This window comes from Burkholderia sp. DN3021 (assembly GCF_049805555.1).
Lineage (GTDB): Bacteria > Pseudomonadota > Gammaproteobacteria > Burkholderiales > Burkholderiaceae > Burkholderia > Burkholderia pyrrocinia_C.
This window is the reverse complement of the sequence record NZ_JBNCAB010000008.1, coordinates 57,672-145,082: the sequence shown is the minus strand read 5'-3', so window position 1 is coordinate 145,082 and position 87,411 is coordinate 57,672. Positions and strand designations below refer to the sequence as shown.

Annotated in this window: 77 protein-coding genes and 2 pseudogenes; 56 read left to right on the top strand and 23 right to left on the bottom strand. The window is 67.0% G+C overall.

The annotated features are described in order from the left end of the window. Positions 1-86 precede the first annotated feature (86 nt). Complete coding sequence (locus ACPUER_RS07265; RefSeq protein WP_011547925.1) at positions 87-1,007, bottom strand: dihydrodipicolinate synthase family protein; 921 nt, start codon at positions 1,005-1,007, stop codon at positions 87-89. Positions 1,008-1,258: 251 nt separating this feature from the next. On the opposite strand from ACPUER_RS07265, the gene ACPUER_RS07260 reads away from it, so the two are divergent. Genes ACPUER_RS07260 through ACPUER_RS07245 form a run of 4 tightly spaced genes read left to right on the top strand, consistent with a single transcriptional unit; the run spans position 1,259 to position 4,810 of the window. Further along, the gene (locus ACPUER_RS07260) at positions 1,259-2,191 is read left to right on the top strand and encodes a 4-hydroxyproline epimerase (RefSeq protein ID WP_425130747.1); all 933 of its coding nucleotides are present in this window, start codon (positions 1,259-1,261) and stop codon (positions 2,189-2,191) included. Continuing rightward, a complete protein-coding gene (locus ACPUER_RS07255) occupies positions 2,188-3,315 on the top strand; it encodes an NAD(P)/FAD-dependent oxidoreductase (protein ID WP_175958898.1) in 1,128 nt (375 codons plus the stop codon). The genes ACPUER_RS07260 and ACPUER_RS07255 overlap by 4 nt, the downstream gene beginning before the upstream one ends. Further along, positions 3,312-3,545, top strand: coding sequence for a 2Fe-2S iron-sulfur cluster-binding protein (locus ACPUER_RS07250; protein WP_175958899.1), 234 nt, complete (start codon positions 3,312-3,314; stop codon positions 3,543-3,545). Before ACPUER_RS07255 ends, ACPUER_RS07250 begins: the two co-directional genes overlap by 4 nt. Then, a complete protein-coding gene (locus ACPUER_RS07245; protein WP_425130741.1) occupies positions 3,542-4,810 on the top strand; it encodes an FAD-dependent oxidoreductase in 1,269 nt (422 codons plus the stop codon). Before ACPUER_RS07250 ends, ACPUER_RS07245 begins: the two co-directional genes overlap by 4 nt. A gap of 43 nt (positions 4,811-4,853) precedes the next feature. Here the strand turns inward: ACPUER_RS07245 and ACPUER_RS07240 are convergent, their stop codons facing one another. Beyond that, positions 4,854-5,798 carry a LysR family transcriptional regulator gene (locus tag ACPUER_RS07240; protein ID WP_175958901.1) on the bottom strand — a complete coding sequence of 315 codons (945 nt, stop codon included), beginning with the start codon at positions 5,796-5,798 and terminating at the stop codon, positions 4,854-4,856. Positions 5,799-5,966: 168 nt separating this feature from the next. Here ACPUER_RS07240 and gtdA point away from each other — a divergent pair, with 168 nt between their 5' ends. The 8 genes from gtdA to ACPUER_RS07200 all read left to right on the top strand — a co-directional run bounded on the left by gtdA (position 5,967) and on the right by ACPUER_RS07200 (position 12,425). Then, a complete protein-coding gene (gene gtdA / locus ACPUER_RS07235) occupies positions 5,967-7,013 on the top strand; it encodes a gentisate 1,2-dioxygenase (RefSeq protein WP_425130740.1) in 1,047 nt (348 codons plus the stop codon). Between the two features lie 86 nt (positions 7,014-7,099). Further along, positions 7,100-7,798, top strand: coding sequence for a fumarylacetoacetate hydrolase family protein (locus ACPUER_RS07230; RefSeq protein WP_175958903.1), 699 nt, complete (start codon positions 7,100-7,102; stop codon positions 7,796-7,798). A gap of 25 nt (positions 7,799-7,823) precedes the next feature. Beyond that, a complete protein-coding gene (gene maiA / locus ACPUER_RS07225; protein ID WP_310142774.1) occupies positions 7,824-8,465 on the top strand; it encodes a maleylacetoacetate isomerase in 642 nt (213 codons plus the stop codon). A 19-nt stretch (positions 8,466-8,484) separates the two neighbouring features. Then, complete coding sequence (locus ACPUER_RS07220) at positions 8,485-9,693, top strand: 3-hydroxybenzoate 6-monooxygenase (protein WP_425130739.1); 1,209 nt, start codon at positions 8,485-8,487, stop codon at positions 9,691-9,693. Between the two features lie 79 nt (positions 9,694-9,772). Beyond that, positions 9,773-11,134: an aromatic acid/H+ symport family MFS transporter gene (locus ACPUER_RS07215; RefSeq protein ID WP_310142772.1), complete on the top strand. Its 1,362-nt coding sequence runs from the start codon at positions 9,773-9,775 to the stop codon at positions 11,132-11,134. 86 nt (positions 11,135-11,220) lie between these two features. After that, positions 11,221-11,571, top strand: coding sequence for a metalloregulator ArsR/SmtB family transcription factor (locus tag ACPUER_RS07210; protein WP_310142771.1), 351 nt, complete (start codon positions 11,221-11,223; stop codon positions 11,569-11,571). Next, positions 11,561-11,995, top strand: coding sequence for a YeeE/YedE family protein (locus ACPUER_RS07205; RefSeq protein WP_310142770.1), 435 nt, complete (start codon positions 11,561-11,563; stop codon positions 11,993-11,995). The genes ACPUER_RS07210 and ACPUER_RS07205 overlap by 11 nt, the downstream gene beginning before the upstream one ends. Position 11,996: 1 nt before the next feature. Then, positions 11,997-12,425, top strand: a complete 429-nt coding sequence (locus ACPUER_RS07200; protein ID WP_425130738.1) for a DUF6691 family protein — start codon at positions 11,997-11,999, stop codon at positions 12,423-12,425. Positions 12,426-12,575: 150 nt separating this feature from the next. Here the strand turns inward: ACPUER_RS07200 and ACPUER_RS07195 are convergent, their stop codons facing one another. Next, positions 12,576-12,926: a hypothetical protein gene (locus tag ACPUER_RS07195; RefSeq protein WP_425130737.1), complete on the bottom strand. Its 351-nt coding sequence runs from the start codon at positions 12,924-12,926 to the stop codon at positions 12,576-12,578. 194 nt (positions 12,927-13,120) lie between these two features. On the opposite strand from ACPUER_RS07195, the gene ACPUER_RS07190 reads away from it, so the two are divergent. Beyond that, positions 13,121-14,614, top strand: coding sequence for a PLP-dependent aminotransferase family protein (locus ACPUER_RS07190; RefSeq protein ID WP_425130736.1), 1,494 nt, complete (start codon positions 13,121-13,123; stop codon positions 14,612-14,614). Positions 14,615-14,674: 60 nt separating this feature from the next. Here the strand turns inward: ACPUER_RS07190 and ACPUER_RS07185 are convergent, their stop codons facing one another. The 3 genes from ACPUER_RS07185 to ACPUER_RS07175 all read right to left on the bottom strand — a co-directional run bounded on the left by ACPUER_RS07185 (position 14,675) and on the right by ACPUER_RS07175 (position 17,908). After that, positions 14,675-14,950, bottom strand: a complete 276-nt coding sequence (locus ACPUER_RS07185) for a hypothetical protein (protein WP_175958912.1) — start codon at positions 14,948-14,950, stop codon at positions 14,675-14,677. A gap of 133 nt (positions 14,951-15,083) precedes the next feature. Continuing rightward, complete coding sequence (locus ACPUER_RS07180; RefSeq protein WP_425130735.1) at positions 15,084-16,448, bottom strand: cytochrome-c peroxidase; 1,365 nt, start codon at positions 16,446-16,448, stop codon at positions 15,084-15,086. Then, positions 16,445-17,908, bottom strand: a complete 1,464-nt coding sequence (locus tag ACPUER_RS07175) for a metallophosphoesterase (protein WP_425130734.1) — start codon at positions 17,906-17,908, stop codon at positions 16,445-16,447. The genes ACPUER_RS07180 and ACPUER_RS07175 overlap by 4 nt, the downstream gene beginning before the upstream one ends. 182 nt (positions 17,909-18,090) lie before the next feature. Here ACPUER_RS07175 and ACPUER_RS07170 point away from each other — a divergent pair, with 182 nt between their 5' ends. Then, entirely contained in the window at positions 18,091-18,939 is an 849-nt protein-coding gene (locus ACPUER_RS07170) for a class I SAM-dependent methyltransferase (RefSeq protein ID WP_425130733.1), read from the top strand. 106 nt (positions 18,940-19,045) lie between these two features. Here ACPUER_RS07170 and ACPUER_RS07165 read toward each other — a convergent pair whose 3' ends face one another. The 5 genes from ACPUER_RS07165 to ACPUER_RS07145 form a co-directional block, all read right to left on the bottom strand. Beyond that, positions 19,046-19,357 carry a hypothetical protein gene (locus tag ACPUER_RS07165; RefSeq protein ID WP_175958916.1) on the bottom strand — a complete coding sequence of 104 codons (312 nt, stop codon included), beginning with the start codon at positions 19,355-19,357 and terminating at the stop codon, positions 19,046-19,048. A gap of 61 nt (positions 19,358-19,418) precedes the next feature. Further along, on the bottom strand, positions 19,419-21,440 hold the full coding sequence (locus ACPUER_RS07160; RefSeq protein WP_425130732.1) for a BCCT family transporter: 2,022 nt from the start codon (positions 21,438-21,440) through the stop codon (positions 19,419-19,421). A 305-nt stretch (positions 21,441-21,745) separates the two neighbouring features. After that, on the bottom strand, positions 21,746-22,933 hold the full coding sequence (locus ACPUER_RS07155; protein WP_425130731.1) for a porin: 1,188 nt from the start codon (positions 22,931-22,933) through the stop codon (positions 21,746-21,748). A gap of 108 nt (positions 22,934-23,041) precedes the next feature. After that, on the bottom strand, positions 23,042-25,462 hold the full coding sequence (locus ACPUER_RS07150) for a TIM-barrel domain-containing protein (protein ID WP_425130730.1): 2,421 nt from the start codon (positions 25,460-25,462) through the stop codon (positions 23,042-23,044). Between the two features lie 27 nt (positions 25,463-25,489). Next, positions 25,490-26,761: an MFS transporter gene (locus ACPUER_RS07145; protein ID WP_111018237.1), complete on the bottom strand. Its 1,272-nt coding sequence runs from the start codon at positions 26,759-26,761 to the stop codon at positions 25,490-25,492. 470 nt (positions 26,762-27,231) lie between these two features. Here ACPUER_RS07145 and ACPUER_RS07140 point away from each other — a divergent pair, with 470 nt between their 5' ends. From ACPUER_RS07140 to ACPUER_RS07105, 8 genes are all read left to right on the top strand, one after another. After that, the gene (locus ACPUER_RS07140; RefSeq protein ID WP_425130729.1) at positions 27,232-28,176 is read left to right on the top strand and encodes a MurR/RpiR family transcriptional regulator; all 945 of its coding nucleotides are present in this window, start codon (positions 27,232-27,234) and stop codon (positions 28,174-28,176) included. After that, positions 28,173-29,171 (top strand): isoaspartyl peptidase/L-asparaginase family protein, encoded by a 999-nt coding sequence (locus ACPUER_RS07135; RefSeq protein ID WP_425130728.1) that lies wholly within the window; start codon positions 28,173-28,175, stop codon positions 29,169-29,171. The genes ACPUER_RS07140 and ACPUER_RS07135 overlap by 4 nt, the downstream gene beginning before the upstream one ends. Before the next feature lie 25 nt (positions 29,172-29,196). After that, positions 29,197-31,083 carry a dipeptide ABC transporter ATP-binding protein gene (locus tag ACPUER_RS07130; RefSeq protein WP_425130727.1) on the top strand — a complete coding sequence of 629 codons (1,887 nt, stop codon included), beginning with the start codon at positions 29,197-29,199 and terminating at the stop codon, positions 31,081-31,083. 129 nt (positions 31,084-31,212) lie between these two features. Continuing rightward, positions 31,213-32,775, top strand: coding sequence for a glutathione ABC transporter substrate-binding protein GsiB (gene gsiB, locus ACPUER_RS07125; protein WP_310142749.1), 1,563 nt, complete (start codon positions 31,213-31,215; stop codon positions 32,773-32,775). Positions 32,776-32,842: 67 nt separating this feature from the next. Further along, positions 32,843-33,763, top strand: a complete 921-nt coding sequence (gene gsiC, locus ACPUER_RS07120; RefSeq protein WP_175958924.1) for a glutathione ABC transporter permease GsiC — start codon at positions 32,843-32,845, stop codon at positions 33,761-33,763. A 7-nt stretch (positions 33,764-33,770) separates the two neighbouring features. After that, positions 33,771-34,664: a glutathione ABC transporter permease GsiD gene (gsiD, locus tag ACPUER_RS07115; RefSeq protein ID WP_175958925.1), complete on the top strand. Its 894-nt coding sequence runs from the start codon at positions 33,771-33,773 to the stop codon at positions 34,662-34,664. Then, complete coding sequence (locus ACPUER_RS07110) at positions 34,664-35,746, top strand: P1 family peptidase (RefSeq protein WP_425130726.1); 1,083 nt, start codon at positions 34,664-34,666, stop codon at positions 35,744-35,746. The genes gsiD and ACPUER_RS07110 overlap by 1 nt, the downstream gene beginning before the upstream one ends. Further along, positions 35,743-36,570 (top strand): M55 family metallopeptidase, encoded by an 828-nt coding sequence (locus ACPUER_RS07105; RefSeq protein WP_425130725.1) that lies wholly within the window; start codon positions 35,743-35,745, stop codon positions 36,568-36,570. The genes ACPUER_RS07110 and ACPUER_RS07105 overlap by 4 nt, the downstream gene beginning before the upstream one ends. 35 nt (positions 36,571-36,605) lie before the next feature. Here ACPUER_RS07105 and ACPUER_RS07100 read toward each other — a convergent pair whose 3' ends face one another. Next, positions 36,606-37,385, bottom strand: coding sequence for an alpha/beta fold hydrolase (locus tag ACPUER_RS07100; RefSeq protein WP_425130724.1), 780 nt, complete (start codon positions 37,383-37,385; stop codon positions 36,606-36,608). A gap of 142 nt (positions 37,386-37,527) precedes the next feature. Between ACPUER_RS07100 and ACPUER_RS07095 the strand changes: the two genes are divergently transcribed. After that, positions 37,528-38,307, top strand: a complete 780-nt coding sequence (locus ACPUER_RS07095; RefSeq protein WP_310142742.1) for a helix-turn-helix transcriptional regulator — start codon at positions 37,528-37,530, stop codon at positions 38,305-38,307. A 461-nt stretch (positions 38,308-38,768) separates the two neighbouring features. On the opposite strand, the gene pcaG is transcribed toward ACPUER_RS07095, so the two are convergent. From pcaG to ACPUER_RS07080, 3 genes are all read right to left on the bottom strand, one after another. Continuing rightward, entirely contained in the window at positions 38,769-39,362 is a 594-nt protein-coding gene (gene pcaG / locus ACPUER_RS07090) for a protocatechuate 3,4-dioxygenase subunit alpha (protein WP_175958930.1), read from the bottom strand. Positions 39,363-39,365: 3 nt separating this feature from the next. Beyond that, a complete protein-coding gene (gene pcaH, locus ACPUER_RS07085; protein ID WP_425130723.1) occupies positions 39,366-40,073 on the bottom strand; it encodes a protocatechuate 3,4-dioxygenase subunit beta in 708 nt (235 codons plus the stop codon). 277 nt (positions 40,074-40,350) lie between these two features. Continuing rightward, entirely contained in the window at positions 40,351-40,914 is a 564-nt protein-coding gene (locus ACPUER_RS07080; RefSeq protein ID WP_425130722.1) for a YiiX/YebB-like N1pC/P60 family cysteine hydrolase, read from the bottom strand. A gap of 120 nt (positions 40,915-41,034) precedes the next feature. Between ACPUER_RS07080 and ACPUER_RS07075 the strand changes: the two genes are divergently transcribed. From ACPUER_RS07075 to ACPUER_RS07060, 4 genes are all read left to right on the top strand, one after another. Then, positions 41,035-41,772, top strand: a complete 738-nt coding sequence (locus ACPUER_RS07075) for a helix-turn-helix domain-containing protein (RefSeq protein ID WP_175958933.1) — start codon at positions 41,035-41,037, stop codon at positions 41,770-41,772. Between the two features lie 77 nt (positions 41,773-41,849). Beyond that, positions 41,850-42,836: a pca operon transcription factor PcaQ gene (gene pcaQ, locus ACPUER_RS07070; RefSeq protein ID WP_425130721.1), complete on the top strand. Its 987-nt coding sequence runs from the start codon at positions 41,850-41,852 to the stop codon at positions 42,834-42,836. A gap of 127 nt (positions 42,837-42,963) precedes the next feature. Continuing rightward, positions 42,964-43,323, top strand: coding sequence for a type II toxin-antitoxin system RelE/ParE family toxin (locus tag ACPUER_RS07065; RefSeq protein WP_425130720.1), 360 nt, complete (start codon positions 42,964-42,966; stop codon positions 43,321-43,323). Between the two features lie 73 nt (positions 43,324-43,396). Further along, entirely contained in the window at positions 43,397-43,693 is a 297-nt protein-coding gene (locus ACPUER_RS07060; protein WP_175958935.1) for an XRE family transcriptional regulator, read from the top strand. A 138-nt stretch (positions 43,694-43,831) separates the two neighbouring features. On the opposite strand, the gene ACPUER_RS07055 is transcribed toward ACPUER_RS07060, so the two are convergent. The 3 genes from ACPUER_RS07055 to ACPUER_RS07045 all read right to left on the bottom strand — a co-directional run bounded on the left by ACPUER_RS07055 (position 43,832) and on the right by ACPUER_RS07045 (position 50,440). Further along, entirely contained in the window at positions 43,832-45,106 is a 1,275-nt protein-coding gene (locus ACPUER_RS07055; protein WP_425130719.1) for an APC family permease, read from the bottom strand. Between the two features lie 135 nt (positions 45,107-45,241). Then, on the bottom strand, positions 45,242-49,696 hold the full coding sequence (locus ACPUER_RS07050) for a DEAD/DEAH box helicase (RefSeq protein WP_425130718.1): 4,455 nt from the start codon (positions 49,694-49,696) through the stop codon (positions 45,242-45,244). A gap of 219 nt (positions 49,697-49,915) precedes the next feature. After that, the gene (locus tag ACPUER_RS07045) at positions 49,916-50,440 is read right to left on the bottom strand and encodes a metal-dependent hydrolase (RefSeq protein ID WP_175958938.1); all 525 of its coding nucleotides are present in this window, start codon (positions 50,438-50,440) and stop codon (positions 49,916-49,918) included. A gap of 396 nt (positions 50,441-50,836) precedes the next feature. Between ACPUER_RS07045 and ggt the strand changes: the two genes are divergently transcribed. Then, positions 50,837-52,558 (top strand): gamma-glutamyltransferase, encoded by a 1,722-nt coding sequence (gene ggt / locus ACPUER_RS07040; RefSeq protein WP_175958939.1) that lies wholly within the window; start codon positions 50,837-50,839, stop codon positions 52,556-52,558. 325 nt (positions 52,559-52,883) lie between these two features. Then, a complete protein-coding gene (gene ppk2 / locus ACPUER_RS07035) occupies positions 52,884-53,834 on the top strand; it encodes a polyphosphate kinase 2 (RefSeq protein ID WP_175958940.1) in 951 nt (316 codons plus the stop codon). A gap of 55 nt (positions 53,835-53,889) precedes the next feature. Here ppk2 and ACPUER_RS07030 read toward each other — a convergent pair whose 3' ends face one another. Together ACPUER_RS07030 and ACPUER_RS07025 are read right to left on the bottom strand one after the other, a co-directional pair. Next, a complete protein-coding gene (locus tag ACPUER_RS07030; RefSeq protein WP_175958941.1) occupies positions 53,890-54,180 on the bottom strand; it encodes an H-NS family nucleoid-associated regulatory protein in 291 nt (96 codons plus the stop codon). Positions 54,181-54,446: 266 nt separating this feature from the next. Next, positions 54,447-55,034, bottom strand: a complete 588-nt coding sequence (locus ACPUER_RS07025) for an IMPACT family protein (protein ID WP_175958942.1) — start codon at positions 55,032-55,034, stop codon at positions 54,447-54,449. A gap of 499 nt (positions 55,035-55,533) precedes the next feature. Here ACPUER_RS07025 and ACPUER_RS07020 point away from each other — a divergent pair, with 499 nt between their 5' ends. From ACPUER_RS07020 to ACPUER_RS06935, 18 genes are read left to right on the top strand one after another with little or no spacing between them, the layout of a single operon-like run. After that, positions 55,534-56,232 (top strand): beta-ketoacyl synthase chain length factor, encoded by a 699-nt coding sequence (locus ACPUER_RS07020; protein WP_175958943.1) that lies wholly within the window; start codon positions 55,534-55,536, stop codon positions 56,230-56,232. Next, on the top strand, positions 56,216-57,010 hold the full coding sequence (locus tag ACPUER_RS07015; protein WP_425130717.1) for a lysophospholipid acyltransferase family protein: 795 nt from the start codon (positions 56,216-56,218) through the stop codon (positions 57,008-57,010). The genes ACPUER_RS07020 and ACPUER_RS07015 overlap by 17 nt, the downstream gene beginning before the upstream one ends. Continuing rightward, complete coding sequence (locus ACPUER_RS07010; RefSeq protein ID WP_425130716.1) at positions 56,985-57,284, top strand: phosphopantetheine-binding protein; 300 nt, start codon at positions 56,985-56,987, stop codon at positions 57,282-57,284. Before ACPUER_RS07015 ends, ACPUER_RS07010 begins: the two co-directional genes overlap by 26 nt. A 3-nt stretch (positions 57,285-57,287) precedes the next feature. Next, the gene (locus tag ACPUER_RS07005) at positions 57,288-57,539 is read left to right on the top strand and encodes an acyl carrier protein (protein WP_034179728.1); all 252 of its coding nucleotides are present in this window, start codon (positions 57,288-57,290) and stop codon (positions 57,537-57,539) included. Further along, positions 57,536-58,171 (top strand): hypothetical protein, encoded by a 636-nt coding sequence (locus tag ACPUER_RS07000; protein ID WP_425130715.1) that lies wholly within the window; start codon positions 57,536-57,538, stop codon positions 58,169-58,171. The genes ACPUER_RS07005 and ACPUER_RS07000 overlap by 4 nt, the downstream gene beginning before the upstream one ends. Further along, entirely contained in the window at positions 58,168-59,859 is a 1,692-nt protein-coding gene (locus tag ACPUER_RS06995) for an AMP-binding protein (protein WP_425130714.1), read from the top strand. Before ACPUER_RS07000 ends, ACPUER_RS06995 begins: the two co-directional genes overlap by 4 nt. Next, entirely contained in the window at positions 59,856-61,559 is a 1,704-nt protein-coding gene (locus ACPUER_RS06990) for a glycosyltransferase family 2 protein (RefSeq protein WP_425130713.1), read from the top strand. Before ACPUER_RS06995 ends, ACPUER_RS06990 begins: the two co-directional genes overlap by 4 nt. After that, on the top strand, positions 61,552-63,159 hold the full coding sequence (locus ACPUER_RS06985; protein ID WP_425130712.1) for an HAL/PAL/TAL family ammonia-lyase: 1,608 nt from the start codon (positions 61,552-61,554) through the stop codon (positions 63,157-63,159). The genes ACPUER_RS06990 and ACPUER_RS06985 overlap by 8 nt, the downstream gene beginning before the upstream one ends. Further along, positions 63,156-63,578: an acyl-CoA thioesterase gene (locus tag ACPUER_RS06980; RefSeq protein ID WP_175958949.1), complete on the top strand. Its 423-nt coding sequence runs from the start codon at positions 63,156-63,158 to the stop codon at positions 63,576-63,578. Before ACPUER_RS06985 ends, ACPUER_RS06980 begins: the two co-directional genes overlap by 4 nt. Further along, positions 63,575-64,249, top strand: coding sequence for an outer membrane lipoprotein carrier protein LolA (locus ACPUER_RS06975; RefSeq protein ID WP_310142711.1), 675 nt, complete (start codon positions 63,575-63,577; stop codon positions 64,247-64,249). Before ACPUER_RS06980 ends, ACPUER_RS06975 begins: the two co-directional genes overlap by 4 nt. Further along, entirely contained in the window at positions 64,249-66,654 is a 2,406-nt protein-coding gene (locus tag ACPUER_RS06970; RefSeq protein ID WP_425130746.1) for an MMPL family transporter, read from the top strand. The genes ACPUER_RS06975 and ACPUER_RS06970 overlap by 1 nt, the downstream gene beginning before the upstream one ends. Further along, the gene (locus ACPUER_RS06965) at positions 66,651-67,838 is read left to right on the top strand and encodes a beta-ketoacyl-[acyl-carrier-protein] synthase family protein (protein WP_175958952.1); all 1,188 of its coding nucleotides are present in this window, start codon (positions 66,651-66,653) and stop codon (positions 67,836-67,838) included. Before ACPUER_RS06970 ends, ACPUER_RS06965 begins: the two co-directional genes overlap by 4 nt. 1 nt (position 67,839) lies before the next feature. Next, complete coding sequence (locus tag ACPUER_RS06960; protein WP_175958953.1) at positions 67,840-68,343, top strand: hotdog family protein; 504 nt, start codon at positions 67,840-67,842, stop codon at positions 68,341-68,343. After that, positions 68,340-69,065 (top strand): 3-ketoacyl-ACP reductase FabG2, encoded by a 726-nt coding sequence (locus ACPUER_RS06955; protein ID WP_175958954.1) that lies wholly within the window; start codon positions 68,340-68,342, stop codon positions 69,063-69,065. The genes ACPUER_RS06960 and ACPUER_RS06955 overlap by 4 nt, the downstream gene beginning before the upstream one ends. Continuing rightward, positions 69,065-70,294, top strand: coding sequence for a beta-ketoacyl-ACP synthase (locus tag ACPUER_RS06950; protein WP_175958955.1), 1,230 nt, complete (start codon positions 69,065-69,067; stop codon positions 70,292-70,294). Before ACPUER_RS06955 ends, ACPUER_RS06950 begins: the two co-directional genes overlap by 1 nt. Next, positions 70,291-71,529 (top strand): beta-ketoacyl-[acyl-carrier-protein] synthase family protein, encoded by a 1,239-nt coding sequence (locus ACPUER_RS06945; RefSeq protein ID WP_425130711.1) that lies wholly within the window; start codon positions 70,291-70,293, stop codon positions 71,527-71,529. The genes ACPUER_RS06950 and ACPUER_RS06945 overlap by 4 nt, the downstream gene beginning before the upstream one ends. A 32-nt stretch (positions 71,530-71,561) precedes the next feature. Beyond that, positions 71,562-71,987, top strand: coding sequence for a signal peptidase (locus ACPUER_RS06940; RefSeq protein ID WP_175958957.1), 426 nt, complete (start codon positions 71,562-71,564; stop codon positions 71,985-71,987). Between the two features lie 13 nt (positions 71,988-72,000). After that, positions 72,001-72,435: an excinuclease ABC subunit A gene (locus tag ACPUER_RS06935; protein ID WP_175958958.1), complete on the top strand. Its 435-nt coding sequence runs from the start codon at positions 72,001-72,003 to the stop codon at positions 72,433-72,435. 48 nt (positions 72,436-72,483) lie between these two features. Here ACPUER_RS06935 and ACPUER_RS06930 read toward each other — a convergent pair whose 3' ends face one another. Next, entirely contained in the window at positions 72,484-73,203 is a 720-nt protein-coding gene (locus ACPUER_RS06930; protein WP_072436629.1) for a class I SAM-dependent methyltransferase, read from the bottom strand. Between the two features lie 103 nt (positions 73,204-73,306). On the opposite strand from ACPUER_RS06930, the gene ACPUER_RS06925 reads away from it, so the two are divergent. Continuing rightward, on the top strand, positions 73,307-74,566 hold the full coding sequence (locus ACPUER_RS06925; protein WP_425130710.1) for an NAD(P)/FAD-dependent oxidoreductase: 1,260 nt from the start codon (positions 73,307-73,309) through the stop codon (positions 74,564-74,566). A gap of 89 nt (positions 74,567-74,655) precedes the next feature. On the opposite strand, the gene ACPUER_RS06920 is transcribed toward ACPUER_RS06925, so the two are convergent. Then, entirely contained in the window at positions 74,656-76,857 is a 2,202-nt protein-coding gene (locus ACPUER_RS06920; RefSeq protein ID WP_175958959.1) for a glycoside hydrolase family 3 C-terminal domain-containing protein, read from the bottom strand. Positions 76,858-77,581: 724 nt separating this feature from the next. On the opposite strand from ACPUER_RS06920, the gene ACPUER_RS06915 reads away from it, so the two are divergent. From ACPUER_RS06915 to ACPUER_RS06880, 8 genes and pseudogenes are all read left to right on the top strand, one after another. Then, complete coding sequence (locus ACPUER_RS06915) at positions 77,582-79,684, top strand: right-handed parallel beta-helix repeat-containing protein (RefSeq protein ID WP_425130709.1); 2,103 nt, start codon at positions 77,582-77,584, stop codon at positions 79,682-79,684. Positions 79,685-79,789: 105 nt separating this feature from the next. Next, positions 79,790-80,011, top strand: a complete 222-nt coding sequence (locus ACPUER_RS06910) for a hypothetical protein (RefSeq protein ID WP_425130708.1) — start codon at positions 79,790-79,792, stop codon at positions 80,009-80,011. 195 nt (positions 80,012-80,206) lie between these two features. Then, a pseudogene (locus ACPUER_RS06905) lies at positions 80,207-80,443 on the top strand (polysaccharide biosynthesis/export family protein); the annotation flags it as partial. A 429-nt stretch (positions 80,444-80,872) separates the two neighbouring features. Next, positions 80,873-82,660 (top strand): serine aminopeptidase domain-containing protein, encoded by a 1,788-nt coding sequence (locus ACPUER_RS06900; protein WP_425130707.1) that lies wholly within the window; start codon positions 80,873-80,875, stop codon positions 82,658-82,660. Positions 82,661-82,989: 329 nt separating this feature from the next. Then, positions 82,990-84,180: a glycosyltransferase family 4 protein gene (locus ACPUER_RS06895; protein WP_425130706.1), complete on the top strand. Its 1,191-nt coding sequence runs from the start codon at positions 82,990-82,992 to the stop codon at positions 84,178-84,180. 38 nt (positions 84,181-84,218) lie between these two features. Further along, complete coding sequence (locus ACPUER_RS06890) at positions 84,219-85,472, top strand: oligosaccharide flippase family protein (RefSeq protein WP_425130745.1); 1,254 nt, start codon at positions 84,219-84,221, stop codon at positions 85,470-85,472. A gap of 47 nt (positions 85,473-85,519) precedes the next feature. After that, positions 85,520-85,768, top strand: coding sequence for a hypothetical protein (locus tag ACPUER_RS06885; protein WP_425130748.1), 249 nt, complete (start codon positions 85,520-85,522; stop codon positions 85,766-85,768). Next, a pseudogene (locus ACPUER_RS06880) lies at positions 85,674-85,899 on the top strand (integrase core domain-containing protein); the annotation flags it as partial. The gene ACPUER_RS06885 and the pseudogene ACPUER_RS06880, both read left to right, overlap by 95 nt. Positions 85,900-85,911: 12 nt before the next feature. Here the strand turns inward: ACPUER_RS06880 and ACPUER_RS06875 are convergent. Then, positions 85,912-87,093: a polysaccharide biosynthesis/export family protein gene (locus ACPUER_RS06875; RefSeq protein WP_425130705.1), complete on the bottom strand. Its 1,182-nt coding sequence runs from the start codon at positions 87,091-87,093 to the stop codon at positions 85,912-85,914. Positions 87,094-87,411 lie beyond the last annotated feature (318 nt).

The window sequence follows — 87,411 nt, the reverse complement described above, 5'->3', positions numbered from 1 at the left end:
AAAACCCCCCCCCCCCCCCCCCCCCCCCCCGCCCGCCCCCCCCCCCCCCCCCCCCCCCCCCCCCCCCCCGCCGCAGGGGAAGTCGATCAGAGACCGACGTCGGGCAGCGCCGGGCGCGTTTCGAGCGCCTTCGCGACGATTGCCTTCACTTCCGCGAGCGTGTCGCCCTGCAGCGCGAGGCGCGGCGGACGCGTGATCGCGCTGCCGCGGCCGACCAGCTCTTCGCACAGCTTGATGCACTGCACGAGGTCGGGGCGCGCGTCGAGGTGCAGCAGCGGCATGAACCAGCGGTACAGCGCGAGGGCTTCGTCGAAGCGTTTCTGCTTCGCGAGGCGGAACAGTGTCTCGCCTTCTTTTGGGAACGCATTCGACATGCCCGACACCCAGCCTTCGGCGCCGACCGCGATGCTCTCGACCACGACGTCGTCGAGGCCCGCGAACAGCACGAAGCGATCGCCGACCGCGTTGCGCAGGTCGATGAAGCGGCGCGTGTCGCCCGACGAATCCTTGAAGCAGACGATGTTCTCGCAGTCCTGCAGCGCGATCAGCACGTCGGGCGTCACGTCGTTCTTGTAGATCGGCGGGTTGTTGTAGACCATCACCGGCAGGTCGGTGCTCGTCGCGACCGCGCGGAAGTGCGCGGCGGTTTCATGCGGCTTCGCCGAGTAGACCAGCGCGGGCATCACCATCACGCCGTCGACGCCGACGCGCTGCGCTTCGCGCACCGTGTTGCGCGCGAATTCGGTCGTGAATTCGGCGATGCCGGCGATCACCGGAATCTTGCCGCCGGCTGCGTCACGCGCGGCCTCGATCACCTGCAGCTTCTCGCTCGTCGACAGCGACGTGTTTTCGCCGACCGTGCCGCAGACCACGAGGCCCGACACGCCGTCGTTCACCAGGTTCTTCACCACGCGGTGCGTGGCGTCGATGTCGAGGGAAAAGTCCGGCTTGAACTGGGTGCTGACGGCCGGGAAAACCCCGGTCCACTGAATGGCTTTGCGGCTCACTGAAATCTCCTACGTTCGTATCGGTCGGCCGACAGGTGTGTCGGTGTGGCAACCAGTATCGCCGCGCAAATGCCCATCACGCTTGAGTCGTATCGCGGAGCAAAATGACGAAATCGGCACAGCGGCCGGCAGGGGCGCGAAGGGCGCCTCGCACTATGCCGATTTCGTCGTCGTCCTCATCGAAAAGCCACAAGCGGACGGACGCGCGACAGAGGAAGCTATGCTCCTTTCCCCACTTCGGACGGCTCATGATGAAGCGCATCCAGATCATCGATTCGCACACGGGCGGCGAACCCACTCGGCTCGTCGTGTCCGGTTTTCCGTCGCTCGGCAACGGCACGATGGCCGAGCGACGCGACGTGGGGGGGGGGGCGCCCGCGGGTTTTCGCACCGCGTGCATCCTCGAACCGCGCGGCAGCGACGTGCTGGTCGGCGCGCTGCTGTGCGAGCCGGTATCGCCCGACGCGGCGGCCGGCGTGATCTTCTTCAACAATAGCGGCTATCTCGGGATGTGCGGGCACGGCACGATCGGCGTCGTGCGCACGCTGCATCACATGGGGCGCATCCGGCCCGGCGTGCATCGGATCGAAACGCCTGTCGGCACCGTCGAGGCGACGCTGCACGACGACCTGTCGGTCAGCGTGCGCAACGTGCCCGCGTATCGCCACGCGAAGGGCGTCGCGGTCGATGTGCCGGGTTACGGCCTCGTGAACGGCGACATCGCGTGGGGCGGCAACTGGTTCTTCCTGATCAGCGACCACGGGCAGCGCGTCGCCGGCGACAACGTCGCGGCGCTCACCGCGTATGCGTCGGCGGTGCGCGAAGGGCTCGAACGCGCGGGCATCGCCGGTGCGAACGGCGGCGAGATCGACCATATCGAGCTGTTCGCCGACGATTCCGAGCACGACAGCCGCAGCTTCGTGCTGTGCCCGGGCCTCGCATACGACCGTTCGCCGTGCGGCACCGGCACGAGCGCGAAGCTCGCGTGCCTCGCGGCCGACGGCAAGCTCGCGCCGGGCGCCGTGTGGCGGCAGGCGAGCGTGATCGGCAGCGTGTTCCAGGCCAGCTACGAGCAGGCCGACGGCGGCATCGTGCCGACGATTCGCGGCAGCGCGCACCTGAGCGCGGAAGCGACGCTGCTGATCGAGGAAGACGATCCGTTCGGCTGGGGCATCGTGTCGTGAGCAACGCAAGTACCGACGTCGTCGTGATCGGCGCCGGCATCGTCGGCGCGGCGTGCGCACACGAACTCGCGCAGCGCGGGCTGCGCGTGCTCGTCGTCGACGACGCGAGCGGCGGCGCGACCGGTGCGGGGATGGGCCACCTCGTCGCGATGGACGACAACGCGGCCGAGCTCGCGCTGAGCCATTACTCGATCGAACTGTGGCGCGCGTTGAGCGGCGAGATGCCGGAAGGCTGCGCGTACCGCAACTGCGGCACGCTGTGGCTCGCGGCCGACGCGCACGAAATGGATCTCGCGCGCGCGAAGCAGGCGACGCTTGCCGCGCACGGCGTGGCCGGCGAGCTGATCGACGCGGCGACGCTCGCGCAACTGGAGCCGATGCTGCGCGCGGGCCTGGGCGGCGCGCTGAAGATTCCCGGCGACGCGATCCTCTACGCGCCCGTCACCGCGAACTGGCTGCTGCAGCGTGCCCCGCGCATCACGTTGCGCCGCGACCGGGCCGTTGCGGTCGATGGCACGAGCGTGACGCTCGCGAGCGGCGACACATTGCGCGTGGAACGCGTGGTCGTCGCGAACGGTGTCGCGGCCCGCACGCTGCTGCCCGAGCTGCCGCTGCGCCCGAAAAAGGGCCATCTGCTGATCACCGACCGCTATCCGGGCCGCGTGTCGCACCAACTCGTCGAGCTTGGTTATGCGGCGAGCGCGCATGCGAGCGACGGCACGTCGGTCGCGTTCAATGTGCAGCCGAGGCCGACCGGCCAGTTGCTGATCGGCTCGTCGCGCCAGTTCGACACCGAGGACGCCAGGGTTGAGCCGCCGGTGCTCGCGCGGATGCTGCGCCGCGCGGTCGGCTACCTGCCGGATCTGGCCGACCTGAACGGGATCCGCTCATGGACAGGGTTCCGTTCCGCGAGCCCCGACGGCCTGCCGCTGCTCGGCGAGCACCCGGCGCGGCCGGGCGTGTGGCTCGCGGTCGGGCACGAAGGGCTCGGCGTGACGACCGCGCCGGGCAGCGCGCGGCTCGTCGCCGTGCAGATGGCCGGCGAACGGCCGCCCATCGATATCGAACCGTATTTGCCGGGACGCTTCCTGACCGCGTCCCCCGTAGCCGGAGCGCTGACATGATCATTCATCTGGACGGCCGCGCGCTGACGGTGGCCGACGGCGCGACCGTCGCGGCCGCCGTCGCGGCGAGCGGCGACGACACGACGCGCGTGTCGTGCACGGGGGCGGCGCGTGCGCCGTTTTGCGGAATGGGCATTTGCCAGGAGTGCCGGATGACGATCGACGGCCGCCGCCGGCTGGCTTGCCAGACGCTGTGCCGCGACGGGATGCAGGTGGAGCGCATCAGATGAAACAGGAACGACTGAGTGTCGACGTCGCGATCGTCGGTGCGGGCCCGGCCGGGCTGTCGGCCGCGCGGGCCGCCGCGCAAAGCGGTGCAACGGTTGCGATCGTCGACGACAACCCGCGCGCGGGCGGGCAGATCTGGCGGCAAGGCGCAGCGGCCACGCCGGTTTCGGCCGCCGCCGAACGCCTCGCCGTACTACGGCAGCCGAACGTCACGCACCTTGCAGCGACGCGCATCGTCGCCGAAACGCAACCGGGCACGCTGCTGCTCGAGGACGACGAGCGCGGGCTGCTGCTCGATTTCCGGACGCTGATTCTGTGCTGCGGCGCACGCGAGCTGCTGCTGCCGTTCCCGGGCTGGACGCTGCCGGGCGTGACGGGGGCGGGCGGCTTGCAGGCGCTGATCAAGTATGGCCTCGACGTGCGTGGGCAGCGCACGGTGATCGCGGGCAGCGGGCCGCTGCTGCTGGCGAGCGCGGCGACGGCACGTCAGGCCGGCGCGCGGGTGTCGCACGTGCTCGAACAGGCAGCCTGGGGCAATGTGGCCGGCTTCGGTGCGGGGCTGTGGCGCTGGCCGTCGAAGCTTGCGCAGGCCGCGAAGCTCGTCACGGCCGCCTATCGGCCGGACGCGCACGTCGTCGAAGCGTTCGGCGACAAGCGGCTCGAACGCGTGCGGATCCGCCAAGGGGATCGCGAGTTCGACGTCGACTGCGACCGGCTCGCGTGCGGCTTCGGCCTCGTGCCGAACACCGTGCTGCCGAGCCATCTCGGTTGCCGGATCGAGAACGGCGCGGTGGCGGTCGACGCGCACCAGCGTACGAGCCGAGACGGGTGCTTCGCGGCCGGCGAGTGTACGGGCGTCGGCGGCAGCGAGCTGGCGATGGTCGAAGGCGAAATCGCCGGTTATGCGGCGACCGGGCAGACGGCGCCGTTGGCCGCGCTCGTCGCTCGTCGCGCGCACTGGCAGGCTTTCGCAGATGCCGTACGCGAGCGTTTCGCGATCCGCGAGCCGATCCGCCGGCTTGCGCGGCCCGACACGCTGCTGTGCCGCTGCGAGGATGTGCGTTTCGACGCGGTCGCGCAGGAGCCGGGCTGGACGGCCGCGAAGCTGCAGTCGCGCTGCGGGATGGGCGTATGCCAGGGCCGTGTTTGCGGCGCGGCCGCGCAGGTGCTGTTCGGCTGGACGCCGCCGGTGCCGCGCACACCGCTCGTGCCCGCGCGGGTCGGCACGCTGATGCTGGACGGCACGGCGTCCTGCGACGGCGCGTGACGCGTCGCAGTGAAGCGGCCCGGTCGATGCCGGGCCGCGCCATTCACTTGACCTTCACTTTCTCCCATCCGCCCACCTGAGGCGCCGCGCAGGCGCGCAGGCACTCGATCGTCGCGGCCACGGCCGCGCGATTCGCGCTGTCGGGGTGCCAGTACATCGACACCGCGCCCTGGCCCTCGAGCGCCATCGGCAGGATGCGGATCGCGTTCAGTTGCGCGAAGCGCTGCGCGGCGCGGTGCGACGCGACGCCGAGCAGGTCGGTGTTGTTCAGCAGCGTGAGGTTGAGGATCGACGAATTCGATTCGACGCAGTGCGGCGGCCGCACGCGGCCGGCGGCCGTCAGCGCGGTTTCCAGCGCGTTGTGCACGGGTGTGCCCGACGGCCACACGATCCACGAATAGGCGAGCACGTCGTCCCAGCCGACCGAAGCCGCGCCGGCAAGCGCGTGCCCGGGCCGCGCGACGAACACGACCGGATCGACATACAGCGCTTCGGCGTGCAGATGCGGATCGACGGATGTCGAACCCGAGCGGCCCACGACGATGTCCAGTTCGCTGCGCGCAAGCTGCGGCATCAACTGGTTCATCGTGCTTTCGGTGAGCCGCACCTGCGCGCGCGGCATCCGTTTCAGCAGTTGCGACACCGCGAGCGGCACCGTGTCGGCCGCCGCGACGCCCGACGTGCCGATCGTCACGAGGCCGCTGCCGCCTTCGCGCAGTGCCGCCATGTCGTCGCGCGCGATGTCGAGCTGTGCCTCGACGCGACGCGCGTGCTCGATCAGCGCTTCGCCGTACGGCGTCGGCCGCAGGCCGCGTGCATGCCGCTCGAACAGCGGCAGCCCGACATCCTCCTCCAGTTCCTTCAGCCATTTCGACAGCGCCGGCTGCGTGGTCGCGAGCGCGACCGCCGACTGGCTCAGATTGCCGGTGCCGGCAAGGCTAAGCAGTACCTGCAAATGCCGCAATCGCAGCCGGTGGGTCCAGTCCATCGCATGCCTCGTCGCGAGAAGGTATATCAAAAATCATATGGATCAGATGATTTGACCATTTTACCGGGTATGGCTGCGTCGAATATAAATCGGCTAACGGACTGCAACACGGTCCCCGACCCGACAGACACAGCGCCGACGCCGATCGGCCGACTCCAAGGAGACATCATGACGACCCGCCATCCGGACGTGCCGCGCGCCGCCTACTACGCACGGATCGCCGAGCAGCGCCTGGCGCCGTTGTGGGAATCGCTGCACAACCTCGTGCCGAAATCCCCGCAGCCGGCCGCGCAGGCCGCGATCTGGAAGTACGCGCAGGTGCGCGATCTCGTGATGCAGGCCGGCAGCGTGATCAGCGCGGAAGAGGCCGTGCGCCGCGTGCTGGTGCTGGAGAACCCGGGGCTGCCCGGCAAGTCGAGCATGACGCCGAGCCTGTATGCGGGCCTGCAGTTGATCCTGCCTGGCGAGATCGCGCCGAGCCATCGGCATACGCAGTCGGCGCTGCGCTTCATCGTCGAAGGGCGCGGCGCGTGGACGGCGGTGAACGGCGAGCGCACGACGATGCATCCGGGCGACTTCATCATCACGCCGTCGTGGGCGTGGCACGACCACGGCAATCCGTCGGAGGAAGAGGGCGGTGAGCCGGTCGTGTGGCTCGACGGGCTCGACATCCCGCTCGTCGCGAGCCTCGACGCGGGCTTCGCGGAGAACTACCCGGAAGCCGTGCAGCCCGTGAGCCGCCCGGAAGGCGACAGCTTCGCGCGCTTCGGTCACAACATGGTGCCGGTGCGGCATCGCTTGAGCGATCCGACGTCGCCGGTGTTCAGCTATCCGTATGCGCGTACCCGCGAGGCGCTCGACACGCTGTACCGGGGCGGCGAGCTCGATGCGTGGGACGGCGTGAAGCTGCGCTATGTGAACCCTGCTACGGGCGGCTGGCCGATGCCGACGATCGCGACCTTCATGCAGTTCCTGCCCGCCGGTTTCGACGGCCGCACGTACCGCAGCACCGACGCGACGATCTACTGCGTCGTCGAAGGCAGCGGCACCGCGCACATCGGCGTCGATGCGTTCGCGTTCGAGCCGCACGACATCTTCGTCGCGCCGTCGTGGGCGCCCGTGCGGCTGTCGGCGTCGTCCGACAGCGTGCTGTTCAGCTATTCCGACCGGCCCGTGCTGTCCGCGCTGAACCTGCTGCGCGAAGCGCGCGACTGACGCCGGCCGGTTTCTTCATCGATTCGTTTTTCGTGCGCCGCCGCGCGGCGCGCGTCCCTTTCTTCATGCCTACGCTGGAGCCGTTCATGACTTTCGTTTTCCCGCCCGAAGCCCCCGTGGCGCTTCCCGTCGCCGGCAGCGACGCCCGGTTCGCGGTACGCCGCGTCTATTGCGTCGGCCGCAACTACGCGGCCCATGCACGCGAAATGGGCTTCGATCCCGATCGCGAGCCGCCATTCTTCTTCTGCAAGCCGGCCGATTCGATCGTGCCGGTCGCGTACGGCGAAACGCTCGATCTCGCGTATCCGTCGCAGACGCAGAACTACCACTACGAAGCCGAGCTCGTCGCGGTGATCGGCAAGGGCGGCGCGGACATCCCGCTCGAGCGCGCGCTCGAGCACGTGTGGGGCTACGCGGTCGGGCTCGACATGACGCGCCGCGACCTGCAGATGAAGATGCGCGAGATGGGCCGGCCGTGGGAGATCGGCAAGGCGTTCGACCGCTCGGCGCCGATCGGGCCCGTGCATCCGGCGAGCGAAACCGGCCATTTCGAGCAGGGCGGCCTGTGGCTGACCGTCAACGGCGCGACGAAGCAGAAGAGCGACGTGTCGCACCTGATCTGGTCGGTTGCGGAGACGGTTGCCGACCTGTCGAAGTTCTTCCGTCTCGAACCGGGCGACGTGATCTTCACGGGCACGCCCGAGGGCGTCGGCGCGGTGGTCGCGGGCGACGTGATGAAGGTCGGCGTCGAGCGGCTCGGCGAACTGACCGTGCGCGTGGTCTGACGCGTTTTCCTCGAAAGGTCACATCGTGCAACTGCATAGCTTCTTCAACAGTTCGACATCCTATCGGGCGCGCATCGCGCTCGCGCTGAAAGGGCTGCCGTACGACACGCTGCCCGTGAACATCCGCATCGGCGAGCATCGCGACTCCGATTACGTCGCGCAGGTGAACCCGTCGGCATCGGTGCCCGCGCTGGTCGACGGCGATTTCCGTCTCGGCCAGTCGCTCGCGATCCTCGATTACCTCGACCAGATCCATCCGGAACCGCGGCTGATTCCGCTTGAACCGCGTCGTCGTGCACGCGTGCTGGAACTGGCGGCGCTGATCGCATGCGACATCCATCCCGTCAACAACTTGCGCGTGCTGCGCTATCTCGACAGCGAGCTGAAGGTCACGCCGCAGCAGAAGACCGCGTGGTACCGGCACTGGATCGCGGAAGGGATGGCCGGCGTCGAGCGGTTGCTCGCTCGTGCGGACGAGGGCCCGTGGTGCTTCGGCGACGCGCCGACGCTGGCCGACGTGTGCCTGGTGCCGCAGGTCGCGAACGCGTTGCGGATGGATTGCGACCTGAGCGCGTATCCGCGTTGCCTCGCGGTTTATGAACACGCACGGCGCGAGCCGGCTTTCGAGGCTGCGCAGCCGCAGCGGCAACCGGATTACGTCGCGTAACACGAAGCAGGAGACAGACATGGGCGAGACAAACAACAACGGCCGGCGCGTACTCGTGATCGGCGGCGGTATCGGCGGGCTCGCGGCGGCGCTGGCGCTCGCGCGCCAGGGCATTCGCGTGAAGCTGCTCGAACAGGCCGGGCAGATCGGCGAGATCGGTGCGGGGATCCAGCTCGCCGCGAATGCGTTCAACGCACTCGATGCGCTGGGCGTGGGCGAGGCCGCACGCGGCCGCGCGGTGTTCACCGACTGGCTGCAACTGATGGATGCGGTCGATGCGCACGAAGTGGTGCGCATCGATACGGGCGCCGCGTACCGCGAGCGCTTCGGCAATCCGTATGCGGTGATCCATCGCGCGGATATTCACCTGTCGATCTACGAGGCCGTCAAGGATCACCAACTGATCGAATTCCGGACGAGCACGCAGGTGTGCGGGTTCGAGCAGGACGGCAACGGCGTGACCGTGACCGACCAGTACGGCGAACGCCATCGCGCCGATGCGGTGATCGGCTGCGATGGCGTGAAGTCCGTGATCCGTCAGGCGCTGATCGGCGACGCGCATCGCGTGACGGGGCACGTCGTGTATCGCGCGGTGGTCGATACCGACAACATGCCGAAGAATCTGCGGATCAACGCGCCGGTCGTGTGGGCCGGTCCGCATTGCCATCTCGTTCACTATCCGCTGCGCGGCGGGCGGCAATACAACCTCGTCGTCACGTTCCACAGCCGCGAGCAGGAGGCCTGGGGCGTGCGCGAGGGCAGCAAGGAAGAAGTGCTGTCGTACTTCGACGGCGTCCATCCGTTGCCGAAGCAGATGCTGGACCGCCCGACGTCGTGGAAGCGCTGGGCGACCGCCGACCGCGATCCGGTCGAACGCTGGAGCGTGGGCCGTGCGACGGTACTCGGCGACGCCGCGCATTCGATGACGCAATACCTCGCGCAGGGCGCGTGCCAGGCGCTCGAGGATGCGGTGACGCTCGGTGCGGCAGTCGCGCAGGTCGACGGCGATTTCGAGGCTGCATTCGCGCGGTATGAACGCGTTCGGATTCCGCGCACCGCGCGCGTGCTGTATTCGGCACGAGAAATGGGGCGGATCTATCACGCGAAGGGTGTCGAGCGGCAGGTGCGCAACGGGCTCTGGGCCGGACGCACGCAGGCGCAGTTCTACGACGCGCTCGACTGGCTGTACGGCTGGCGCGCGGAGGATTGCCTGAAACCCGTCGCGTAACGCGCGCTTTCAGCCCGATTCAGGCGGCGCGCATTTCAACTACGTGACGCGCGACCGCCTTCATGGAGGAGACACCATCATGGCCGATACGCTGTCCATCGACGTCAGCAAATGGATCGACCGGCATCGCGTTGCGCCGTTTCAGGCCGCGATCGTCGTACTGTGCTTTCTGATCGTCGCGATCGATGGGTTCGATACCGCGTCGATCGGTTTCATCGCGCCCGCCATCCGCGCGGAATGGGGCTTGTCGCCTGCGCAGCTCGCGCCTGTGTTCGGCGCGGGGCTGGCCGGGCTAATGGCCGGCGCGCTCGCGTTCGGGCCGTTCGGCGACCGGTTCGGCCGCAAGCGCCTGCTGCTCGCGTGCGTGGCGTGCTTCGGCATCGCGAGTGCGGCGTCGGCGAGCGCGGGCGGCTTGACCGAGCTGATCGCGTGGCGCTTCGTGACCGGGCTCGGGCTCGGCGGCGCGATGCCGAATGCGATCACGCTGACGTCCGAATACTGTCCGGCGCGGCGCCGCTCGATGCTCGTGACGACGATGTTCTGCGGCTTCACGATCGGCTCCGCGCTCGGCGGGCTCGCGGCCGCGTCGCTGATCGAGCATCACGGCTGGCGCGCGGTGCTCGTCGTCGGCGGGGCCGCGCCGCTGCTGCTCCTGCCGATGCTCGCGTGGCGGCTGCCGGAATCGGTACGCTATCTCGTCAATACCGGGGCGGCGCCCGAGCGGATCGCGGCGATGCTCGGCCGGATCGAGCCGGATCCGCATCTCGCGCACGCATCGTTCATCGCGCCCGCCGGCAAGCCGGCCGGGTCGCCGCTCGGCCGCCTGTTCGGCGCCGACCTGCTGCGCGGCACGCTGCTGCTGTGGCTCGCGTTCTTCATGAGCCTGCTCGTGATCTACCTGCTGTCGAGCTGGCTGCCGACGCTGCTGCGCACGACCGGCGCGACGCTGCAGACAGCCGCGCGCGTGACCGCGATGTTCCAGGTCGGCGGCACGCTCGGCGCGATCGTGCTCGGCTGGCTGATGGACCGCTTCGATCCGCACCGCGTGCTGGCTTGCAGCTATGCGGCGGCCGGCGTGTTCGTCGCGGCGATCGGCGTGTTTGCCGCGTCGCCGTGGGGCGCCGCGCTCGCCGTGTTTGCGGCCGGTTTCTGCGTGTCGGGCTCGCAGGTGGGGGCGAACGCGCTGTCGGCCGCGTTCTATCCGACCGAGTGCCGGACCACGGGCGTGAGCTGGGCGAACGGGATCGGCCGCGGCGGGTCGGTCGTCGGCTCGATGGCGGGGGGCGCGATGCTGGCGATGGGCGTGCCGCTGTCGACCGCGTTTGCCGTCGTCGCGGCGCCGTGCGTGATCGCGGCGATTGCCATGCTGGCGCTCGGCGTGGTTCGCGCCGATGCGGCGCGTGCGTCGAGCGCCGACGGGATTGCGGGCGAGCAAGCCTGAACGAAGGAATGTCGATGGGGCAGCAGCAAGAATCGATATTATATAAATTGATATAATATCGATTCTTTAATTGTTGTCCCGCCCCGATGAACGACGATCTTCCCGCCGGGCTGCCCGAGCCCGACCAGATGCGCGCCGCCGCCGAATCGGCCTGTGCGTTCCTCAAGGTGCTGTCGAATCCCGACCGGCTGCTGCTGCTCTGCGAACTGTCGCAGGGCGAGCGCTGCGTGGGCGATCTCGAGACGACGCTGGACATCCGCCAGCCGACGCTGTCACAGCAGCTCGGTGTGTTGCGGGACAGCGCGCTGGTCCGCACGCGCCGCGAAGGCAAGAACATCCACTATTCGCTCGACAGCCCGGCCGCGATCGCGGTGATGGGCGTGCTGTACGAACAGTTCTGCGGCCCGGCCGCGAAGGGGACGCGCGATGCAGTTTGATGCGATTCATTTCACACCGTGGCTGTCGCTGGCCGGCGGCGTGCTGATCGGGCTCGCGGCCGCGTGGCTCGTCGCGTTCAACGGCCGGATTGCCGGCATCAGCGGCATCGTCGGCGGCCTGTTCACGGTGGGTTCCGGAGAGCGCGACTGGCGCGTCGCATTCGTCGCCGGGCTGATCGCCGCACCGTTCGCGATGCGCGTCGCCGGAGCCGGCCTTACGCCGCAGATCGACGCAAGGTGGCCCGAGTTGATGGCGGCCGGCCTGCTGGTCGGGATCGGCACACGATACGCGGGCGGATGCACGAGCGGCCACGGCGTGTGCGGGATGTCGCGCGGCGCGCTGCGTTCGGTGGTCGCGACCGCGACCTTCATGGTCGCGGGCTTCGTGACCGTATTCGTGCGCCGGCACGTGCTGGGAGGCTGACATGCAGGCAGGATTCGCGTTTCTGGCGGGGCTGCTGTTCGGCGTCGGCCTCATCGTGTCGGGCATGGCCAATCCGCAGAAGGTGCTCGGCTTTCTTGACCTGGCGGGCCGCTGGGATCCGTCGCTCGCGTTCGTGATGGCCGGTGCGACGGGCGTTGCCGTGTTCGCGTTCGCATGGGCGAAACGCCGGACACGGTCGTGGCTCGGCTTGCCGATGCAGTTGCCGGCCTTGCGGGCGATCACCGTGCGCCTGGTCGCCGGAAGCGGCGTGTTCGGCATCGGCTGGGGGATTGCCGGGTTCTGCCCGGGGCCCGCGATCGTGTCGATCGGCTTCGGGTCGGCCAAGGGGATCGGGTTCGTCGTCGCGATGCTGGCCGGGATGGCGATATTCGAGTGGGTCGAGCGTCGCAGGAGCAGGAACGCGCGGTGACGCGGTGGTTGCCGCGTGCCGGGTAGGCCGCGGCTGCGAGTGGCTTACCCGGATGAGGGCGGCTGGAACGGAGCGCGTTCGCTCGTTGCCGCGATGATTCGGTGGCTGTGTGGCCGTCTCCACGAGTTGGTGAATCGGCAAGTTGCGACGTCAGGAATGCTCGCGCACATGATGGCCGCCGCGCACCCGCCCGGACAGCCGGCGCAGGATCGCGCGGCACGCCGCGAGCACGCCTCTGCGGCCGGCAGGCTCCACAACCGCCGTGCTGACCGCGCCGGCGCCGCCGACCGACAACGCCACGTGACCGGCCGTCTCGAGCATCAGGCATTCGCCTTCGTCGAGCACGCGGCGAATGTAATGCGGCGCGTCGGGTAGCCAGTCGAGCCCGCCGTGACGCAGCGTGACCGCGAGCGCACCGTCCAGCACGATCACCTGGCTGCCCTTGTCGAACCACGCAAAGTGGTTTTGCCCGGCGTCGAGCCGGATATGTTGCGTCCGCATGGCGATCCCTTTTCCCGGTTGCGCGGCCTCGCGACGGCGAGGCGACAGCGTGCAGTCAGGTTAGGGAAACAGGCGCGGGCACGACAGATTCAGGGGACGGGAATCTGTTGCGGTGCAGGTGCCGATTTTGCGTCGCTGTATCGGTGGGTTTTCCCCGAATCTGTATCTGGCGCGCCCCTGGTCGCGCGGGCACGATGGCCCGCATGACGCCTTTCGCCGACGCATCCCGTACGCCTTTGCCGATGGACGGCGAGCCACTTTACGAACGGCTCGCCGAACATTACCGCCGCATCATCGCGGCCGGCACGCTGTCGCCCGGCGACCGGATGCCGTCGGTTCGCGCATTCATGGCGCAGCACGGCGTGAGCCTGTCGACCGCGATCCAGGCATTCCGGCGGCTCGAGGATACGGGCTGGTGCGAGGCGAAGCCGCGCTCGGGCTACTTCGTGCGGCGCCGCGCGTCGGCCGTGCTCGAAACGCTGCCGGAAAGCGACGGGCCGCCGCTAAGCGTCGAGCCGCCGTTCGCGGGCCTGCACGAACGTGTGTCGCGCGTGATCGACCGCGCGAATACGGCAACCGATGCGTTGAATCTCGGCGGCGCGTCCGCGCTGGCCGCGCTGTATCCGACCGAGCGCCTGCAGGCGCTGGCGATCCGGCTGCTGCGGCGCAAGCCGACGCTGCTGACCGACGCGGGGCCCGTCGGCGGTTCGCCCGAATTCCGGCAGACGATGGCCAAACGCGCGCTGTCATACGGCGTGACCGTGTCGCCGGACGACGTGATGTCGACGAGCGGCGGCGTCGATGCGGTGAATCTCGCGCTGCGTGCGGTGGCACGCCCAGGCGACACGATCGCGATCGAATCGCCGGCCTTCTTCGGCTTGATCCAGTTGCTCGAAAGTCTCGGTTTGCGCGCGCTGGAAATCCCGGCCAGCCCGACGACCGGCCTGTCGATCGAGGCGCTCGAAGTGGCGCTGACCGCGTATCCGGACATTCGGGCCGTGGTCGTCGTACCGAACCTGCAGAACCCGCTCGGCTGCGTGATGCCCGACGAACGCAAGGCTGCGCTCGTCGCGCTGTGCTCGCGCCACGGCGTGGCCGTGATCGAGGACGAGCCGTATCGCGAGCTCGTCGAGGCGCCGCAGGCGGTCAAGCCGGCCAAGGCATGGGACAGCGACGGCACGGTGATCTACTGCCCGTCGTTCAACAAGGTGCTGGCCCCCGGGATGCGGCTCGGCTGGATGACCGCAGGGCGCTGGCATGCGCGCGTGAAGATGCTGAAGTTCGCGCACAGCCGGCACAACGCCGCGTTGCTGCAGGCCGTTGCGGCCGAATTCGTCGGCTCGGGCGCGTTCGATCGCCATCTGCGCCGGTTTCGCGAACAGTTGCGCGTGCAGCGCGATGTGACGATCGACGCGATTGCACGGCATTTTCCGGCCGGAACCCGGATGAACCAGCCGCGGGGCGGGATGCTGCTGTGGATCGCGTTGCCGGAAGGCGTGCGTTCCGACGCGCTGTTCGATGCCGCGCTGGCGCATGGAGTAAAGATCGCGCCCGGTTCGATCTTCTCGAATTCCGACCGCTTCGACGCTTATATCCGGCTTGCGTGCACGCGCGTGTTCGATGCGGCGCACGAGGCGGCTTTCGAAACGCTCGGCCGCCTGATACGCGATGCCGCGGCGGCCGCATAAGCACGGCGGCTGCCGGCCGTGCTCGCGCATGCGGGATCGCTCCGGCGGGCCGCTGCCGTGTCAGCGGCCCGCCGAGTGCGAAGCGAGGTGCTGGCGGATCAACGACAGGTAACGATCGCCGACCGAGAAATCGCGTGCGACGCGCGGCCGTTCCGCGTGGCGGAGCGTGGCCGGCGCGCTCATGCCCAGATACCGGCAGACGGCCGACGGAAACGGCTTGCGCGTATGCCCGAGCTGGCGCGCCGCGCGCTCGACGCGGGCGTCGCCGACCTGGGCACGAAGCCACGCCAGCACTTGGCGATCGGTGTCATTGACGATACGGACCAGATGTTCCATCGCGCACCTCACTGTTCATAAATACAGTACTGTAAATATAACCAGTGTTTGCGGCGGCCGCAAGCGGGCGTGCTTGCGGCTGGCCGTTCGGCCAGGGTTAGCGCGTCGGCGGGGTGGTTCGGCGGTCCGGCGATCAGGCAATCCGGGCGGCAGGGGCGGCAGCCGCGGCGATGCCCGTATAGCGCGCGTCGGTCAGCGTGCCGAGGAACGCGACGATGTCGTCGATTTCCGCGTCGGTCAGCGCGGGCGGCGTGCCGGGCCGGCGGTTCATCGGCGTCGAGTTGACGTTGATGTTGCCGCGATAGGCGGCCGGCACGTCGTCGAACGTCCCGGCGCCGTGATACCAGAAGCCGGGGTCGGTCGAGCGCGTGTTGTAGAACGCGACCGCGTCGCGCAGCGTCGTGAACACGCCGTTGTGCATGAAGGTCTGCTTGACTGCGACGTTGCGCAGCCCCGGCGTGCGCAGGTAGCCGCACCATTGCGTCGGCTCGGGCCAGCGCAGCCGCCGTGCGGTGTCGCACAGCCCGTTGTCGAAATGGCGCGGATCGCGGTTCGCAGGCAGCGCGCGGTTGCGTGGCACGGCGATCGCGTCATAACCGAAATCGGTGAACAGCGAGCGCTCCGGGCGGCTCGACGTGTCCGACAGCGTATGGCAGGTCATGCAGTTGCCCTTGTCCGGATTCCGGAACAGCGCGAGGCCGCGCATCTCGGCCGGTGCGAGCGGTTTGCGCGTGCGCAGGAACGCGTCGAAGCGCGACGTGAACGGTGCCATCTCGTCGCTTTGCAGATAGGCTTCGACAGCCGAACCCAGCGCGCGCACGAGTTGCTCGGGATCGCGTCGCACCGGCGCGCCGAAGCGCGCGGCGAGATCGGGCGCGAGTTCGGTCGCATTGACCTTGCGCAGCAGCGCGGCAGGCGACCGGTTGTTCATCTCGTCCGGATCGAACAGCGGCCCGCGGATCTGCTCGGCGAGCGTATCCGCGCGGCCATCGCTGAACAGTCCGCCGAACGGCGACGGCGCGGGCGCATCGTCGTCCTGGTAGAAGTGGCGGCGCGGCACGTAGCGCACATAAAGCAGCGACGGCGCATTGCGCCGGCTGAAGCGCCCGGGCCGGCTGCCTTCCGGCACGCCGGGCCCCGCGAGCGAAGCCGCCGACAGCGTCGGCGCGAACGCACGGCCCGGATCGTGGCAGCCCGCGCACGACATGCCGCGCGGCTCGGACAGCCGCGGGTCGAAGAAGATCCGGCGGCCGAGCGCGACGAGCGTCGGGTCGGGCGCGAAGCGCGCGGTGGCCGCGTCGATCTTGCCCGTCACCTGCGGCGTGCCGTTGCCGATCGTGTCGACGACGCGCGACGGCGGCGCGCCGGGGAGCAGGATCGTTTCCGACGGAGCGGCGTGCGCCGCCAGCGCCAGGCCGGCGAGCACGGCCGCGGCAAGCGTGTGCAGCGTTTGCCGGCCACGCGCAACGCGGCCGGCATCTCGAACCTCTTCACTCACGGCGCAATGAACCCCGTCTTGTCGCAGGCGAGCGTCGTGCCCGACTGGTTGCACGACGCGAGCAGCTTGCCTGCCGCCGAATACGCACGGAACACCCAGCCCGTCGCGGGTGCCGCACGGCGTTCCATGATCAGGAAGCCGAAGCTGTTGTTGTGCGACAGCCGCTCGATCACGGCGCCCGGTGCCGGCGTCAGGCCGGCCGGGAACGGGTCGGGCAGTGCGACGTCGAGGTTGTCGCCGCCGTTGCCGGACACGATCGTCGCCGGGTGCCCGGACGAAAAGTTGATCGCCTGGAAGTCGTGCACGTGACCGTGCAGCGCGACGTGTACGCCCGGCGGGTAGTACGCCTGCGCGTTGAGGCTCGCCATCACCGACTGCAGCGCGAGGTTGCCCGGTGCGGGCGTGCTGCCGGCGATCGGCGCGAATGCGAGGATCGGATGATGGTTCGTGAAGATCGTCGTCGTCATGCCGGCCTTCGACGCGAGCGCGGCCACCGTCTGGAACTGCTTCTGGTAGATGCCGAATTGCGCGTCGGTCGTCTTGAGCGGCGTGCGGCCGACCTTCGCGGTGTCGAACACGATCACCTGCGAGCCGCCGCCGAGCGACACCGCATAGGGTTCCGAATAGTTCGCGTTGGTGTCGTTGGCCGGATCGTCGCACGAACGGGCGGCCGAATACGGGCGCGGATCGAGGAAGCGGTACCAGCCCTGGCCTGCGCGCGCGCATTCCTCATGGTTGCCGCGCACGACGACCCACGGCGCCTTCGCGAGCAGCGGTGCGGCCGGGCGGAACAGGTCGGCCTGCCACGTATCCCAGCCATAGCCCCACGGGCTGTCCTTGCAGCCGGCGATGTCCGGCGGGCATGCGTTCTCGCGATAGTGGTAGTCGCCGACGTGCAGCACCAGGTCGGGCGACAGCTTCGCGACGCTGGCCGCGATCGTGTCGAACGGCCAGACCGTCGCGTGGTTGCACGCCTGCCATGCGTTGTCGGCCTTCTTCATTCGGCAGCCGGTGTCGGCGATGATCGCGATGCGCTGCGGCTGTGCCTTCGGCAGCGGCAGCGTGCGGCCCGCGACGCTCGCCGCCTGTGCATCGGCCGGCAACGTCGTTTCGCAGACGGAGACCGGGAAGCTCGACGGCTTCGAATCGGCCGGGTCGCTGGCGGTCGGCCGCTGGGCCGGGGTCGCGGCGCCGGCGCGCAGCGTCATGCGCGACAACTTGCCGTCGACGGTCAGTTGCGGACACAGCGGATCGCCGGCCGACGCGGGAGTGTAGTTCGTGATGACGCGCGCGATCGCCTGGTTCGCGTCGCCGATCTCGACCCATGCGGCCTGGACGTTGACCGACGCACTGGCCGGGTCGGCCGGCGAATCGATGTGATTCGAGCACGCGGACAGCGCGGCGAGGGCAACAAGGGGGGCGCAGCGCGCGAGCAGTGCACGCGGGAGGAGTCGTCGCATGGGAGGCACCGTAGGAAAGTCGTCAACGATACGCAGCACGAATGTAAGAAATGTGAAAAAAAACGGGGGCGCGGCGGAGTGCTCGTCTACGCGCCGGGTTTCGCGGCCGAGGTCTTGACCTCAAGCCGGCTTGAAGCAGCACAGTGTGCTTTATGACCAATGAACCAGAAAGGGAATCGACGATGGAAACCAACCGGCCCAACGACGAACAATCCGCGCTGTGGAATGGCCCGTCAGGGCGTGCATGGGTCGATGCGCAGGCGCCGATCGACCGGATGTTCGAGCCGTTCGAGGCGCTGCTTGCCGATGCGGCGGCCGCGTCGTCGGCGCGCAGCGTGCTCGATGTCGGCTGCGGCACGGGCGCGGTCACGCTTGCGATCGCGCGCCGGCTCGGCACGTACGCGCAATGTACGGGAATCGACATCTCGGCCCGGATGATCGATGCCGCGCAGGCGCGCGCCGAACACATCGGCCTGCGCGCCCGCTTCGTGTGCGCGGACGTGCAGATTCATGCATTCGAGCCCGCGAGCGTCGACCTGATCGTGTCGCGCCTCGGCGTGATGTTCTTCGACGACCCGGTCCGGGCCTTCGCGAATCTGCGGCACGCGGCGCGGCCGGACGCGCAGATGCGGTTCGTCGCATGGCGCAGCGCGGCCGACAACCCGTTCATGACGACGGCCGAGCGGGCCGCCGCGCCGTTGCTGCCGAACCTGCCCGCGCGCCGGCCCGGCGCGCCGGGGCAGTTCGCGTTCGGCGATCGGCAGCGGATGGCGTCGGTGCTGTCGGACAGCGGCTGGGCCGATATTGCGATCGAGCCGGTCGACAGGACGTGCGTGTTGCCCGAGCCCGCGCTGGACGACTACATCGCGCGGCTGGGCCCGGTCGGGCTCGCGCTGCTGGAGGCGGACGATGCGACACGGCGGCGCGTGGTCGAGACGGTGCGTGTCGCGTTCGAGCGTTACGTGCACGGCACGGAGGTGCGTTTCGACGCTGCCTGCTGGCTCGTGACGGCGCGCGCGCCGTCCGCGTGACGCGTTGCGATAAAGCGGATCAGGGCAGGCGCGTCGGCCGCCTGTTGGCTCCGCGTGTTGCCGTTCGCGCTTGACTGACGAAGCCGCGCCGCGCGACATGTACGCGTCAGCGTTTCCGCGCGCGCAGCATCAGCCACGCGCAACCTCCGGCAACCAGCGCGAGGCCGAGCAGGACGGCTTCGACGCCGAGCGCGAAGCCGGGCGGCATTTCACCGCTGTTCGGCACGGGCGACAGGTTGCCGCCCATCGCGATGGCGCCGCCGGCCAGCAGCGCCATGCAGACGATCCAGTAGGCCTTGCCGCGCGGCGCCGCGGCCCGGATCCGCCACAGCGCGATGCCGGCTCCGCCGAGGTAAAGCACGGCGAGCGTGCCGAGCGCGACGAGGTCGGCGGCGCGGCTTTGCAGGAGCCCGCTCATCGTGCGGCTCCGCCGAACGCGGCCGGCCAGCGGGGCGCAGCAAGGGCTGCGGCGTGCGTGCTCATTCGGCCTCCGTCGCGTGCCCCGGCGCGCGGCTCAGCAGATGCGTACGCTTGTCGGCCGCGAGCGACACGTAGCGTTCGTACTGGCGCAGCACGTCGGCGATCACTTCGTCGCCGCGCAGGTATTCGACGTCGTAGCCGAGCCGACCATCCTCGAAGAACGTGACGATCCCGTACACGTGCGCACGCGCCGCTTTCGGCTCGGCCGCCTCGCGCATCAGGAACGCGGCCGCGGATTTCACCGTCACGCGCACGCCGTACACGAAATCGCGGTGCTCGGCGGTCGGCACGGCGAGCCGCACGGCGTCGTCGCTGTCGCGCTGCACGTGCGCATCGACGCCGCTCGCGCGCAGTTCGTCGGCGACCCTGCGCAGCGCGGGCTCGACCGTCTCGGCGACGAACTGGCGCGCCTCGGCCTCGGTCGTCTGCCGCAGGATGTGCGTCAGGCGGTGGCGCCAGTGCTGGCCGGTCCAGTAGCTCGCCGCAGGCGCGATCTCCTGCGAATAGTGCGCGCGGTCGGCCGCGAGCCCGCGCCACAGCCCGTAGCAGAGCGCGAGCATGATGATGGCGACCGGCAGCGCGGCGATCAGCGTCATCGCCTGCAATGCGCCGAGCCCGCCGGCGACGAGCAGCACAGCGGCCGTCACGCCGAGCAGCGCGGCCCAGAACAGCCGTTGCCAGACGGGCGAATGCGCGTTGCCGCGCGTCGCGATCTGGTCGATCACGAACGCGCCCGAATCGGCGGACGTGACGAAGAACACCGCGATCAGCACGATCGCGGCGATCGACAGCAGTTGCGACAGCGGCAGGAAATCGAAGAAGCGGAACAGCAGCGCATCGACGTTGGTGGCCGTTTGCGCGAGTGCGCCGGCCGCGCCGTGCGTGTCGAGCCAGATCGCGCTGTTGCCGAACACGGTCATCCACACGAGGTTGAACGCGGTCGGCACGAGCAGCACGCCGATCACGAACTGGCGGATCGTGCGGCCGCGCGAGATGCGCGCGATGAACATGCCGACGAACGGCGACCACGAGATCCACCACGCCCAGTAGAGGATCGTCCAGCCGCCGAACCAGCCTTCCTCGCGCGGCGACGCATACGCATAGGTGCGAAACGACAGGTCGACGAGATTCGACAGGTACTGGCCGATGTTGTCGCCAAGCGCGCGGAACAGGAATGCCGTCGGGCCCGCGACGACCACGAACGCGAGCAGCAGGAACGCGAGCAGCAGGTTCAGCTCGGACAGCCGGCGCACGCCCTTGTCGAGGCCGCTCGCGGCCGACAGGCCCGCGAGCAGCACCACGATCGCGACGAGCCCGATGCGAAACAGATTGCTGCCGGTGTCCCAGCCGACGACCGTATGCAGGCCCGCGCTCATCTGCATCACGCCATAGCCGAGCGTGGTCGCGATGCCGGCGACCGTGCCGACCAGCGCGAATGCATCCACGGTATGGCCGATCCAGCCGTTCACGCGTTCGCGCAGCACCGGATACAGGCCCGAGCGCAGCGTCAGCGGCAAGTTGTAGCGGAACCCGAAATATGCGAGCACGAGCCCCATCAGCCCGTAGATCGCCCACGCATGGAAGCCCCAGTGGAAGAAGGTCATCAGCATCGCCTCGCGCGCGGCGGCGGGCGTGCCGGGGTCGACGGTCGGCGGCTTCAGGAAGTGCTGCATCGGCTCGCCGACGCCGAAATACATGAGGCCGATGCCCATGCCGGCCGCGAACAGCATGGCCGTCCACGACACGAAGCTGAACTCGGGTTCGGCGTCGTCGGGGCCGAGCCGGATGTTGCCGAAATCGCTCGCGGCGATCAGCACGAGAAACACGAGGAACGTGGTGACGGCCAGGACGTAGAACCAGTCGAAGCGCATGACGACCCATTGCTGGCCGGCGGAGAACAGCGTGCCGGCTTCGCTCGGGAGCAGCGCACAGACGGCCAGCAGCGCACCGATGACCGCGAGCGCGGGCAGGACGACCTGCGGCTTGAATGTCGTGCGCGGGGAGGGACGGGAATCCGGCATGTCGGGCATCCAGTTGTGGGCGCAACGAGGCGCGACGCCGTCCGGCGCGCACGTTGCGCGGCGGACCCTGCTACGGCGTGCGTCGAGTGTACCGCGGTGTCAGGACTGCAAGAAGGTGCATGCAGAAGGGAAAAACCTGACGGATTGTAAGGTATCGGGGCGATCGAGAAAACCCGCGCGGTTTGCGCGGCGGGCGAACGGGACGTGGAAAGCCCGGTGGACGCCGGGCTTCCGGCGCCCGGACGGCGCGCGCCATGCGCATCGTCCGGGGGGGGGCAGCGCGCCGAAGGCGTTGCGGTATGGGTTCAGAACGTGACGGCGATCCCGGCCATGCCGACGAACTGGCCGTGCGTCGTCGACGGCGTGAGCTGCTGCGAATCGCCGACGATCGGCGCCGCATCGATGACGTGGCCGGCGCCTTGCGCGCCGAGCGTCTGCCCGCTCGAATGCGTGTACGCCTGCAGCGCATAGAGCGTCGTGCGCTTCGACAGGCTGTACGACTCCTTCAGCGAATACTGCTGGTAGCGGGCCGCGCTCGCGACGCCGTTCGCCTTCGATGCCAACGTGTATGCGAATGCGCCGGCCACCGAGAACGCCGGCGTGAAGCGGTACGCGGCAAGCGCGCCGTAGGTGTTGAACACGGCCGTGTCGGTGAATGCGGAGCCGTTGCCGGGCAGGTACTTCACGTTCGAATAGTTGATGCCCATCGTCAGGTCGCCGAGCGTGTAGTTGCCTGCCGCCGCGACCTGCTCGACGGCCTTCGCGCTCAGGTAGCCCTGGTTCAGCACGGACACCGCGAAGCTGCCCGACGACGCGGTGGCCGGGTTCAGGAAGCCCGCCGACGAGCCCGAGCTGTTGATGCGCAGGTAGCCGGCCGCGATCCCGATCGGCCCGTTCGCATAGCGCAGCGCGGCACTGAACGTGTTGCCCTTGCCGGTCGCGCCGGCAATGCCGCCGAATGCGTACATCGCGCTCGCGCTCAGCCCGGCGAAGGTCGGCGACGTATAGGTAACCGAGTTGTTCACGCGGATCGTCGTGTCGAGGCCGTCGATGTCGCCCGGATGCGCACCCGTCGCGCCGGTCAACCAGCTGCTCGACGCGTACGGGCCGACGAACAGGAAGTAGGGCGTGTACTGGCGGCCGGCCGTCAGCGTGCCGTAGCGAGCGTTGCGCAGGCCGACAAACGCCTGGCGATTGAATATCGTGCCGGCGGTAGCCTGCGCGCCGTTGTTCAGGTTGAAGCCGGACTGCAGGTCGAAGATCGCGTGCGTGCCGCCGCCGAGATCCTCGTCGCCGCGCAGCCCGAACTTCGACGCATACAGGTTGCCGTCGCGCATGTAGATGTTCGAGTGGCCCTGCTGGTTGTTCACGTACGCGATCGAGTCGTCGACGACGCCGTACAGCGTCACGCTGCTCTGCGCGCGGGCGGCGGTCGTGCCGAGCGATGCGGCGGATAAAATCAGGATTGCATATCGATTGACGGGTGCTTTCATCGTTGATCTCCAGACTCTTTCTTCAAAGGGGGCGGGAGGTTCGGAGACCTCCTCTGTGGCGGGGGCGGGCCGCGCGAACGGCCCGCCCGATCGGTGCGGCGTGCGCGGTCAGTGATCGAACGCGACGACGATGCGGCGCCATGCGCCGTCCTGCGCGTCCTGCTCGACGCGCGCGCCGCGGACGGCGAGCGGGCCTTGCAGCGATGCAGGCAGCAGGATCTCGACGCGGTCGGCCGGGCGGGCCGGGCGGCCGTCCCAGCGGACCGACACGCCGAGCGAGCCCGACGCCTCGCGGCCGGTCTCGATTCGCCACAGTCCGTATTCGCCGTCGCGCCACGCTTCCGTCTCGCCGTCGTCCTCGACGCATTCGCCGTACGCGACGCCGTCCTCGATGCGCGGCGCGACGAGGAAGCCGCGCGTGTCGGCGCGCGCGCCGAAATGCTGTGCCGCGACGTTCAGCGGCAGCACGCGGCCTTCACGCAGCAGCATCACCGGCGTATCGAGCGGCGCGGGCAGCGTCGCGTTCGCGCCGCCGTCGAACGACTGCGCGCTCGCGCAGCACATCCAGCGCGCGCCCGACGGCAGATAGACCGTGCGTTCCGTGCGGCCGGGATCGACGACCGGCGCGACCAGCAGCCCATCGCCGAGCATCATGTCGTCGCACTCGTCGTAGCAGCGCGCATCGCCGGGGAAATCGGCGAAGGTCGGCCGCAGCACGGGCTCATAGCGCGTCGTCGACAGCCACAGCAGGTGATAGAGGTACGGCAGCAGCCGGTAGCGCTGCTTGATCAGCGACGCGACCTGCGCGGCGATCTCCGGATACATCCACGGTTCGTTGACGGTGCCGTCGTCGTTCCACGAATGGATGCTGAAGCGCGGCATGAAGATGCCGAACTGCACCCAGCGCAGCAGGAGCTCGGGCGACGGCGCGGGCCCGGAGAAGCCGCCGATGTCGTGACCGATGTTCGACACGCCCGACAGCGCGAGCCCGAGGCCCATCTTCAGGTTGTAGCGCAGCGTTTCCCACGATGTGTAGTTGTCGCCGGACCAGGTTTGCACATAGCGCTGCATGCCGGCGCCGCCGGAGCGCGACACCAGGAACGGCCGCTGCGCCGGCGCATGCGCGCGCTGCGCGTCGCGCGACGCACGCATCATCAGCATCGTCTGCAGCACCTTCGTCTCGCGCGCGGGGAACGGCTGGCCGAAGCCGTGCGCGATCGCGTCGGGCGACCAGATCTCGTATTCGTTGTTGTCGTTCCAGGTCGACTCGATGCCGTATTCGAGCAGCGCCGACGTGACCTGCTCGCGCCACCAGCGGTACGCGTCCGGCTGCGTGAAGTCGAGATACGCGCCGACCTCGTCCCAGAACTGCACCCATGCAGGCTCGCCGGACGCCGAGCGGATCAGCAGCCCGCGCTTGGCGGCTTCGTCGAATGCGGGATGGTCGCGCAGCAGGCACGGCTTGATGTTCGCGCACAGGCGGATGCCGTGGTCGCGGTAGTGCTTCACGAAACCCTTCGCGTCGGGAAACTTGTCGCGGTTCCAGTTGAACACATAGCGCTTCGCGCCGATCGACGTATAGCCCGACGACAGGTGGAACGAATCGCACAGGATGTCGTGCGCATCGCACTGCTCGACGAACTGGTTCATCTGCTGCTGTGCGTCCGGCGCATCGGTGTAGCTCATCGTCGAGCCCGAATAGCCGAGGCCCCATTTCGGCGTGCGCGCGGGGCGCCCGGTGAGCCACGTGAAGCGCCGCGCGGCCGCGAGCGGCGTATCGGGCGATGCGATGAAGTAGTAGTCGAGGTCGCCGTGCTCGGCGACGAAATAGCGGTACGGGCCGTGATAGTTGTCGAGCTCGCGGCCCATGTCGAACGAGCAGTCCGACAGCGTGTCGTAGAAGAGGCCGAATCCCTGGCACGCAGCGGGCGACCACGTGATGTAGAACGGGATGTGCTTGTACAGCGGGTCGGTGTGCTTCGCGCTGTAGCCCATCGCGTCGATGTTGCGCATCTCGAAGCGCGCGCCCGTGCGGTCGAGGTCGCCCGCGCGTTCGCCGAGGCCGAACACCTTGTCGCCGCGCTCGCGGGCGACGTAGTGATACGCGCGCTCGTCCCACCAGCCGAAGTTGTACGCCTGCGTCGCGCGGTCGGCGAGCGCGACGCGCCATGCGCCGTCCGCGCCGCGCATCGACCACGTGCAATGGCCGCCTTGCCAGCGCACCGCGAGCCGGATCTGCGCGGTTTCGATGCGCAGGCCGTCGTCGTCTTCGGCGAGGCTCCAGGAGGGCAGCGCGAAGCCGTCCAGGTCGAGACGGTCGCGTCCGTCGAGCGGCACGTCGTCGAGGCCCGGCGCGATCGACCACGTGCGCGGATTGCGTGCCGTCGCGTCCGGCAGCACGCGCACACGCACGATGTCGTCCTCGAGCACGAAGATCTCGAGCGTCGCGCCCGCGTCGGACGCGAGCAGCAGGCGGTTCGCGTGCCGGGCGGCGATCCGGAACACGGGCGGATGAAGAAGCGAAGTCATGAATGCGATTCCTGGTGAGAGCGAATGTCAGGCGTGCCGTGCGAGCAGGCGTTCCTGCTTCGACTGCCCGCGGATCAGCACCGCGAGCAGCGTGACGCCGATGATGTCGAACAGCCCGAGGCACGCGAACAGCGGCGCATAGCCTATCTTGTCGGCGAGCGCGCCGACCAGCAGCGAGAAGCCGAGCCCGCCGATCCACGCGGCCATCCCGGCGAAGCCGCTCGCGGTGCCGACTTCCTCGGAATCGAACACGTCGGCCGACAGCGTGTTGACGAGCGCGGAGATCATCTGGTGCGCGAAGCCGCCGACGCAGAACAGCGCGATGGCCGTATACGGCGACGATACAAGACCGATCATCGCGGGCCCGAGCATCAGCACCGCGCCGAGCGCGACGCCGGCGACGCGCGACCACACGAGCGGCAGCTTGAAGCGGTTGGCGAGATACGGCGACAGGTAGCCGCCCGCGATGCCGCCGGCGTCGGCCGCGAGAAACGGCATCCACGCGAAGATCGCGATCTGCGTGAGCGGCATGTGGCGCTCGGTCGCGAGGTACAGCGGAATCCAGAAGCTGAAGGTCTGCCACGCGGGTTCGGCGAAGAAGCGCGGCAGCGCGATGGCCCAGAAGCGCCGCGCGGTGACGACGTCGCGGATGCGGCGCTTCGACACCGGCGGCATCGTGGCCTGGCCGTCGCGGATCAGCGCGCGCTCCTGCGGCGTGATGCGCGGATGATCGGCGGGCGACCGGTACTGCGTGTACCAGAGCGCGGCCCACACGAAGCCGAGCGCGCCGGTGACCATGAACGCCGATTGCCAGCCGAACCGCATCGAGATGAACACGACGAGCGGCGGCGCGATCGCGGCGCCGAGCGACGTGCCCGCGTTGAAGTAGCCGACCGCGACGGATTTCTCGCGATCGGGAAACCATTCGGCGACGGCCTTCATCCCCGACGGAATCGCGGCGGCCTCGAACAGTCCGAGAAAGCCGCGCAGGATGCCGAGCGACAGCCAGCCCGACGCGAAGCCGTGCGCGACGCCGACCACCGACCACAGCATCGCGAACAGCGCGAACCCGAGCCGCAGCCCGATCAGGTCGACGATGAACCCGCACACGGGCTGCATGATCGTGTAGCCGATCTGGAACGCGCCGACGATGTACGAATACTGCTGCGTCGAGATCGCGAATACCTGCTTCAGCTCGGGGGCGAGCACCGCGAGGGAGTTCCGTGCGAGGTAGTTGAGGATCGTGCCGAGACATACGAGCACGATGATCCACCAGCGCAACGCCTTGACTGTTTTCACTGCTGTCTCCTGTTGGGCAGGACGGGCAATGCGGCACCTGCCTGATCCATGCAAGCCGTCCGGTCGGGAAGGCTTTTTTTCAGCTTATTTGTACGATGTCCGATCTTGATGGGTGCCGATTTTGCCGGTTTTCATCGAAATGACGCTGTTCGAGCGAACATTTCGTCGTCTCTGGATACGGATGTTATCTGACGACTGATCATTTTCGAACATCCTATGTTCGAATGCGAATCCGGTCAACGGGAAATTGCATTCGAATGAACTTGCTCGGGGTTTTCCCGATGAGAAGGGGGGCGGCGTGAGAGGGAGAGCATGGCGGTTGCGTGCCAAAGCCCGTGCGGCGGGGCTGTGCGATGGTCTGGCGATCGGCGGGCGCAGGACGGGGCGTGACAACTCCGATGAAAATTTATTTTTTTCTTGGCTGCGGATTGTGTAAATTGATTTTCACCTTCCTTGCAACAACCATTCGCATGACGCCTCTCGTTTCGCACGACGCCAGTCACGACGAACCCGCGATCGCCGAGCGGATCGCGTCGGCGATGCCGTTGATGACGCCGATCCACCGGCGCATGGGCGAATTCGTGCTCGCGAATCCGTTTCGCGCGGCGACGATGCGGATCGACGAACTCGCACAGGCCGTGAATGCGTCGATCGCGACCGCGAACCGCTTCGCGAAGGCGCTCGGCTTCGACGGCTATCCGGCGATGCGCGCGGCACTCGTGCGCGGCTTCGAAGCGACGCTCGGGCCGGTCGAGCGGTTGCGCTCGGCGCAGGAGCAGGAGTCCGGCGTGCGCGGCGCGGCATGGATCGACGCGGTGTTCGACCAGGCCGCCGCGAACATCGAGAACACGCGCGCGCAACTGGACGCGGCCGATGTCGAGGCTGCGGTCGAGGCGATCGTCGGCGCGCGGCGGGTGCTGATCCTGGGTGCCGGTTCGAGCGCGTTTCTCGCCGGGCTGATGGAGCACGGGCTGTCCGTGTGTCACGACAGCGTGCAGTCGCTCGCGCTGCTCGGCGGCCCGTCGCACGCGGCGCGGCGCCTGTATACGGCCGACTCGCGCGATCTCGTGATCGCGCTCGCGTTTCCGCGCTACGTGAAGGACACGATCGAGCTGGCGCGCCGCGCTGCGGCGCGCGGCGCGCGCGTGCTCGGCATCTCCGACGGCCCGGAATCGCCGCTCGCGCCGATCGCGTCGCTGAACCTGTACGTCAAGGCCGAACGGCGCTTCGCGGCCACGTCGGAAGCGGCCGTGCTCACGATGATCGAGGCGCTGATCGACGCGGTCGCGCTGCGCACGCACCGGTCCGCGAAGTCCGCCGCCGAGATGACCGAATTCCTGCTGCCGTGGCTCGTGCAGCCGCAAGCGGCGCTGTCGGCCGCCAACCCTTCTTCCCCCCGTCCGAAAAAATCATGACTTCTCCCGCGATCGTCGCGATTCACGGTGGCGCAGGCACGATCCTGCGCGATGCGATGGATACCGAAACCGAACGCCGGTACCGCGCCGAACTGACCGCGATCCTGCAGGCCGCGCAGCAGGTGCTGGCCGACGGCGGCAGCGCGCTCGACGCCGTCACCGTCGCGGTGCGGATGCTCGAGGACTGCCCGCTGTTCAACGCCGGACGCGGCGCCGTGTATACGGCCGAAGGCAAGCACGAGCTCGACGCGGCGGTCATGGACGGCGCGACGCTCGGCGCCGGCGCGATCTGCTGCGCGACGCGCGTGCGCAATCCCGTGCTGGCCGCGCGGCGCGTGATGGAGGCGAGCGAACATGTGTTGTTCGCCGGCGCGGGCGCCGATGCGTTCGCGGCCGCGCAGGGGCTCGAACTCGCGGAACCCGGCTATTTCGACACCGAAGCGCGGCATGCGCAGTGGCTCAAGGCGCGCGCGGCGGCCGGCGTGATGCTCGATCACGACGCGGCGACGTTCGCGTTCGGCAAATCGCAATCGCAGCCGCAGCCGGCCGAACCGCTCGATCCGGACCGCAAGCACGGCACGGTCGGCGCGGTCGCGTGCGACCTGCACGGCCACATCGCGGCGGCGACGTCGACGGGCGGCATCACGAACAAGCAGCCGGGGCGTGTCGGCGATTCGCCGATCATCGGCGCGGGCTGCTATGCGGACGACGCAACCTGCGCCGTGTCGTCGACGGGCACCGGCGAGACGTTCATCCGGCTCGCGACCGCGCACGACGTTGCCGCGCAGATCGCGTATCGCGGCGCGTCGCTGGCCGACGCCGCGCACGACGTCGTGATGAACAAGCTGCCGCGCCTGGCGGGCCGCGGCGGGATCATCGCGGTCGACGCGCACGGCAACGTCGCGATGCCGTTCAACACCGAAGGGATGTACCGCGGCTACGCGCGCGTCGGCGAAGCGCCTGTCGTCGGCATCTACCGCGACGACGCAGCCTGATTCCGGATCGCACGAGGAGAGACGCATGACTTCGAGCCGTAACCCGTCCGGCCTGGTGCTGCCCGAGCAGCGCGTGGTTGCCGTGGACGACCTGTCGGTCACGTTCCGCCGCGAAAGCGCGACGTTCGACGCGGTGCGCAACGTGTCGTTTCACGTCGATCGCGGCGAGACGCTCGCGATCGTCGGCGAATCGGGTTCCGGCAAGTCGGTCACGTCGCTCGCGCTGATGCGGCTCGTCGAGCACGGCGGCGGCGAGATCACGAGCGGGCGCATCGCGTTCCGGCGCCGCGGCGGCGCGCTGGTCGATCTGGCGCAGGCGAGCGCCGCGACGATGCGCGGCATCCGCGGCTCGGACATCGCGATGATCTTCCAGGAGCCGATGACGTCGCTGAACCCGGTGTTTACGGTCGGCGACCAGATCAGCGAAGCGATCGCGCTGCACCAGTCGAAGAGCGCGGCCGAAGCGCGCGCGGAAGCGCTGCGGCTGCTCGATCTCGTGCGCATCCCGGAAGCGCGCCGGGTGTTCGTGCGTTATCCGCACCAGTTGTCGGGCGGGATGCGGCAGCGCGTGATGATCGCGATGGCGCTGTCGTGCCGGCCCGCGCTGCTGATCGCCGACGAGCCGACGACCGCGCTCGACGTGACGATCCAGGCGCAGATCCTGCAACTGATTCGCGGGCTGCAGGACGAGATGAACATGGGCGTGATCTTCATCACGCACGACATGGGCGTGGTGGCCGAAGTGGCCGACCGCGTGCTCGTGATGTATCGCGGCGAGAAGGTCGAGGAGGGCGAATCGGAGCGCATCTTCGCGACGCCCGCGCACCGCTACACGCGTGCGCTGCTCGCGGCCGTGCCGCGGCTCGGCTCGATGCAGGGCACCGACATACCCGAGAAATTCCCGCTGCTGAAGGTGGACGGCACAAGCGCCGCGCCTGCGGCGAACGACGATGCGCAGCCGCCCGTCGATCCGGCTTCGACGCCGATCCTGCGCGTACGCGATCTCGTCACGCGCTTTCCGGTGAAGAGCGGCGTGTTCGGCCGCGTGTCGCAGTACGTGCATGCGGTCGAGCGCGTGAGCTTCGAGCTGCGCGCGGGCGAGACGCTCGCGCTGGTCGGCGAGTCGGGCTGCGGCAAGTCGACCACCGGCCGTTCGCTGCTGCGCCTCGTCGAATCGCAGAGCGGCTCGATCGAATTCGACGGCCGTGACATCAGCGCGCTGAAGGGCCCGGACCTGCAGGCGCTGCGCCGGAACATCCAGTTCATCTTCCAGGATCCGTTCGCGTCGCTGAACCCGCGCCTCACGGTCGGTTTCTCGATCATGGAGCCGCTGCTCGTGCACGGCGTCGCGAGCGGCCGCGAAGCGCAGGCGCGCGTCGACTGGCTGCTCGACAAGGTCGGCCTGCCGCCCGAGGCCGCGCGTCGTTATCCGCACGAGTTCTCGGGCGGCCAGCGCCAGCGGATCGCGATCGCGCGTGCGCTCGCGCTGAACCCGAAGGTCGTGATCGCCGACGAATCGGTGTCGGCGCTCGACGTGTCGGTGCAGGCGCAGATCGTCAACCTGATGCTCGACCTGCAGCGCGAGCTCGGCGTCGCATACCTGTTCATCTCGCACGACATGGCCGTCGTCGAGCGCGTCAGCCATCGCGTCGCGGTGATGTATCTCGGCCAGATCGTCGAGATCGGCCCGCGCCGCGCGGTGTTCGAAGCGCCGCAGCATCCGTACACGAAGAAGCTGATGAGCGCGGTGCCCGTGGCCGACCCCGCGCGCCGGCACGCGCCGCGCCAGCTCGCGGCGGACGAAATTCCGAGCCCGATCCGCGCGGTGGGCGACGAGCCGGTGGTTGTGCCGCTCGTCGCGGTCGGTCCCGATCATTACGTCGCGACGCATCGCGTCGGCGGCGCGTACTGAACGCGCGGCAGGTTGCATATGGACCGCAGCTGCGCACGAGCAAGGCAACGGCGTCTTTTTCCCGAGCGGGTGCAGTCACGCCGCGATTTCCACCACGCGTTACCGAATCATCCACAGGAGCCAAACAAGATGAACAAGCCGCATTCGTTCCCGATGTTCCGTCCGCGCGCGCTGATCGTCGCGGGCGCCAGCGCGTTCGCGCTGTCGGCCGCGCTGCCCGCATTCGCGCAGCAAACCGCGGTGATCGCGGTCGGCGAGACGTTCACGACGATGGATCCGTACGATTCGAACGACACGGTGTCGCAGGCCGCTGCGAAGTCGTTCTACGAGGGATTGTTCGGCTTCGACAAGGACATGAAGCTCGTCAACGTGCTCGCGACGAGTTATACGGCGTCGCCGGACGCGAAGGTCTATACCGTCAAGCTGCGCCAGGGCGTGAAGTTCCAGGACGGCACCGATTTCAACGCGGAGGCCGTGAAGGTGGTGTTCGACCGCGTGACCGATCCGGCGAACAAGCTCAAGCGCTACAACCTGTTCCGCGTGATCGAGAAGACCGAGGTCGTCGATCCCTATACGGTGCGGTTCACGCTGCGCGAGCCGTTCTCGGCGTTCGTCAACACGCTCGCGCATCCGTCCGCGGTGATGATCTCGCCGACGGCGCTGAAGAAATGGGGCCGCGAGATCGGCCTGCATCCGGTCGGCACCGGGCCCTTCGAGTTCGTCGAGTGGAAGCAGACCGACGACATGAAGGTGAAGAAATACGCCGGCTACTGGAAGAAGGGCTACCCGAAGATCGACATGATCGACTGGAAGCCCGTGATCGACAACAACACGCGCGCGGCGCTGATGAAGGCCGGCCAGGCGGACCTCGCGTTCCGGATTCCGTACGAGCAGGTCGCCGACCTGAGGGCCAATCCGAAGCTCGACGTGGTCGAGCGGCCGTCGATCGTCGTGCGCTACATCTCGCTGAACACGCTGCAGAAGCCGTTCGATAATCCGAAGGTGCGCCAGGCGCTCAACTACGCGATCAACAAGGATGCGCTCGCGAAGGTCGCGTTCTCGGGCTTCGCGACGCCGGCGCCGGGCGTCGTACCGCCGGGCGTCGAGTATGCGACGAAGACCGGACCCTGGCCGTACGACCCGGCGAAGGCGCGCACGCTGCTGAAGGAGGCCGGCTATCCGAACGGCTTCGAATCGACGCTCTGGTCCGGCTACAACAACACGACGTCGCAGAAGGTGATCCAGTTCGTTCAGCAGCAGCTCGCGCAGGTCGGCGTGAAGGTGCAGGTGCAGGCGCTCGAATCGGGCGAACGGGTCGCGAAGGTCGAGAGCGCGCAGGACCCGGCGAGCGCACCGGTGCGGATGTTCTACATCGGCTGGTCGTCGTCGACCGGCGAGGCGAACTGGGCGCTGACGCCGCTGCTCGCGTCCGCGTCGAAGCCGCCGAAGCTGTTCAATACCGCGTACTACCAGAACGGCATCTTCGACGACGCGCTGGAGAAGGCGCTGGCAACCACCGACCGCGCGAAGAAGGCCGAGTACTACGCCACCGCGCAGAAGCAGATCTGGGCCGATGCGCCGTGGATCTTCCTCGTGCAGGAGAAGATCGTCTACGCGCGCAGCAAGCGCCTGCAGGGCATGTACGTGATGCCGGACGGTTCGTTCAACTTCGACGAAATCTCGCTGAAATAAGCGCGTTCGCGCGCGTCACGGCGCGCCGGCTCCGCGATGCCGGCGCGCCGCACTGGTTCGGTGCCCTATGCTGAATTTCATCATCAAACGCCTGTTCGGTCTGCTGCCCACGCTCGCGATCGTCGCGGTGCTGGTGTTCCTGTTCGTGCACCTGCTGCCGGGCGATCCCGCGCGGCTCGCGGCCGGCGCCGAAGCCGACGAAGCGACGGTCGCGCTCGTGCGCGCCGATCTCGGGCTCGACAAACCGATGCCAACCCAGTTCGCGAACTTCTTCGTGAAGATCGCGCACGGCGACTTCGGTGTGTCAACGCGCAGCAAGCGGCCGGTATCGACCGAGATCGGCGAGCGCTTCATGCCGACGCTGCTGCTGACGCTCGTCAGCATGGCGTGGGCGACGCTGTTCGGGATGGCGATCGGGATCGCGTCGGCGGTGTGGCGCAATCGCTGGCCCGACCGCATCGGCATGACGATCGCGGTGTCGGGCATCTCGTTTCCCGCGTTCGCGCTCGGCATGCTGCTGATGGAGATCTTCTCGGTGAAGCTCGGCTGGCTGCCGGTCGTGCCGGACGGCACGTGGAAGAGCTACGTGCTGCCGTCGCTGACGCTCGGCGCCGCGGTCGCGGCCGTGATGGCACGCTTCACGCGCGCGTCGTTCGTCGAGGTGCTCAACGAGGATTTCGTGCGCACCGCGCGCGCGAAGGGCGTGCACGAGCCGATGGTCGTGCTCAAGCACTGCCTGCGCAACGCGATGATCCCGGTCGTCACGATGATGGGGCTGCAGTTCGGCTTCCTGCTCGGCGGCTCGATCGTCGTCGAGGCCGTGTTCAACTGGCCTGGGCTCGGGCGGCTGCTCGTCGATTCGGTGACGATGCGCGACTACCCGGTGATCCAGGCGATCGTGCTGCTGTTCTCGCTCGAATTCATTCTGATCAACCTGACCGTCGACGTGCTGTACGCGGTCATCAACCCGACCATCCGGTTCAAGTGAGGCGCACATGAACGCGACTGTCCAGACCGCGGCGCCGGCCGCATCGACCGCGATTCGCACGCCGTGGCGCGAATTCTGGCGCAAGTTCCGCAAGCAGACCGTCGCGCTCGTCGCGGGCGGCTTCGTGCTGGCGCTCGTCGTGCTGGCATTCGTCGGTCCGCACATCGTGCCGTTCGATCCGGAGAACTACTTCGACTACGACGCGCTGAACGCGGGGCCGTCGGCCGTGCACTGGTTCGGCGTCGATTCGCTCGGCCGCGACATCTTCAGCCGGATCGTCACCGGCACGCGCATCTCGCTCGCGGCCGGTTTCTTCTCGGTCGCGCTCGGCGCGCTGATCGGCACGGTCTTCGGGCTGCTCGCCGGCTACTACGAAGGCTGGTGGGATCGCATCACGATGCGCATCGCCGACGTGCTGTTCGCGTTCCCGGGCATCCTGCTCGCGATCGGCGTGGTCGCGATCCTCGGCAACGGGATGATCAACGTGATCTGCGCGGTCGCGATCTTCAGCATTCCGGCGTTCGCGCGCCTCGTGCGCGGCAACACGCTGATGCTCAAGCACATGACCTACGTCGAAGCCGCGCGCAGCATCGGCGCGTCGGACCGGACGATCATCATGCGGCACATCCTGCCGGGCACCGTGTCGTCGGTCGTCGTCTACTTCACGATGCGGATCGGCACGTCGATCATCACGGCCGCGAGCCTGTCGTTCCTCGGGCTCGGCGCGCAGCCGCCGACGCCGGAGTGGGGCGCGATGCTCAACGAGGCGCGCGCGGACATGGTGACGGCGCCGCACGTCGCGATCTTCCCCAGCCTCGCGATCTTCCTGACCGTGCTCGCGTTCAACCTGCTCGGCGACGGGCTGCGCGACGCGCTCGATCCGAAGCTGGAGCGCCGCTGATGCGTGCTGCACCGATGTGGGCCGCGACGCTGCCGGCCGGGCCGCGCGGCACGATCGCCGACGTGCCGGGCGTGACGGTCGGCCATTGCACGCTCGATGCCGGCAACGTGCAGACCGGCGTGACCGTCGTCAAGCCGCATCAGGGCGACGTGTACCGCAGCAAGGTGCCGGCCGGCGCGGCCGTGATCAACGGCTTCGGCAAGAGCGTCGGGCTCGTGCAGGTCGACGAGCTCGGCACGCTCGATACGCCGATCGCGCTGACCAACACGTTCGGCGTCGGCGCGGTCGCGCAGGCGCAGATCCGCGCGGCGATCGCCGCGAATCCGCAGATTGGCCGCGACTGGTCGACCGTCAACCCGCTCGTGTTCGAGTGCAACGACGGTTATCTGAACGATATCCAGGCGTTCGCGGTCACGGCCGCGCATTACGACGACGCATGCCGCGCCGCGTCGCGCGACGTCGCACGCGGCGCGGTGGGCGCCGGGCGCGGGATGTCGTGTTTCGACCTGAAGGGCGGGATCGGTTCGGCGTCGCGCGTCGTCGTCGCGGCCGGCCGGCCCTATACGGTCGGCGCGCTCGTGCTCGCGAATTTCGGCAGGCTGCCGATGCTGACGCTCGGCGGCGTGCCGCTCGGGCGCATCGTCGCGCAACGGCGTGCGGCCGGGGCCGCGCACGCGGCGCCGCCCGAGCAGGGTTCGATCATCCTGTTGCTCGCGACCGATGCGCCGCTCGACGCGCGGCAACTGTCGCGGCTTGCACGCCGCGCGGCCGCGGGGCTGGCCCGCACGGGTTCCGTCTACGGGCATGGCAGCGGCGACATCGCGCTCGCATTCTCGACCGCGTACACGATCGCGCACGACGCGTCGACCATCGCGCTGCCGGCCCTCGTGGCCGATGCGGCGCTCGACCCGCTGTTCATGGCCGCGGCCGAAAGCGTCGAGCACGCGATCGCCGACGCATTGCTGCAGGCCGTGACGGTCGCCGGGCGCGACGGCCACGTGCGGCAATCGCTGCGCGATGCGGTGCCCGATCTCGATCATCTGTTCAACGAACGCAACGAAGAGCGTCTTACCCAGTCATGAAGATCCTGATCTCGACCGACATCGAGGGCGTCGCCGGCGTATTCGCCACCGAGCAGACGCGCGCCGGCAATCCGGAATACGAGCGCGCGCGCCGCTGGATGACCGCCGAGGCGAACGCCGCGATCGAAGGCGCGTTCGCGGGCGGCGCGCAGGCCGTCTGGGTCAACGATTCGCATGGCGGCTTTCGCAACCTGCTGCCCGACGGGCTCGATGCACGCTCACGCGTCGTGCTCGGCAAGCCGCGCACGCTCGGGATGATGGCGGGCCTCGAGCAGCGGCCGGACCTCGTGTTCATGATCGGCTATCACGCGAAATCGCAGACGCGCGGCGTGCTCGCGCACACGATCAACGGTTTCGCGTTCACGCAGGTGTGGCTGAACGGCGTCGAGCTCGGCGAAGCCGGGCTGTACGGCGCGCTGGCGCGCGAATATGGCGCGCACGTCGCACTGGCAACCGGCGACGACGTGTTCGCCGAGGAAACGCAGCCGCTGTTTCCGGACGCACGTTTCGAGACGGTCAAGACGGCCGGCGGCGCATCGAGCGGCGACACGCTCACGCCTGCCGCGTCGTGTGCGCGAATCGCGACCGCCGCGCGCGAAAGGGGCGCGCCCGCGGTGGGGGGGGGCGGGCGCGCCGGCGCGCATCGGCCCGCGCCGACCGCTTGCACGCTGCGCGTGCAGACGGCCGCGCTTGCCGACCTGTTCTGCGTGCTGCCGTCGCTCGAGCGCGTCGATGCGGTGACGCTGCGCTTCGACGGGCCGTCGGTCGAGCACGTGGTGCGCACGCTGAACAGCCTGTCGGCGATGTCGTTCATGCTGCGGTGATGCGCGCCGCAACGATGCCGCTTGCGTGCGGCATGTCATGCTCGACCGGCCGGGGTTGCTGTTGTGCCGAGCAGGAACGCCTCCATCGCCGCGACCAGCGCGAGCGGCGTCTCGTTCATCGGATAGTGGCCCGCGTTGCGCAGCACGTCGACGGTGGCGCGCGGATAACGCCGCAGGTAGGTGCGCGCCATCAGCGCCGCGTCGAACGCCGGATCGTGCTCGCCGATCAGCACTTTCACCGGATGCACGCCCGCGATCCCGTCGCTGAAATCCGTATCGGCCCACGCGCGGAAGTACGCGCCGAACGCGTGCGGCGACGAACAGGCTGCCGAATACGCGGCTTTCCACTCGACCCAGGCGGCGGGTAGCCGGCAGCCCGTGCTGCGATCGATGATGGTCCTGCGATCGGCAAGATTGTCGGCGGCGCGCTCGAATAGCGCGCGCCGCTCGGCGTCGAACGGCAGGCCGCCGCACGGCACGGGCGCGATCGGCACCAGCGCGCGCACGCGGTCGGGCGCGACGGCGGCGATCTTCTCGATCGCCATGCCGCCCATCGAATGGCCGACGAGGCTGAAGGTCGGGAAGCCGAGCGCGTCGGCGAGCGCGAGGGCATCGGCGGCAATCTCGTCGATCGTGTAGTCGCCGCGTGCGTCGCGCATGCGGCCGTAGCCGCGGTAGTCCATGAACGCATAACTGAAGCGCTCGCGCGACAGCCACGCTTCGACGGGTTCGAACGCGCGGGCGTCGCCGAACCAGCCGTGCAGCACGAGAACAGGGTGGGGGCCGTCCCCCACGCGATGAAACGTATTCGGCATCTCCGCTCCAATGAAGTTGCAATCCGGCCGATCAGGCCGACGGGTCTTGCGGCCGTCAGGTCGCGCAAGCGTGGAGCGGATCGTAGATCGATCGAAGGAGACCCGCCTTCGATATCGGGTCATTGATGATGGAATTCGGGCCGTGAGAAATACGCTGCTAGATCCCTACGAACACATTCCCCGGAGCGTGGTCGTGACCGCCAACGACTATGCGGCGGGCACGACGTTTCCGGAACACGCGCACGGGCGCGGGCAATTCGCGTTCGCGTCGCGCGGCACGATCAGCGTGTCGACGCCGCACGGCCGCTGGCTGGTGCCGCCGCAGCGCGCGTGCTGGGTGCCGGCCGGCGTGCGGCACGAAATGACGATGACCGGGCCGGTCACGATGCTCAACACGTTCGTGTCCGGCGACGCCGCGCGGGAAGCGGGCCTGCCCGGGCAGTGCGGCGTGTATGGCGTGTCCGCGCTGCTGCGGCAGCTGATCGACGATGCGATCGACCTGCCGGCCATGTACGACGTCGACGGCCGTGCGGGCAAGCTGATGGCGCTGCTGGTCGCGGAAATCGCGACGATGCCGCGCCTGTCGCTGCATGCGCCGCTGCCGGCCGACGCGCGGCTCGCGAAGGTGTGCCGGCACCTGTTCGCGTCGCCGTCGATCGCGGCCGATCTCGACCGGGTGGCCGCCGACGCGGGCGTGAGCCGGCGCACGTTCACGCGGCAGTTCCGCGCGCAGACGGGCGTGAGTTTTGCGGCATGGCGTCAGCAGGTGTGCATGCTCGCGGCGATTTCCCGCCTGAGCGCCGGGCAGCCGGTGACGCGCGTCGCGCTCGATCTTGGATATGCGAGCGCGAGCGCGTTCACGTCGGCGTTTCGCCGCATTCTGGGCGACACGCCGAGCCGGTATCTGGAGATTCGGCGCTAGACTGCGACCGACGCGCACCACGCCCGTGCGCCGCGGTCGCAGCCGCAAAAAAATACGCGCCTGCCCGATCCGGTCAGACGCGTTTAAAGGCACTCGGTCAGAAAAAAATGCGCGCACAGCGAATGGGGCGGTGTCGCGCATCGTTTGCGGGATTATTGCCTTGTCCGATTCAATCCTGTCGGCGCGTAGCGGATACCGAAGAATACGCCGCATAACGCGCAAACGATATCCTGTCGGCCCGACGATTGATGTGCTGTCGCAGCATGCGTTTCAATCGCGCGTTCGATGTAGGGGCAGAAGTCCCGACCAATGGACATCGGCAACCGCAGGCCGGCGCGCTGCGGCGCAGCGTCGAATGATTGCGACGGCACACGAAAAACGCCGCGTGGCGCGATGCCGGTCGGTATCGCGCCACGCGGCGGTGCGTCTGCATCCGGAACCGGCCGGCGCCGGCGCGTGCGTCAAACGTCGAAAAACACCGTCTCGTCCGGCCCCTGCATGCGGATGTCGAAGCGGTAGACGATCGGGCGGCCCGGCTGCGCGTCGCGTTTCGCGACGAGCGTCGCGCGGCGTTCGGCCGGCACCTCGCTCAGCACGGGGTCGGCCGCGTTCGCCGCGGCTTCGTCGTCGAAGTACACGCGCGTGAACGCATGGGAGAGGATCCCGCGCATCATCACGGTCACGTTGACGTGCGGCGCTTCGTCGGCGGCGATGCGGCCCGGCTTCACCGTCTCGACGACGAAGCGGTGCTGCGCATCGGTGCCCGTGCCGACTCGCGCGAAACCGGTGAAGCCGGATTTCGCGATGTCGTCGCGCGATGCGGGGTAGCGGCCCGCGCCGTCCACCTGCGTGAATTCGAGCACCGCGTCGCTGACGACGTTGCCGTCGCCGTCGAACACCTGGCCGACCAGCAGCACGTGCTCGCCGTCGGCGTGCGTCGCGGCGATCGTCGGCGTGAACAGGCTCTTCAGGTCGTAGTCGTATTGCTGCGGGCACAGGCCGTATGCGAAGTACGGGCCGACCGTCTGCGAAGGGGTTTGCTTCAGCGTCGTCATGGTTCAGCGCTCCATCGGGGTAGCGTCGCGGCCGCGCAGCACGATGTCGAATTCGTAGCCGAGCGCATAGCCTTCTTCGGTGATGTCCATCGAGAAGCGCGAGATCAGGCGATCGCGCGCGGCCTCGGGCGTGCCCTGGAAGATCGGGTCGTACGCGAGCAGCGGGTCGCCGGGGAAGTACATCTGCGTGACGAGACGCGAGCCGAAGTAATCGCCGAACAGCGAGAAGTGGATGTGATTCGGGCGCCACGCGTTCGGATGGTTGCCCCACGGATACGCGCCGGGCTTGATCGTCAGGAAGCGGTAGCGGCCTTCGTTGTCGGTCAGGCAGCGGCCCGCGCCGAGAAAGTTCGGGTCGAGCGGCGCGTCGTGCTGGTCGACCTTGTGCACGTAGCGGCCGGCCGCGTTCGCCTGCCACACCTCGACGAGCGTGTTGCGCACGGGCTTGCCGCCTTCGTCGAGCACGTGGCCCGTGACGACCATGCGCTCGCCGAGCGGCTCGCCGTTCTTCACGGCGTTCTTCGTCAGGTCGTGGTCGAGCGCGCCGAGATCTTCGGCGCCGTAGACGGGCGCGTACTGGTCGCGCAGCTTGTCCTTCAGCGGGATCAGCGGGCGGGTCGGGCCGCGTTTCACGGACGAGCGGTACTCGGGGTGGACATAGGCCGGATGCGACGGCCAGTCGCGCGGCGTGAGGATCGTGGGGGAATCCATCGGGCGTCTCCTGATAGGTATTTCGCGAAGTGGATGGCAGGACTTTAGCCAATCCGGAAAGTTATGCAAAATGACCTTTTTTCGCGAAACGCATAACCGTTCGTTATGTCAGTCGAGCCAATGAAAAATCCGCCGGACAGGATGCCTGTCCGGCGGATGAAAGCGATCGGGCTTCGCGTCGTCGGTGACGACCCCGTGCACGGCCCTCCAGCCAGCCCGTCGCTATTTTTTGTCTTTTGTTCTTGTTGTTATCCGGCCTCCCCGAGCCTGCCCGTCGTTATTGGCGGCCGGGATCGAACACGATCCCGTCGAATTCGAGCGACAGCGTGCCGCTGCGCAGCAGTGCGGCCGGCGTCGCGGCCCGGTCGGCGCCGAGCACATCGCTCACATACTGCGCGCAGAACCCGCGCCGCACCCGCAGGTTGAAGCGGTTGCCGAGCAATGCGTCGATCCGCTGTTCGGCCGTCGCGTGCAACCGGCGCTGCTCGTCGGCGGTCGATGCCGCGACGCGGCGCGCCAGCGCGATGCGTCCGCCGTCGGCATGGGCGACGAAGCGCGACAGCGGCGTGAGCTTCGTCCACGCAAACGCGGGCTCGGCGATCACGGGTTCGTCGCCCGACGTATCGACGACGATGCCGAAACGATTGGCCCATGCGCCCGTCGTGCCTGCCGCGTTGCGCGGCGAGCCGGCCGGCACACGGATGAACACGAGATCGCCGACATGCGCGCCGGCGGCCAGCGTGCGGACGGTGGCGAGCGGCATCGTGCGATCCGTGTCGCGTGCATCGCGCGGTGCGGTGTGCTGCGGTTCGTAAGCGGCGGTTTCGGTTCGGGTGGCCATTTCGGCTCCGTCGTTGCGTGACAGGACGGAGCGGATTATGCAGACAAGTATCCAAAAGTGTTCGTCTGCATGCGCAGGTAGCCTAATATCCGACCTTGAGCATCGTTTTTCGATACCAAAATGACCGAAACCGCCCAACTCATCGAAACGCTGAAGCGCCAGTTGAAGGCGCAGGGAATGACCTACCGCGACGTCGCGCGTGCGCTCGACGTTTCCGAGACGAGCGTGAAGCGGCTGTTCGCGAGCGGCCGCTTCACGCTGGAGCGCGTCGCGGAGATCGCGCAGTTGCTCGGCTATACGCTGGCCGAGCTCGTGCAGGAGGCATCGGCGTCGGCGCCGAGGCTGCACGTGCTGACCGAGCAGCAGGAGGCGCTGCTCGTGTCGGACGAGAAGCTGCTGCTCGTCGCCGTCTGCGCGATCAACTACTGGACCGTGCAGGACATCGTGACGGCCTATCGCGTGACGAAGGCCGAGTGCGTGAAATACCTGTTGATGCTCGACCGGATGAACGTCGTCGCGCTGCTGCCGGGCGACCGGATTCGCGTGCGCGTCGCGCGCGATTTCGACTGGCTGCCGGGCGGGCCGATCCGCCGGTATTTCCATGCGCACGCGCTCGGCGATTTCCTCGACAGCCGCTTCGACGGCGCGGGCGAGACGATGACGTTCTCGCAAGGGATGCTGACGGAAGCGGCCGCCGCGGAACTCGAACTGGAATTGCGCCGGCTGCGCAGCAAGGCGGCCGCGCTGCATGCGGAATCGTCGTCCGCACCGCTCGGGCAGAAGCACGGGACGGGCTTGCTGATCGCGAAGCGGGTCTGGGAGCCGACTGGTTTCCACGCGCTGCGGCGTAGCGCATGACGTTTCACCGAATGCTTGGGCTTATCCGGAAAGTTATGCAAAATGGCATTTCATCGTCATTCGCATAACCACCCGTTATGAATAACCGTATCGCCGACGGCCGCGTCAAGTTTCGGCACCTGCAGTGCTTTCTCGCGGTCGCGCAGCTGGGCGGCGTGCAGAAGGCGGCCGAAAGCCTGTCGATCACGCAGCCGGCCGTGTCGAAGACGATCGCCGAACTGGAGGCGATCCTCGGCGTGAAGCTGTTCGAGCGCGGCCGGCAGGGCGCGCAGCCGACCCGCGAAGCGCAGTTGTTCATGCCGCACGCGAATGCGTGCGTGCTGGCGCTGCGGCAGGGCGTCGGGCTGCTCGCGCGCGAGGGCGGGGCCGCCGCCGCGACGCTGGAAATCGGCATGCTGCCGACTGTGGCGGCATCGCTCGCGCCCGCGTTGATGAAGGCGCTGGCCGCGCGCTGGCCGCGCGTCGTCGTGCGGATCGCGACGGCCGCGAACGCCGATCTGCTCGAGCGCCTGAAGTCCGGTGCGATCGAATGCGCGATCGGGCGACTGTCGGAGCCGGAGCGGATGATCGGGCTCGCGTTCGAGCAGTTGTACAACGAGCCGCTCGTCGCGGTCGTGCGCGCCGGGCACCCGCTGCTGTCGAGCGCGGCGCCGGCCACCGAGCTCGCGCGCTATCCGGTCGTGCTGCCGCCGTACGGCACGCTGATCCGGCAGTCCGCCGAGCAACTGCTCGGCGCATGCGGCGCGCCGCCGCTGGATTCGTTCATCGAGGTGCTGTCGGTATCGGTCGCGCGCGCGCTGGCGCTCGAGAACGACGCGGTGTGGTTCGTGCCGCTCTATGCGGCCGAATACGATCTGTCGGCCGGTGCGCTGGCGCGCCTGCCGCTGCCGTCCGCGGGTACCGACGAGCCGGTCGGGCTCATTCTGCGCACCGATGCGCAGCCGTCGCCGGTCGCACGGACGCTGATCGATGCCGTGCGCGACATCGCGCGGTCGCGGTTCGGCGACAAGCGCCCGCACCGGACGCCGCGCGCCGCACGCAAGCCGGTTCGCGGCGATCGCTGATCCTTCGGGCCGCGCGACAAGCCCGGCTCAATCCCTTTCCCCGCTTCCGGATCGGCCATCCGGCCAGTAGCCGCCCTCGTGGTGCTTGGCATATCGTATCGTTTTTGGTACGATCGGTGACAAGACGATGCCGAGACAGCAGATCCAGGTCACGCTCGGCGTGCGGTTCTTTCGCACGGCCCGAGGCAACGAGCCGGTGCGCGAATGGCTCAAGGCGCTCGGGCAAGTGGAGCGAAGGGTGATCGGCGAAGAGATCAAAACCGTTCAATTCGGCTGGCCGCTCGGCATGCCGCTGGTTCGGAAGATGGCGAAGGATCTCTGGGAGATCAGGATCGTGCTGCCCACGCGCAGCGCTCGCATCCTGTTCACGGTTGTCGGCGACACGATGGTCCTGCTGCACGGGTTCATCAAGAAGTCGCCGGCCACGCCGCCGGACGATCTCGACGTTACCGTCGCGCGCCTGAAAGCGCTGACGCACGCCATCTGAATTTCCCGGTTGCGCCGCAACCCACCGTCTCCGACGGTCAGGCAGCCGGCAACGCCATGCACTGGAGTACGACATGACGACCACGAACAACCCGCATATCGGCAGCGACTTCGATGCCTTCCTCGAAGAGGACGGCAATCTCGAAGCGGCCACCGCCACCGCGATCAAGCGCGTGATCGCGTGGCAGATCGGGCAGGAAATGAAGGCGCAGCACATCACGAAAACCGCGATGGCCGCGCGGATGAAAACCAGCCGTGCCGCGCTCAACCGGCTGCTCGACGAAACCGACACGAGCCTCACGCTGGCGACGCTCGCGAGCGCGGCCGCCGCACTCGGCAAACGGCTCAGCTTCGAGCTGGTGCCGGCCTGACCGGCGTGACGAAACGGCGGGTCGGTTTGCGGCGGCCGTTCGCGTGATGTGCGCAGCGAATCGGCCGGTGATCCGGCCTGCGATTCACCGGCGCGTCGCTGTGAGCGGGCAGGCGTCAGCCCATGCGCATACGGCGGGTCAATTGCGCGGCCCGGTCACCTGCAGATAAAGCAGCGCGCCGCCCGCGAGCAGCAGCGGGCACAGCAAATACCAGCCCGTCGTCAGGAACAGCCCCGCAACCGCAACCAGCGAAATCCACGCGCAGCGGTAAGCGATGCCGCCGCGCGGCAGCAACTTCAGCGCGGCGGCCGCACCGAGCCCATACACCATCACGAAACACCCGGACGTCACGAGCACGAGCGGTTTCGCCCCGACGTCCGAGATCGTCGTCGCGGCCAGCGCGACGGCCGCGAGCACGGCGATCACGCCGAGGCTGCGGCGCGGGACGCCGCCGACCTGGCTGCCTTGCGCGAGCCACGCGGGCAATGCGCCGTCGCGCCCGAGTGCCGCGCCGAGCTTGGCCGCGCCCGCGAAATACGCGTTCATCGTGCCGAGCGTGAGCAGCAGCGCGGCCGCGGCCGCGAGCACCTGTGCGTGACCGCCGATGCCGCCCGCGATCAGTTCGGCGAGCGGTGCACCCGATGCGCCTGCAGACGGCCCGAGCACCGTCACGCTCGCGGCGGCGACCGACAGATACAGGAACCCGACGACCACGACCGCGATGCCGGCCGAGCGCGGCATGTCGTGCGCGGGCCGGCGGAATTCGGCCGCGAGATGCGTGATCGCCTCCCAGCCGGCGAAACTCCACACGAGCAGCGCGGCAGCCTGGCCGACCGCGAGCCAGCCGTGCGGCGCGAACGGCTGCAGGTTCGCGGTGCGCGCATGCGGCGCGGACGCCAGCACCGCGGCGAGCAGCAGCGCGACGAGCAGCGCCGACAGCACGAGCTGCATGCGGCCCGATACGGTGACGCCGAATGCATTCGCGGCCGACACGGCTGCGATCAGCGCGGCAGCCGTGACGATGACCGTCGTGTGCCCGCCGCCCATGACGGCCGCGACGTACGCGCCGCCGAACATCGCGGCGGCCGGTGCGCCGGCCGGCACCGCGAAATAGAAGCACCAGCCGACGATTGCCGCCGCCTTCGGCCCGAATGCGCGCCGTGCGTAGGTCGACACACCGCCCGCGTCGGGATAACGTGCGCCGAGTGCGGCGAAGGTGGCCGCGAGCGGCCCGGACAGCACGACGAGCGCAGCCCACGCAAGCAGCGACGCCGGGCCGGCGACCTCGGCGGCCAGCGCTGGCAACGCGATCACGCCGGTGCCGAGCACCGCGCCGATATACAGTGCGGCACCCTGGAAAATGGTCAGCGAGCCCGCGTGATGAGCGGCGGGCGAGTCGGCATGCGCAGGCATGAGCGGCAGTCTCCGAAAGTCTTGTTGTGTGTGGGCGCGGGAGCCCGCGCGGTCAATCGCGCGATGCTACTCGAACGCTGGCGACAGCGCGGCCCGGCGATCAGTAGTCGGTGCTGCGCCGTCTGTCAGGCGATGTCAGCAGTGGCGCGCGAGCCGCAGGCGCGCATCCTCGCGCGCAGCGGGCGACAGTTCGGGCGCGTAGTGGAATGAACCCGACACGAGCGATGCGACGGGCACGCCGTCGCGGAACAGCACGCGATTGCCGGCCAGCGCCGGCACCTTGTCGCCGGGCAGCAGCGTGCCTGCGAGATTCAACGGGTCGGCGCCCGTCACGCATATGTACTGCCCGTCACCGGGTTGCCGCCGCAGTTCGCGCAGAATCGGAATCGCCTCGGGCAGCGCGAACTGCTCGCCCGCGAGCCCGGCGACGAAACGTCCGCCGCGAACCTCGCCGCGCGCTTCGAGGCGCTGCAGCACGCGCACGAGTTCGCGCCAGCTCGGCAGCCAATCGGCCTCGCGTTCGAGCAGCCGCCAGAACACGACGCCGTAGCGGCGCAGCAGCGTCCACGCGATGTGTTCGAGCGCGTCGGGATCGGTCGCGGCCGGGCCGCGTTTCGGCGTCGGCGCATCGTCCGGCGGCGCGAGACGCTGCACGAGCGCCCAGCGGCCCGCATCGTCCATCCCGCCTATCAGCGCACCGCCGCGCCGCGTGCGCGGCGCATAGGTCGCGCTGCGCTTGACGGCCGGCTTCAGCAGCGCGCGCAGGCCCGCGTAGCTGTCCGCATTCACGAGGCCGGCCGACACGAGCTCGCCGAGTGCCTGTTCGAGTTCGACGGGCAGCATGTGCAGGTCGTCGAGCAGCGCGTCGAAGAACATCGCGCCGTGTGCGGCGAGCGCGTCGCGTACCTGCGTGGCCCGCGCGGACAGCGCCGGTTGCGCGTCGGGGTCGCGCAGTGCCTGCCATGCGGCGAGGTGGCGGCGCGGCAGCAGCACGATCGGCGTCGTTTTCACGGGCGTGCCGGCCGTGCGCGCCGGCGCGCCGATGCGGGTCCACACGAGCTTGCCCGAGCGGCACAGCTCGTCGAGGCCGCCCGCCATGTAGTCGGTGAGCCGCGCGGGCAGCAGTGCGTCTTCCCACGCGCTTGCCGCGGCTTCGTAGCCTTCGAGTTGCTCGACCACGGCCGCGAGTGCGTCGCGGCCAGTGCCGCGCGTGTCCGGCGTCAGGTGTTGCCAATGGAACAGGAAGCGCATGAAGTCGGCACGCTCGACCGGTTCGATCTCGCGGCGCAGCCGCTTCACCGTATAGCGATGAATGCGCGCGAGCAGGTGGCGTTCGCACCATTCGTCCGTCGTCGCGCCCGGCGTGAACCGGCCGCGCATCACATAGCCTTCGCGCTCCAGCGCCGCGAGCGCCGTCGCGATCGACGCCGGCGGCAGGCCGAGCGGTGTCGCGATCGCGTCGAGCGCAAGCGGCCCGAAGCCGGTGAGCCGTGCACGGACCACGTCGACGAGTGCGGCATCGGCTTCCCACGGCTGCGCGCAGGCGGCCGGCACCTTGAGCGCCGGTGTCACGCGTGCGTCGGGATGCAGCGTGCGCAGGCACACGAGCCGTTCGATCGGCACCCACAGCGCGGCGCCGCCCGGCGCGACGAGTTTGGTTGCACGGCGGCGCTCCGCGAGTTCCGCGAGCCGGTCGGCCCAGCCTTCGTGTGCCTGTGCTTCGCTGTCGGCGATGCATGCGAGCGTGAGCAGCGCATCGTGCATTTCGTCGGCGTCGCGCACGAGCGGCCATGCTTCGTCGCGTACCGCATCGATCGCGTCGGCGTCGAGTGCGCCGAGATCGTCGGCCGATTCGGGATCGCTCCAGCGGCGCGACTGCACGGCCTGCGTGCGGCGCTCCTCGAGCGGCGCATCGTCGAGGAACGCGTAGGGTTTCGCGTTCAGGATCTCGGCCGCGAGCGGCGACGGCGCGGGCAGGTCGCGCGCGACGAGCTCGATCGCGCCGCTTTCGATCCGGCGCAACAGCGCGAGCCAGCCGTCGGTGTCCATCGCGTCGTGCAGGCAATCGTCGAGCGTCTGGTCGACGAGCGGGTGATGCGGTATCTCGCGTTCGCCGACGATGTTCTCGAGGCACGCGACCTGATCCGGGAACACGGTCGCGAGCAGATCCTCGCTCTTCATCCGCTGCAGTTGCGGCGCGGTGCGCCGGCCGCCCGTGAAGCGCGGCAGCGCGAGCGCGGTCGTCGCGTTCCAGCGCCAGCGCACGCCGAACATCGGCGCGTCGAGCAGCGCCTGGACCAGCACGTGCTCGGCGCTGGCCGAACGCAGGTAGCGCCACACCTCGTCGAGCGCGAAGCTGTGCGCGAGCGACAGCGACAGGATGATCGCGTCGTCGGTCGCGGCGGCCTGCAGCTCGAAGTTGAAACTGCGGCAGAAGCGCTTGCGCAGCGCGAGCCCCCACGCGCGGTTGATGCGGCTGCCGAACGGCGAATGGATCACGAGCTGCGTGCCGCCCGATTCGTCGAAGAAACGCTCCATCACGAGCGTGTCCTGCGTCGGCAGCGCGCCGAGCGCGGCGCGCGTGCGGGCGAGGTAGTCGGCGATCTGGTGCGCGGCGTCGGGCGACAGGTGGAGATCGTCGACGAGCCAGCGCAACGCCGGCGCGAGGCGGCTTTCGGCGGGGGCGATCACGGTGCCTGTTTCGGTTTCCGCGTTGGCTTTCGCGTTGCTCGCGGCTTTACCGCCCGCGCGTTTGCGCTCGCCGGCGTCCGCTTGCCGGTCGCCGTCGGCGAACAGCCCGTCGAGCCGTGCACGCAGCCGGCCGACCGCCGCCGACAGCTCGTCGCTGCGCCCCGGCGCCTCGCCGAGCCAGAACGGAATGTTCGGCGACTGGCCCTGCGCGTCCTCGACGCGCACGCGGCCCGTTTCCACGCGAATGATCCGGTACGACTGGTTGCCCAGCTGGAACACGTCGCCGGCCAGGCTCTCGATCGCGAAATCCTCGTTGACGGTGCCGACCTGGATGCCCTGCGGTTCGAGCAGCACCGCGTAGTCGGCCATGTCGGGGATCGTGCCGCCCGAGGTAGTCGCGGTCATCATCGCGTTGCGGCGCCCGCGCACCGTGCCGCCGACCACGTCGCGATGCAGGTATGCGCCGCGCACGCCGCGGCGGCTCGTGAAGCCTTCGGCGAGCATCTTCATCACTTCGTCGAAGCGTTCGCGCGTCAGCCGCGCATACGGCGCCGCGCGCGTGAAGCTCGCATACAGCGCGTCCTCCTGCCATTCCGCGCACGCGACTTCGGCGACGATCTGCTGCGCGAGCACGTCGAGCGGCGCTTCGGGAATTCGCAATGCGTCGAGTTCGCCGCGCTGCACGCAATCGAGCAGCGCCGCGCATTCGACGAGTTCGTCGCGCGACAGCGGGAACAGCCGGCCCTTCGGCACGCCGCCGACGTGGTGCCCCGAGCGGCCGACGCGCTGCAGGAACGGTGCGATGCCGCGCGGCGAGCCGACCTGGCAGACGAGATCGACATCGCCGATGTCGATGCCGAGTTCGAGCGATGCGGTGGCGACGAGCAGCTTCAGTTCGCCGCGCTTCAGGCGCTGCTCGGCATCGAAGCGGTGCTCCTTCGCGAGACTGCCGTGATGCGCGGCGATCGCTTCCTTGCCGAGCCGGTCGGCGAGATGGCGCGCCATGCGCTCGGCGGTGCGCCGCGTGTTGACGAACACCAGCGTCGTGCGATGTGCGGCCGCGAGCCCTGCGATCCGGTCGTATACCTGTTCCCACACGTCGGTCGCCATCACGGGTTCGAGCGGCACGTTCGGCAGTTCGAGCGCGAGGTCGCGCTCGCGCGTGTGGCCGGTGTCGACGATCGTGCAGTCGCGCGGCGCATCGGCCGGGCCGCCGACCAGGAAGCGCGCGACCGCGTCGATCGGCTTTTGCGTCGCCGACAGCCCGATGCGCGGCAGCGCATGGCCGGCCAGCGCATCGAGACGTTCGAGCGACAGCGCGAGATGGCTGCCGCGCTTGGACGATGCGAGCGCGTGGATTTCGTCGACGATGACCGAGCGCACGTTCGACAGCATCTGCCGCCCCGACGTGGACGACAGCAGTACGTACAGCGACTCGGGCGTCGTGACGAGGATGTGCGGCGCGCGCTTGCGCAGCGCGGCGCGTTCGGCCTGCGTTGTGTCGCCGGTGCGCACGGCGGTGCGGATCGCCGGCACCGGCAGGCCGAGTTGCGCGAGCGATTCCGCGATGCCGGCGAGCGGCGCGTCGAGGTTCACGTGGATGTCGTTTGACAGCGCCTTCAGCGGCGACACGTAGACGACGAGTGTCGCATCGGGAAGCGTGCCGTCGTGCGACAACGCATCGCGTACCAGATCGTCGAGCGCGCACAGGAACGCGGTGAGCGTCTTGCCGGAGCCGGTCGGCGCGGCGACGAGCGTCGAGCGGCCGGCCTTGATATGCGGCCATGCGAGCGCCTGCGCGCCGGTCGGCGCGGCGAACGTGCGCCGGAACCACGCGGCGACGGCCGGGTGGAACACGTCGAGCGCACTGGCGGCAGGGCGGGTAGCGGTGACGTCCATCGGAGCGTTGAAATGGGGTGCGAGCGCGCGGACGGATCGCGCGCGAATCGAATCGCCAGTGTGCCAGACGTCGCGCGTGCGTGCCGGGCATCGCGTGCCGCTCGGGCTAGCGTGCCGACGATTCGGATCGAGATGGGGGCCTGCGCCGCACTTTCAATGGACGTAAAGTTGCGTGTGTGCCGGCACGCCGATATCGCGCCGAAGCGACACTTCAAGCGACTACATGCGATGCAGCCAGCCGAGCCAGTGTTCGAGCAGCGGTGCGCGCGTCCACAGCGATTGCGCAAGCCACAGCGTGCCGCCCCATGCGGCGGCCACCACGATCAGGTCGCAATGTCCGCTGTTCCACAGGTTGAGCGAATGGCGCCGCCAGATCCACGGCACGCCGAGCGGGTTCGGCCAGTCGGCGAGCAGGTGCATCACGCCGCCACACGCGAAGCCGAACAGCGGCGCGGCCCACAGCGGATGCGGATGATGGGTGAGCCCGTGCCACCCGAGCGCGAGCAGCGCGATCCAGCCGATGCCCCAGTGCGTGACGGTGCGGTGCGTGATCCACAGCCGCCGCTTGCGGGTCCACCATGCGACTTCGAGCCAGTCGGGCGCGGTGCCGCCCGCGACGCCCATGGCGAACGCGGCGAGCATGCCCGCGTGCCACGGGCCCGTTGTGCCGGTCTGCGCGACGAGGACGGCGGCGACGACGCCGGCCGCGAAGCCGGACGCATGATGCGCATTGTGTGATGCCATAGGGAATGAGACGAAGAAACGTGAAGCGGCGCGTGAACGAAAGAAAATGATGCGGCGAAAGCGGGGCGCTATCTTCTCAGATCGGGCTGGGCAACGGGCGGCTCGTCCGCGAATTTTTTTGTATGCATGTGTTGCATGCAGCGCAGTTCGCAACTTTCCGTTTTGTGCATTGCGTGATGACGCGTACCGCATGCAATTCCGACCGGTTCGTATGCATGCTGCTGCGCTGCCGCGTGACCGGACGCACCCGATCGATGGGCTTTCGCGCCGCGTCGCGTGTTCGACCCTTTTTGTCCCCCTATACTACGAAACCGGCATATGGCCGTCGGCGCGCCAGCGGCTATAAGCGGACAGGTGCTTTTCCTGCCTGAAGGAGATCCACATGGGGGACATGCAATGATTACGCTGAATCGCTTCAAATCATCCGCGGTCGTGCTCGCGACGGTGGCCGGCATCGGTTTCCTGCCGAACGCGCCCGTCTATGCGAAAGGCCCGCAACCGGCGGTGCTGACGAGCTCGGCGGTCGCGGTGGCCGACAAGTACAGCGCGGATGCCGCGGAGCGGATCTTCAAGGAAGGCGGCAACGCGATCGACGCGGCCGTCGCGATCGCATTCACGCTCGCCGTCACGTACCCCGAGGCCGGCAACATCGGCGGCGGCGGCTTCATGACGATCTACAAGGACGGCAAGCCGTACTTCATCGACTACCGCGAGCGCGCGCCGCTCGCCGCGACGAAGGACATGTACCTCGACAAGGACGGTAACGTCGTCAAGGGTATGAGCCTGTACGGCCCGCGCGCGGTCGGCGTGCCGGGCACGGTCGCGGGCATGTGGGAAGCGCAGAAGCGCTTCGGCAAGCTGAAGTGGAAGCAGGTGCTCGCGCCGGCGATCCACTATGCGCGCGACGGCTTCGTCGTCGACGAGCAGCTCGCGCAGCGCGGCGTCGACGCGTCGAAGGAGTTCGGTGGCAAGACCAACTTCGACAAGTACTTCTCCGGGTTGAAGGCCGGCGTGAACTTCAAGCAGCCCGATCTCGCCGACGTGCTTATGCGAATCTCGAACGACGGCGCGGAAGGTTTCTACAAGGGCAAGACGGCCGAGCTGATCGCGGCTTCGATGAAGACCGGCGACGGCAACGGGCTGATCACCACCGAGGATCTCGCGCAATACCGCGCGGTGTGGCGCCAGCCGGTGCAGGCGAAGTGGAACGGCTATGAGGTGATCACCGCGCCGCCCCCGAGTTCGGGCGGCATCGGCCTCGTGCAGCTGCTGAAGATGAAGGCCGACCTCAAGCAGGATTTCGAGGGCGTGAAGCTCAACTCGCCGCAGTACATCCACCTCGTCGCGGAAATCGAGAAGCGCGTGTTCGCCGATCGCGCGCAGTATCTCGGCGATCCCGACTTCTACAAGGTACCGATCGCGCAACTGACCGACGACGCGTACATCGCGAAGCGCGCGGGCGAGGTCAACCCGAAGGAGCCGTCGGACACGAAGAGCGTGCAGCCGGGCCTCGGCACGACGATGCCGGAGAAGGCCGAAACGACGCACTTCTCGGTCGTCGACAAGTGGGGCAACGCGGTGTCGAACACGTACACGATCAACGGCTATTTCGGCTCGGGCGTGATCGCCGACGGCACGGGCATCGTGCTGAACGACGAGATGGACGACTTCTCCGCGAAGCCGGGCGTCGCGAACATGTTTGGCGTGGTCGGCAGCGACGCGAACGCGATCGAACCGAAGAAGCGCCCGCTGTCGTCGATGTCGCCGACGATCATGACCAGGAACGGCAAGGTGTCGCTCGTGATCGGCACGCCGGGCGGCTCGCGTATCTTCACGTCGATCTTCCAGGTGATCAACAACATCTACGACTTCAGGATGCCGTTGAAGGAAGCCGTCGGCGCGATGCGCTTCCATCACCAGCTGCTGCCGCCGAACACGATCTTCTGGGAGCCGTACCACCCGATCGAAGGCGAACTCGCGAAGCAGATCGAGGCGCGTGGCTACACGTTGAAGGGGCAGGACTTCAGCGGCGACATCCAGGTGATCAAGATCGACGGCAAGACGCCGGAGGCGATGGCCGACCCGCGCGGGCGCGGGGTGACGCGGATCATCCACTGACGTGAAGCGATGCGTGCGCGTTCGCGACAGCGGGTGCGCATGCCGTTGCGCGGCCGGGTGTCGGGCCCGGTCGCGCAACGCACTCAGCCGGTGGTCCGGATGAATCCGGAGATTCGCGCCGCGATGGCTGCGGGCGCATCCTCGAAACAGTATCCGGTCGGGGGGTACGGTCGTGCCGCCGTCGCCCGGCTGACGCGCGGTGATCGCACCTGCGTTACCGCATCGCGCCAGATCCGACGGGCACGGCAGGCGTTTTTCATCAAATTGACGCGCGACACTGAGATAATGGCCAAGTTAGGCTGCGTCAATGATGGAAGGAGGCCCCATGGGCGATAACGATACCCGCACCGAGACCGACAACCTCACCGATATGGAATCGATCGAGACGCGTCAGCGCCGCTTCGAGGAAGACCTCGTCGATGCTTACGACGAAGAGCTCGAGATGGAGCTTGACGACCGCCGCTTCGACAACGGCGAGGACCTGCTGTTCTCGCTGGAGCGTCGCGAGGCGCGCAAGGAGTATTTCCGCGAGCTGTTCCGGCTGCAGGGCGAACTCGTGAAGCTGCAGGACTGGGTCATGACCACCGGGCACCGGCTCGTCGTCATTTTCGAAGGTCGCGATGCGGCGGGCAAGGGCGGCGTGATCAAGCGCATCACGCAGCGCCTGAACCCGCGCGTCTGCCGGGTCGCCGCGTTGCCCGCGCCGAACAACCGCGAACGCACGCAATGGTACTTCCAGCGCTACGTCGCGCATCTGCCGGCCGGCGGCGAGATCGTGCTGTTCGACCGCAGCTGGTACAACCGGGCGGGCGTCGAGCGCGTGATGAATTTCTGTACCGATGACGAGTACGAGGAGTTTTTCCGTTCGGTGCCCGAGTTCGAGAAGATGCTCGTGCGCAGCGGGATCCAGATCGTCAAGTACTGGTTCTCGATCACGGATCACGAGCAGGAGGTGCGCTTCCAGGCCCGGATCCAGGATCCGCTGAAGCAGTGGAAGCTGAGCCCGATGGACCTCGAAAGCCGCCGCCGCTGGGAGGCCTATACGGCCGCGAAGGAAGAGATGCTGCAGCGCACGCATATTCCCGAGGCGCCGTGGTGGGTCGTGCAGGCGGTCGACAAGAAGCGCGCGCGGCTGAACTGCATCCACCACTTGCTGGGCCAGGTGCCGTATCACGACGTGCCGCGCCCGACGATCGATCTGCCGCAGCGCGAGCATCACGAGGATTACATCCGCCGGCCGGTGCCGGACAACATGATCGTGCCGGATATTTACTGAGCGGCTGCGCGGGTTTGGGCGGCGGCGAGGGTCGAGCCGCGCAAGGCGGCGCGCGTTACTCCCGGATCAGGAAGGCGGCCCGGTCGCGCCCGGCAATCCATGCGGGTGCGCGGCCGCGCCCGCTCCACGTTGCGCCCGTCACCGGGTCGCGATACTTCACGCCGACGGTGAACAGCTTCGCACGGTCGCTGTAACCGTGACCGAAGATTTCACGTGCGGTCAGCGCGTAGCTCGTGACGAGTTCGCGCACCTGCTCCAGCACCACATTGCGTTCGCGGCACCGTGCCGCCTTGATGCGCTGATCGAGTTCTGCAAGCTGGGCTTGCAGTTTTTGGATTTGCTGCATGCGTCCATTATCCCGTGGCTGATTTGATTATTGGCGACGCGTGACGAGCTGCATGGCAGCACGCCCGGCCATGGCGTGCTGCCTTGGCCGGAGGCGCATCTCACGCAGCGTGCTCCGGCCTGCCGGCAGGGCAGTTGCGGAGCGTGTCGCCGGGAACCCGGTGAGATTAGGACTCGGCGCGCCGTTTTTCTATCGGACGTATCTGAATTTTCGGCTAAATTTGCATGAGGCCGTGATGGCGAGGCGGGAGGAGGCGCGTCAGTTCGTTACAGATCTGGAAACCCCGACCGCCCCTGCGTCAGGTCGAACAGCTCGGTTCTCGCATCGGCCTCGGCGGTCTCCGGCAGCTTGATCACGAGCTTCACCGTCATCCCGTACGCGCTGTCCACCAGTTCATACCCGGCCTGTTCGATCCAGCGGCGCACACGCGCTTCCTCGGGATAGCCGATCTCGATCGCGAGTCGCGTCTGGTGGATGCGTTCGACGCGCTCGGCATCGAGCAGCGCCGATGCGATCGCATCCGTGTACGCGCGCACCAGCCCGCCCGCGCCGAGCTTCACGCCGCCGTAGTAGCGCACGACCGCGCCGAGCACGCCGTCGAGATCGTGATGGCGCAGCACTTCGAGGATCGGCCGGCCCGCGGTGCCCGACGGCTCGCCGTCATCCGACATGCCCGACTGGCCACCCGCCAGCAACGCCCAGCAAACGTGGGTGGCGGTCGGATGCTCGTTGCGCAGGCGCTGCAGCACCTGCATCGCGGCGTCGCGGTCGTCGACGGGAATCGCGTGCGCGATGAAGCGGCTCTTGCGGATCTCGAGTTCCCGGGTAGTGGCAGTGGCGAGCGTATAACTCATCGAAGGGAGGGTGTGCGGTCCTGCATCGGGTTCACAGCAGTCAATTTTGAGGTGCGGCTGAAATGGCGGGCGTCGGCGGACCGTCAAACGGCCGGCGGATACTCGGTGTGCCCCGCATTTTATCTCACCGTGCAATTTGCTTTCCGGCCTATGCCCGGCACCAACCGGCGCGTGGTGCGCGTTGCTTATCACGAACAATGTTGGGTGAGGCGAAATTTTGGCCGATTGACCAATCAGATTAAATGCCCCGGATTCGCCGCCGTCCGATGTTGATTTTTTGTAACGCGTCTGTTACAGTTCGGCCCCACCGGAATGCCGGTGATTAAGTAATGCTGATTGATAATCCGGCTGCTGCGTTGTCCGGCGATTTTTCTTTGTTTTCCCGATGGGCATGCCGCGCTGTCTGTGCGTTTCGGCGAAAATAGCAATCGGCCGTCGGACACCCGATGATGCGGAATACGAAAAACCCCAAAGAAAACAAGTCTAATCGAGAATAATAATGGCTGATTTGCATTGGACCATGCCGATCGCCAGATGGACGTCGATTTCGACCGCGGGGGTGCCGGGCGTCGAAGCCCTCGATCCGATGGTGCGTCGCCGATTGAGCCGATTGTCGCGGCTCGCGCTGCAGGCCGCTTGCGACTGTGCGGACGTGACGGGTGCATTGCGCGTGGTATTTGCGTCACGCCACGGCGAACTGGCGCGCACGACAACCATTCTCGATGCTATTCAGGCCGGCGAGCCCGTTTCCCCGACGGCCTTCAGCCTGTCGGTACTCAACGCGGTCACGGGCATCTTCGGTATCGCCCGTCGCGACCGATCGCCTGCGACGGCAGTCGCTGCCGGGCACGAAACCCTCGGCTATGCGCTGCTCGAGGCATTTTGCCAATACGAAACCTCTTCCGTGTCGCCGGTGCTGCTCGTTCATGCGCATGAGCCGGCCGACACTGTCTACGGCGATGTCGGGGACGATCCGCAAAGCGGGGGAATCGCGATCCTGGTCGACGCGACTGCGCCGGCCGGCTACTTGACCTGCGACGTCGCGATCGACTGCGCAAACGATTCGCCGGCGGCTGGCAGTGTGGAGGCCGATACGCAGAGCGCGGCGGTCCGGCATTGCCTGGCCGAACGTGTCGCCACGACATGGCGCGGCGGCGACGCGTACTGGCGCTGGAGCTGGCATGATCGCGCGGCTTGATTTCGGCTGGCGGCTCTTCGCGACCGGCGCCAGCCTGGCCTTCTTCGTGCTGTGCGGATCGGTTTTCTCGCTGCTCGCCGCCGCTGCCGGGGCGCTGTGGCCGCATCGACGCTCGCGTCAGCGAGTCGTAACGTTTGTCATCCATTACTTCTTTCGTCTGCTGGTCGCATTGCTGCAACGCATCGGCGTGATGCGGCTGGAAGTGTCCGGCGTATCGCGCCTTGGCGAAGGCGGTCCGGCAATCGTCGTCGCCAATCATCCGACCTGGCTCGACGTGATGGTGCTGTTGTCGTTGACGCCGAAAGCATGCTGCGTGGTCAAGCGCGGGCACTGGGGCAATCCCTGCTTCTGGGGTATCGTCCGGGCGGCCGAATACGTGAGCAACGCCGATGCCGTCGAATTGGTCGAGTCCGGCGCGCGGCAACTGGCGGCCGGCTACACGATGATCATCTTTCCCGAGGGCACGCGCAGCCCCGGCGGCGACCGTCTGCACGCGTTTTCGCGTGGCTTCGCGCACATGGCGCTGCAGTCGCGCGCCCGGATCCTGCCGGTCCTGATCGATTGCGATCCACCGGTATTCACCAAGACGCTGCGCTGGTATCACGTGCCGTCGCGCGCGTTCCGCATGCGGATCGACGTGCTCGATCCGATGGATACGGATGGCTTGACTGGCGGCGCCGTGTCGCCGTCGATCGCAGCCCGCACTATCGCGCACGAAGTGGAAACGCACATTACCCAACACCTGTTTCGGCATGGATACTTTAAAACTGCAAATTAAGCAGCTTCTGATCGAGATGCTCGATCTCAACGACATGACCATCGACGATATCGGTGACGACGTGCCGCTTTTCTCGACCGACGGAATCGGACTGGATTCGGTCGACGCGCTGGAAGTCGGGATCATGCTGCGCAAAAAATTTCAACTGTCGATTACGGCGAACGACGAGCACGCGAAGGCGCATTTTCGTTCGATCAATACGCTGGCCGCGTTCATCGTGAGTCAGCAGGCGCATCACGCGCCGCAGGAAGCCGTGCCGGCAAAAGGGGTGTGACACGTGACCGACGCAGAAATCCTTGAGCGCATCCGCGCCATCTTTCACGAGAACTTCGCGATCGAACCGGAGCGCGTGACTGCCGATACGCATCTGTTCGACGAACTCGATCTCGACAGCATCGATGCAGTCGATCTCGCCATCAAGCTTCAGGAAATGACGGGCCAGCGCATCAAGCCGGAAGAGTTCAAGTCGGTGCGAACCGTCGGCGACGTGATTGCCGCGGTTCACGCGTTGCTTGCACGCGCCGGATGACATCGGTTGCGCATATGCGAGTGACCGGCACGGTCCGGCCGCGTTGGGTCAATGTTGCAGCGCGAGTGGCGCTGGCGCTCGCGTATCCGCTCGTCATCCTGTTCGCGTGGCAGATGCTGACGCCGCGCTATGTCGGCTGCCTGCTGTTCGTGCTGCTGTGGGTGCAGCGCACGATCGGGAAAGGGGCGTTCGCGATGGCGCTCAAACGGCTCACTGCGCACGACTGGTGCGTGGCAGGTGCATTGACCGTCCTGTCGCTCGCGATCGCCGTGACGGACAGCGAGCGCCTTCTCCGTTTCTATCCGGCGTGCGTGAGCGGCGGCCTGCTGGTTGCATTCGGCGCGACGCTGCAGCGCGGCCCGACGATGATCGAGAAATTCGCGCGGCTGAGGTATCCCGAGCCGAGCCAGACGATCGTTCGCTATACGCGGCGTGTCACGCAGATCTGGTGTGCGTTCTTCATCGTGAATGGCGGATTTTCCATCTATACGGCGCTGTACTGGAGTCGGTCTGCGTGGGCGCTCTATAACGGCGCGATCGTCTACGTGCTGATCGGAGCGTTGCTCGCCGGCGAATGGCTCTGGCGCCGCTTGTTCATAACGGCGCGCTCCGGCGCGGGAGACGTCGCATGATGGCGTTGCCCGACCTTCTGCGCGCCGACGCGGACGCGGCCACGATCGCCTGCCGCGACGGTGACGCATATTTCACGCTGGCCGACTTGCGTGCCCGTACGGAAGCGATCGCGCGAACGATCGAAGCCGCCGGTGCGCGTCGCGTCGCGGTCTGTGTCGACGATCCATACGATTTCGCGTGCGCGTTCTTCGCCGCGATGGCGGCGGCGAACGAAACGGTGATTCCGGCCAGTGCGGCTCCCGGTTACTTGCACGAACTCGCGCACGCGTACGATCTGCTGCTCGACGCGGCGGCGCTGGCGGAATGCGCGCGCGAGTGCGTGGGGGGCATCGAGGTCGCTGGGCGCGCGATCGCATCGGACGCGGCGATCACGCTCTACACATCGGGCAGCAGCGGCGCCGCGAAACCGGTGCGCAAGTCGCTGGCCCAGTTCGATGCCGAGGTGCGGACGCTGCAACGCGAATGGGGCGGGCAGGTCGGCGCGGCGGTCGCGCTGTCGAGCGTTCCGCATCACCATATCTACGGACTGCTTTTCAGAATCCTGTGGCCGTTGGCGGTCGGACGCGCGTTCGACCGCGCGTCGGTGCTCGAACCGCAGCAACTGCAGCAGCGGCTTGCGGCATACGGCGACGCCATCGTCATATCGACTCCGTCGCAATTGATGCGCTGGCCGGCATTGCCGGGTTTTCCGATGCAGGATCCCGCGCCGCGCCTGTTCTTCTCGTCGGGCGGCCCGTTGCCTGAGGAAACGGCATTGGTTTATTCGGCGGCCTTCGGCGCCGCGCCGTTCGAGATATTCGGCAGCACCGAGACGGGCGGCATCGCGTGGCGCCGTCAGGATCTGACGAGCGCGTGGCAGCCGATGGCGGGAATCGATGTGCGTCGCGACGACGACGGCGCGCTGCTCGTGCGCTCCGCGCATCTCGGTCACGACGACTGGCATCGCACCGACGATACCGCACGCTTCGATCGGCAGGGACGTTTCGAATTGACGGGGCGTCGCGATCGCGTGGTGAAGCTCGATGGCAAGCGCGTGTCGCTGCCCGAACTCGAAACGCGGATTCTCCAGCATCCGTATATCGGACAGGCCGCGGCGACGGTCGTCGAAGGCACATCGCGCGCACACATTGGCGTGGTCGCGGTATTGACCGACACCGGCCGCCAGATATTGAAGACCGACGGCCGCGTGGCACTCGCTGCGGCGTTGCGGCACGACCTCGGCGAGTATTTCGACGCAGCCGCGTTGCCGCGCCACTGGCGGTTCCGCCGCACGATGCCGTTCGATGCGCGCGGCAAGCTGCCGGCGTCGGCGCTCGCGGCCGCGTTCGCACCGACGGCGGAGGGTTTTGAACTGCTGGCCGAGTGGCGCGACGCCGACAGCCTGCATTACGAACTGCGCGTGCCGGCGGCGCTCGCGCATTTCGACGGTCATTTCCCCGGCATGCCGATTCTCCCCGGCGTCGTGCAGATCGATTGGGCCGCCCGGCTTGCCGGCCGCGCGTTCGATACAGCGCTCGCGGTCCGCTCGATCGATCATCTGAAGTTCAAGGCGCCGGTTCCGCCGGGCGCCGTGCTCGCATTGCGCCTCGCGCACGATCCGGCACGCGGATGCGTGCGCTTTGCGTTCCGGCGCGGCGCGCGCGAATGCACGTCGGGTACGCTCGTTTATGGCGGGGCGATGCAATGACCGGCGTCTGTATCGTCATCCCGATCTACAACCATCGCGACGCGATCGGCGATACGCTCGCGCGGCTTGCCGTGCACGGGCTGCCGATCATCGTGGTCGACGATGGCAGCGACGTGCCGACGCAGCAGACACTGGCCGGGCTGGCCGTGCGGTATGCGGACTGCATGACCTTGCTGCGGCTGCCGGTGAATGGCGGCAAAGGGGCGGCGGTGATGGCCGGATTGCGCGCGGCGCGCGACCGCGGTTACCGGCATGCGATCCAGATCGACGCCGACGGTCAGCATGACGCGGCCGATGTGCCGAAATTCGTCGCGGCCGCGCAAGCGGAACCGGACGCGGTCGTGCTCGGCCGTCCATGTTTCGATGCAAGCGTGCCGAAAGCGCGCCTGTACGGCCGCTATCTGACGCACGTGTGGGTCTGGATCGAGACGCTGTCGCTGGATATTCCCGACGCGATGTGCGGATTCCGCCTCTATCCGGTCGATGCGGTCTGCACACTGATCGACGCGGTGCCGATGCCGAAGCGGATGGCGTTCGACAGCGAGGTGCTGGTACGGCTTCACTGGCGCGGCCTGACGTTCCGGACGATTCCGACGCGTGTCGTTTATCCGGAAGACGGCGTGTCGCATTTCGACGTATTACGCGACAACGTGCGCATCAGCGCGAGCCATACGCGACTGGCGCTGGGCATGCTGGCACGCGCACCGTGGTTGATCGCGCGTCGGCTGTGCCGGCGACTCGGCGCGCCGGGCGCGGGCCGGGCGCAGTCGTGGTGGCGCATGCCGGAACGAGGCAGCCGCGTCGGGATGGCGCTGCTGGCGTTGAGCTGCCGCTGGGTCGGCACGCGCATCACGTCGATGTGGCTGTATCCGATCGTCGGCTACTTCGTGCTGACCAACCGCGCCGCGCGCGTCGCTTCGAACGCCTATTTCACGCGCCTGCGCGGGGCAGGCGGCGTGGGCGCGGCACCGCGTCCGGGCTGGCGCACCGCGTATCGGCACATGCTCGCGTTCGCGCAATCGGGCTTCGACAAGTTCGTCGCGTGGTCCGGCCGGCTCGATGAATTCGACGTGTGCTTCGACGACGCGTCGGCGTTCGATGCACTGGCCGCCAGCGGGCGCGGCGCGCTCGTGATCGGCGCGCATCTCGGCAATCTGGAGATGACGCGGGCACTTGCATTGCGCGACGCGCATACGAAAGTGACAGCGGTGGTCTATACGGAGCACGCGCAGCGCTTCAACGAGATATTGGCGAAGACGAGCCGGGATTTCGGCAAGCAACTCGTGCAGGTGACGGATTTCGGGCCGGACACGGCGCTCATGATGCAGTCGCGCATCGATGCGGGCGAACTGCTCGTGATCGTCGGCGATCGCGTGCCGCCGCACGATGCGGGCAAGACGGTCGATGCGCGCTTTCTCGATGCCGCCGCGCCGTTTGCACAGGGGCCGTACATCCTTGCGCACGCGCTCGAATGCCCGGTTTACCTGTTCTTCTGTCTGAAAGAGAGGCGAGGTTACCGGCTCTACTTCGAACCGTTCGCCGAACGCATCGAGCTGCCGCGCCGCGACCGCTCGGGACACGTGGCCGCATGGGCGCAGCGCTATGCCGAACGGCTCGAGCATTACTGCCGCAAGGCTCCCTACCAATGGTTCAATTTCTTCGATTTCTGGGCGCGGCCCGATGGAGGTCCGCATGGCTGAACATAACGTGACCGACGAATTGCACGCGCCCGCCGCGGCGCGGTCCGAAACGGCCCATGCGCCGGTCGTGATCGGCGCGCGGCATTTGACCATCGAGGATGTCGTTGCGATCGCCTGCGCCGGCGCACCGGTAAAGCTGAATGCGGATATCGGCTGGCGCGAGCGCATCGAGCGCGGCGCGGCGCGGCTGCGCGACTACCTTGCCGGTGGCGGAATCCTGTATGGCGTGACCACCGGATACGGCGACGCGTGTGTTGTCGACGTGCCGCCGGCGCTCGTCGAGGCGCTGCCGCTGCAGTTGACGCGTTATCACGGATGCGGGATGGGCGACTGGTTCGATGCGCAGCAGACGCTGGCGATCGTCGCCGCGCGGCTCAATTCGCTCGCGTTCGGCTATTCAGGTGTGCGATTCATGCTGCTCGAACGGCTGGCCGACCTCGTGAATCATCGGATCCTGCCGCGGATTCCGTCCGAAGGTTCCGTCGGCGCGAGCGGCGACCTGACGCCGTTGTCCTATGTCGCGGCCGCGCTGGCCGGCGAGCGCACCGTCCTGTTCGACGGCGCCGAATGCGACGCGCGCGATGTCTGGAGCACGATCGGCCACGCGCCGCTGCAACTGGCGCCGAAGGAGGGCCTCGCGCTGATGAACGGCACGGCGGTGATGACGGGGCTCGCTTGCCTCGCGTTCGCGCGCGCCGACCACCTGACGCGCATCGCCGCGCGCCTGACCGCGCTGACGACCGTCGCGCTCGACGGCCGCGCCGCGCACTTCGACGCGCGGCTGTTCGACGCGAAGCCGCATGCCGGGCAGGCCGAGGCGGCGGCCTGGATACGCGCGGACCTGGCCGGTCGCGACGACACGCCGGGGCACCGTCTGCAGGATCGCTATTCGGTGCGCTGCGCGCCGCATGTGATTGGCGTGACGCGCGACGCGCTGACGTGGGTGCGTCGCGATGTCGAGAACGAGTTGAACAGCGCCAACGACAATCCGTTGATCGATCCTGACGACGGCAGCGTGCTGCACGGGGGAAATTTCTACGGCGGTCACATCGCGTTCGCGATGGACGCGCTGAAAACGGCGGTGGCCAATCTCGCGGATCTGATGGACCGCCAGCTCGCGCTGCTCGTCGACGACAAGTTCAGCAACGGCTTGCCGCGCAACCTGACGGGCGCGACGGGCGATCGCGCGGCCATCAATCATGGCTTCAAGGCGGTGCAGATCTCCGCATCGGCATGGACGGCGGAAGCGCTGAAGCACACGATGCCGGCGAGCGTGTTCTCGCGCTCCACGGAGTCGCACAACCAGGACAAGGTGAGCATGGGCACGATCGCGGCGCGCGATTGCCTGCGCGTGCTCGCGCTGACGGAGCAGGTTGCAGCGGCGCATGTGCTCGCGACCGTGCAGGCCGTGCGGCTGCGCCAGCGGGATGCCGCCGGCACGCACCTGTCGCCCGCGCTGCGCGCGTTCGTCGACGACGTGGGCAGCCGTTCGCCGCTGGTGGTGGAGGATCGGCCGCTGGAAGCCGAGCTGCGCGCGTTGACTGCCCGGCTCGCCGCCTGCGACCCGATCGGTGCATCGTCTTGCAGGGAGGCCGCATGAGTGCACCGGGAGCGCCGCTGACGGCGACGGCCCGTGTCGAAGTCCCGTTTCACGACGTCGACGCGATGAACGTCTGCTGGCACGGCCACTATCTGAAGTATTTCGAAAGCGGGCGCGCGGCGTTGCTGCGGATGATCGGCTACGACTACCCGGCGATGCTGGCGTCGGGTTACATGTGGCCGGTTGTCGAGGCGCACCTGAAGTACGTGCGGCCGGCGACCTACGGCCAGCAGCTCGATGTGCGCACAACGCTGCTCGAATTCGAGAACCGGCTGCGGATCGGCTACGAAATCGTCGATGCCGGGTCGGGCGAGCGCCTGACGAAAGGGTACACGGTCCAGCTGGCCATCGACGCCGCGACGCGGGAGTTGCAGTTCGTTTCGCCGGCAGCGTTGATCGAACGGGTGCAAGCACGATGACGACGAACCGTGGCTACCGGGGATTTCTCGCGGCGCTCGGCGCATGCGCGACGTTCGTTGCGGGTATTGCGCACGCGGCTCCGGCCGCGTCGACAGCGCCGGCTGCGGCGCGGCCCGAGAACACCGCGCTCGTGTCCGACATCGCGGCGAGGCTGGCGCGAGTCGGCGCAATCCGCGCCGATTTTCGGCAGACCCAGACGCTCGCGGCGATGAAGCAGCCGCTCGTCAGCACGGGCTCGATGCTGTTCGATCGAGCGTCGGGTGTCGTGTGGCGGATCCAGACGCCGTACCAGGCGACCTACGTGATTACCGATGGCGGCGTGCGCGAAGTCGGGGCCGATGGCAGGCTTGTCGCGCCGAGCGGCAACGGCCGCGGCGTCGCACAGGTGTCGCGGATGATGCGAGACATGCTCGGCGGCGATCTGTCGGCGCTGTACGCGCAATTCGACGTCGAAGCGAGCGGCACGCGCGAACGCTGGCGGATGCTCCTTCGACCTAACCAGCCGCAGCTCGCGCAGGCGGTCCGCACGATCGAGATGGGCGGCGGCACGTATCTCGGCCGGCTCGACATGACGTTCGCGAACGGTAACGTAACCACGCTCGAATTCACGCGGGCGACGCCGGTGGACGGTCCCGCGCCGGCCGAGCGCGCGTGGCTGGGGACGCGCTGATGAGCGAGACGCGCGACGCGATCGACGTCCCGGCCAGGCTTGCCCGGCGCCGGCTGCGCTGCGCCGCGTGGGCCCTGGTCGCACTCGTCGTCGTGCTTTACTGCATCTGGCGTTTCATGGGGCCGTCGCCGTTGCAGACGAACCTGCTGGCGCTGCTGCCCGCGACCGAGGCGAATCCGGTGGCCGAGAAGGCGGTCGAGACGATCGGCAACATGCTCGGCGGCCGCACCGTCTATCTGGTGACCGACCGCGACGCTGCGCGCGCGAAAGCCGCCGCAAAGCAGTTCGGTGCCCGGCTCGCGCATAGCGGTGCGTTTCGCTCGGTGACGGTCGAGGTGCCCCCGTTCGACGTGTCGCAGATCGCGGCGACCTATCTGCTGGCCCGCTTCGGATTGCTGACCGAGGCCGATCGCGCGTCGCTCGAACGACGCGACGCAGCGCTTGCCGACCGGCTGGCCCGGCGACTTTACGGGCCGCCGGCTGACGGCCTGCCGACCGCCGTCGCGGACGATCCGTTCGGCTGGCTCCAGCACTGGCTCGCGGGCCTGCCGCTGGCAACGTCGAATCTCGCGCTCGAGGACGGGATGCTCGTGTCGCACCGCGACGGTGTCACGGGGGTGCTCGTGATGACGTCGCTTGCCGGTTCGGCATACGAATCGAAAGTCCAGCGGGCGGTGCGTGACGCGACCGCCGATGCGGAGCGCTCGGTCGGCACGGATTATCCGGGCGCGCGAATCGATCGTGCCGGCGCGGTGTTTTACGCGGAAGCCGCGCGCGCGAGCGCGGAGCGCGACGTGCACGTGATCGGCGCAGTGTCGCTCATCGGAATCGCCTTGCTGCTGACGAGCGTGTTCCGCACGCCGCGCCTGCTGGTGCTGGCGTTTGCATCCACGGCGTTCGGCATCGCCTGCGCACTCGCGGCGACGCTGCTCGTGTTCGGCAAGCTGCATCTGCTGACACTCGTGTTCGGCGTGAGCCTGATCGGCGAAGCGGTCGATTATTCGATCCAGTATTTCGTCGTTCATCTATCCGTCGGAAAGCAGTGGGACGCGCGACGGGGCGCGGCTGCCGTGCGACCTGCGCTCGCGGTCGCGCTCGCGACGAGCCTGCTCGGCTACGCGATCCTGATGTGGGTGCCGTTTCCGGCACTGAAGCAGATCGCCTGCTTCGCGATGGTCGGCATTGCGGCCGCGTTCGCGGCCGTGACGGGGTTTCTGCCGCTGATGCTCACACAGGCGCCGAAGCGAACGCCCGCACGCGTGTTTGCGTGTGCCGCGCGCGTGCTGGCAGGTTGGCGATCCGTGCTGGGCGGGCGGCGTGCGATGGCGGCCGCGGCGCTGCTCGCGCTCGTCGCGGTGCCGGGCTGGATCGCGCTGCGTAGCGACGACGACATCCAGTTGCTGATCCAGCGCGATCCGGACCTGGTGCGCCAGGAGGGCGAAATTCGCGCGGCGGTCGGCCTCGAGAACACGGCCAGATTCTTCGTGGTCCAGGGCGCGACACCGGAAGACGTGCTCGAACGATCGGCCTCGCTCGTCGCGTCGCTGGCGCCGCTGCATGTCGGCCGGGTCCAGTCGATCGCGGCATTCGTGCCGTCGGCGAGGCAGCAGGCGCGCAATCGCGCGGTGTTGGCCGAACGCGTGTTCGCGGATCCGGCGGCGTTGCGCGCGACGCTCGAACAAGCAGGATTCCGCGACGATGTCGCGCATGCGTGGATCGACGCGTTCGCTCGCGACGCGCGGGCATCGTTGTCGGTCGATACGTGGCTGGCCGCGCAATGGTCGGCGCCGTTCCGCCATCTGTGGCTCGGCAAGGTCGGCGAGCGCGATCCCGTGTATGCGGCGATTGCGATTCCCGAACGGGCCGACGCGACGGACGTCGCGTCGTTCGAAACGATCGCGCGCGGCCTGCCGGGCGTGACGTGGGTCGACAAGGCCGCGAGCGTGTCGAGGCTGTTCGGTGCGTACCGCATCGACAGCGGCTTGTGGCTCGCCGGCGCGCTCGTCGTGATCGCCGGCCTGCTGGCGTGGCGTTATGGCGTGCGCGGCGGTCTTGCGACGACGCTGCCGGTCGTGCTGGCGATCGGCCTGACGCTGGCTGTGTTCGGCTATGCGAACGTGCCGCTTACGCTGTTCAACTGGCTTGCGCTGATGCTGGTGCTCGGCGTGGGCGCGAATTATGCAGTATTCCTGCGCGAAGGGTGTATGCGGGACGCGGCCGATCTCGGCGCCGTCTGGACCGGCGTGCTGCTGTCCGCCGCGACGACGCTGCTGTCGTTCGGCATGCTGGGCGTGAGTGCGATGCCGGCATTGCGCAGCTTCGGTACGACGCTCGCGTTGGGCATCGTGTTTTCGGTACTGTTCGCGCCGCTCGCAACACCGTCCCATACGGAGAATCGCGCATGAACCTGACACAGGCGCCCGTCTATCTGTCGGCACTCGGCATGGTCAATGCGCTCGGCGGGTCCGTCGACGAGATCGCCGATGCACTTCGCACCGGCATGTCGCCAGGCATGGGCACGCACGCGGCAGAACCCTCCCGCGGCTGGGTCGGGCAGGTGTGCTCGCCGCTCGATATCGCGCCGCCCGCGCGACTGACGCATTTCGACTGCCGCAACAATCGCCTGCTGCTGGCAGCGCTCGCGCAGATCGCTCCTGCCGTCGATGCGGTGGTGGCGCGTCACGGGCCGCGCCGGATCGGCGTCGTGATCGGCACCAGCACGTCCGGCATTCGCGCGGCCGAGGACGCGTTCGCGCAGCGAGCGGCGACCGGCGCGATGCCGCCCGGATTCGATTACCGGCAGATGGAGATCGGGACCGCCGCACCGTTCGTGCGGGCGGCGCTGGGTCTGGCGGGGCCGGCCTATACGGTGTCGACCGCCTGCACGTCGAGCGCGAAGGCGTTCGCGGCGGCGCGTCGCCTGCTGCGCCTGAACCTGTGCGATGCGGTGATCGTCGGCGGCGCGGATTCGCTGTGCGAGATGACTTTGCAGGGCTTTGCGTCGCTCGAATCGGTCAGCCCGACGCGGACCAATCCGATGAGCCGTAACCGATGCGGGATCAATATCGGCGAAGGCGCGGCCGTGTTCGTGATGAGCCGCGACGAAGCCGCGGTGCGGCTTGCCGGTGTCGGTGAATCGAGCGACGCGCATCACATCTCGGCACCGGACCCGGCCGGACTCGGCGCCGAGGACGCGCTGCGCGCGGCGCTCGCCGACGCGGGCGTGCCACCGTCCGCGATCGGCTACGTGAACCTGCATGCGACGGCAACGCGCCTGAACGACGAGATGGAAGCGCGCGTGACCGCGCGGGTGTTTCCCGCCGGCGTACCCGCGAGCGGAACGAAGCCGCTCACGGGGCACCTGCTCGGCGCGGCGGGCGCGACCGAACTCGCATTCGGCTGGTTGACGCTCGCCCGCGGGTTGTCGCTGCCGGCGCACGTTTGGGACGGCGAGGCCGATCCGGCGTTGCCGGCGCTGGATCTCGTGCAAACGGAACGCCGGCTGGCCGGCGATGCATCGGGACAGTATGTGATGAGCAATTCGTTCGCTTTCGGCGGCAGCAATGCCAGCCTGATCCTGGGGAACTGACATGCAGACCGGTTCGCTGACCGAAACGTTGCACGACGGTGCGGAGATCGCCGTTTGCGACGTGCTCGACGTGCTGCCGCATCGCGGCACGATGTTGCTGCTCGACGCGATCGAACGCTGTTCGGAAACGGCGATCGAGGTGGCCGCGAGCGTGCGCGACGATGCCTGGTATGCCGGCGACGACGGTGCGATGCCGGCGTGGATCGGTATCGAGCTGATGGCGCAGGCGATTGCCGCGCACGTCGGGTTGCTCGCACGGCATGCGGGCGGGCGAGCGAAACCGGGCGTGCTGCTCGGTGCGAACCGTTACACCGCGCACCGGGCCGCGTTCGACGCCGGCGCGGCATTGCGGATCACCGCGCGCGAATTGCTGCGCGGTGACGAAGGGCACGGCGCCTACGAATGCGCGATCCATGCAGGCGATCGGTGCTGCGCGGAGGCGATCGTCAAGGTGTACCAGCCGGACGATTTTCAGTCTTTTATCGAAGGGAGTTTCAACTCATGACTCGGCGAGTACTCGTGACCGGCGCGAGCCGCGGTATCGGCCGGGCCGTTGCCATGCGCCTCGCGTCGGACGGCTTCTCCGTGACGGTTCACTGCCGCAGCGGTCGCGATCAGGCGGAAGCCGTCGCGGCCGCGATCCGGGAGCAGGGCGGCACGGCGGGCGTGCTGCAGTTCGACGTGCGCGACCGCACGGCCTGTCGGCAGCAGCTCGAGACTGACGTGGAAGCGAACGGCGCGTACTACGGCATCGTGTGCAGCGCCGGCGTCACGCGCGACGGCGCGTTTCCCGCGCTGACGGACGAGGACTGGGACGTCGTGATCGAGACCGGGCTGGACGGGTTCTACAACGTCGTCCATCCACTGACGATGCCGATGGTGCGGTTGCGCGCCGGGGGACGCATCGTGACGATCGCGTCGGTATCGGGCGTCATCGGCAATCGCGGACAAGTCAACTACAGCGCGGCGAAGGCCGGGTTGATCGGCGCGACCAAGGCGCTCGCGGTCGAACTGGCGTCGCGACGCATCACGGTCAATTGCGTTGCACCCGGCCTCGTCGACACCGGCATGCTCGATGACGTACCGCTCGAGCACGCGCTGCAGACCGTGCCGATGGGACGTGTCGGACAGCCCGACGAAGTGGCGGCGGTGGTTGGATTCCTGATGTCCGATGCGGCGACCTATGTGACGCGGCAAGTGATCGGCGTCAACGGCGGGATGGTGTGATGAAGCGAGTCGTCGTGACGGGAATGGGCGGCGTGACCGCTTTCGGCGAAACGTGGCCGGAAATCGAGGCGCGCCTGCGCGGCGCGCGCAACGCGGTGCGGCGCATGCAGGAGTGGGACTGCTACGAGTCGCTGCATACGCGGCTCGCGTGTCCGCTGCCAGGCTTTGTGGCGCCGGCATGGTACCCGCGCAAGAAGACCCGGTCGATGGGGCCGGTGTCTCTGTATGCGGTGCGGGCGAGCGAACTCGCGCTTGCCGATGCCGGGCTCGCTGACGATCCGTCGATCAAGGACGGCCGGATGGGCGTCGCTTACGGCTCGTCGTCGGGTTCGGTCGAGCCGATCCGCGCGTTCGGCACGATGCTCGAGACCGGCTCGATGCGCGACGTGACGTCGAACAGCTACGTGCAGATGATGCCGCATACGACGGCCGTCAACGTCAGCCTGTTCTGGGATCTGAAGGGCCGCATCGTGCCGGCGTCGTCGGCGTGCGCGTCCGGCAGCCAGGCGATCGGTTACGCATACGAGGCGATCGCGGCCGGCAAGCAGGCACTGATGCTCGCCGGCGGGGCCGAAGAGTTGTCGGGGCCGGCCGTCGCGGTGTTCGACACGCTGTATGCCACCAGTACGCGCAACGATGCCGCCGCACTGACGCCGCGGCCGTTCGACGTCGGCCGCGACGGTCTGGTCGTCGGGGAAGGGGCCGCGACGCTGGTGCTCGAGGAATACGAACATGCGCTCGCGCGTGGCGCGACGATCCATGCCGAGATCGTCGGCTTCGGCTGCAATTCGGACGGCGGACACATTACGCAGCCGACCGCCGAAACGATGGCGATCGCGATGCGGCTTGCGCTGCGCGACGCGTCTCTCGATCCGGCGGCGATTGCATACGTGAATGCACACGGCACGTCGACCGATCGCGGCGATGTCGCCGAGAGTCATGCGACGGCATCGGTGTTCGGCGAAAACATGCCGATCAGTTCGCTGAAGAGCTATGTCGGTCATACGCTCGGCGCGTGCGGTGCGCTCGAGGCGTGGTGGACGATCGAGATGATGAAGCGCAACTGGTACGTGCCGACGCTCAACCTCGATAACGTCGATCCGGCTTGCGCTTCGCTCGACTACATCGTCGACGGCGCGCGCGCGATCGACGCGGAGTTCGCGATGAGCAACAACTTCGCCTTCGGTGGGATCAACACTTCGTTGATCTTCCGCAGGGGCGTCGCGTGAGCACAACCGGTTACGCGCCGGCGCGCGTCGTCGTCACGGGGCTCGGCATCGTGTCGTGTCTGGGCAATTCGCTCGACGACGTGTCGGCCGCGTTGCGTGCCGGCCGCTCCGCTATCCGTCGCGTCGACGGCTGGCGTGCACGTGGTTTCCGCAGCCAGGTCGCGGGCGTCGCCAGTGTCGATGCGGCTGCGCCGTTCGCGCGCAAGCACGAGCGCTTCATGGGCGATACCGCCCGCTTCGGCGCGCATGCCGCCGCCGCGGCACTGCGCGATGCCGGACTCGATCCCGCGACGCTGCGCTCGCCGCGCGCCGGCGCGATCATCGGCTCGGGCATCGGCTCGATGGCCGACTACGACGACGCGATGGCGATCGCGGCGCAGCGCGGGATCGACAAGACGCCGCCCTATATCGTCCCGCGTGCGATGAGCAGCACGGCGTCGGCGTGCGTCGCGCAGTTGTTCGGCATCGAGGGCGTGTCCTATTCGCCGTCTTCCGCGTGCACGAGCGGTGCGCTGGCGATCGGGCATGCGATGCAGTTGATCCGGTCGGGCTGCCAGGACATCGTGCTCGCGGGCGGCAGCGAGGCGCTCCACGACAACATGACGCTGATGTTCGACGCGATGGGCGCGTTGTCGGCCGGTTACAACGACACGCCGGCGCAGGCGTCGCGGCCGTACGCGTGCGGCCGTGACGGCTTCGTGATCGCTTCGGGGGCCGGCATCCTCGTGCTCGAGTCGCTCGACCACGCACGCTCGCGCGGCGCGCGAATCTACGCGGAACTGACCGGGTTCGGCCAGGGCACGGATGGCGCGGGCATGGCTACGCCGCACGCAGCGGGGATCGCGCGTGCGATCCGCATGGCGATCGAAGGCGGCGGACGACTGCCCGATTATGTGAACACGCACGCGCCGTCGACATCGCTTGGCGATATCGAGGAGCTGAAGGCGCTTGCCGATGTGTTCGGCGGCAACGTGCCGCCGTTTTCGTCGACGAAAGGAATGACCGGTCATCCGCTCGGCGCGAGCGGGGCGCACGAGGCGCTCTACACGATCCTGATGATGCGCGACGGCTTCGTTGCCGGCACCGCGGTCGAGGGCGAGCCCGATCCGGCGCTCGGACGGATGCCGCTGGTGCGCGAAGCACGCACCGCGCGGATCGAGCGCGCGCTGTCGATCTCGTTCGGGTTCGGCGGGAGCTGCGCAAGTGTGTTGTTGGATGCCTGGAAAGGCGATTGAAGTGAACCTACTGAGCTGAGAGGACAGGAACAATGAAGCAGAAAGCACATCTGGCCGGCATGCTGATCGCGGCGACGTTGTTGACGGGCTGCGGCACCGTGGTTCGTTCGCTGCCGCTGCCCGCGTCGGCGACGGCACAGGATGCGTCGGGTGTCAGCCTGTATTTCGGAGCGCAACCTCATCCGGCAGTGAAGACGAGCATCGGCCCGCGTTCGGAGTCGGTGCGCGTGCGGCGTGCGACCGAAGCGGAACAGCCGACGTGCGAACAGGCGTTGAGCACGGCGCTGGACCGTCTGCGCGAATATGCGAAGAATCATGGCGGGAACGCGGTCATCAACGTGACGACGCGCTTTCACGACAAGCGTTCCGATTCGACGACCGAGTACACCTGCGGCGTGAGCGGCAGCGCCGGCGCGATCGCGGTGTCCGGCGACGTCGTGCTGCTCGACAAGCAATGACACGGAGGATGGCATGAAGTACCGGATTGCATTCGCGCTGCTCTTCGCCACGTTGGCGATGTCACAGGCTCATGCGCGCGATTCTGTCGGCAACTATCCGATCGAGAGCGCGCTGACGAGCGAGGGCGACACGCTCGGCGGCGATGTCGCGCTCTATTTCGGCGATCAGTCGCACCCGAAGATCGTCAAGTCATACGGCACCTTCGCGACCAACAAGAAGACCAACGCGTTCGGCAAGAGCGACGAGGCCGCGTGCCAGCATGTGTTCCTGTCGGCGGCGCTCGAGCTTCAGGCGCGAGCACGGAAGGAGGGCGGCAACGCTGTCGTCGGGATCAAGAGCAACTACCGGAACGTGTTGCGCAGCAGTACGACCGACTTTACCTGCGGTGCGGGCGCATTCGTGGCTGGCGTGGCGCTGACGGGCGAGGTCGTGACGCTGAAGCACTGACGCGCGGCGGGCGAGCCTGAACGAGGGCCGCCCGATGGCGGGCCCCGTTCAGGCCGGCTTGCGTGCGGCGACGTTGACGAGCGTCTCGCGACGCTTGCCGGGCTTCGGGCTGTGCAGGCCGATGCGTTCGAGCAGGCCGAAGTCATTCGCGCGGCTCCACCACAGATACGGAAACGACACGTTTCGGGCGTCGAACGCGAAGCCGGTTTCACGCAGCATCGCGAGATAGCCGTCCGCGCTTTTCTGAACCTGCATAGGATGTCGAAACAACAGCCGGATGACCCACGACTTGATATAGGCATCGGTCGACTCGGCGAACAGCAGTACGCCGCCCGGCTTCAGCACCCGATGGAACTCGGCCAGCGCACGTTCCTGTTCGACGAGATGGTGGAAGGTCTGGTGGCAGAAAACGACGTCGACGCTTGCGTCGGCGAGCGGAATGCTTGCGCAATCGGCATGCCGCAATTCGACGAGGGTGCCGCAGTGCCGGGCTGCTTCCGACGCGTGCGCAAGCGATTCGTCGTGGCAGTCGATCCCGACGATCTTGCCGGGAGCGAACGCGTCGTTCAGCAAGCGAAACGACTTGCCTTGTCCGCAGCCGGCATCGAGGATGACGGGCGACTTCGGCAACGGCGCCGCGACGAGCCGCTTCAGATCGTTGATGGCCACGCGAAGCACATGATGTTCCCAGGTGTGCGTGCGAAGAAACCAGATGCCGAAGGCGGTTTCGGGAACGTAAGTGGACGTGCGCGTGCGATAAGCTGTCATGTGCCTCTCGTTGGTACTTTTGTTGAACGGTTATTGTAGTTTGCATCGCCGAATTGCGGCGCAAAGAATCAACCTGCCCGATGAACCGGGATGGAAGGCAAGCATGAATGAAATGAAATCGGAATCGGTCGACGTTGCGATCATCGGCGCGGGACCTGCCGGCGCGGTTGCAGCGGGGCTGTTGCGCAAGGCCGGACGGTCGGTGCTGGTGCTCGAGCGCCAGCACTTTCCGCGCTTCTCGATCGGCGAAAGCCTGCTGCCGCAGAGCATGGATTATCTCGACGAGGCCGGCATGCTGCAGGCGGTCGTCGAGGCAGGGTTCCAGTTCAAGAACGGCGCGTACTTCGTGCATCGCGACCGGATGTCGTCGTTCGATTTTCGCGAGAAGTTTACGGAAGGATGGGGGACCGCGTATCAGGTCGAGCGCGCCACGTTCGACGACGTGCTGATTCGCTGCGCGGCCCGGCAAGGTGCAGACGTCCGATTCGGTCACACGGTGCGCGCGTTTGTGCCGGGCGATCGCCCGATGCTCGATGTTGTGGACGAAGCCGGGAGCGATTACCGCGTGCACGCGTCGTTCGTGCTCGATGCAAGCGGATTCGGCAGGGTGCTGCCGCGCCTGCTCGATCTCGAGGCGCCGACGCGGCTGCCAATGCGCGCGGCGATCTTCTCGCACGTCGAGGATCGCTTGCCCGCGGGATCGACCGATCGCGACAAGATCTGCATCGCGGTGCACCCCGAGCGGCGCGACGTGTGGTTCTGGATGATTCCGCTAACGAACGGACGCTCGTCGGTCGGTTGCGTGGCGGAGGCCGCTTTCCTCGACGTGCCGGACACGCGTCGCGAAGAACTGCTGCGCGAGTTGCTGCAGACCGAACCCACGCTGGCGCGCCTCGTCGGCAGCAAGCCGTTCGTGATGCCGGTGCGGCACATTGGCGGCTACGCGTCGAACGTCGAGCGCCTTCACGGCCCCGGTTACGCGTTGCTCGGCAATGCGGGCGAGTTTCTGGACCCGATCTTCTCGTCGGGCGTGACGATCGCGCTGCGGTCGTCCCATCTGGCGGTCGCAGCGCTCGAGCGCCACCTGTGCGGCGAGACGGTCGACTGGCAGCGCGACTACGGCACGCCGTTGCGCAAGGGAATCGATACGTTCCGCGCATTCGTCGAACGCTGGTATTCCGGCGATCTGCAGGACATCGTCTTCCATGACGACAAGGCGCCGGAAGTCAAGCGGATGATCTGCTCGATCCTGGCCGGCTATGCATGGGACGAGTCGAATCCGTTCGTGCGCGAGCCGGCGCGGGGTCTCGATGTGCTTGCCGAAATCTGTCGCTCGGCCCGGCCGGAGCAGCGCGCCGGTTGAGTGGTTCCGGTGAAGATCGTCAGCAGATGAGCAAATGCGGGGGGGCGCCGCGCACGTCATGTGCGGCGCCGCCGTCGGTTCATCGCCGCTCAGTTGCCCTGCAGCCGGATATCGCGCGACGACGCGCCGACATACACCGTCCCGCCCGGCACGACGCGCCAGCCGTTGCGCGACGTATCCCACACGCTCTGCATCCGCGGCGACACGGTGACGCGAACATGCCGCGCCTCGCCCGGATTCAGCCGGATCTTCTCCCAGCCGACCAGCCGCTTCGGCGGTTCGTCCTTGTACGGCACGCCGAGATAGACCTGCGGCGTTTCCGCACCGGCGACGCGCCCGTCGTTGCGCACGGTGAACGCGACGCTCAGCGAGCCGTCCCATTGCCGCGACACCGACAGCCCCGAATACGCGAAGTGCGTATACGACAGCCCGTAGCCGAATTCGAACATCGGCTTGATGTTGCGCGCGTCATACCAGCGATAGCCCATGTTCAGCTTCTCCGCGTAGACGGGATCGTTGTCGAACGCGCCGTTTTGCCCCCACGTCGGCGAATCCTGGTCGCGCGCCGGGAACGTGACGGGCAGCTTGCCGGACGGATTGACGGCGCCGAACAGCACGTTCGCGATCGCCTTGCCGCCGGCTTCGCCCGGATACCACGCCTCGACGATCGCGGACACCCGGTCCTTCCACGGCATCAGCACCGGATTGCCGCTCTGGACGACGACGATCGTATGCGGATTCGCGCGCGCGACGGCTTCGACGAGCGCATCCTGGTTCGACGGGTTCGCGAGGCTCAGGCTTTGCAGTTCGCCGAAATCCTCGCCGGCCGGCTGCGCGACCACGACGATCGCGACGTCCGAGCGGCCCGCGAGCGCGGCGGCCTGGTCGATCTCCTGCTGCGTGTACGCGCGGAACGGCGACTGCTGGTCGCTGTTGCCCGCGTACGTGACCTGCGCGGCCGGCGCGAGCGCGCGGATCGCCGCGACGATCGGCACGTCGACCTTCAGCCACGGATTACGCCACCAGCTGCAACCCGTCGACGACCCGAACGTCAGGCCGCCGCAGCCCGCGAACGAACCCGTCACCGGGTCGCGCGTGTTGCCCGAGCCGCCGCCCGACAGCACGGCCGCATCGGCATGGCCGCCGATCACGGCGATATGCGACAGTGCAGACGCGGCAAGCGGCAACTGGTTGCCGTCGTTCTTCAGCAATACGATCGATTGCTCGGAGGCCGCCTGCGCGAACCGGTTCGCGGCAGCGAAATCGATCGTGCCGCCGCCCTTGGCCGGATCGTCCATCACGCCGACGCGGATCATCACGGCGAGCTTGCGGCGCACCATGTCGTCGAGGCGCGCGGTCGACACCGAGCCGTTCGCAATCGCCTGCTTGACTGCCGCCGGCGTCAGGTACACGCTCGGCCCGACGTCTTCTTCCTCGTCGAGCCCGGCGTTGATCGCGGCGGCGGTGCTGTGCGTCGCGCCCCAGTCGGACTGCACCTGGCCCTGGAAGCCCCATTCGTTCTTCAGCACGTCGTTCAGCAGGTGATTGTTCTCGCACGCATACGTGCCGTTCAGGCGGTTGTAGCTGCACATCACGCTGCCTGGCCGCCCGCGCTTCGCGGCGATCTCGAACGGCAGCAGGTACAGCTCGCGCAGCGTGCGTTCGTCGATCTGCGTGTTGCCGCCCATCCGGCCGTGCTCCTGTTCGTTGCCGGCGTAGTGCTTGATGGTCGCGATGACTTTCTGCCGCTGCGTCGCGAGCGTGCGTTCGGCGAGCAGGTCGCCGGCGAGCAGCGGATCCTCGCCGAGATACTCGAACAGGCGGCCGCCGCGCGGTTCGCGCGCGAGATTGGTGCCGCCGGCGAGGCCCATGCCGAACCCTTGTGCGCGCAACTGGATCGCGACCTGCTTGCCGAAGTCGTACGACAGGCGGCGATCCCAGCTCGCGGCGACGGCGATCGTCGCGGGGAACGTCGTGCTGGCCTGCGACGTGCTGCCGGAACCGGTCGCCGAGTCGACCATGTTGAGATCGGGAATGCCGAGCCGCGGCACGCCCTGGATGTAGCCGGCGCCGCCGCCCGGCACCTTGGACATTTCGTATTGCGAATGAATGAACTGAATTTTTTCGTCGAGCGTCATCTTGCGCACGAGCAGGTCGGCGCGCCGTTGCGCGGCGGACGACGCGAACGCGTCGGTGGCGTCGCCCTGCGAGTTGAAATCGGCGTTGCCCGCGTAGGCGGTGGTGCAGAGGGTCGCTGCCAGCACGACGGCCGGCCAGAGTTTGTCCCGCATGTTGCTCTCCATGATCGTATTGCTCGTTGTTCGGATGATGTCTGGAGCTGCGCACGCCCGGTGGATTCGCACCGGACGCATTCGGCTGGCGATGCAGGGTGGTTGCGCGTCGGCATGCCAGGCCAGGCGGGGAATCGTTACGGCCGGTTGGGCTCGACCGGTCAACGCGGGCGGCGATGCACTGGCCGTCCGACGCTGCCGAATCGGATGTAGCGACTCTCAGCAGCGACTAATGGTATGAATGTAGTTCGACTACAGCATCGGTGTTTCTACCGATACGTACGATCTTTATTCGATCCGGTCGCGCGACGCGACGAAAAGACAGTCATCGTTCCCGATTGCGGCGGTGCGGCGGGGTAAGAAGTACTCGTCCGAGGAAAAATCGTCGTCCATCGTGATGTCGTTGAACTGCCGTCCCTTCGTGTCGGATCGATACGCAGCCAGTGCGTGGAGCAGCGCCGGAATCCCTGTCGCGTTTCTGCCGTATCGGGAGCGCGAGGATTTTTCGGAACCACCTGCCTACTTCGGTTATTCCGCGCACCTTTCGTTGAGAAATCTGCCCCTATTCTGAGACTGTTCGTGCGTTCAGATGCGAGTACGCGCGCATCGAGGTGGTCGACAAGGTCGCGAAACGATGTATGCGAAATTGGGTGATCGCCGAGAATCCCGCAATTTAACGTCAATTTTTTGCGTCGCAATGGATTGCGATCGCAGGAGTGCTCAAATGACAGCAGAGTTTCCGGCTACATATATCGTTGGTACGGCGACGGGCCTGACCGCAAGAACGCTTCTCCAGGAATTGGTCGATTTGCCGATGAGTGTGAGGCGGTTCGGAGTGGTGGGTGACGGCGTGACCGATGATACGGCGGCACTCCAGGTAGCGCTCAATGCCGGGATCCCGTTGTATTTTCCGCCGGGAACTTACCTGTACAGCAATACGCTGACTGCAACGGCCTCGATCATCGGGGCCGGGTGGGACTCGATCCTGCAGTGCACGACGCCGCAAGGCCAGAATTCGGTGATTTACTGGAGGAATGTCAGCAATTTCAAGGTGCGGAATCTGCAATTCTTTTCGAAGAATTCGACTGCGTATTATCCGGACGAGAACGCTGGTTCACTCAACATGCTGGGCTGCAGCCAGTTTGAAATTTCGGGGTGCAAGTTCAATAACTCGGCCGGTGGCGGCGCGATAATGCGCAGTTGCGTCAACGGCAAGGTGTTCGGCAATACCCTGCTCAATATCTGGCATGACGGCATTCACGTCACCAAGGCAAGCTCGGACATCACCGTCACGAACAATGAAGTGATCAACGGCGGCGATGACGCGTTTGCCGTGGTTGGCTATTTCAACGAGGGCGTCCGTCCTCAACGCATTACGATTGCAAATAACCGGGTTGTCGGAACCAAATATGCACGCGGCATAGCGATTGTAGGTGCTCAAGACATCACGGTGACCGACAACCAGATCTACAATCCGATGGGTGCCGGTGTTTATGTCGCGTCAGAGTTGACGAGCGTTTACCAGTCGTACGGTAACGATAACGTGACGGTCGCCAATAATGTTCTGGATACGTGCGGGGTTCAATCCAACATCGGTGCAATAGTCAATTCGCCAAATGGCCCGATCGGCTATGCGGCATTGGCCGTGACCGCGACGGCCGGATTCAATAATTCGAATATCACGATCGTCAACAACACGATCAAGAACGCGGCGGGAACGCCGATCGGACTGTGGCAGCCGGCCGGAAGCAACATCCACGTCAATATTTCGCAGAACACGATCAGCAATGCATGGGATCCGAACAACAAGAACGGATTCCCGTTGACGACGATCAGTGCGACGTCGGCGTCTCGGACGCTAAACTTTGCCAATACCCCTGGCGTTGCCGTCGGCATGACGGCCTGGTATTTCAACGGGTCGACAAGCGTATCGATCGGCACGGTCGTATCGGCCGGTGTATCGACGGTAACGCTGAGCCAGAATGCGACCGTACCGAGTGGCGGGACCGTGATTTTTTCCGGCGTTGGCCTGTTCGGGGCGACGATTGCGACGGCGGCTTCGGCCGCGAGCGGCGCCACGTCGCTGACGTTCGCCACGACGACAGGCGTGACCTACACCGATACCTACGGCTTCGGCTCGCCGGGTAACGAAACGACAGGCGTGTCGATCGGGCAGAGCGTCAGCGGTACCAACATCGCGGCCGGAACCTTCGTGACCGGCCTGACGGCGAATTCGGTGACGCTCAGCAAGGCGACGACCGGCACCGTGGCGAGCGGTGCTTCCATCGTCTTTACCCCGATGGTCTGCATGACGTCTCAAACGATCGCGACCTCGGCCGCATCGGCGGCGGGAACCAACACGCTGACGTTTACGCCGTATCCGTCGGCACGCGGCTGTGCGGTGGGGCAAGGCGTATCCGGAACGAACATTCCGGTCGGCACTTACGTGACGTCGGTTTCCGGTAACGGAAATGGCCCGACCGTCACGCTGTCCAATAATTTCACGGGCAGCGGAATTGCCAGTGGCGTGTCGATTACGTTCACCGGGACCGGCGGACTGAGCGCCGTTTCCGGAATCGCCCTGTACAACACCCGAGGGTGCATCGTCTCGAAGAATCAGTTGTCCGGCATCTCGAAGGACGGGATCTACGTGGACGGATCCTGCACGTCGTTCACGGAGATCAGCGGCAATGCCGGGGAAAATATCGGCTGCTGCAACGGGTTCGCTCGCTTCATCACGGTCGGGACGCTCACGGCCGGGGCGTCGCTCAAACTGCGGGGAAACTATCTGGCCCAGCCGGCCAACTATCCTCGCGCAATCGACTAGCTGATCTCGTCGAACTCATGGGCCTACACGTCGTGGAGCGAAGACAATATCGCTCAAAACGGCTTTGTCGGCTTCGGTGTGCAACTGACGCCGGTTGCACAAACGGTGAGTGCTTCGCCGTGGACGTTCGCGAACAGCTATCCGAGTGCGGTCAGCATGTCGATCGCCGGCGGTACGGTGTCGTCAATCAGCGTGTCGAGAAGCGGGCAGCAGGCGTATGCAACCGGGTTGACGAACGGGATGGTCGATCTCAAGCCGGGCGACGCGATGACCGTCACCTATAGTGCCGCGCCCACCGTCACGATGATTCCGAGACTGGGACAGTAGTGCGGGAATCGAACGCGGCGTGCAGGGCGGGTCGGCGCGACCACATGTTTGGATGAAGATAGGTTTTTGGTGGGGTTGCTCACATACACGCCGCCCCGGACGGTGTCCAATCAGGTATTCCCGCATGAGCGGCTTCGTCGGAGCATGATCGGCGCGGTGATGCTGGTGCGGGCTGTCCAGTGTTGTAACGGGTGTCGTTCGAGACGACGATGCAAAGTGTTCGTGCTCGACGAGGTGTCACGCCCGGCGACGCTGACGTTGACCGACGGGCGCATGAACCGGTGCGAAGCGCTCGCCGAGCAGATCGTGCTCGAGCGTCACGACGTCGTATTCGTCGATGCGTCATCGCTTGTGCGCTGGAGCCGCGTCGTGAACCTGCCGATTCCGTCTGCGGCGCCGGGTACGCTGACTGCCCGTGCCGTTACTCCGTGAAACCCGCCTTCGAATGTCGTATTCGCGGCTCTTTCCGCGCTTGTCGAACCAGGGCAGCACGAATTCATCATCCCTGCCTGACCGGTGCGATGCAAGATGTGCTGCATTGGAAATGTAATGTGACGTACGGATTACGTCAGCATTGAATGGTCTACTTTCTGTATGCATCGGGGGCGGGGGCGTCTGCCCGGTGCATCGAGGTCATCCGATGTGCAAGACCGTGAGATTGGGAATGCGAACAAGAGCATTCTCGAAACCGCTCTCCATCTCGAAGGGCCCGCGGATCGGGGTGGTCTGCGGCGGATGCTCGCGTGTCGTACGTCCACCTCACTTTATTCATCTGGGCAATGATCGACCGCTTGTCCCTTGGACCGAGGCAAGCATGCATGGAAATCCGGCCCGTCAGACACTTAAAACAAGGACCAAACCATGACACCCATCCAGTTCGATGGATGCGTTGGGTGGCTTCACGAGGGGAATCGACCACATGGCGTTGTCATCTGCGAACCGCTCGGCCATGAGGCGCTTTGGCTTCACAAACTTGTGCGTTCAATTGCCGAGCATCTTGCCGACCGCGGCTTCCCGGTGCTGCGCTTTCACTATCCGGCGAGCGGCGATTCGCTTGGAGACGAACGGGATTCCGAACGCTTCGACCACATGCTCGAGAGCGTCCGGCATGCTGTTCGGACGCTGTACGAAAGCGCCGAGGTGGACAGCCTGACACTCGTCGGCGTGCGCGCTGGTGCGGCATTGGCATTTCTCGCCACCGATGGCATACCCGGACTCACAAGTTTCATCGCACTTGCACCCGTTGTGCGTGGTCGCAGTTATGTGCGAGAGCTTTCGCTCGTGGCGCAACGCTGGCTCGACAACGCGCCACCGACTGTGCGGGATGCGGTTCGCAACGATAGGTCATTCAACGTACTCGGCCATGCGTATCCCGACGATCTCGTCGGCGCGCTCCGGCGCATCGACCTGTGCGAAGCTGCCGGCCACATGCGTACGTTGCCTGCGCGCGCGTTGCTCGTCGATGTATCGTATGGCGACAGTCCTGCGTTATTGGACGCACTGCAGGCGCGCGGTGTCGCGGCGAGCATCCAGGCGTGTTCGGACTGGGCGGCCACCATGCGCGAACCGCACTGGTCGAGGCTGCCCGATGCGCTGCTCGATACGATCGCGAACTGGCTCGACGACCGTTCTGAAGCGACCGTTTGCGCCTCGGCACGGCGCCCCGTGTCCGGCTTCGAGTTGGCTGGAAACGGCAGCGTCGAACGGATGATTTGCGTGGGACCGCAGCAACTGGTTGGCGTGCTGTGCGAACCGGCCGGCGACTCGATCCGCGCCGCGGCACCCACGCTGCTGATGGCCAATACTGCCGCTAATCCGCGTACCGCCGACGGACGCCTTGCAGTTCGCCTGGCCCGATCGCTTGCGGCGGTCGGTATCCGCAGCCTGCGCATTGATTCGAGCGGCATTGGAGACAGCAGCCGTCGCGCACGCGACGACCAGTCCGACATTCCGTATTCGGACCAGACGATTGCCGATTTGGTATCGGCCGCGCATTGGCTGAAAGAGGCCGGTCACCACAAGGTCGTTACATTCGGGATCTGTTCCGGGGCATACGCATCGCTGCATGCGGCCGCACGTGGATCGCTCGCCGGTGTGATTACGGTCAATCTCCCGGTTTTTATCTGGCCGCGTGGCGAGACGCTCTCGAATGTAGTCAATAACCAGACCAATTCGATGCGCGGCTATATCGCATCGTTGCGCAGCGTCGACAAGTGGTGCCGTCTGCTGCTCGAAGGTCGCGATCTGCGTCCGGTAGTGCGCGCATTTGCCCGCTTCGTCGCGGATTGCATGACCGTGCCGGTCATGCGCCTCATGGAGCGTGTCGGCCGGGTGGCGGGCAAGGACACACCACGGGGGTTACTGCGCGACATGTCCGCGCGCGGCATTCAGGCTCACTTCATTTACGGTACGTTCGATCCCGGCATCGATGTCGTAGTCCGGCATTTCGGCCCGGTGTCAGGTGCGTTCTCACACTTGCAGAATGTATCGATCGACACGCAGGATGCACTCGATCATTCACTGCACGGCAATGTCGCCGCGCAATACGTCATCGACCGCTGCGTTGAGTTGCTTTCCGGCTGGCATGCGCCGGCAGAGCCTGCCGCGACCCGAAAAGCGAACGCGGGAGCGAAACGTGTGACCCCGTAGCCTTCCCGCAAGCGCCGAACCGGAACGAACGCGGCGTGGGCCGACGTGTCGGGGACGGCTGAATGACGGGCAGGTTGCCGGAAAGCGGGGCGCAACATGCCCCGGTTTGCCGGGCGGCCGGTCATCGACCGTCCAAAAGTAATCGTGCGAACAGAACCTCGATTCGCGACACGATATCGTGGCGGCATCCAATTCTCGCGTCGCCCGTTTTCGATGGTGTCGGCGCCATGAGGCCGTTCAGGAATGTTGATGCTACGAAATTGCCATGGATGTCGAAGAATGAGCAAACACTATGCGCTGCAGGCAACGCGCCATAACGGTTCGTTGTGATGCGTGTGCTCGTCATCAACGACTTCGTTCGCAAGGGTGGTGCCGAGGAGGTGTACCGGGTATCCGTCGACGTGCTTCGCGCCCGCAACGACGTTGTAGTCGAAACCTTCGATGAGCACACACTGCCCGATTCCGAAGGCGGTCGGCGCGCACGAGCGTGGTCACCTGCCGCTGCACGTGCGCTCGTCACGCTGCTCGATCGGTTTCGTCCGCAACGGATCCTCGTACACAATTACCACAACCTGCTGTCGAGTGCGATTCTGCCCGTGCTCGCCCGCTACAAGCGGCACTCGGGATGTGGTTTATACATGACCGCGCACGATTACCATCTGTTGTTTTACAACCCGAGCCTGCTGGTCTATTCCCGCGGACGCGCGCAACCGTTGTCACTCGACCAACTGCATCGCGGAACGCGTTTCGCTCTCAACGCCAGCCCGCGCGGCTTTCTTCACGACGTCGCGAAAAAGTTGCATTGGCATGCCGTCAATGCGATTTTCGACCCGCTTGGCCTGTTTGACGAGATTCTCTGTCCGAGTCCGTTCATGCGTGACCTCATTGCACGGTGTGGTCGAACGCCCGCCACACTTCTGCCGAACCCGATTGACTCGACGCTGGTTCCCTGTCCGCCCAAACCTGCCCGAGGCGATCGACTCGATCTCGCTTTCGTCGGTCGTGTGGAAGCGGACAAGGGCCTCGCTCAGTTTCTCGCGCTCATGAACGAATCCGCCGGCGATGCGATTGCGTCGCTTACGGTCTACGGCGACGGATCGGAGCGGAGCGACCTGGAGAAACATTACACGACGCTCGTCGAGTCGGGGAGGCTGCGTTTCGCCGGGCGCCTCGATCATGCAACGTTATTCGCCGCGCTTCCAACGCACGATGCCCTCGTGTTGCCGTCGATCTGGGTGGAAAATGCCCCTCTCGTGATCGTCGAGGCGGCGATGCTCGGCCTGCCGGCGCTTGTGCACGACATCGGAAGCCTTTCGACCTTTGGCGACGAGATCGGCAACAAGATTCGCTACCGGAGTACGTCCGAAGGCTTCGCGCGCGCACTTACCGAACTGCGCGCGCACCTCGACAGCGAAAATCGTCACTACGACTGGTCGCGTTACTCGGTCGAATGCTACGCGTCGTCGCTGTATGCCGTACTCGGCATTGGCACGGATGTACCGCGCACGTGGGCACATTGACAGTCGGCACACTGTTCACACTCAGCCCAGAAGGCATGATGACCGCCGTTCGAAAAAACCTGGTCTTGTTGTTTGCACTGCAAATCTCGACGTACGTCGTGCCGCTCGTTACGTTGCCTCTCCTGACGCGCGTGCTCGGCCCCCAACAGTACGGACGGTTGTCGTTCGTGCTTGCGGTTACAACGTATTTCATCAATCTGGCGAATTACAGCTTCGACCTGACTGCAACGCCGCGTGTCGCACTCGCGAACGGCAGGGAGGAGCGATCCCGCATTTTCTGGGCAACGGTTTGCGCCCAATGGGCGATCACTGTCGCCGGCTTTGCCGTACTTGTCGCTCTGACCATGCTCATCCCGCATTTCGCGGCGGAACGCGCGGCCCTGCTGATCGGGTTCGGGATGGCTATCGGTGCCGCGCTTACGCCGGGCTGGTACTTTCAGGGGATCCAGAAGTTGAGCGTCTACAGTGTCACGGTGGTTGTGTACCGTGCATTCAGTGTCGTCGCCTTCTTCATGTGGGTGCGCACGCCGGACGATCTCCTGAACGCGGTTGCCATCAACGCGGCGGTTCCATTGCTTTGCGGGGTGACGTTGCTTGCGTACCTGATCTTTCGTCGTGAGATCGAAAGCGTCCGCATACGGTTTGCCGACATCGCCGCCGCCCTGAAAGGCGGCTCGCAGGTATTCCTCGCATCGACGTCAATCTCGTTCTACGCATCGACCAATACCGTCCTGCTGAGTATCGTCTCGGGCAGTGTCGCCGCCGGCTATTTTGCCGCGGGTGACAAGTTGATCCGGGCCGCAGTCGGTCTGCTGCAACCGCTGAGGGCTGCAACCTATCCGCACGTCACCTATCTGATGCATCACGCGCGTGACGACGCGTTTGCGTTCTTGCGAAAGCTGATCGTGGTGCAGGGCGCGTTGGTGCTGGCAATGTCGGCAACGATCTACGCATGCGCGCCGACGGTCGTTCGGATCCTGTACGGCAGCTCGTTTGCGCCGACGATCGGCGTGCTGCGTTGCCTGGCGCTGGTGCCGTTCATGGCATGTATGACGGATCTGTTCGGTGTTCAAACTATGCTGGTGATTGGCATGAAGCGCGCCTTCAGCATCATCCTGATCTCATCCGGTGTGTTGAACGTGACATTGCTGCCGCCGCTTGCCATGCTGTTCGCAGAGCGCGGCGCGGCTATCGCGGTGTTGATCGCCGAAACGGCCATAGCTGTCGCGCTCGCCTATGTACTCTGTCGTGAACGGGTCGGTCTGATCAAACTGTCGGCGCGTTCGGGTTGATGCGATTCGCGCGCTGTCTGCGCGAGGCCGAGAGCCGGGACGAACCGGTGAAAGACTCTGAAAGCGCCACAACATCTCAAAACGGACGTTCTATCGCTGGGCGCAACAGGTTCGACGGCATGGATGTGGCCGACGCTCGCCGGCTCAAGAATCTCGAGTCGGAGAACGAGCGGCTCGAGCGCCTGATTGCCGAGCAGATGCTGGCTGCGAGACACCGCAATTGGTCCGGTCTTCGTCGCGCCTGGCAGTCCGTGGCAAAACGGGTTTGTCGAGAGCCCTACTGGCAAGCTGCGTGACGAATTGCTGAACCTGGAATGGTTCCGAAGCCGTGCTGAGGCCAAGGTGCTCATCGAACGTCGGCGGCGGTTCCACAGCGAGCGCCGCCCCCAATGGCGCACATCGTTATCGACCTCCCGCCGTGGTCCGTCCCATATGCCGATTACTTGGTGACGAGCGCGCCGGTCAACCCCGCGCTGATCGCCGGCAGCAGCAGGTTCAGCACGCGGCTCGCGCGGACCAGCCCGGTGTTGTCGACATAGACGACGTCCTTCGACGCGAGCGGGAACTGATTCGCGAGCAGCATCGAAACAGGCGACTCCAAATCGAGGTGATAGATGACGGGTTCGCTGTCGGCGGCCTTGCGCAGCACGAACACCTGTTTGGCATTCGACGTCTGCTGGTTGAGCTGGCCGGCTTCCGAAAGCGCTTCACTCAGCGTGAGCGAGCCGTCGCGTAGCGGTGGCACGGCCTGCGGCTTGTTTACTTCGCCCATTACGTAGACGGGATTTTCGTCGCGAGCGCCTACGTGCAGCAGGTCGCCCGACTGCAGCATGATAGCGGCGGGGCTCTTGCCCGTTTTCATCATCTGCGCGACATTCACCTGATAGATCGTTCCATTGCGCGTGATGGTCACGCGGCTCTGATCCGCGGTCGGTGCAAAGCCACCGGCGCGATTGACCGCTTCGACCAGTGTCATCGGAATGTCGTTGACCGCCTGCGAACCGGGCGCGCGCACTTCGCCGTCTATATATACCTGCCCGGCGCGGAAAGATGCCACGCGAACGGTCACTTGCGGTTTGACAAACACCTTTTTGAGTTCGGCATCGAGTTCCCGCTGGACTTGTGCCGCAGTCTTCCCGGCGGCGTGGATCGGTCGAGTCACGTATGGAAACTGCACGTTACCGTCGCTATCGATAACGAAGCCAGGCGCCGCGTCGGACGACTTCGTGTTCTGCGTGGGCTGGCCGACAGCGGCAGCGAACTCCGGGTGATCCCATACCGTGATTTGCAATACGTCGCCCGGACCAAGCTTGTAGCCATTCGGTTTGCCGAGCAGATTGCTCGGGATCGGCAACGCGGTTCGGCCTATCTGCTCCGCGCGAATCTGGTTGATCAGAGTCAGATCGATCTGCTTGAGCGGAACCTTCATGTCACTGGTCACGTCGCCGTTGTCGGCGGTCGTGACCGGTAATGCAGCGGGTTCTGCCATGTGCTGGCCGGGCGCAAATGCGCACGCGGAAAGCAGAGTGGAAATCGCCAGGGAGACCGCAGCGCATACTCGACGCACTGCATGTTTGTTCTTGCTCGGCACCAACGTGTCGAATAGCTGGTGGTTGTTCATGTCGTCATTCAGCATAGTTAAACAGGAAATATTTACGCGAAGTACCTTGACGTTCGCCATTGACCGGACCACCGCGGAGCGACATCACAAACGTTCGTTCGTGTTCGTGACATGATTGATTCCCTCCCGACGATCTTGCCGATTGCTCTCGTGCAACATCGGAATGCACTCCAGAATCAACGAAGACAACGATGCCGCGTGGAATGCCCGCCTGCGATCCATGTCTGGCTGTCATCGGTTCGGCTTGCCGTTTCGATCACCCGACCATCAAACGTCTTGACGTCATCGCATGCTGCCTGGAATTCCGGCCGACCCATG

Bases quoted from the DNA above. Each gene is read 5' to 3' on its own strand.
- ACPUER_RS06965 (WP_175958952.1), top strand. From the start codon at position 66,651: ATGAACCTGACACAGGCGCCCGTCTATCTGTCGGCACTCGGCATGGTC.
- ACPUER_RS07245 (WP_425130741.1), top strand. From the start codon at position 3,542: ATGAAACAGGAACGACTGAGTGTCGACGTCGCGATCGTCGGTGCGGGC.
- ACPUER_RS07200 (WP_425130738.1), top strand. From the start codon at position 11,997: ATGCAGGCAGGATTCGCGTTTCTGGCGGGGCTGCTGTTCGGCGTCGGC.
- ACPUER_RS06985 (WP_425130712.1), top strand. From the start codon at position 61,552: ATGGCTGAACATAACGTGACCGACGAATTGCACGCGCCCGCCGCGGCG.
- gsiC (WP_175958924.1), top strand. From the start codon at position 32,843: ATGCTGAATTTCATCATCAAACGCCTGTTCGGTCTGCTGCCCACGCTC.
- ACPUER_RS06920 (WP_175958959.1), bottom strand. From the start codon at position 76,857: ATGCGGGACAAACTCTGGCCGGCCGTCGTGCTGGCAGCGACCCTCTGC.
- ACPUER_RS07105 (WP_425130725.1), top strand. From the start codon at position 35,743: ATGAAGATCCTGATCTCGACCGACATCGAGGGCGTCGCCGGCGTATTC.
- ACPUER_RS07210 (WP_310142771.1), top strand. From the start codon at position 11,221: ATGAACGACGATCTTCCCGCCGGGCTGCCCGAGCCCGACCAGATGCGC.
- ACPUER_RS06950 (WP_175958955.1), top strand. From the start codon at position 69,065: ATGAAGCGAGTCGTCGTGACGGGAATGGGCGGCGTGACCGCTTTCGGC.
- ACPUER_RS06875 (WP_425130705.1), bottom strand. From the start codon at position 87,093: ATGAACAACCACCAGCTATTCGACACGTTGGTGCCGAGCAAGAACAAA.
- ACPUER_RS07135 (WP_425130728.1), top strand. From the start codon at position 28,173: ATGACTTCTCCCGCGATCGTCGCGATTCACGGTGGCGCAGGCACGATC.
- ACPUER_RS06960 (WP_175958953.1), top strand. From the start codon at position 67,840: ATGCAGACCGGTTCGCTGACCGAAACGTTGCACGACGGTGCGGAGATC.
- pcaG (WP_175958930.1), bottom strand. From the start codon at position 39,362: ATGACGACGCTGAAGCAAACCCCTTCGCAGACGGTCGGCCCGTACTTC.
- ACPUER_RS07170 (WP_425130733.1), top strand. From the start codon at position 18,091: ATGGAAACCAACCGGCCCAACGACGAACAATCCGCGCTGTGGAATGGC.
- ACPUER_RS07050 (WP_425130718.1), bottom strand. From the start codon at position 49,696: ATGGACGTCACCGCTACCCGCCCTGCCGCCAGTGCGCTCGACGTGTTC.
- ACPUER_RS07110 (WP_425130726.1), top strand. From the start codon at position 34,664: ATGCGTGCTGCACCGATGTGGGCCGCGACGCTGCCGGCCGGGCCGCGC.
- ACPUER_RS07150 (WP_425130730.1), bottom strand. From the start codon at position 25,462: ATGACTTCGCTTCTTCATCCGCCCGTGTTCCGGATCGCCGCCCGGCAC.
- ACPUER_RS07155 (WP_425130731.1), bottom strand. From the start codon at position 22,933: ATGAAAGCACCCGTCAATCGATATGCAATCCTGATTTTATCCGCCGCA.
- ACPUER_RS06970 (WP_425130746.1), top strand. From the start codon at position 64,249: ATGAGCGAGACGCGCGACGCGATCGACGTCCCGGCCAGGCTTGCCCGG.
- ACPUER_RS07015 (WP_425130717.1), top strand. From the start codon at position 56,216: ATGATCGCGCGGCTTGATTTCGGCTGGCGGCTCTTCGCGACCGGCGCC.
- ACPUER_RS07030 (WP_175958941.1), bottom strand. From the start codon at position 54,180: ATGCAGCAAATCCAAAAACTGCAAGCCCAGCTTGCAGAACTCGATCAG.
- ggt (WP_175958939.1), top strand. From the start codon at position 50,837: ATGATTACGCTGAATCGCTTCAAATCATCCGCGGTCGTGCTCGCGACG.
- ACPUER_RS06955 (WP_175958954.1), top strand. From the start codon at position 68,340: ATGACTCGGCGAGTACTCGTGACCGGCGCGAGCCGCGGTATCGGCCGG.
- ACPUER_RS06900 (WP_425130707.1), top strand. From the start codon at position 80,873: ATGACACCCATCCAGTTCGATGGATGCGTTGGGTGGCTTCACGAGGGG.
- ACPUER_RS07100 (WP_425130724.1), bottom strand. From the start codon at position 37,385: ATGCCGAATACGTTTCATCGCGTGGGGGACGGCCCCCACCCTGTTCTC.
- ACPUER_RS06990 (WP_425130713.1), top strand. From the start codon at position 59,856: ATGACCGGCGTCTGTATCGTCATCCCGATCTACAACCATCGCGACGCG.
- ACPUER_RS06890 (WP_425130745.1), top strand. From the start codon at position 84,219: ATGACCGCCGTTCGAAAAAACCTGGTCTTGTTGTTTGCACTGCAAATC.
- ACPUER_RS06940 (WP_175958957.1), top strand. From the start codon at position 71,562: ATGAAGCAGAAAGCACATCTGGCCGGCATGCTGATCGCGGCGACGTTG.
- ACPUER_RS06995 (WP_425130714.1), top strand. From the start codon at position 58,168: ATGATGGCGTTGCCCGACCTTCTGCGCGCCGACGCGGACGCGGCCACG.
- ACPUER_RS06975 (WP_310142711.1), top strand. From the start codon at position 63,575: ATGACGACGAACCGTGGCTACCGGGGATTTCTCGCGGCGCTCGGCGCA.
- ACPUER_RS07060 (WP_175958935.1), top strand. From the start codon at position 43,397: ATGACGACCACGAACAACCCGCATATCGGCAGCGACTTCGATGCCTTC.
- ACPUER_RS07205 (WP_310142770.1), top strand. From the start codon at position 11,561: ATGCAGTTTGATGCGATTCATTTCACACCGTGGCTGTCGCTGGCCGGC.
- ACPUER_RS07195 (WP_425130737.1), bottom strand. From the start codon at position 12,926: ATGCGGACGCAACATATCCGGCTCGACGCCGGGCAAAACCACTTTGCG.
- ACPUER_RS07250 (WP_175958899.1), top strand. From the start codon at position 3,312: ATGATCATTCATCTGGACGGCCGCGCGCTGACGGTGGCCGACGGCGCG.
- ACPUER_RS06925 (WP_425130710.1), top strand. From the start codon at position 73,307: ATGAATGAAATGAAATCGGAATCGGTCGACGTTGCGATCATCGGCGCG.
- ACPUER_RS07045 (WP_175958938.1), bottom strand. From the start codon at position 50,440: ATGGCATCACACAATGCGCATCATGCGTCCGGCTTCGCGGCCGGCGTC.
- ACPUER_RS07055 (WP_425130719.1), bottom strand. From the start codon at position 45,106: ATGCCTGCGCATGCCGACTCGCCCGCCGCTCATCACGCGGGCTCGCTG.
- ACPUER_RS06895 (WP_425130706.1), top strand. From the start codon at position 82,990: ATGCGTGTGCTCGTCATCAACGACTTCGTTCGCAAGGGTGGTGCCGAG.
- ACPUER_RS07230 (WP_175958903.1), top strand. From the start codon at position 7,100: ATGACTTTCGTTTTCCCGCCCGAAGCCCCCGTGGCGCTTCCCGTCGCC.
- ACPUER_RS07220 (WP_425130739.1), top strand. From the start codon at position 8,485: ATGGGCGAGACAAACAACAACGGCCGGCGCGTACTCGTGATCGGCGGC.
- ACPUER_RS07000 (WP_425130715.1), top strand. From the start codon at position 57,536: ATGACATCGGTTGCGCATATGCGAGTGACCGGCACGGTCCGGCCGCGT.
- ACPUER_RS07215 (WP_310142772.1), top strand. From the start codon at position 9,773: ATGGCCGATACGCTGTCCATCGACGTCAGCAAATGGATCGACCGGCAT.
- ACPUER_RS06915 (WP_425130709.1), top strand. From the start codon at position 77,582: ATGACAGCAGAGTTTCCGGCTACATATATCGTTGGTACGGCGACGGGC.
- pcaH (WP_425130723.1), bottom strand. From the start codon at position 40,073: ATGGATTCCCCCACGATCCTCACGCCGCGCGACTGGCCGTCGCATCCG.
- ACPUER_RS07140 (WP_425130729.1), top strand. From the start codon at position 27,232: ATGACGCCTCTCGTTTCGCACGACGCCAGTCACGACGAACCCGCGATC.
- ACPUER_RS07175 (WP_425130734.1), bottom strand. From the start codon at position 17,908: ATGCGACGACTCCTCCCGCGTGCACTGCTCGCGCGCTGCGCCCCCCTT.
- ACPUER_RS07160 (WP_425130732.1), bottom strand. From the start codon at position 21,440: ATGCCGGATTCCCGTCCCTCCCCGCGCACGACATTCAAGCCGCAGGTC.
- ACPUER_RS07065 (WP_425130720.1), top strand. From the start codon at position 42,964: ATGCCGAGACAGCAGATCCAGGTCACGCTCGGCGTGCGGTTCTTTCGC.
- ACPUER_RS07130 (WP_425130727.1), top strand. From the start codon at position 29,197: ATGACTTCGAGCCGTAACCCGTCCGGCCTGGTGCTGCCCGAGCAGCGC.
- ACPUER_RS07240 (WP_175958901.1), bottom strand. From the start codon at position 5,798: ATGGACTGGACCCACCGGCTGCGATTGCGGCATTTGCAGGTACTGCTT.
- ACPUER_RS06980 (WP_175958949.1), top strand. From the start codon at position 63,156: ATGAGTGCACCGGGAGCGCCGCTGACGGCGACGGCCCGTGTCGAAGTC.
- ACPUER_RS07025 (WP_175958942.1), bottom strand. From the start codon at position 55,034: ATGAGTTATACGCTCGCCACTGCCACTACCCGGGAACTCGAGATCCGC.
- pcaQ (WP_425130721.1), top strand. From the start codon at position 41,850: ATGAATAACCGTATCGCCGACGGCCGCGTCAAGTTTCGGCACCTGCAG.
- gsiB (WP_310142749.1), top strand. From the start codon at position 31,213: ATGAACAAGCCGCATTCGTTCCCGATGTTCCGTCCGCGCGCGCTGATC.
- gsiD (WP_175958925.1), top strand. From the start codon at position 33,771: ATGAACGCGACTGTCCAGACCGCGGCGCCGGCCGCATCGACCGCGATT.
- ACPUER_RS07080 (WP_425130722.1), bottom strand. From the start codon at position 40,914: ATGGCCACCCGAACCGAAACCGCCGCTTACGAACCGCAGCACACCGCA.
- ACPUER_RS07020 (WP_175958943.1), top strand. From the start codon at position 55,534: ATGGCTGATTTGCATTGGACCATGCCGATCGCCAGATGGACGTCGATT.
- ACPUER_RS07010 (WP_425130716.1), top strand. From the start codon at position 56,985: ATGGATACTTTAAAACTGCAAATTAAGCAGCTTCTGATCGAGATGCTC.
- ppk2 (WP_175958940.1), top strand. From the start codon at position 52,884: ATGGGCGATAACGATACCCGCACCGAGACCGACAACCTCACCGATATG.
- ACPUER_RS07185 (WP_175958912.1), bottom strand. From the start codon at position 14,950: ATGGAACATCTGGTCCGTATCGTCAATGACACCGATCGCCAAGTGCTG.
- gtdA (WP_425130740.1), top strand. From the start codon at position 5,967: ATGACGACCCGCCATCCGGACGTGCCGCGCGCCGCCTACTACGCACGG.
- ACPUER_RS07165 (WP_175958916.1), bottom strand. From the start codon at position 19,357: ATGAGCGGGCTCCTGCAAAGCCGCGCCGCCGACCTCGTCGCGCTCGGC.
- ACPUER_RS07075 (WP_175958933.1), top strand. From the start codon at position 41,035: ATGACCGAAACCGCCCAACTCATCGAAACGCTGAAGCGCCAGTTGAAG.
- ACPUER_RS07190 (WP_425130736.1), top strand. From the start codon at position 13,121: ATGGCCCGCATGACGCCTTTCGCCGACGCATCCCGTACGCCTTTGCCG.
- ACPUER_RS06930 (WP_072436629.1), bottom strand. From the start codon at position 73,203: ATGACAGCTTATCGCACGCGCACGTCCACTTACGTTCCCGAAACCGCC.
- ACPUER_RS07260 (WP_425130747.1), top strand. From the start codon at position 1,259: ATGAAGCGCATCCAGATCATCGATTCGCACACGGGCGGCGAACCCACT.
- ACPUER_RS06935 (WP_175958958.1), top strand. From the start codon at position 72,001: ATGAAGTACCGGATTGCATTCGCGCTGCTCTTCGCCACGTTGGCGATG.